Annotated in this window: 80 protein-coding genes and 2 tRNA genes (1 of these 82 only partly in view); 52 read left to right on the plus strand and 30 right to left on the minus strand. The window is 55.8% G+C overall.

What is annotated here, in order from left to right:
- Both ftsZ and lpxC read left to right on the plus strand, forming a co-directional pair.
- Positions 1 to 585 carry the 3' portion of a cell division protein FtsZ gene (ftsZ, locus tag AC1RKG_RS16390; protein ID WP_004950150.1) on the plus strand. Its footprint begins 570 nt before the window's first position, so 585 of the gene's 1,155 nt are visible here — the last part of the coding sequence; its start codon lies beyond the left edge, outside the window; its stop codon occupies positions 583 to 585.
- A 103-nt stretch (positions 586 to 688) separates the two neighbouring features.
- On the plus strand, positions 689 to 1,606 hold the full coding sequence (lpxC, locus tag AC1RKG_RS16395) for a UDP-3-O-acyl-N-acetylglucosamine deacetylase (protein ID WP_037426060.1): 918 nt from the start codon (positions 689 to 691) through the stop codon (positions 1,604 to 1,606).
- Positions 1,607 to 1,620: 14 nt separating this feature from the next.
- Here lpxC and AC1RKG_RS16400 read toward each other — a convergent pair whose 3' ends face one another.
- Positions 1,621 to 2,145, minus strand: coding sequence for a DUF721 domain-containing protein (locus AC1RKG_RS16400; protein ID WP_493183486.1), 525 nt, complete (start codon positions 2,143 to 2,145; stop codon positions 1,621 to 1,623).
- A gap of 26 nt (positions 2,146 to 2,171) precedes the next feature.
- Here AC1RKG_RS16400 and secM point away from each other — a divergent pair, with 26 nt between their 5' ends.
- The 3 genes from secM (at position 2,172) to mutT (ending at position 6,013) form a co-directional block, all read left to right on the plus strand.
- Positions 2,172 to 2,705 (plus strand): secA translation cis-regulator SecM, encoded by a 534-nt coding sequence (gene secM / locus AC1RKG_RS16405; RefSeq protein ID WP_046374516.1) that lies wholly within the window; start codon positions 2,172 to 2,174, stop codon positions 2,703 to 2,705.
- 90 nt (positions 2,706 to 2,795) lie between these two features.
- Entirely contained in the window at positions 2,796 to 5,507 is a 2,712-nt protein-coding gene (gene secA / locus AC1RKG_RS16410; protein ID WP_046374515.1) for a preprotein translocase subunit SecA, read from the plus strand.
- Between the two features lie 101 nt (positions 5,508 to 5,608).
- Positions 5,609 to 6,013 (plus strand): 8-oxo-dGTP diphosphatase MutT, encoded by a 405-nt coding sequence (mutT, locus tag AC1RKG_RS16415; protein WP_020825218.1) that lies wholly within the window; start codon positions 5,609 to 5,611, stop codon positions 6,011 to 6,013.
- A gap of 41 nt (positions 6,014 to 6,054) precedes the next feature.
- On the opposite strand, the gene yacG is transcribed toward mutT, so the two are convergent.
- Genes yacG through coaE form a run of 3 tightly spaced genes read right to left on the minus strand, consistent with a single transcriptional unit; the run spans position 6,055 to position 7,669 of the window.
- On the minus strand, positions 6,055 to 6,252 hold the full coding sequence (gene yacG, locus AC1RKG_RS16420) for a DNA gyrase inhibitor YacG (RefSeq protein WP_493183487.1): 198 nt from the start codon (positions 6,250 to 6,252) through the stop codon (positions 6,055 to 6,057).
- 44 nt (positions 6,253 to 6,296) lie between these two features.
- Positions 6,297 to 7,049, minus strand: a complete 753-nt coding sequence (gene zapD, locus AC1RKG_RS16425) for a cell division protein ZapD (RefSeq protein ID WP_020825220.1) — start codon at positions 7,047 to 7,049, stop codon at positions 6,297 to 6,299.
- A gap of 5 nt (positions 7,050 to 7,054) precedes the next feature.
- Positions 7,055 to 7,669, minus strand: coding sequence for a dephospho-CoA kinase (coaE, locus tag AC1RKG_RS16430; protein WP_020825221.1), 615 nt, complete (start codon positions 7,667 to 7,669; stop codon positions 7,055 to 7,057).
- Between the two features lie 458 nt (positions 7,670 to 8,127).
- Here coaE and AC1RKG_RS16435 point away from each other — a divergent pair, with 458 nt between their 5' ends.
- Positions 8,128 to 9,171 (plus strand): GMP reductase, encoded by a 1,044-nt coding sequence (locus tag AC1RKG_RS16435; RefSeq protein ID WP_020825222.1) that lies wholly within the window; start codon positions 8,128 to 8,130, stop codon positions 9,169 to 9,171.
- Positions 9,172 to 9,236: 65 nt separating this feature from the next.
- On the opposite strand, the gene hofC is transcribed toward AC1RKG_RS16435, so the two are convergent.
- From hofC to nadC, 4 genes are all read right to left on the minus strand, one after another.
- The gene (gene hofC / locus AC1RKG_RS16440) at positions 9,237 to 10,436 is read right to left on the minus strand and encodes a protein transport protein HofC (RefSeq protein WP_128865003.1); all 1,200 of its coding nucleotides are present in this window, start codon (positions 10,434 to 10,436) and stop codon (positions 9,237 to 9,239) included.
- Positions 10,433 to 11,881, minus strand: a complete 1,449-nt coding sequence (gspE, locus tag AC1RKG_RS16445; protein ID WP_493183488.1) for a type II secretion system protein GspE — start codon at positions 11,879 to 11,881, stop codon at positions 10,433 to 10,435. Before gspE ends, hofC begins: the two co-directional genes overlap by 4 nt.
- Positions 11,878 to 12,327 carry a prepilin peptidase-dependent pilin gene (gene ppdD / locus AC1RKG_RS16450; RefSeq protein ID WP_020825225.1) on the minus strand — a complete coding sequence of 150 codons (450 nt, stop codon included), beginning with the start codon at positions 12,325 to 12,327 and terminating at the stop codon, positions 11,878 to 11,880. The genes gspE and ppdD overlap by 4 nt, the downstream gene beginning before the upstream one ends.
- 200 nt (positions 12,328 to 12,527) lie before the next feature.
- Positions 12,528 to 13,418 (minus strand): carboxylating nicotinate-nucleotide diphosphorylase, encoded by an 891-nt coding sequence (gene nadC / locus AC1RKG_RS16455; RefSeq protein ID WP_020825226.1) that lies wholly within the window; start codon positions 13,416 to 13,418, stop codon positions 12,528 to 12,530.
- Positions 13,419 to 13,503: 85 nt separating this feature from the next.
- On the opposite strand from nadC, the gene ampD reads away from it, so the two are divergent.
- Entirely contained in the window at positions 13,504 to 14,100 is a 597-nt protein-coding gene (gene ampD / locus AC1RKG_RS16460; RefSeq protein ID WP_020825227.1) for a 1,6-anhydro-N-acetylmuramyl-L-alanine amidase AmpD, read from the plus strand.
- Entirely contained in the window at positions 14,100 to 14,954 is an 855-nt protein-coding gene (gene ampE, locus AC1RKG_RS16465) for a beta-lactamase regulator AmpE (protein ID WP_020825228.1), read from the plus strand. The genes ampD and ampE overlap by 1 nt, the downstream gene beginning before the upstream one ends.
- Positions 14,955 to 15,024: 70 nt before the next feature.
- Here ampE and hemL read toward each other — a convergent pair whose 3' ends face one another.
- Positions 15,025 to 16,314, minus strand: a complete 1,290-nt coding sequence (hemL, locus tag AC1RKG_RS16470; RefSeq protein ID WP_046374509.1) for a glutamate-1-semialdehyde 2,1-aminomutase — start codon at positions 16,312 to 16,314, stop codon at positions 15,025 to 15,027.
- Between the two features lie 179 nt (positions 16,315 to 16,493).
- On the opposite strand from hemL, the gene clcA reads away from it, so the two are divergent.
- Both clcA and erpA read left to right on the plus strand, forming a co-directional pair.
- Complete coding sequence (clcA, locus tag AC1RKG_RS16475; protein ID WP_048762936.1) at positions 16,494 to 17,933, plus strand: H(+)/Cl(-) exchange transporter ClcA; 1,440 nt, start codon at positions 16,494 to 16,496, stop codon at positions 17,931 to 17,933.
- A gap of 89 nt (positions 17,934 to 18,022) precedes the next feature.
- The gene (erpA, locus tag AC1RKG_RS16480; RefSeq protein ID WP_004950184.1) at positions 18,023 to 18,367 is read left to right on the plus strand and encodes an iron-sulfur cluster insertion protein ErpA; all 345 of its coding nucleotides are present in this window, start codon (positions 18,023 to 18,025) and stop codon (positions 18,365 to 18,367) included.
- A 57-nt stretch (positions 18,368 to 18,424) separates the two neighbouring features.
- Here erpA and AC1RKG_RS16485 read toward each other — a convergent pair whose 3' ends face one another.
- From AC1RKG_RS16485 to mtnN, 4 genes are all read right to left on the minus strand, one after another.
- Entirely contained in the window at positions 18,425 to 18,673 is a 249-nt protein-coding gene (locus tag AC1RKG_RS16485; RefSeq protein WP_130016187.1) for a hypothetical protein, read from the minus strand.
- 226 nt (positions 18,674 to 18,899) lie between these two features.
- Positions 18,900 to 19,514: a TRIC cation channel family protein gene (locus AC1RKG_RS16490; RefSeq protein ID WP_020825232.1), complete on the minus strand. Its 615-nt coding sequence runs from the start codon at positions 19,512 to 19,514 to the stop codon at positions 18,900 to 18,902.
- Entirely contained in the window at positions 19,514 to 20,320 is an 807-nt protein-coding gene (btuF, locus tag AC1RKG_RS16495; RefSeq protein ID WP_129983319.1) for a vitamin B12 ABC transporter substrate-binding protein BtuF, read from the minus strand. The genes AC1RKG_RS16490 and btuF overlap by 1 nt, the downstream gene beginning before the upstream one ends.
- A 1-nt stretch (position 20,321) precedes the next feature.
- On the minus strand, positions 20,322 to 21,023 hold the full coding sequence (gene mtnN / locus AC1RKG_RS16500; protein WP_187962288.1) for a 5'-methylthioadenosine/S-adenosylhomocysteine nucleosidase: 702 nt from the start codon (positions 21,021 to 21,023) through the stop codon (positions 20,322 to 20,324).
- Positions 21,024 to 21,152: 129 nt separating this feature from the next.
- Here mtnN and dgt point away from each other — a divergent pair, with 129 nt between their 5' ends.
- Entirely contained in the window at positions 21,153 to 22,670 is a 1,518-nt protein-coding gene (dgt, locus tag AC1RKG_RS16505) for a dGTPase (protein WP_493183489.1), read from the plus strand.
- A gap of 190 nt (positions 22,671 to 22,860) precedes the next feature.
- Positions 22,861 to 24,300: a serine endoprotease DegP gene (degP, locus tag AC1RKG_RS16510; RefSeq protein WP_020825236.1), complete on the plus strand. Its 1,440-nt coding sequence runs from the start codon at positions 22,861 to 22,863 to the stop codon at positions 24,298 to 24,300.
- Positions 24,301 to 24,359: 59 nt separating this feature from the next.
- Here the strand turns inward: degP and barA are convergent, their stop codons facing one another.
- The gene (gene barA, locus AC1RKG_RS16515) at positions 24,360 to 27,092 is read right to left on the minus strand and encodes a two-component sensor histidine kinase BarA (RefSeq protein ID WP_115060073.1); all 2,733 of its coding nucleotides are present in this window, start codon (positions 27,090 to 27,092) and stop codon (positions 24,360 to 24,362) included.
- Positions 27,093 to 27,160: 68 nt separating this feature from the next.
- On the opposite strand from barA, the gene rlmD reads away from it, so the two are divergent.
- From rlmD to AC1RKG_RS16560, 9 genes are all read left to right on the plus strand, one after another.
- Positions 27,161 to 28,510, plus strand: a complete 1,350-nt coding sequence (gene rlmD / locus AC1RKG_RS16520; protein WP_493183490.1) for a 23S rRNA (uracil(1939)-C(5))-methyltransferase RlmD — start codon at positions 27,161 to 27,163, stop codon at positions 28,508 to 28,510.
- Between the two features lie 9 nt (positions 28,511 to 28,519).
- Positions 28,520 to 30,751, plus strand: coding sequence for a GTP diphosphokinase (gene relA, locus AC1RKG_RS16525; protein ID WP_020825239.1), 2,232 nt, complete (start codon positions 28,520 to 28,522; stop codon positions 30,749 to 30,751).
- 155 nt (positions 30,752 to 30,906) lie between these two features.
- The gene (mazG, locus tag AC1RKG_RS16530) at positions 30,907 to 31,701 is read left to right on the plus strand and encodes a nucleoside triphosphate pyrophosphohydrolase (RefSeq protein ID WP_493183491.1); all 795 of its coding nucleotides are present in this window, start codon (positions 30,907 to 30,909) and stop codon (positions 31,699 to 31,701) included.
- A 71-nt stretch (positions 31,702 to 31,772) separates the two neighbouring features.
- Positions 31,773 to 32,636 carry a hypothetical protein gene (locus AC1RKG_RS16535; protein ID WP_493183492.1) on the plus strand — a complete coding sequence of 288 codons (864 nt, stop codon included), beginning with the start codon at positions 31,773 to 31,775 and terminating at the stop codon, positions 32,634 to 32,636.
- A 393-nt stretch (positions 32,637 to 33,029) separates the two neighbouring features.
- Positions 33,030 to 34,667, plus strand: coding sequence for a glutamine hydrolyzing CTP synthase (gene pyrG / locus AC1RKG_RS16540; RefSeq protein WP_020825241.1), 1,638 nt, complete (start codon positions 33,030 to 33,032; stop codon positions 34,665 to 34,667).
- Between the two features lie 203 nt (positions 34,668 to 34,870).
- The gene (gene eno / locus AC1RKG_RS16545; RefSeq protein ID WP_020825242.1) at positions 34,871 to 36,166 is read left to right on the plus strand and encodes a phosphopyruvate hydratase; all 1,296 of its coding nucleotides are present in this window, start codon (positions 34,871 to 34,873) and stop codon (positions 36,164 to 36,166) included.
- Positions 36,167 to 36,463: 297 nt separating this feature from the next.
- The gene (locus AC1RKG_RS16550; RefSeq protein WP_493183493.1) at positions 36,464 to 37,654 is read left to right on the plus strand and encodes an NAD(P)/FAD-dependent oxidoreductase; all 1,191 of its coding nucleotides are present in this window, start codon (positions 36,464 to 36,466) and stop codon (positions 37,652 to 37,654) included.
- A 10-nt stretch (positions 37,655 to 37,664) separates the two neighbouring features.
- Complete coding sequence (locus AC1RKG_RS16555) at positions 37,665 to 38,036, plus strand: hypothetical protein (RefSeq protein WP_128864994.1); 372 nt, start codon at positions 37,665 to 37,667, stop codon at positions 38,034 to 38,036.
- Positions 38,037 to 38,082: 46 nt separating this feature from the next.
- A complete protein-coding gene (locus tag AC1RKG_RS16560) occupies positions 38,083 to 39,273 on the plus strand; it encodes a methionine gamma-lyase (RefSeq protein WP_020825245.1) in 1,191 nt (396 codons plus the stop codon).
- A gap of 35 nt (positions 39,274 to 39,308) precedes the next feature.
- Here AC1RKG_RS16560 and AC1RKG_RS16565 read toward each other — a convergent pair whose 3' ends face one another.
- The 8 genes from AC1RKG_RS16565 to AC1RKG_RS16600 all read right to left on the minus strand — a co-directional run bounded on the left by AC1RKG_RS16565 (position 39,309) and on the right by AC1RKG_RS16600 (position 50,163).
- The gene (locus AC1RKG_RS16565) at positions 39,309 to 40,832 is read right to left on the minus strand and encodes an HAL/PAL/TAL family ammonia-lyase (protein WP_493183508.1); all 1,524 of its coding nucleotides are present in this window, start codon (positions 40,830 to 40,832) and stop codon (positions 39,309 to 39,311) included.
- 10 nt (positions 40,833 to 40,842) lie between these two features.
- The gene (locus tag AC1RKG_RS16570) at positions 40,843 to 41,700 is read right to left on the minus strand and encodes a quaternary amine ABC transporter ATP-binding protein (protein ID WP_493183494.1); all 858 of its coding nucleotides are present in this window, start codon (positions 41,698 to 41,700) and stop codon (positions 40,843 to 40,845) included.
- A gap of 5 nt (positions 41,701 to 41,705) precedes the next feature.
- Positions 41,706 to 42,551, minus strand: a complete 846-nt coding sequence (locus AC1RKG_RS16575; protein ID WP_048762945.1) for an ABC transporter permease — start codon at positions 42,549 to 42,551, stop codon at positions 41,706 to 41,708.
- A 67-nt stretch (positions 42,552 to 42,618) separates the two neighbouring features.
- Complete coding sequence (locus tag AC1RKG_RS16580; RefSeq protein ID WP_493183495.1) at positions 42,619 to 43,584, minus strand: ABC transporter substrate-binding protein; 966 nt, start codon at positions 43,582 to 43,584, stop codon at positions 42,619 to 42,621.
- A 52-nt stretch (positions 43,585 to 43,636) separates the two neighbouring features.
- Positions 43,637 to 45,028: an amino acid permease gene (locus AC1RKG_RS16585; RefSeq protein WP_493183496.1), complete on the minus strand. Its 1,392-nt coding sequence runs from the start codon at positions 45,026 to 45,028 to the stop codon at positions 43,637 to 43,639.
- Positions 45,029 to 45,128: 100 nt separating this feature from the next.
- Positions 45,129 to 46,664 carry a histidine ammonia-lyase gene (gene hutH / locus AC1RKG_RS16590; RefSeq protein WP_128864992.1) on the minus strand — a complete coding sequence of 512 codons (1,536 nt, stop codon included), beginning with the start codon at positions 46,662 to 46,664 and terminating at the stop codon, positions 45,129 to 45,131.
- Positions 46,661 to 48,352: a urocanate hydratase gene (gene hutU / locus AC1RKG_RS16595; RefSeq protein WP_044554208.1), complete on the minus strand. Its 1,692-nt coding sequence runs from the start codon at positions 48,350 to 48,352 to the stop codon at positions 46,661 to 46,663. The genes hutH and hutU overlap by 4 nt, the downstream gene beginning before the upstream one ends.
- A gap of 464 nt (positions 48,353 to 48,816) precedes the next feature.
- The gene (locus AC1RKG_RS16600) at positions 48,817 to 50,163 is read right to left on the minus strand and encodes an MFS transporter (RefSeq protein ID WP_046374496.1); all 1,347 of its coding nucleotides are present in this window, start codon (positions 50,161 to 50,163) and stop codon (positions 48,817 to 48,819) included.
- A gap of 321 nt (positions 50,164 to 50,484) precedes the next feature.
- On the opposite strand from AC1RKG_RS16600, the gene queE reads away from it, so the two are divergent.
- The gene (queE, locus tag AC1RKG_RS16605) at positions 50,485 to 51,156 is read left to right on the plus strand and encodes a 7-carboxy-7-deazaguanine synthase QueE (protein ID WP_493183497.1); all 672 of its coding nucleotides are present in this window, start codon (positions 50,485 to 50,487) and stop codon (positions 51,154 to 51,156) included.
- A gap of 29 nt (positions 51,157 to 51,185) precedes the next feature.
- On the opposite strand, the gene queD is transcribed toward queE, so the two are convergent.
- The gene (gene queD, locus AC1RKG_RS16610; protein ID WP_020825254.1) at positions 51,186 to 51,545 is read right to left on the minus strand and encodes a 6-carboxytetrahydropterin synthase QueD; all 360 of its coding nucleotides are present in this window, start codon (positions 51,543 to 51,545) and stop codon (positions 51,186 to 51,188) included.
- 437 nt (positions 51,546 to 51,982) lie between these two features.
- On the opposite strand from queD, the gene cysJ reads away from it, so the two are divergent.
- The 3 genes from cysJ to AC1RKG_RS16625 all read left to right on the plus strand — a co-directional run bounded on the left by cysJ (position 51,983) and on the right by AC1RKG_RS16625 (position 56,302).
- A complete protein-coding gene (gene cysJ / locus AC1RKG_RS16615) occupies positions 51,983 to 53,782 on the plus strand; it encodes an NADPH-dependent assimilatory sulfite reductase flavoprotein subunit (RefSeq protein WP_187962291.1) in 1,800 nt (599 codons plus the stop codon).
- The gene (cysI, locus tag AC1RKG_RS16620; RefSeq protein WP_046374493.1) at positions 53,782 to 55,497 is read left to right on the plus strand and encodes an assimilatory sulfite reductase (NADPH) hemoprotein subunit; all 1,716 of its coding nucleotides are present in this window, start codon (positions 53,782 to 53,784) and stop codon (positions 55,495 to 55,497) included. Before cysJ ends, cysI begins: the two co-directional genes overlap by 1 nt.
- Before the next feature lie 70 nt (positions 55,498 to 55,567).
- Entirely contained in the window at positions 55,568 to 56,302 is a 735-nt protein-coding gene (locus AC1RKG_RS16625; RefSeq protein WP_020825257.1) for a phosphoadenylyl-sulfate reductase, read from the plus strand.
- Between the two features lie 61 nt (positions 56,303 to 56,363).
- Here the strand turns inward: AC1RKG_RS16625 and AC1RKG_RS16630 are convergent, their stop codons facing one another.
- The gene (locus AC1RKG_RS16630; RefSeq protein ID WP_258090245.1) at positions 56,364 to 57,404 is read right to left on the minus strand and encodes an aminopeptidase; all 1,041 of its coding nucleotides are present in this window, start codon (positions 57,402 to 57,404) and stop codon (positions 56,364 to 56,366) included.
- Here AC1RKG_RS16630 and AC1RKG_RS16635 point away from each other — a divergent pair.
- From AC1RKG_RS16635 to AC1RKG_RS16665, 7 genes are all read left to right on the plus strand, one after another.
- Positions 57,309 to 57,716 carry a hypothetical protein gene (locus AC1RKG_RS16635; RefSeq protein ID WP_262215948.1) on the plus strand — a complete coding sequence of 136 codons (408 nt, stop codon included), beginning with the start codon at positions 57,309 to 57,311 and terminating at the stop codon, positions 57,714 to 57,716. The genes AC1RKG_RS16630 and AC1RKG_RS16635 overlap by 96 nt on opposite strands.
- The gene (locus AC1RKG_RS16640) at positions 57,716 to 57,988 is read left to right on the plus strand and encodes a hypothetical protein (protein ID WP_122077247.1); all 273 of its coding nucleotides are present in this window, start codon (positions 57,716 to 57,718) and stop codon (positions 57,986 to 57,988) included. Before AC1RKG_RS16635 ends, AC1RKG_RS16640 begins: the two co-directional genes overlap by 1 nt.
- Positions 57,989 to 58,175: 187 nt before the next feature.
- Positions 58,176 to 59,606, plus strand: coding sequence for a siroheme synthase CysG (cysG, locus tag AC1RKG_RS16645; protein WP_493183498.1), 1,431 nt, complete (start codon positions 58,176 to 58,178; stop codon positions 59,604 to 59,606).
- Positions 59,607 to 59,615: 9 nt separating this feature from the next.
- A complete protein-coding gene (gene cysD / locus AC1RKG_RS16650) occupies positions 59,616 to 60,524 on the plus strand; it encodes a sulfate adenylyltransferase subunit CysD (protein WP_020825260.1) in 909 nt (302 codons plus the stop codon).
- Positions 60,525 to 60,535: 11 nt separating this feature from the next.
- Positions 60,536 to 61,963, plus strand: coding sequence for a sulfate adenylyltransferase subunit CysN (gene cysN / locus AC1RKG_RS16655; RefSeq protein WP_020825261.1), 1,428 nt, complete (start codon positions 60,536 to 60,538; stop codon positions 61,961 to 61,963).
- Position 61,964: 1 nt separating this feature from the next.
- Entirely contained in the window at positions 61,965 to 62,594 is a 630-nt protein-coding gene (gene cysC / locus AC1RKG_RS16660) for an adenylyl-sulfate kinase (RefSeq protein WP_493183499.1), read from the plus strand.
- A gap of 85 nt (positions 62,595 to 62,679) precedes the next feature.
- On the plus strand, positions 62,680 to 62,997 hold the full coding sequence (locus tag AC1RKG_RS16665; RefSeq protein WP_020825263.1) for a DUF3561 family protein: 318 nt from the start codon (positions 62,680 to 62,682) through the stop codon (positions 62,995 to 62,997).
- A 52-nt stretch (positions 62,998 to 63,049) separates the two neighbouring features.
- Here AC1RKG_RS16665 and AC1RKG_RS16670 read toward each other — a convergent pair whose 3' ends face one another.
- From AC1RKG_RS16670 to AC1RKG_RS16680, 3 genes are all read right to left on the minus strand, one after another.
- Positions 63,050 to 63,772 (minus strand): amino acid ABC transporter ATP-binding protein, encoded by a 723-nt coding sequence (locus tag AC1RKG_RS16670; RefSeq protein WP_046374489.1) that lies wholly within the window; start codon positions 63,770 to 63,772, stop codon positions 63,050 to 63,052.
- Complete coding sequence (locus tag AC1RKG_RS16675) at positions 63,756 to 64,475, minus strand: amino acid ABC transporter permease (RefSeq protein WP_044554269.1); 720 nt, start codon at positions 64,473 to 64,475, stop codon at positions 63,756 to 63,758. Before AC1RKG_RS16675 ends, AC1RKG_RS16670 begins: the two co-directional genes overlap by 17 nt.
- 101 nt (positions 64,476 to 64,576) lie before the next feature.
- A complete protein-coding gene (locus tag AC1RKG_RS16680) occupies positions 64,577 to 65,347 on the minus strand; it encodes a basic amino acid ABC transporter substrate-binding protein (protein ID WP_122077257.1) in 771 nt (256 codons plus the stop codon).
- A gap of 406 nt (positions 65,348 to 65,753) precedes the next feature.
- Here AC1RKG_RS16680 and ftsB point away from each other — a divergent pair, with 406 nt between their 5' ends.
- The 8 genes from ftsB (at position 65,754) to rpoS (ending at position 72,297) form a co-directional block, all read left to right on the plus strand.
- Complete coding sequence (ftsB, locus tag AC1RKG_RS16685; protein ID WP_020825266.1) at positions 65,754 to 66,074, plus strand: cell division protein FtsB; 321 nt, start codon at positions 65,754 to 65,756, stop codon at positions 66,072 to 66,074.
- 3 nt (positions 66,075 to 66,077) lie between these two features.
- On the plus strand, positions 66,078 to 66,785 hold the full coding sequence (gene ispD, locus AC1RKG_RS16690; RefSeq protein ID WP_334647599.1) for a 2-C-methyl-D-erythritol 4-phosphate cytidylyltransferase: 708 nt from the start codon (positions 66,078 to 66,080) through the stop codon (positions 66,783 to 66,785).
- A gap of 10 nt (positions 66,786 to 66,795) precedes the next feature.
- On the plus strand, positions 66,796 to 67,269 hold the full coding sequence (ispF, locus tag AC1RKG_RS16695) for a 2-C-methyl-D-erythritol 2,4-cyclodiphosphate synthase (RefSeq protein WP_004950274.1): 474 nt from the start codon (positions 66,796 to 66,798) through the stop codon (positions 67,267 to 67,269).
- 4 nt (positions 67,270 to 67,273) lie between these two features.
- Positions 67,274 to 68,320 carry a tRNA pseudouridine(13) synthase TruD gene (gene truD / locus AC1RKG_RS16700; RefSeq protein ID WP_493183500.1) on the plus strand — a complete coding sequence of 349 codons (1,047 nt, stop codon included), beginning with the start codon at positions 67,274 to 67,276 and terminating at the stop codon, positions 68,318 to 68,320.
- 224 nt (positions 68,321 to 68,544) lie between these two features.
- Positions 68,545 to 69,306 carry a 5'/3'-nucleotidase SurE gene (surE, locus tag AC1RKG_RS16705; protein ID WP_046374485.1) on the plus strand — a complete coding sequence of 254 codons (762 nt, stop codon included), beginning with the start codon at positions 68,545 to 68,547 and terminating at the stop codon, positions 69,304 to 69,306.
- Complete coding sequence (locus AC1RKG_RS16710; protein WP_128864986.1) at positions 69,300 to 69,926, plus strand: protein-L-isoaspartate(D-aspartate) O-methyltransferase; 627 nt, start codon at positions 69,300 to 69,302, stop codon at positions 69,924 to 69,926. Before surE ends, AC1RKG_RS16710 begins: the two co-directional genes overlap by 7 nt.
- A gap of 325 nt (positions 69,927 to 70,251) precedes the next feature.
- Entirely contained in the window at positions 70,252 to 71,244 is a 993-nt protein-coding gene (nlpD, locus tag AC1RKG_RS16715; protein ID WP_162302863.1) for a murein hydrolase activator NlpD, read from the plus strand.
- 54 nt (positions 71,245 to 71,298) lie between these two features.
- The gene (gene rpoS / locus AC1RKG_RS16720) at positions 71,299 to 72,297 is read left to right on the plus strand and encodes an RNA polymerase sigma factor RpoS (RefSeq protein ID WP_044554227.1); all 999 of its coding nucleotides are present in this window, start codon (positions 71,299 to 71,301) and stop codon (positions 72,295 to 72,297) included.
- 206 nt (positions 72,298 to 72,503) lie between these two features.
- Here rpoS and glsA read toward each other — a convergent pair whose 3' ends face one another.
- Both glsA and mutS read right to left on the minus strand, forming a co-directional pair.
- On the minus strand, positions 72,504 to 73,508 hold the full coding sequence (glsA, locus tag AC1RKG_RS16725; protein ID WP_493183501.1) for a glutaminase A: 1,005 nt from the start codon (positions 73,506 to 73,508) through the stop codon (positions 72,504 to 72,506).
- Between the two features lie 433 nt (positions 73,509 to 73,941).
- Positions 73,942 to 76,497, minus strand: a complete 2,556-nt coding sequence (gene mutS / locus AC1RKG_RS16730; protein ID WP_020825273.1) for a DNA mismatch repair protein MutS — start codon at positions 76,495 to 76,497, stop codon at positions 73,942 to 73,944.
- 780 nt (positions 76,498 to 77,277) lie between these two features.
- Here mutS and AC1RKG_RS16735 point away from each other — a divergent pair.
- The 5 genes from AC1RKG_RS16735 to chbG all read left to right on the plus strand — a co-directional run bounded on the left by AC1RKG_RS16735 (position 77,278) and on the right by chbG (position 82,180).
- Positions 77,278 to 77,595 carry a PTS sugar transporter subunit IIB gene (locus AC1RKG_RS16735; RefSeq protein WP_020825274.1) on the plus strand — a complete coding sequence of 106 codons (318 nt, stop codon included), beginning with the start codon at positions 77,278 to 77,280 and terminating at the stop codon, positions 77,593 to 77,595.
- An 11-nt stretch (positions 77,596 to 77,606) separates the two neighbouring features.
- Positions 77,607 to 78,968, plus strand: a complete 1,362-nt coding sequence (gene chbC, locus AC1RKG_RS16740; RefSeq protein ID WP_020825275.1) for a PTS N,N'-diacetylchitobiose transporter subunit IIC — start codon at positions 77,607 to 77,609, stop codon at positions 78,966 to 78,968.
- 48 nt (positions 78,969 to 79,016) lie between these two features.
- On the plus strand, positions 79,017 to 80,402 hold the full coding sequence (locus AC1RKG_RS16745) for a glycoside hydrolase family 1 protein (protein ID WP_128864983.1): 1,386 nt from the start codon (positions 79,017 to 79,019) through the stop codon (positions 80,400 to 80,402).
- A 14-nt stretch (positions 80,403 to 80,416) separates the two neighbouring features.
- Positions 80,417 to 81,265 carry a transcriptional regulator ChbR gene (gene chbR / locus AC1RKG_RS16750; protein WP_046374478.1) on the plus strand — a complete coding sequence of 283 codons (849 nt, stop codon included), beginning with the start codon at positions 80,417 to 80,419 and terminating at the stop codon, positions 81,263 to 81,265.
- A 153-nt stretch (positions 81,266 to 81,418) separates the two neighbouring features.
- On the plus strand, positions 81,419 to 82,180 hold the full coding sequence (chbG, locus tag AC1RKG_RS16755; RefSeq protein ID WP_128864982.1) for a chitin disaccharide deacetylase: 762 nt from the start codon (positions 81,419 to 81,421) through the stop codon (positions 82,178 to 82,180).
- Between the two features lie 27 nt (positions 82,181 to 82,207).
- On the opposite strand, the gene AC1RKG_RS16760 is transcribed toward chbG, so the two are convergent.
- Positions 82,208 to 83,602 (minus strand): MFS transporter, encoded by a 1,395-nt coding sequence (locus tag AC1RKG_RS16760; RefSeq protein WP_493183502.1) that lies wholly within the window; start codon positions 83,600 to 83,602, stop codon positions 82,208 to 82,210.
- A 250-nt stretch (positions 83,603 to 83,852) separates the two neighbouring features.
- On the opposite strand from AC1RKG_RS16760, the gene pncC reads away from it, so the two are divergent.
- The 7 genes from pncC to AC1RKG_RS16795 all read left to right on the plus strand — a co-directional run bounded on the left by pncC (position 83,853) and on the right by AC1RKG_RS16795 (position 89,774).
- Positions 83,853 to 84,341, plus strand: coding sequence for a nicotinamide-nucleotide amidase (gene pncC / locus AC1RKG_RS16765; protein WP_020825280.1), 489 nt, complete (start codon positions 83,853 to 83,855; stop codon positions 84,339 to 84,341).
- A 112-nt stretch (positions 84,342 to 84,453) separates the two neighbouring features.
- Positions 84,454 to 85,515, plus strand: a complete 1,062-nt coding sequence (recA, locus tag AC1RKG_RS16770; protein ID WP_020825281.1) for a recombinase RecA — start codon at positions 84,454 to 84,456, stop codon at positions 85,513 to 85,515.
- 64 nt (positions 85,516 to 85,579) lie between these two features.
- A complete protein-coding gene (gene recX / locus AC1RKG_RS16775; protein ID WP_020825282.1) occupies positions 85,580 to 86,092 on the plus strand; it encodes a recombination regulator RecX in 513 nt (170 codons plus the stop codon).
- 133 nt (positions 86,093 to 86,225) lie between these two features.
- Positions 86,226 to 88,853, plus strand: a complete 2,628-nt coding sequence (alaS, locus tag AC1RKG_RS16780) for an alanine--tRNA ligase (protein WP_020825283.1) — start codon at positions 86,226 to 86,228, stop codon at positions 88,851 to 88,853.
- A gap of 252 nt (positions 88,854 to 89,105) precedes the next feature.
- Positions 89,106 to 89,291: a carbon storage regulator CsrA gene (csrA, locus tag AC1RKG_RS16785; RefSeq protein ID WP_004091602.1), complete on the plus strand. Its 186-nt coding sequence runs from the start codon at positions 89,106 to 89,108 to the stop codon at positions 89,289 to 89,291.
- Between the two features lie 310 nt (positions 89,292 to 89,601).
- A tRNA-Ser gene (locus AC1RKG_RS16790) sits at positions 89,602 to 89,694 on the plus strand.
- 3 nt (positions 89,695 to 89,697) lie between these two features.
- A tRNA-Arg gene (locus AC1RKG_RS16795) sits at positions 89,698 to 89,774 on the plus strand.
- The last annotated feature ends 2 nt before the right edge of the window (positions 89,775 to 89,776 follow it).

Here is an 89,776-nt window from a genome sequence, read left to right on the forward strand (position 1 = left end):
GGCGCGGTACAGGGTATTGCCGAACTGATCACCCGTCCGGGCCTGATGAACGTCGACTTCGCCGACGTGCGCACCGTAATGTCCGAAATGGGCTACGCGATGATGGGTTCCGGCGTTGCCTGTGGTGAAGACCGTGCTGAAGAAGCTGCGGAAATGGCGATCTCCAGCCCACTGCTGGAAGATATCGACCTGTCCGGCGCTCGCGGCGTGCTGGTCAACATCACCGCCGGCTTCGACCTGCGCTTGGATGAGTTCGAAACCGTGGGTAACACCATTCGTGCTTTCGCTTCCGACAACGCGACCGTGGTAATTGGTACGTCGCTGGATCCGGAAATGAACGACGAACTGCGTGTAACCGTGGTTGCGACCGGTATCGGCATGGACAAACGTCCGGAAATCACTCTGGTCACCAATAAACAGGCCAGCCAGCCAGTGATGGATCATCGCTACCAGCAGCACGGCATGTCGCCGCTGCCGCAGGAAGTGAAACCTGCCGCCAAGGTGGTTAACGATCCGACTGCGCAGCCTAATAAAGAGCCCGACTATCTTGATATTCCAGCCTTCCTGCGCAAGCAGGCAGACTAAGAATATCCTGATAATTTGGAATCTCCGCTCTTTGTGCTAAACTGTCCCGCCAGCCATGCTGTATGCTTGGCTGGTAGGATTGATAACATTGCGAGATAAAACGATGATCAAACAAAGGACATTAAAACGTATTGTTCAGGCGACTGGTGTCGGTTTACATACCGGCAAGAAAGTCACGCTGACAATGCGACCCGCGGCGGCTAATACCGGGGTCATCTATCGTCGCACTGACTTGAATCCACCGGTTGATTTTCCGGCTGATGCAAAATCCGTGCGTGATACCATGCTCTGTACCTGCCTGGTCAATGAGCATGACGTGCGTATTTCTACCGTTGAGCATCTTAATGCCGCGCTGGCTGGGTTGGGCATCGACAACATCGTTATCGAAGTTGACGCTGCTGAAATCCCTATCATGGACGGCAGTGCCAGTCCGTTCGTCTTCCTGTTGCTGGATGCCGGCATTGAAGAACTGAACTCTGCGAAGAAATTCCTGCGTCTGAAAGACACCGTGCGTGTTGAAGATGGCGACAAGTGGGCCGAGCTGTCCCCGCATAACGGGTTCCGCCTGGACTTCACCATCGACTTCAACCACCCGGCGATCGACGCCAGTACGCAACGCTACCGCCTTGATTTCTCTGCCGACTCGTTCGTGCGTCAAATCAGCCGTGCGCGTACTTTCGGCTTCATGCGTGATATCGAATATTTACAGTCCCGTGGCCTGGCCCTGGGCGGCAGCTTTGACTGCGCTATCGTGGTAGATGATTACCGCGTGCTGAACGAAGACGGCCTGCGCTTCGAAGACGAATTCGTGCGTCACAAAATGCTGGACGCCATCGGCGATCTGTTCATGTGCGGCCATAATATCATTGGCGCGTTTACCGCGTACAAGTCTGGTCATGCGCTGAACAACAAGCTGCTTCAAGCAGTTCTGGCGAAACAGGAAGCGTGGGAATACGTCACCTTCCAGGACGAAGCCGAAATGCCACTGGCATTCAAAGCTCCGTCAACCGTATTGGCATAAGTCGATACCGCTGATTACTTATCACGACTGGTAGCGTTGGCACTCTCTCCGGCCAACGACGCCAGTCGTTCTAATATCTTGCGCAGTTTTTCCGGGCTCCGGCTCGCCAATACCCTTAATTCCCCAGCACTTTCCTGACTCAGATGACGCATAGGCACGCTTGACTGCGTATTTCCTGCCGTTTTTGCGGCGCCCTGCACCAGGTTGCTCCCTTTTGCCATCAAGGCCGGATTAATCCTGATGTCGATCGACGACAATGATGGTAGAATTTGCGCTCGTAGTGCTGATAATAAAGCCGGTTGTTCGTAACGTAGACGCATCATCCAGCTGGCATTTGCCGTTTCTAGCACTAAAATACCCTGTCGGAAATTTGCGACGCGGCACCAAGGATGCAGTTGAACGGGCAACAGGCCTTTCACTGCACGGTTAAGCTTAAGCAACGCGACTGCGCGTTGTTGGACGTTATGCAGTGGCCCTTTGTCTTCTGCAGACGCGTCGTCGAACAGGGAATCTAATAATTGTGGACGGCTATCGCGCATAATGGGCTCCGGCGGATTATAAACTCGTGATCGGTATTCTAAATCGTTGGCGACAATTTGGCAGACGTTATTTCTGGCCCCATCTCCTTTTAGGGATGGTTGCGGCCACGCTTGGCGTACCTACCAATCTGACCGGCAACCCCGATCAAGCCGCTCTGCCGAGCACCTCGTCCAGCCTGAACCGGCAAAACTCTGCCAGTGGCGCCTTCAATAGCCTGGCGTTACTGCAGGAAGCGCATCGTCGTCCGACCTTTAGCGTCGACTACTGGCACCAGCATGCGCTTCGTACCGTCATTCGTCACCTCTCTTTTGCGCTTGCGCCGCAGGCCGTTTACGCGCGGGTGCAGGAAAGCGAAGCGGAAGTGACCGAACCCCCATTGCAGGTGGCGCAACTGGCGCTGCTTTCTACCCTTAATGCGCTGCTGACGCACGAGCCGAAGCCGCCGACCATCATTCGCACCACTCACCACGCCGTGCTGCCCGCTGTTGCGCAGCATCAGGCCGGGTTGTGGCTTGCGCAAGTGCAGGGCATTCGCGCCGGACCTGCAGCCTTAAGCTGATTTCTTGCCCCTCGGGCGACAAAAAAAACCTAAAAAATAACATCAAGTTGACTGCCTGCGTTGGCCGTCATGACAGAGATATCAAACATCATGTTAGTGAAATTATTGACCAAAGTTTTTGGTAGCCGTAACGATCGTACGCTGCGCCGCATGCGCAAATCGGTTGAGCTGATCAACCAGATGGAACCGGACATGGAAAAACTGTCCGATGACGAACTGAAAGCCAAGACCAACGAGTTCCGCGCGCGCCTGGAAAAGGGTGAAGTGCTGGAAAACCTGTTGCCTGAGGCCTTCGCGGTAGTGCGTGAGGCGAGCAAGCGCGTCTTCGGCATGCGTCACTTCGACGTGCAGCTGCTGGGCGGCATGGTGCTGAATGACCGCTGTATCGCAGAGATGCGCACCGGTGAAGGTAAAACCCTGACCGCAACCCTGCCAGCCTATCTGAACGCCCTGAGCGGTCGTGGCGTGCACGTGGTAACCGTCAACGACTATCTGGCACAGCGTGACGCCGAGAACAACCGCCCGCTGTTTGAGTTCCTCGGCTTGAGCATCGGCATCAACCTGCCGGGCATGCCGGCACCGGCCAAGCGTGAAGCCTATGCCGCGGACATTACCTACGGCACCAACAACGAATACGGTTTCGACTATCTGCGCGACAACATGGCGTTCAGTCCGGAAGAGCGCGTTCAGCGCAAACTGCACTATGCACTGGTGGATGAGGTTGACTCCATCCTGATCGATGAAGCGCGTACGCCGTTGATCATCTCTGGCCCGGCTGAAGACAGCTCCGAGATGTACATCAAGGTTAACAAGCTGATCCCTAAACTGATCCGTCAGGAAAAAGAAGATTCGGATTCCTTCCAGGGCGAAGGCCACTTCTCGGTTGACGAAAAGGCGCGCCAGGTGCACCTGACCGAACGCGGCCTGATCCTGATCGAAGAAATGCTGATGGAAGCCGGCATCATGGACGAAGGGGAGTCACTGTACTCACCGACCAACATCATGCTGATGCACCACGTGACCGCGGCTCTTCGTGCCCATGTGCTGTTTACCCGTGACGTTGACTACATCGTAAAAGACGGTGAAGTCATCATCGTCGACGAACACACCGGCCGTACCATGCACGGCCGTCGCTGGTCCGATGGCCTGCACCAGGCGGTGGAAGCCAAAGAAGGCGTGGAAATCCAGAACGAAAACCAGACTCTGGCCTCCATCACCTTCCAGAACTACTTCCGCCTGTACGAGAAGTTGGCTGGGATGACCGGTACCGCCGACACCGAAGCTTTTGAATTCAGCTCGATCTACAAGCTGGATACCATCGTGGTGCCGACCAACCGTCCAATGCTGCGTAAAGACATGCCGGATCTGGTCTACATGACCGAGCATGAGAAGATTGGCGCCATCATTGAAGATATTCGTGAGCGCACCGCTAACGGCCAGCCGGTTCTGGTCGGTACGATTTCAATCGAGAAATCCGAAGTGGTTTCGCGTGAGCTGGAGAAAGCCGGTATCGCCCATAAGGTGTTGAACGCCAAGTTCCACGCCATGGAAGCGGACATCGTTGCTCAGGCCGGCCAGACCTCTGCGGTTACCATCGCTACCAACATGGCCGGTCGTGGTACCGACATCGTGTTGGGCGGCAGCTGGCAGGCAGAGATTGCCCAGTTGGAAGATCCAACTGAAGAGCAAATCGCGGCGATTAAAGACGCCTGGAAAATCCGTCACGATGCCGTACTGGCAGCCGGTGGCCTGCACATCATTGGTACCGAGCGTCATGAATCACGCCGTATCGATAACCAGTTGCGCGGCCGTTCCGGTCGTCAGGGGGATGCCGGTTCATCCCGCTTCTACCTGTCGATGGAAGATGCCCTGATGCGTATTTTCGCCTCCGATCGCGTTTCCAACATGATGCGTAAATTGGGGATGAAAGAAGGTGAGGCCATTGAGCACCCATGGGTCACCAAAGCGATTGCCAACGCCCAGCGTAAAGTAGAAAGCCGCAACTTCGACATTCGTAAGCAACTGCTGGAATACGATGACGTGGCCAACGATCAGCGCCGCGCGATCTACAGCCAGCGTAACGAACTGCTGGACGTGTCTGACGTTAGCGAAACCATTGCCAGCATCCGTGAAGACGTGTTCAAGACCACTATTGACGGCTACATTCAACCGCAGTCGCTGGAAGAAGAGTGGGATATTCAGGGGCTGACCGAACGTCTGAAAAACGATTTTGATCTGGATATGCCTATCGCCGAATGGTTGGATAAAGAGCCTGAGCTGCACGAAGAAACGCTGCGTGAGCGTATTCTGGAAAAAGCCAAGGAAGAGTACCAGCGTAAAGAAGAAGTGGTTGGCACCGAGATGATGCGCAACTTCGAGAAAGGCGTGATGCTGCAGACGCTGGATTCCCTGTGGAAAGAGCATCTGGCGGCCATGGACTACCTGCGTCAGGGCATCCATCTGCGCGGTTATGCGCAGAAAGATCCTAAGCAGGAGTACAAGCGCGAGTCCTTCAACATGTTCGCTACCATGCTGGAATCACTGAAGCATGAAGTGATCAGCGTGCTGAGCAAGGTTCAGGTGCGGATGCCGGAAGAGGTTGAAGCCTTGGAACTGCAGCGTCGTGAAGAAGCCGAGCGTCTGGCCAAACAGCAGCAGCTGAGCCACTATGAAGAAAACGCGCTGGTGACTGAAGATCCTAATGCGCCGACCATCGCAGAACGTAAAGTGGGCCGTAACGATCCGTGCCCATGCGGTTCCGGTAAAAAATACAAACAGTGTCACGGTCGTCTGCAGAACTAAGCCGACACTGTTTAACGAATAAAACCCAGGGGTTCAGCGTGCTGAGCCCCTGTTTTTTGGAGCTGCATTCTGCGCTCCAATGACTCAATCAGGAGGATGCGATGAAACATCTGAATATCGCCGTCGGCATCATTCGTAACGCCCAGCAGGAAATCTTCATTACCCGCCGCGCGGCCGATTCGCATATGGCCGGTTTCTGGGAGTTTCCCGGCGGTAAAATTGAACAGGGTGAGACGCCGGAACAGGCGCTTAGCCGTGAATTATTGGAAGAGACCGGCATTGAAGCCCAGCGTGCGGAGTTGTTGGACGTGCTTGAGCATCAATTTAGCGATCGCATCGTCACGTTGAATTTCTATCTGGTGGAAGCCTGGGCTGGTGAACCCTTCGGTCGCGAAGGCCAGCCTATGCGTTGGGTAAAGCAGGCTGACCTGCGGGAAGAAGAGTTCCCTCAGGCCAATATCAGCATTATCAAACTGCTGGTGGAGCAGGCTAACGCCGCGCAGTAATACAACCGGCCTGGCGGCTGCCGGGCCGATCAGAAGGACGATCAGCGATCGTCTGCTTCACTCCACTCTTCGCTTTCGGAAAGATCGCTGTTGCTGGGAATGCGCTTCTCTTCATCGGCCCATTCGCCCAGATCAATCAGCTGACAGCGTTTGCTGCAAAACGGACGAAATGGGCTCACCTCTCCCCAAACCACACCTTTGCCACAGGTTGGGCATTTCACTACGGTAGTCATATCCATTCCTTACTCCCTTCCAACGCGTGAAAGGTCTTGATGTCATTGGGTCAGCAACAGGCCAACTCAAAGGTTAGTCGTTCCGGTACCACGCCGAGCTCACTGTCCAGCGGCAGAAAGCGAATCGCATAGCGCGTCTTATGGCCGGAAATTTGTGGGTAAAGCTGGTGCGCCAGATTAATGCGTAAGCGCAGCAGATCCGCCCCCTCGGCGTTATCCTGGAAAAAACCGTTCAGGCTGATCTGATTGCGAAATGGCCCGGCCTGACGGATCAGATCCAGCACCATAGTCAGTGCCTGGTTTAATGGTTCCAGCGTTTGCAACCATTCGGCTACGTCGTTATCTCGCTCTTGCTGTGGTGCATGCATCCACATGTGCAGCGTCGGCAAGTCAAAGCTGCAGCACCCACCGGGGATGCTCAGACGTTGCCGCACCAGACTAATCAACCGATCTTCGCGCAGCGCCTGCCCCAGTCGCGGCGCAGACATCAGTGCGGCACCACGTTGCTTCAACTGGTTGCGCAACTGATCCACCAGCGACATATCGACGCCCGGAACATCGGCCCACGCCAGCAATTTTTGCTGCTGACGTTCCAGCTCTTTCAGTAGCTCGGTACGTACCTCACCGCGCTCCAGCACGTCCAGCAGATCGGCGATGGTGCGGAAAAATGTCAGGGCGATGGCCGTTTCGCTTAAGGCTCGCTGGCCATGCAGCTGTTGCAGCAAAAATTCCATGCGCAGCCAGGTGCGCATTTTTTCATTCAACGGATGTTCAAAAAGAACGCTTGGGGAAACATCACTCATTCAGTTTAATCCTGTCGGGTCGCTGATGCCGCCAGCTCAAGGTAACGGCAATGCAGTGCGGCAACCAATGGCTCTATCCCCTGAGCGGTGCCGCTATTATCAATGATGTCGTCTGCAGCGGCCAGGCGCTGCTCACGCGTGACCTGTGCGGACAGTATGTTCTGTGCCTGCTGACGGCTGATGCCGTCGCGGGCGATGGTTCTGGCCAACTGAGTCTCGCTGTCGACGTCAACCACCAGCACGCGATCGGCGCGCGCCTGCAGGTTGTTCTCGACCAGCAATGGCACCACCCAGAGAGCGTAGGGGCTGGTGACTTGCGCCAGTTGACGTTGAGTTTCCTGATGAATCAGCGGGTGCAGCAGTTGGTTTAGCCAACGTTTTTCATCAGGGTTACTGAAGATACACTGACGTAAGGCGGCACGGTTCAGTGAACCGTCCGGCTGCAACATTTCATTACCAAAACGTTCGGCGATGGCAGCCAGTGCCGGGGTTCCTGGCTCGACAACCTGCCGGGCGATAACGTCAGCATCGACCACCGTCACGCCGTGGCGAGCGAAGGCGTCTGCCACGGTGGACTTACCGCTGCCGATACCCCCTGTCAACGCAACAATGTAGGCCATGGTAGGGAATGCACCTGAGGTTCATAAAAAAATAATAGACGAATCATAAAGCGATCGCACAGAAGTGCAAGTAAGCCGGCGGCGCTTGCCGTGCCGCTTAGGCTGTACGGTGATAAAAAGCGCAGCCGGAAAGGGAAAATGAGTGGGAGGTCACACTGCGGTGTCGCAGGTAAATTTGTCGGATTGTAGCGCAAAAAAAGGAGAATTCGCAGTCTTGTCCGGCGATTATTAGCGCGTATGATAGCGTCACTGGAACTGGCATTAATCTATACCCGTCATTCTTCAAGCTGCAGGTGTGTTGACTGCGCGCGTTCACCCGAATCACTTACATAAGTAAGCTCATCGGGACTCTCGCCCTTGTCGCCTTCCTGCAACTCGAATTATTTAGGGTATACCCCGTCGCTTTTCAAGCCATTGCGTTTTGCGATCCGTCGCCATAAACCAGGAAATCATAAGTCATGCGTATTGAAGAAGATTTGAAGTTAGGCTTTAAAGATGTGCTGATTCGCCCAAAGCGTTCCACGCTGAAAAGCCGCTCAGAAGTTGAACTGGAACGTCAGTTTACCTTCAAACATTCTGGCTGTAGCTGGTCTGGTGTGCCGATCATCGCCGCCAACATGGACTCAGTCGGTACCTTCAGCATGGCAGAGGCCCTGGCTTCCTTCGATGTTCTCACCGCCGTACACAAACACTACACCGTAGAGCAGTGGGCCGCCTTTGTGCAGCGCGTACCGGCATCGGTGCTGCGCCACGTGATGGTTTCAACCGGCACGTCCGACGCTGACTTTGTGAAAATGCAACAGATCCTGGCGCTATCACCCGAGCTGAAGTTTATCTGTATCGACGTAGCCAATGGCTATTCCGAGCATTTTGTCGCCTTCCTGCAGAAAGCGCGCGAAGCCTGCCCAAAACATGTTATCTGTGCCGGTAACGTCGTCACCGGAGAAATGGTGGAAGAACTTATCCTGTCCGGCGCCGACATTGTTAAAGTCGGTATTGGTCCGGGCTCTGTCTGCACGACCCGCGTGAAAACCGGTGTCGGTTATCCGCAGCTGTCTGCGGTGATCGAATGCGCTGATGCGGCGCATGGCCTCGGCGGCCAAATCGTTAGCGATGGCGGTTGTTCGGTACCGGGCGACGTAGCGAAAGCCTTTGGCGGCGGTGCTGATTTTGTCATGCTGGGCGGCATGCTGGCCGGCCACGACGAATGTGAAGGCACCATTGTGGAAGAGAACGGTGAGAAATTTATGCTGTTCTACGGCATGAGCTCCGAGTCGGCGATGAAACGCCACGTCGGTGGCGTTGCCCAGTACCGTGCGGCCGAAGGGAAAACTGTCAAACTGCCGTTGCGCGGCGAAGTTGAGTTCACCGTTCGCGACATCCTCGGCGGCCTGCGTTCCGCTTGCACCTACGTCGGCGCGGAACGTTTGAAAGAGCTGACCAAGCGCACCACCTTTATCCGCGTTGCAGAGCAGGAAAATCGCGTCTTCGGCAGCAAATAAGCCGCGCGTTTCGGCACCAGCAACACGTGGGCGCAGTTCAATGCTGCGCCCAATCACTGACGGACTTACCCCAAAACATTCCCCAACTGAAAGATCGGCAGATACATGGCAATCACCAATGTGCCGACGATCCCGCCCACCACCAGCATTAACAGGGGCTCCAGCGTTTGCGCCAGGGTATCGGCCAGCTCAAAGGTTTGCTGTTCATGCCATGCGGCCAGTTTGCCCAATAGGGTATCTAACGAACCGGATTCTTCGCCCACGCGCACCAATTGCTGGCATAACGAAGGGAAAAGCGCCTGCTGTTCCAGGGCGCGATGAAAAGTCTGCCCTTGCGAAATCTGTTGCCTGATGTTGTCAATTGCCTGGCGATAAAACAGGTTATCCACCGACAGCGCCGCCGCAGCCAACCCGTCAACCAGGCTGAGCCCAGCTTGCTGGGTCATGGCCAGAATACGGAATATTTGGCTCAGGCAGCCGCCTTTAATCAAGTGCGCAATCAGTGGCAGACGCAACAGCGCCGCCTGTTCGCGCCTGCGCCATTGAGGCTGCGGGTGCAGACGACGGAGATAGGTGTATGCCATACAGACCAGAATCGCCGCCAGCCAGGGACCGCTGTCGATCAGCAGGGTGGAAAGGTTCAGCAATCCTTGGGTAAACCACGGCAGCGGCGCATTGAATGACTGATAGACGCCGGCAAATTCCGGCAACACCATCACCAGCATCAAAATGCTTACCAACAGCGCCACCGCGCAGATAAACAAAGGATAACGCAGCGCCTTGATGACTTTCTTTTGCAGTTTTTGCTGTGCTTCCTGTTGTTGGGCCAGTTGCAGGCAGCATTCGTCCAGGTGACCGGTCAGCTCGCCAATGGCGATTAGCTGGCGGTAGATCAAAGGAAACACGGCATGTTGCTCAGCGATAACTTCAGAAAATGGTTGGCCCTGGCGTACCTGTTCACTCACTTCCCGCAGCAGGCAGCGCCAGGCAGCTGACGGGTGCTCTGCCGCCAGCAATTGTAACCCGCTGACCAGCGGCAATCCGGCCTGCAGCAGGGTGGCTAACTGACGGGTGAACTGGATCAGGGGTTCACCGCGCCATTGACCCGGTGAAATACGTTTTCCGCTGTTGATCTGGCAGGGTTGCAGCCCTTGTTCGATCAACCACTGGCTGACCTCATTCTTCTTACCGCTCATCAGCTCACCCTCACGCAACTGTCCGTGTGGGTCAATTGCCTGCCAGAGGAAAAGGCGGAGTGTTTTCACTGAGCGCCTCCGCCGTCGGCAATCACACCGACAATGCGGTATACCTCCTCCAGCGAGGTGACGCCCTGGGCGACCAGCGTTAGTCCGGCTTGCAGCAGCGTGGTCTGCCCCTGCTGCCGGGCGATTTCAGCCAACATGTTGGGGGCGGCCCCCTCCAGCAGGCCGGCTTGCACCTCTGGGGTAATGGTCAACAGTTCATATACCCCGGTGCGGCCATAGTAGCCGCTGAAGCAGTGCTCGCAGCCATCGGCCTTCCAGGGCAGCAGAGGTGTTGCCCAAATGGCTGCGGGAAAACGTACGGGCAGGCTTTGTTGATAGCGGCAGTGGCTGCATAACTTGCGCACCAGACGTTGTGCGATCACCAGCTTCAGACAGGCGGCAATCAGGTAGCCCGGGATGCCCATATGAGTCAGGCGCGTCAGGGTTTCGCTGGTGGAATTGGTGTGCAAGGTGGAAAGCACCAGGTGGCCGGTTTGAGCGGCTTTTACTGCGATCTCAGCCGTTTCCCGATCGCGGATCTCACCGATCATGATGACGTCCGGATCCTGTCGCAGCAAGGCGCGTAATACGCGGGAGAAATCCAGTTCCGTTTTGGCGTTGGTCTGCGTCTGATTGATACCGAACAGGGGAATTTCAATCGGATCCTCGACGCTGCATAAATTACTCTGCGCGTCATTCAACTGACGCAGACCGCCGTATAGCGTGACGGTTTTGCCGCTGCCGGTGGGGCCGGTGACCAGGATCATGCCCTGCGGGCAGGATAAGGCAGAGGAAAACTGCACCAGTGCTGTCGGATCCATACCCAACCGATCCAACGGCAGCTCCTGGCGTTCAGTTTGCAAAATTCGCAGCACCACTTTTTCGCCGTGCAGGGTGGGCAGGGTGGCGATACGCATGGAGTAGCTAGCGTTATCCAACCGCACGCTGAGCTGACCATCCTGCGGCAGGCGGCGCTCGGCGATGTCCAACTGCCCCATGATTTTCAGTCGAGCCGTGAGGCGAGCCGCGAGCGTGAATGGCGGTGAGGTTATCACCTGCAACACGCCGTCGATGCGTAGCCGGATGCGGAGAGTCTGCTGGTAAGGTTCGAAATGAATGTCCGAGGCTCGTCGCTGAATGGCGATGCGGAGCGTCTGATTGATAAACTGCACCACGGGTGCGTCACTGTCGTCGTTTAATGATGCCGCGTCGAATTGCTCTTCCGAAGTGGGCTGCTCGCGCCTATCGCCCTGCATTTGCCGCCTGTTCAGTTCCAATTCCAGCCTGGCTGCCGGCCACTGTTCCAGATGAATGCGTTTGCCGGTGGCAAAACGCAGGGCTGATAATAGCGCTTGTGGTGCCTCCGTCGTCAGGGCCACGTTCAGGCACTGGTCATCTTCACTAAGAGCCAATGCCTGGTAGCGTTGGCATAGCGTATGGATTTCATCGCTGATTGCCGTACTCATGATGTCGGCGCCGCGGCGGTAGTGTCAAAACGGAAAACTTCCTGGCAGGTTTCCTGCAGATTGCTGTTTTCGCTGGTGCACAGACGTGTCCAACGCGTCAGGCCGCTGGCATTTTGGGTTGGCGTCAGTGCGACCGTCAATCCCTGCAGCGTTTGCGAGCCGGTCAGCGAGATCACGCCCTGGCTGACCTGAACCGCGCTGACGTAACGTGAGGCGTCGCCGGTAGGGATGCCTTTGCTGCCGGCGTTACAGCCGGTCGGCGTGCCGCTGTCGAGCACGCACAGTTCAACGGCCAGCTTATACGGCGTCATGGCTTGCAGCATGTCGGTCATCGCTGCCTTTTGGATATAGCGCTGATAGGCAGGAATACCTATGGCGCTCAGTATGGCGATAATGGCGATCACCACCATCAGTTCTATCAGGGTAAAACCGCGCTGTGTTTCCATCCGTTGCTTCCTCCATGTCAATGTGGAGGCCAGAGTAATCAGGCCAGCGGGACGCTTCGAGCGGGTGATGGCTGTTTTTAGGCGCAGTTCCACAGCATTCGATCGAGGTTGCAGCAGAGGGGAAAAGAGATGGGGCGAGCTTCGCAGTTTTGATGAAAGAACACCTCCCCCGGTAGTTCAGGGAGGTGCGGAGAGAGGGGTTATTTGAAGCGCATGGACAGATCGAGGGCGGTCACATGTTTGGTCAGCGCGCCTACAGAAATATAGTCCACGCCGGTTTCGGCGAAGGTACGCAGGGTTTCGCTGGTCACGTTGCCGGACACTTCCAGCTGTGCACGGCCCTGAGTTTGCGTCACTGCGGCGCGCATCATGTCGACGCTGAAATTGTCCAGCATGATAATGTCTGCACCGGCGTCCAGCGCCTGCTGCAGTTCATCCAGCGATTCGACTTCCACTTCGACCGGCACCTCGGCATGCAGCCAGAATGCTTTTTCGACCGCTTTTTTAATCGAGCCGGAGGCAATGATGTGGTTTTCCTTGATCAGGAAGGCGTCGGACAGCCCGAGACGGTGGTTGCTGCCGCCGCCGCACAATACGGCATATTTCAGCGCGGTGCGCAGCCCTGGCAGGGTCTTGCGGGTATCGAGCAGGCGGGTTTTCGTCCCCTGCAACAGTGCCACATAGCGGCTGACTTCGGTTGCTACGCCGGAAAGCGTCTGCACAAAGTTCAGCGCAGTGCGCTCACCGGTAAGCAGCACCCGTGCCGGGCCGGTCAGTTTGCAAAGCGCTTGGTCTGGCACCAGGCTATCACCGTCCGCCACCAGCCAATCCACCTTCACCTGGTTGCCCAACTGGATAAAGACTTCATTCAGCCAGCGTTTTCCGCAAAAAATACCGGGTTCGCGGGTGATGATCGTGGCTTCGGCCTGGGTATCGGCCGGCAACAATTGCGCGGTAATATCGCGTTCGGCATCGACTTCGCCTCCCAGGTCTTCACGCAGCGCCTGGGCAACGGCATAGGGGATATCGCTTTCAATTCGTTCAAGAAGCTCGGTGCGGCGAGTGTCGGCACTGTAGCGGCGTGTCGGCATAGAAAACTCCGAAATGGACGGTAAGATCGTAGGGGGAACATGCTACTCTGTTGCCGTGACAAGTACCACCGCCCAGAGGTGTCTGATGCAGTTAGAACAAGGCTGGATTGTCGGGGTAACCCGGGTTGTCTCGCCGCATTGCGATCTTCGCCCGAATGAGGAGGCGCCTTCGCTGCTGGTGATCCACAATATCAGCCTGCCACCCGGCGAGTTCGGCGGCCCCTATATCGATCGGCTGTTTACCGGTACTCTTGATCCTGCGGATCACCCCTATTTTTCTGATATTCATCAACTACGCGTTTCGGCGCACTGCCTGATCCGTCGCGACGGTGAAATCATTCAGTATGTGCCCTTTGACCGACGAGCCTGGCACGCGGGCGTTTCGTCGTATCAGGGACGAGAGCGCTGTAACGATTTTTCGATCGGCATTGAACTGGAAGGTACCGATCATGTGGCGTTCACGCCGCAGCAATACCAAAGTCTGAACGCGGTGACCGCGCTGCTGATCCGGCATTATCCGACGTTGGCGGCGCATATCACCGGGCACAGTGACATTGCCCCAGGCCGTAAAACCGATCCCGGCCCGGCGTTTGATTGGGATTTATATCTGGCATCTCTGGAACAACCTGGCGGGCCAGATGACGCTATGCTTGGAACAATGGAAAGGGAGAGGAGTCGCTAATGACGCTGTTTACGCTGTTACTGGTTCTGGCGTGGGAACGTTTATTCAAGCTGGGTGAGCATTGGCAGTTGGATCATCGCCTTGAGGTGGTATTTCAACGGCTGCATCGGTTTTCACTGGCGCAAACGCTGCTAATGACGCTGGCCTGGATGGTGGTGGTGGCAGGGATTTTGTGGCTGTCCCAGGGACTGTTTTTCGGCGTAGTGACGCTGTTGCTGTGGATCGTCATTGATTTGCTGTGTGTCGGCGCAGGGATCAAGCGTAAACACTATCGGGCCTATCTGAAGGCCGCTCGGCAGGGGGATGCCCATGCCAGCGATCAAATGGCGGAAGAACTGGCGTTGATCCACGGTTTGCCGGTGGATTGCAGCGAAGAGTTGCGCTTGCGTGAACTGCAAAATGCGCTGCTGTGGATTAACTTCCGTTATTATCTGGCGCCGCTGTTTTGGTTTGTGGTCTGCGGGCCTTACGGGCCGATCGCGCTGGCAGGCTACTCTTTCCTGCGCGCTTACCAGACCTGGTTGGCACGCCATAACACGCCGCTGGAACGTTCGCAGTCAGGCATCGATCATCTGCTGAACTGGCTGGACTGGATCCCGGTGCGTCTGGCCGGCGTGGCTTACGCGTTGTTTGGTCACGGTGAAAGAGCGTTACCGGCGTGGTTTGCGTCTCTGGGCGATCGTCACTCTTCGTCGTATCAGGTGCTGACGCGGTTGGCGCAGTTTTCACTGGCGCGCGATCCCCATATGGATCCGGTGCAGACGCCAAGGGCAGCGGTCAGCCTGGCGCGTAAGGTGACGATGATTATCGTGGTGGTGGTGGCGCTACTGACCATTTACGGAGCCTTGCTCTAAAGCCAGAGCGGGGGGCACGATGGAAATAAAAACGGGCGCCTGGCGCCCGATTTTATTGGCTTGATGCGTCTTACAGTTTGGCGAAGCAGCGACGCGCGGCATCGATGGTACGCTGAATGTCTTCCTTGCTGTGCGCAACGGACATAAAGCCGGCCTCAAAGGCGGAAGGCGCCAGATACACCCCTTCCTCCAGCATCAGGTGGAAGAAGCGCTTAAAGCGTTCTACGTCGCACTGCATCACGTCCTGGTAGCAGGTCACTGCCGGTGCATCGGTAAAGAACAGGCCAAACATCCCGCCAACGTGGTTAACCACCAGCGCGATGTTTTCTTCTTCAGCCGCGTGCAGCAGGCCAGACGCCAGCATATCGGTCAGTTCGGTCAGGGTCTGGTGGATACCGACCTGAGAGACTTCGGTCAGACAGGCGTAGCCGGCCGCCATCGCAATCGGGTTGCCGGACAAGGTGCCCGCCTGATAGACCGGCCCGGTTGGCGCCAGCGCGTCCATCACTTCACGACGGCCCCCAAAGGCACCGACAGGCATGCCGCCGCCGATGATTTTACCCAAACAGGTCAGGTCCGGCACCACGCCATAATGAGCCTGAGCCCCGGCCAGCGCCACGCGGAAGCCGGTCATGACTTCGTCGATAATCAACAATGCACCGTACTTGTCGCACAGTGCACGCAGGCCCGGCAGGAACTCCGGCAGTGGCGGCACGCAGTTCATGTTGCCGGCGACCGGCTCGACGATGATGCAGGCGATCTCGGAAGGATATTGTTCAAATGCAGCCTGCACCGAATCCAGATCGTTAAAGGTACAGGTCAGGGTATGCTTGGCGAAATCGGCCGGTACGCCCGGGGAGTTAGGCTGGCCCAGGGTCAGCGCGCCGGAGCCGGCTTTGACCAGCAGGCAGTCGGCATGGCCGTGGTAGCAGCCTTCAAATTTGATGATTTTGTCGCGGTTGGTGTAACCGCGCGCCAGACGGATGGCGCTCATGGTGGCTTCGGTTCCCGAGTTCACCATCCGCACCATGTCCATGGTCGGCACCAGTTCGGTAACCAGCTCCGCCATTTTCACTTCCATCTCGGTCGGCGCGCCAAAGCTCAGGCCGCGCTGCGCCGCTTCAATGACCGCATTGCGGATCGCCGGGTGGTTGTGTCCCAGCACCATCGGGCCCCAGGAACCGACGTAGTCGATATAACCTTTGCCGTCGACGTCGAACAGGTAAGCCCCGTCCGCCCGTTCGATAAACAGCGGCACACCGCCAACGCCGTTGAATGCACGCACCGGAGAGTTAACCCCGCCTGGGATTACCTGTTTTGCCTCGGCATACAGACTTTCGGACTTGCTGTTTAAGCTCATAGAACGGCTCCTGGATTCTCTTTTGAATGATTTGACCGCGCTATTCTAGTGAAGTGTTCGTCGATATGAAACGATCACAGTCAGATACCTATTTAGAGGGGCGATCGATTAGCGGGTGGGTTAGAATAATCAACTAGCCTATTTGTATTACATTTAATTCCATTAATGAATAACCCATTATGACTGAATTACAGCAACAGCCGCGGGTGGCGCAGGCCCCACGTCTAAAACGCAGTGACGCAGTGCGCCAGCTTTTACGTCGGGATAAAACGCCGGTGGCGATCCTGTTTATGGCGGCGCTGGTGGGCACCCTGGCGGGGCTGCTCGGGGTGGCCTTTGATAAGGCGGTAGATTGGGTGCAGCAGCAGCGCTTTTCCGCGCTGGCGCAGGTCGCCGATTATTGGATCCTGGTTTGGCCGCTGGCCTTTATTCTTTCCGCCGCGCTGGCGATGTTGGGATATTACCTGGTACGTCGTTTTGCTCCTGAGGCTGGGGGATCGGGCATACCGGAGATCGAAGGGGCATTGGAAGAGCTGCGTCCGGTGCGCTGGTGGCGGGTGATCCCGGTAAAATTTATCGGCGGTATGGGCACCTTGGGCGCGGGTATGGTGCTGGGCCGCGAAGGGCCTACGGTGCAAATGGGCGGCAACGTCGGGCGCATGGTGCTGGATATCTTCCGCATGCGCGGTGCCGAAGCGCGCCATTCTTTGTTGGCAACCGGTGCAGCCGCCGGCCTGTCTGCGGCCTTTAACGCCCCGCTGGCGGGCATTTTGTTTATCATTGAAGAGATGCGGCCGCAGTTCCGCTACAACCTGATTTCGATTAAAGCGGTGTTTATCGGCGTCATCATGTCGAGCGTGGTGTTCCAGCTGTTCAACGGGGAAGGTTCGGTGATTGCGGTGGGCAAGCTTTCCTCGGCGCCGATCAATACCCTTTGGCTGTATTTGGTGCTGGGGGCGATATTTGGTGCGGTGGGGGTGATGTTCAACGCGTTGGTCTTCCGCACGCAAGATATGTTCGCTCGCCTGCACGGCGGAAAAATGCGCAAAATTTTGTTGATGGGCGGTTTGCTCGGCGGTATTTGCGGCATTCTGGGGCTGATCCAGCCCGAAGCCGCTGGCGGCGGTTTTGGCCTGATCCCGATCGCCGCAGCGGGCAACTATAGCGTCGGCATGCTGATGTTTATTTTTATCACCCGAGTGATCACCACGCTGTTGTGTTTCGGTTCCGGCGCACCGGGCGGCATTTTTGCGCCAATGCTGGCGTTGGGCACGCTGTTTGGCACCGCCTTTGGCCTGGCTGGCGGGCATTTGTTCCCCGAGTACGGCATCGAAGCCGGCACCTTCGCTATTGCCGGCATGGGCGCCCTGTTTGCTGCCACGGTGCGTGCGCCGTTGACCGGGATCGTGCTGGTGCTGGAGATGACCGACAATTACCAGCTCATCCTGCCAATGATAATTACCTGTCTGGGTGCTACGCTGGTGGCGCAGTTCCTCGGGGGCAAGCCGTTGTATTCCTCCATATTAGCCCGCACCTTACAACGGCAGGAAGCGTCGCAGGCCAGCGAGGCGGCCGATAAAACAGGTAAAGAAAATACAACAAATGCGGTGAATACTTGAACGCAACACTCAGGTATTGGATAATCATTAACATTAATCCGGCCGCCATTGTAGCGACCTGATGCAGAACAATGTTGGGAGTAAAGAGTATGAGTGATGAAACAGCACTGCCCCTGCAATTTACCGAGGCAGCAGCAAGCAAGGTTAAAGTCCTGATTGCTGATGAAGAAAATCCGAATCTGAAGTTGCGGGTTTACATTACCGGTGGCGGTTGCAGCGGATTCCAATACGGCTTCACTTTTGACGACAAGGTCAACGATGGTGATATGACTATCGAGAAGCAGGGCGTCGCGCTGGTGGTGGACCCGATGAGCCTGCAGTATCTGGTGGGCGGCTCGGTCGACTATACCGAAGGCCTGGAAGGCTCGCGCTTCGTGGTGACTAACCCGAACGCCAAAACCACCTGCGGCTGTGGATCTTCCTTCAGCGTCTGATCCTGCGTGCTGCAGTACTAAACCCGCCAATCTACCGGTTTGCGGGTTTTTTTATGGCTACCATTCTACGGTGACCAATTCTCGATAGGTTTCACTGCCGCTTTCGTTTTGTAACCTGCTACGGGTCACCTTAGGTTGGGTGTCGGTCGCGTTGCCGCATTTCACCTGAGGGACGGTGTCGCTGACATCTACGCTGCACATAGGCATTAAGGTTAGGCTGACGCCGATTTTGCCGCTGGTGGTACCGGCGTAAGCGAGAGAGCTGCACAGCAGTACGCTGAACAATAAGATAATATTTTTCATCATTAGGACAAAGCCATCCGTAAGCAATCACATAATGGCTTATCGGCAAAAAGTTAATAAAATTTAACAGGGCGGGAGAATGGTTAACTTGAACTTAAAAAGTTCATTACATTGTTTTCCCTGATTTTTTCAGGCGCAGATAATAGCATTTGTTTATTAATTGGTCGAATATTCTGCTCTAGGGAGTTGGGGTGTGATAAAACTCCGCCCGGTATCGGGCGGGGTGGGATTAGCGCTCGAGGATAAATGCGGGCAGTTTCAGGTGCCAGCGAATGGCCGCCAGCCTGATGGCTAGCGTGATGACCATGCCAAGCATCATCGCCTGCTGCAGCGGCATACCGAAAGTGGCGAAGGCCGTGGCATGTACGATGCCGCCGATAATACAGGCAGTAGCGTAAATTTCGGTTCGCAGGATCATGGGGATTTCACGCGCCAGCACATCGCGGATAATGCCGCCGCCAACGCCGGTGATCACGCCCATACAGATTGCCACTAATGGGCTGGCATCGGCGGCAAAGGCTTTATTTACCCCGATGCCGACGAACACCGCCAGCCCGACGGCATCCAGCACCGGCAAGATCCATTTAGGCAAGCGGCGCGGTTGGCGCACCAGCAGCAGCGTCAGTACGCAGGTGATCATCGCCACCACCAGATCGGTTGGATCCTTTACCCAAAATACCGGCCCGTTAGCCAATGCCATGTCGCGAATGGTGCCGCCACCGACCGCAGTGACCACGCCAAGCACCAGCACGCCAAAGGGATCCATCCGCAGCTTGCCCGCCAGCAATACGCCGGAAATGGCGAAAACCGCCGTACCCAGGATATCCAACCAAAACACCAGCATTAACGGATCTCCGCCAGTTGGCTGCACAGCTGTTGCGCAGCCAGCATGATGCGGGGGCCGGCGCGGTTGAACCAGTCGCCATTGAGCGCAATCACCGGTACCTGCAGTTGCGGCGCCCAGAAGGCTTTTACGCTGGCAATCTCTTTTTGGTCGCCGGTAATAACGATGGCCTGGGGTTGACGCGCCAACACCTGCTCACGACTGATTTGCGGCCATGGCATGCGGCTGTCGGCAAAGATGTTTTCCGCACCGCACAGCGACAACACCTGGCTTTGCAGGGTGGCACCGGAAGTGGTGAACAAGGGCTGGGTGCCGAATTGCAGCAGGACCCGTCTTGGCTGAGTGTGAGGATATTTGTTTTTCAGGTCGGCAATTTGCTGACGAAGAGCCTCTGCGGCCAGATGCGCCTGTTCAGGATGCGGGCTGTATTGGGCCAGTTGATCCAGCGAGCGGGGGATATCATCCAGAGTAGTGGCGTCGGCATAGAAAATCGGAATGCCGAATGCGGCGAGCTGATCCAGCACTCGCTGCGGATTGCCACCGCGCCAGGCGAGGATCAGATCCGGCTTTAGCGCCAGTACCCGCTCCAGATTGATGCCTTGCCAGGAGGCGACCTGCTCGAGTTTCTTGGCTGCTGGCGGATAATCTGAATAGGCGCTCACCGCCAGCAGCGTGTCGCCCATGCCGGCGGCATAGGCAAGTTCGGTGGTATTGGGTGCCAGGCTGATCACGCGCTGGGCAGCGCCGACAGGCAGCGCCACCCATAATGCCAGCAGCCACAACAGGGCTGAAAAGCGTCGCGTCACATTAACCGCGCTTAGCCAGGGTCTGCAGCATGGCGTTAACCATCAGCGTGGATTGCTGAGCGGCCACCACCAGGAACTCGTCGAAGCTCATGTGCGATTCACTGTCGGCAACGTCAGAGATTGCGCGTACCACGACAAACGGGATGCCGAACAGGTGGCAAACGTGGCCCACGGCCGCCGCTTCCATTTCTACTGCCGCCACGCTCGGGAAAGTCGCGCGAATGCGGGCCAAAGGCTCTGCGCCGTTAATGAAGGCATCGCCGCTGCAGATCAGGCCGCGTACGGCGTTCAGATCCAGTTGCTTGATGCAGCTTTCTGCCAGGGCAATCAGCGCGTCGTCCGCGACAAACGCCGCCGGGCAGCCGGCCATTTGGCCTGGTTCGTAACCGAAAGCGGTCACGTCGGCATCGTGATAACGCACTTCTTCGGACACCACGATATCGCCGACCTTCAGCGTGCTGGCCAGGCCACCGGCAGAACCGGTGTTGATCACCACGTCCGGCTTGCAGTGTTCCAGCAGCAGGGTGGTCCCCATGGCCGCAGAAACCTTACCGATGCCGGACTTCAGCAACGCCACGTCAACGCCGCCGATCTGGCCGGTATAGATTTCACAGCCCGCGCGTTGAATGGTCTGACGGTTTTCGATTTGATCGCGCAGCAGGGTGACTTCCTGCTCCATTGCGCCGATGATGCCTACTTTCATAAATAACACTCGCTGATTGGGTGTGGGAATTGCGCCATAGTCTATCATGGCTCTCATAGAGAGATAATGCGTTGCATATGCCGTCGGGAATTGTTATCACGGGGGCTGGGCGCAACGGCGGAGAAACAGATGTCCGGGATCGACTTTAAGCAGAAAATCAGCTTCCAACGGCCCTTCAGCAACCCCATTGAAGCCGAAGAAGAATACGACATAGTGCGGCAGTTCGAGAGCGATCGCGGGCGTATTGTCAATTCCGCCGCCATTCGTCGTCTGCAGCAAAAAACTCAGGTGTTCCCGCTCGAACGCAACGCCGCGGTGCGCAGCCGCCTGACGCACTCCATGGAAGTGCAACAGGTAGGACGGCATATCGCCAAAGAGATCCTTAATCGTTTCAAACAGGCAGGGCGGATCGACGAGCTCGGCCTGACCAAACTGCTCGATCCTTTTGAAAGCATTGTCGAAATGGCCTGCTTGATGCACGACATCGGTAATCCGCCTTTTGGCCATTTTGGCGAGTCGGCAATTAACGACTGGTTTGCGCAACGGCTGGATCCTGCCAGCTGCGGCAGTGAGCCCACCAGTAACGATCGCTGCCAGGTCAGCGTATTGCGTCTGCATGAAGGTGAGAGCGATCTTAACCGCCTGCGCAGCCGCATTCGTCACGATCTCAGCCACTTCGAAGGTAATGCCCAGGCAATCCGGTTGGTGTATACCCTGCTGAAGCTTAACCTGACCTATGCACAGGTGGGCTGTATCCTGAAATATACCCGCCCGGCCTACTGGGCCAGCGATATTCCAGCCAGCCACAACTACCTGATGAAAAAGCCGGGCTTTTATCTGGCGGAAGAGGCATTTGTCGATCGGTTGCGGCGTGAGTTGAATATGGGCGAGTTCGACCGTTTCCCTCTGACCTATATTATGGAAGCCGCTGATGATATTTCGTACTGCGTGGCGGATTTGGAAGACGCGGTGGAAAAAAACATTTTCACCGTCGAACAGCTTTACCAGCATTTAACTCAGGAGTGGGGTGAGGTAACGCCGGGCGATCTGTTTGATAAAACCGTGGCCAGTGCTTTTCGCAAGATCGATCGCGGGGGGGCGCGTCGCAGCACCGAAGATCAATTCTTCATGTATTTACGAGTTTTCACCGTGGCGCGTTTGGTCCCGCATGCGGCGCAGCGTTTTATTGATAATCTGGAAGCGGTTTTCCAGGGAAACTTTAATCAGGCGCTGTTGGAAGATTCCAGCCCGGCTTACCAACTGCTGAAAATATTCAAGAATGTGGCCTTCAAACACGTCTTCAACCATCCTGAAGTCGAACAGCTGGAGCTGCAGGGCTACCGGGTGATCAGTGGCCTGCTGGATATCTATAGCCCGTTGCTGGCAATGTCTTTGGCGGACTTTACCCGGCTGGTACAGGAAGACAGCCATCGTGCTTATCCGATAGAAACGCGCCTGTTTCACAAGCTTTCGACCAAACATCGTCTGGCGTATATCGAAGCGATTGAAGGTTTGCAGCACCTGTCGCCCGAGCAATTGGCGATCCGGGAGTATTATTTCCGTGCGCGTTTGCTGCAGGATTATATCAGCGGCATGACCGATCTTTATGCCTATGACGAATACCGCAGATTAATGGCAGCGGAATAATTCATTCCGCTAATAAATATTATTTTAAGCAGTTTGCTTGGCGCCGTGAGCTTATTTGGAGTTTTGTAAAGACGGACAATATTTGTTTACTATTACCAATAATCTGCGCCGGAACTTCGGGTTATTAATAGGCTCTCACTATGCACAAAGACCCTAATACTTTCTGATCGACTTTAGAAGAGACACACAGATGAAAAAAACTGCATTAGTTCTGAGCGCATTGGCATTCAGTATTGGTATGGCGATGGGCCCGATGACGGCCGTCGCCGCAGAAACCGCGTCTTCCAGCACCCAGCAATTGCCAAGCCTGGCACCGATGCTGGAAAAAGTGATGCCTTCCGTGGTGAGCATTAATGTTGAAGGCAGCACCACGGTCAATACGCCGAAAATGCCGCAGCAGTTCCAACAGTTCTTTGGTGAGGATTCACCGTTCTGCCAGGACGGTTCGCCATTCCAGGGCTCGCCGATGTGCCAGGGCGGCGCTGGCGCTGAACCGGGGGCGCCTGATCAGGGCACGCAGCAAAAATTCCAGGCGCTGGGCGCCGGGGTAGTGATTGACGCGGCCAAGGGCTACGTCGTCACCAACAACCACGTGGTGGATAACGCCAACAAAATCCAGGTTCAACTGAGCGACGGTCGCAAATTTGACGCCAAGGTGATCGGCAAGGATCCGCGTTCCGATATTGCGTTGATCCAACTGAAAGACTTCAAGAACCTGACGGCGATCAAGATGGCGGACTCCGAGCAACTGCGAGTCGGTGATTACACCGTGGCGATCGGCAACCCGTATGGACTGGGTGAAACAGCCACTTCCGGTATCGTTTCTGCACTGGGCCGCAGTGGGTTGAATATCGAGAACTACGAGAACTTTATCCAGACCGATGCGGCGATTAACCGCGGTAACTCTGGTGGCGCCTTGGTGAACCTTAACGGCGAGCTGATCGGCATTAACACCGCGATCCTGGCGCCGGACGGCGGCAACATCGGTATCGGTTTTGCTATCCCGAGCAATATGGTGAAAAACCTGACCGCGCAAATGGTCGAGTACGGTCAGGTCAAACGCGGTGAATTGGGCATTATGGGTACCGAACTGAACTCTGAACTGGCGAAAGCGATGAAAGTGGACGCGCAGCGCGGGGCATTCGTCAGCCAGGTGATGCCGAAGTCTTCCGCCGCCAAGGCGGGTATCAAGGCCGGTGACGTGATTGTTACCATGAACGGTAAAGCGATTTCCAGCTTTGCGTCGTTCCGCGCGGAGATCGGCACTCTGCCGGTGGGCAGCAAAATGTCGTTGGGCATTCTGCGCGACGGCAAGCCTGTTACCGTGGACGTTACGCTGGAACAAAGCGCCCAGACTCAGGTTGAGTCCGGCAATATTTACACCGGTATTGAAGGTGCCGAACTGAGCAATGGCCAGGTCGGCAACCAGAAAGGCGTGAAGGTAGATAGCGTTAAAGCCGGCAGCGCTGCCGCCCGTATTGGGTTGAAAAAAGGTGACGTGATCCTGGGCGTTAACCAACAGCCGATCCAGAACCTGGGTGAACTGCGCAAGATCCTCGACAGCAAACCTTCGGTGCTGGCGCTGAATATCCTGCGTGGTGACACCAGCCTGTACCTGTTGATGCAGTAATGACCCCAGGTTTTTACCAAAAAGGCACGCTACGGCGTGCCTTTTTATTGCCTGTTACTTCAGGCCAAATGAGCGCGCGCGGCCTGGCAGACCAGCTCAATCTCATCCAGCAGCTCCAGCCATTCCGGCTCCAAATCATTGCTGCTTACCCCCCGACGCAGCTGCTGTTCAATGTAGAAACACAGCTGTTTCAGACGCGGTACGCCGCTGTAGCTGCAACTGCCGTGCAGTTTGTGGATCAAATCCAGAATGTCGGCGTCCGGCGTGCCGTCGAGCATCGCTTGCACGCGTTCGCTAACCTGTGGCAGGAAGTCGAGCAGCATCTGCAACAGGTCACGGGCCAGATCGGGTTTGTTGGCCGCCTGACGCAGCGCCAGGGCCCAGTCGAGCGACAACGGCGGTTCATTAACGGGAACGGGTGCCGGCGTTACCGGGTCGGGTTCGCCGCTGTGATAGCGGGCCAACACGCGGGTCAGCATGGCTTCGTCAATCGGTTTGGCCAGATAGTCATCCATGCCAGCCTGCAGCAAATGTTCGCGTTCGCCGCTGACCGCATGGGCGGTGACGGCGACGATCGGCGTTGAATTGTGGTGCGGCAGTTGGCGGATCAGCTCGCTGGTTCGAATACCGTCAATGTTGGGCATCTGGATATCCATCAGGATCAAATCCAGCACGTTATCGCGCGCCAGCAGCAGCGCTTCTTCCCCGCTTTCACACAGCAGGGTCTTTTCCACCTGTTCGGCCAGCAGGGTGCCGATCAGTTTCAGGTTGGCCGGATTATCGTCAACCGCCATCACCGTTAGCGGCAGGCGTTTACGTTCCGGCAGCGCAGTGATGCGCGGCGGTGTTTCCATGCGCAGCAGCGGGAACAGGCGATTACTGGTGATTGGCTTGATCAGGCAACCGGCGGCGCCCTGTTGTTTAAGCATTTCGGCGTTGATTTGCGACTGGCAAGGCAGCGCCAGAATCACCCGGTCGGCGACTTTCAAAGCCGCCAGCAGCTTGCTTTCGTGCTGGGCCATATTGTCGCGGAAGGGGATTGGCACGCCCACCAGCAGGAAATCGTAATGTTTCTTCGGCAGTTGGGCCAGCGTAGGTGAATGGGTAATCACCAGTTGGGTGACGTTCAGCATATTGAGCGTCGCCTGCGCTGCCATCGGGTTGGCTTCGATATACCCCAACGTCTTGCCTTGCAGATCCGGCAGGCTTGGCGGCAGCGACAGCATGCCTTCGTGCAGATCGAGCGTGATGTGGAACCAGAAGGTCGAGCCGCGATTCAACTGGCTGTGGAAGCAGATATCGCCGCCCATTTCTTTCACCAGCTTCTGGGTGATCACCAGCCCCAGGCCGGTGCCGCCGTGACGGCGTGAAATACTGGCGTCCGCCTGACGGAACGCCTGGAACAGCTGTGACTGTTGTCGTTCGGAGATGCCGATGCCGGTGTCGTGGATTTGTACTTCCAGCTCAATCTGGCGGTCTTGCAAGCCGCGCAGTTCGACACGGATATCGATGTTGCCGGTTTCGGTAAACTTGATCGCGTTGCCCAGCAGGTTGGTAATGATCTGCTGTAACCGCAGCGAATCGCCGATCACCTGCTCTGGAACGTCGTTGTGCACGTCCAGCGTCAGCTCCAGCCCTTTTTCGTGGGCGCTCGGTGCCAACAGCACAATGACCTCGTCGAGGGTTTCACGCAGCGAGAACGGAATATGTTCCAGCACCAGCTTGCCGGCTTCCAGTTTGGAGAAGTCCAGCACGTCGTTGATGATGGTCAGCAAGTTGTTGGCCGAGCGCTCGATGGTTTGCAGGTAGTCGGTTTGGGTGACGCTCATTTCTGTTTTCAGCATCTGGCGGGTAAAGCCAATCACGCCGTTGAGCGGAGTACGCAGCTCGTGCGACATGTTCGCCAGGAATTCGGATTTGATGCGGGCCGCTTCCTGGGCGCGTTTTTTCGCCAGATCCAGCTCGACGTTCTGGATCTCCATTTGCTCCAGGGTTTCGCGCAGGTCGGAGGTCGCCTGATCGATGTTCTGCTGCATCTCTTCATGGTAGGCCGTGAGCGACATCGCCATTGAGTTGATGCCGTTCTTCAGCATATGCAGTTCGCCCAGCATAAAGCCTTCGACGCGGCTGTCGAGCTGACCGCGGCGGATGCGATCGACGGTATTGACCATATTGCGGATCGGGCCGGTGACGTCGCGCATCAGACGGTAAGCGAACAGAATGGCGATACACATGCACAACAGCAGCAGCAGGGTGGAAACGAAGACCTCTTTGTATTGCTGCAGGCGAACCGACTGCAGATCCAGCTCGATCGCCACATAACCCAGGCGGTTGTCCTGCTGGAGATCGCTGCTGGCAGCCTGGTCCGGGTATTGGCTCTCTGACAGGATCGGAGTGCGCAGGATCAACGAGTCACCGCGCCGGGTCAGCATCAGATCCGTGGGGATCGGAACCCCCTTCGGCAACTGCAACTGGGTAAAGTTGTGATGGTAATTGGAGGTGACAAACAGATTATTCTGCGCATCAAATACCGTAATTGAACGCACAATATCTGAATGACGGCGGTGTAACAGACTGACCAACTGCCTGACCGACTCGCGGCTGCGGAACGTCATGCCGTACTCGCTGGCCACTGCCAACGGTTCGATAATGCTGGCGCCGGCGTCAACCAGTTGTTCTTGCAATTCATTGTAGCGATGCACTACGAAGAAAGTGCTGAGCAACAGACCAATCAACAGCGTTGGGGCCAGAATCAGGATCATCATGCGCGCCCGCAGGCTGTATTTGGTCATGGGTTTCCAATGTGGGAGAATTGCCGGACAATCTCTACTTTAAATGAACCAGCACTCAATCGACAAATATGGCGCAATTCTACTCTCCGAAACGTCGCGTGACGACCCGGCAAAATTCTCCCGTGCTAACACTGACGGTAGACAACCTCGATCCCTTCGGTCAGGGCGTGGCGCACCACAACGGCAAAGCGATTTTCGTCCCCGGGGTATTACCGGGCGAGCAGGCGGAAGTCCAACTCACGGAAGAAAAAAACAAGTTTGCCAAAGGCAGGTTAAAGCGCCTGCTCAGCCGCAGCCCGCAACGTGTCGAACCGCGCTGCCCACACTTTGGCGTGTGCGGCGGTTGCCAGCAGCAACACGCGGATGAAAGCCTGCAGCAGCAGAGCAAGGCGGCGGCCCTGGTGCGAATGATCGCTCGCGAAACCGGCGTTACGCCGCAGCAGGAGCCGGTGATCGCCGGTCCACAATACGGCTATCGCCGTCGCGCCCGTCTCGGGCTGTTGTGGCAGCCCAAACAGCAGCGTCTGGTGATGGGCTTTCGCCAGGCGGCATCCAGCGATCTGGTGCCGGTGACGCAGTGCCCGGTGCTGCATCCTGAACTGGAACAATTACTGACGCCGTTGCGATCTTGCCTGAGCGCATTGCACGTCGCCAGACGACTTGGGCATGTCGAACTGGTGCTGGCAGATAACGGCCCGGTACTGGTTCTGCGCCATCTCGACGCCTTGAAAGAGGATGACCGCCAGGCCTTGCAGGCTTTTGCGCGGACAAAAAACGTAACCATTTATTTGGCGCCGGACAGCGATAGCCTCGAAAAACTGTGCGGTGAAACGCCGTATTATCAGGTCGACGGGCTACGCTTAGACTTCAGCCCGCGTGATTTTATTCAGGTAAATGACCACGTAAATCAGCAAATGGTGGCCCAGGCCCTTGAATGGCTCAGTATTCAACCCAATGATCGGGTATTGGATCTGTTCTGCGGTATGGGCAATTTTACCCTGCCGTTGGCGCGACGCGCCGCTGCGGTGGTAGGCATAGAAGGTGTTGCCACACTGGTAGCGAATGGGCAATATAATGCACATAAGAATAGGCTGAATAACGCCAGCTTCTTCCATGAAAATCTGGAAGAGGACGTTGAGCAACAACCTTGGGCAGCACAAGGATTTGATAAAGTGATGCTGGACCCTGCCCGTGCGGGCGCGGCCGGAGTGATGTCACATATTGTTAAACTGGCGCCAGAGCGGGTGGTTTATGTTTCCTGTAACCCGACCACGCTGGCACGCGACAGCAAAGTGCTGCTGAGCGCCGGTTATCGTCTTGCACGTGTGCGGATGTTGGATATGTTTCCGCATACGGGGCATCTTGAGTCAATGGCGCTGTTTATTAACGGTTCTGCGCCAGAGGTCGCTGCAAAGTAGGGAGAGGGTATGGTTGCGGTAAGAAGTGCACATCTGAACACGGCTGGTGAATTTGCTCTCGACGAGTGGATTGCCAGCTTGGGGCTACCTAACCCGCAGTCATGTGAGCGATTAGCCGCAACCTGGCGTTACTGTGAGCAGCAGACCCAGAACCATCCTAATGCGCCGCTGTTGCTGTGGCGCGGGCTGGAAATGGTCGAGATCCTCTCTACTCTGAGCATGGATAACGACAGCATGCGCGCCGCGCTGCTGTTCCCGCTGGTGGACGCCGGCATCGTGCAGGAAGAAACCCTGACCGAAGAGTTCGGCAAGGGCATCACCTATCTGGTGCATGGCGTACGCGATATGGACGCCATCCGCCAACTGAAAGCCACTCAAAACGATTCGATGGCCTCCGAACAGGTCGACAACGTGCGCCGCATGCTGTTGGCGATGGTGGAGGATTTCCGCTGCGTGGTCATCAAGCTGGCGGAGCGTATTGCTCACCTGCGCGAAGTGAAAGATGCGCCGGAAGACGAGCGCGTGCTGGCGGCAAAAGAGTGTTCGAATATCTATGCGCCGCTGGCTAACCGTCTGGGTATCGGGCAGCTCAAATGGGAACTGGAAGATTTCTGCTTCCGCTACCTGCATCCGGACGAGTACAAACGCATCGCCAAGCTGCTGCACGAACGCCGCATCGATCGCGAACAGTTTATTGACGATTTCGTCGCCTCGCTGCGTAATGCGATGGTCGATGAAGGCGTCAAGGCGGACATCTACGGCCGTCCAAAACACATTTACAGCATCTGGCGCAAGATGCAGAAGAAGGCGTTGGCGTTTGACGAGCTGTTTGACGTGCGCGCGGTACGCGTGGTGGTCGAACGCTTGCAGGACTGCTATGCCGCGCTGGGGATTGTGCATACCCACTTCCGCCATCTGCCGGATGAGTTCGACGACTATGTCGCCAACCCGAAACCCAACGGTTATCAGTCGATCCACACCGTAGTACTGGGTCCGCGCGGGAAAACGCTGGAAATTCAGATCCGCACCCGGCAGATGCATGAAGATGCAGAACTGGGTGTCGCCGCGCACTGGAAATACAAAGAGGGTGCGGTTGCGACGGTTCGCTCAGGCTACGAGGAACGTATCGCCTGGCTGCGCAAACTGATCGCCTGGCAGGAAGAGATGGCGGACTCCGGCGAGATGCTCGACGAGGTTCGCAGCCAGGTGTTCGACGATCGGGTTTATGTATTCACCCCGAAAGGCGACGTGGTGGATCTGCCGGCCGGCTCTACGCCGCTCGACTTCGCTTACCATATTCACAGCGACGTCGGCCACCGTTGCATCGGTGCCAAAATTGGCGGCCGCATCGTGCCCTTTACCTACCAGCTGCGGATGGGAGACCAGATTGAAATCATCACCCAGAAGCAGCCGAACCCAAGCCGCGACTGGCTGAACCCGAACCTCGGTTATATCACCACCAGCCGTGGACGCTCCAAGATCCACAACTGGTTCCGCAAGCAGGATCGCGATAAAAATATCCTTGCCGGTCGCCAGATGCTGGACAGCGAGCTGGAACACCTCGGTATCAGCCTGAAAGAGGCCGAGAAGCTGCTGATCCCGCGTTACAACATGAATTCGCTGGATGAAATACTGGCGGCGATTGGCGGCGGTGATATTCGCCTGAATCAGATGGTGAATTTCCTGCAGGGCAAGTTCAACAAACCGAGCGCCGAAGAGCAGGATCGCGAAGCGCTGCGGCAGTTGGTGCAGCAGAAAGCGCCGCCGGCAACCCGCAGCAAGGACAACGGCCGGGTGGTGGTGGAAGGGGTAGGCAACCTGATGCACCACATTGCCCGTTGCTGCCAGCCGATCCCGGGCGACGATATTATCGGTTTTATCACCCAGGGGCGCGGCATCTCCATTCACCGTGCGGACTGTGACCAACTGGTGGATCTGCAATCGCACGCGCCGGAACGTATCGTGGATGCGGTGTGGGGCGAAAGCTATTCCAGCGGTTACTCGCTGGTGGTGCGCGTGATGGCCAACGATCGCAGCGGCCTGCTGCGTGACATCACCACCATTTTGGCCAACGAAAAGGTCAACGTGCTGGGCGTCGCCAGCCGCAGCGACACCAAAAAACAGCTGGCAACCATCGATATGGACATTGAAATCTACAACCAACAGGTACTGGGCCGGGTGTTAGCCAAGCTCAATCAACTGCCGGACGTGATAGACGCCAAACGCCTGCACGGCAGCTAACTCACCTGCGTCTTTCGGGCCACATCATTGTTGGCCAGGCTCCGTGGCTTCAGTTATCGTAGTGGGCGAACCTATTCGCCCCGATTGACCCGGGCGCAGCACGCTGCGCCGCTACATTAATGACCGGCGCCGATTCTTTTGTCAGAGACTTTCTTATGACCCAATCTTCTCCACTGCACCGCTTGCTGAACATCATGAAAACGCTGCGCGATCCGCAGGTCGGTTGCCCATGGGACCGCAAACAAACCTTCGCCACCATCGCCCCTTACACGCTGGAAGAAACCTACGAGGTACTGGACGCTATCGAACGTCAGGACTACGGCGATCTGCGTGACGAACTGGGGGACCTGCTGTTCCAGGTGGTGTTCTACGCCCAGATGGGCCAGGAGCAGGGGCTGTTTGACTTCGACGAGGTGTGTAACGCCATCAGCGATAAGCTGGAACGCCGTCATCCGCACATTTTCGGGGAAGCCGAGGCTGCCGACAGCGAGGCCGTTGCGGCCCGCTGGGAGCAGTTGAAGGCCGGTGAGCGTGCAGAGAAAGCGCTGCATTCTGCGCTGGATGACATTCCTCAGGCGCTGCCGGCGCTGATGAAGGCGCACAAGATTCAGAAACGCTGCGCTTCGGTCGGTTTTGACTGGCATACGTTGGGCCCGGTGCTGGACAAGGTGTACGAAGAGATTGACGAAGTGATGCATGAAGCGCAGCAGGCGGTAGTCGACGAACAGAAACTGGAAGAGGAAATCGGCGATCTGCTGTTCGCCACGGTGAATTTATCGCGCCATCTTGGCCATAAGGCAGAAAATGCGTTGCAGGCAGCCAACCGCAAGTTCGAGCGCCGTTTCCGTCAGGTAGAAGAGATTATCCAACGGCGTGGGCTGCAGATGGGCGAAGCAACGCTGGAGCAGATGGAAGAGGCGTGGCAGCAGGTTAAGAAATCTGAAATCTGATGCGTTGCCGGCGTTAATGGCGCCCGGTTGAACATGAAGGAAGTTCCACGCAGACAAAGGAAGGTGGCGTCATGATCAAGAGGCTGGTTCTTTTAGCATGTTTTTTTCCCGATTTCAGCACGGCGTCGCCTCCTGCCGATGTTGTGCGGCTGCGGTATGATGAACGCAGGCTGCCATTAGTCGATGTGCAGATCGATAACCGGTTACACACACTCATGCTGGATACCGGCAGCGCAGAAGGGATACACCTTTATCAACACGATCTGGAGCGTCTGGTCGCGCAACCGAGCCCTAAGGTGGTGCGGTTGGCGCCTCGGCGACTGAGAGATCTCTCTGGCGGTGAAAATCAGGTGTCTGCCTGGCGGATTAGTCGGCTGTTTATTGGCAATATCCCTTTTAACGACGTCGAAGCGGTGAGTTTTAAGCCCTGGGGACTCAGCCTGGGAAACGAGGTGCCGGTAAGTGAAGTGATGGGACTCGGGTTGTTCCGCGATCGAAAAGTGCTGATGGACTTCGAAAACGATCGCTTGCAAATGTTGGCTCATCTGCCTTCAGACATTGCAATATGGGCTTCTTATCCGTTCGAACAGACCGATGAGGGACTGAGCGTGACGGCCTTCGTAGGCAATAAACCGTTGCGCCTGATTGTTGATACCGGTGCCAGCCATTCTCTTTTGTTTGCCGCGGGCTTGCCGGCTGGCCTCTTGTTTTCCGGCTGTCGTTCCATTGAGCCTGAGGCCACGAACCTGGATTGCCGAGTGACCAGATTCACGTTGACCGATCTCCGGGGCCAGCATCACAACGATTTGGCCATCGTTACCGAAGGCCCAACATCTGAGGTGCTGGGCTTTGATGGTCTGTTGGGGATGGGCTTTATGCGGGGTCATCGTGTGATTGTTGATATGCCTGCACGCATGCTCTACATCAGTCGTTAACCCGACGTGCCTTGAACCCTGGCTAAACGGGTTTAGGAAAGCTGAACCGCCGCTACAATGTTGATCGGCGACAAGGTTCACCCAAGCTGAAACGGTTAAGCTCAGGGCCATAGTTTGCTGAACCGTGGCTTACCGACAGCAAAACGCCAACAAACTGAAATCTAAGGCGTTTTATTGTCTCGAAAAGACGGAAAAATAAATTTTTCTGTGCTAACTCATTGTTTTAAAAAGACAGGCTCTGGCAGGCCGATAGAGTAAACCCTGATGAACCCTTGATGGTGACAGAGATGATGGACAGTAAAACGATCGTTTGTAGGTCTGGAGAGGTTCGGGTATACTACTTTCCCGTCTTGGTTCTTCCATCGTCTTTAAACCTAAACTCTCAGGTTCAGCATGACAACTAATTATATTTTTGTGACCGGCGGGGTCGTATCCTCTCTGGGTAAAGGCATTGCCGCAGCCTCTCTGGCGGCTATTCTTGAAGCCCGTGGCCTCAACGTTACCATCATGAAACTGGACCCGTACATCAACGTGGATCCGGGCACCATGAGCCCGATTCAGCATGGGGAAGTTTTCGTCACCGAAGACGGCGCAGAAACCGATCTGGATTTGGGTCACTACGAGCGCTACATCCGCACCAAAATGTCGCGCCGCAACAACTTCACCACCGGTCGCATTTACTCCGACGTTCTGCGTAAAGAACGCCGTGGCGATTATCTGGGCGCAACCGTACAGGTCATCCCGCACATCACCAATGCGATCAAAGAGCGCATCCTCGAAGGCGGCGAAGGCCACGACGTGGTGTTGGTTGAGATCGGCGGTACCGTCGGCGATATCGAATCGCTGCCGTTCCTGGAAGCCATCCGCCAGATGGCCGTGGAAGTGGGCCGCGAGCACACCCTGTACATGCACTTGACTCTGGTGCCATACATGGCCGCTGCCGGTGAAGTGAAAACCAAACCTACTCAGCATTCCGTAAAAGAACTGCTTTCCATCGGTATTCAGCCAGATGTGCTGATTTGCCGTTCCGATCGCACAGTTCCTGCTAACGAACGCGCGAAAATCGCACTTTTCTGTAACGTGCCGGAAAAAGCCGTTATCTCCCTGAAAGACGTTGATTCTATTTATAAAATCCCAGGCCTATTGAAATCTCAGGGGCTTGATGATTATATTTGTAAACGATTCAGCCTCAACGCGCCGGAAGCCAACCTGGCCGAGTGGGAGCAGGTTATTTACGAAGAAGCCAATCCGGGCGGCGAAGTGACTATCGGTATGGTCGGCAAATATGTCGAACTGCCGGATGCTTATAAGTCGGTGATTGAAGCGCTGAAACACGGCGGCCTGAAAAATCGTCTGACCGTGAACATCAAGCTGATCGACTCGCAGGATGTTGAAACCCGCGGCGTAGAAGTGCTGAAAGGTCTGGATGCGATCCTGATCCCAGGCGGCTTCGGCTACCGTGGCGTAGAAGGCAAGGTGATGACCGCGCGTTATGCGCGTGAAAACAACATCCCTTATCTGGGCATCTGCCTGGGTATGCAGGTGGCGCTGATGGAGTTCGCCCGCAACGTTGTGGGTATGGAGAACGCCAACTCAACCGAGTTTGTGCCAGACTGTAAGTACCCGGTGGTGGCATTGATCACCGAATGGCGTGACGAAGACGGCAACGTCGAAGTCCGTACCGAAGAAAGCGATTTGGGTGGCACGATGCGTGTCGGTGGCCAGCAATGTCACCTGACCGACAATAGCCTGGTGCGTCAGATGTACGGCGAACCGACCATTGTTGAACGTCATCGTCACCGTTATGAAGTTAACAACATGCTGTTGAAGCAAATTGAAGCCGCCGGGCTGTTGGTTGCCGGCCGTTCCGCAGACAACAAGCTGGTTGAGATTATCGAACTGCCGAATCACCCGTGGTTTGTAGCTTGTCAGTTCCACCCGGAATTTACTTCGACGCCGCGTGATGGTCATCCGTTGTTCGCCGGCTTTGTGAAGGCCGCTGGTGAGTATCAGAAGCGCCAGGTGAAATAAAATATTTGGTAGGCGGCGCGCAGTATATTTACCCCAAATAATTGGGGTTACATCAAGGCGGCAAGAGACTGAGTCCCGATGAGCTGACATAAGTCAGTGATTCGGGTGAATGAACGTAGCCAACACAGATGTAGCCTCAAGTATGAAGGGTATGCGCGCTGTTTGTCTGGAGTTTTAGTTTAACTTGTACTGAGGAAAACCTAATGTCCAAAATCGTTAAAGTCATCGGTCGTGAAATCATCGACTCCCGCGGTAACCCGACTGTTGAAGCCGAAGTGCATCTGGAAGGCGGTTTCGTAGGTCTGGCTGCTGCGCCGTCAGGTGCTTCTACCGGTTCCCGTGAAGCACTGGAACTGCGTGACGGTGACAAGTCTCGTTTCCTGGGTAAAGGCGTACTGAAAGCCGTTGCTGCAGTAAACGGCCCGATCGCTCAGGCAGTATTGGGCAAAGATGCCAAAGACCAGGCTAACATCGACAAGATCATGATCGACCTGGACGGTACTGAGAACAAATCCCAGTTCGGCGCTAACGCCATTCTGGCGGTTTCCCTGGCAGCGGCTAAAGCGGCTGCAGCTTCCAAAGGTATGCCGCTGTATGAGCACATCGCTGAGCTGAACGGCACCCCAGGCAAATTCTCTATGCCACTGCCTATGATGAACATCATCAACGGCGGCGAGCACGCTGACAACAACGTCGACATTCAGGAATTCATGATTCAGCCGGTTGGCGCGAAAACCCTGAAAGAAGCCGTTCGCATCGGTTCTGAAGTTTTCCATCACCTGGCGAAAGTGCTGAAGGCCAAAGGCCTGAATACCGCTGTAGGTGACGAAGGCGGCTACGCACCAAACCTGGGTTCCAACGCCGAAGCGCTGGCTGTTATCGCTGAAGCGGTAAAAGCAGCAGGCTACGAGCTGGGCAAAGACGTGACCCTGGCGATGGACTGTGCGGCTTCCGAGTTCTACAAAGACGGTAAATACGTCCTGGCTGGCGAAGGCAACAAAGCCTTCACTTCCGAAGAGTTCACTCACTTCCTGGAAGAGCTGACCAAACAATATCCAATCGTGTCTATCGAAGACGGCCTGGACGAATCTGACTGGGATGGTTTCGCATACCAGACCAAAGTGCTGGGCGACAAAATCCAGCTGGTGGGCGACGACCTGTTCGTTACCAACACCAAGATCCTGAAAGAAGGCATCGAGAAAGGCATCGCTAACTCCATCCTGATCAAATTCAACCAGATCGGTTCTCTGACCGAAACTCTGGCTGCTATCAAGATGGCGAAAGACGCAGGCTACACCGCGGTGATCTCTCACCGTTCAGGTGAAACCGAAGACGCAACCATCGCCGACCTGGCTGTGGGTACTGCGGCTGGCCAGATCAAAACCGGTTCTATGAGCCGTTCTGACCGCGTTGCTAAATACAACCAACTGATCCGTATCGAAGAAGCGCTGGGTGCACGCGCTCCGTTCAATGGCCTGAAAGAAGTTAAAGGTCAGTAATAACGGTTTGGTTCGTTGCTAAATGAAACCCGCTCCGGCGGGTTTTTTTATCACTGGTTATTTACATAAGTGATAGTGAGTTATTTATTATTATTGAACTAATATCGTATTATCTGTTTTTTAACTTGATGTATTAATTATAATAATAAAATTCCTATTTTATATATTCTCTTTTCTATTGCTTTATATTTTTTCGTTACTAGACTGCCAGTAAGGCAGAAGAATTAAGCCTGTATTCCTGCCTCCATTCGTTTCCCTAAAAATTGCCGAGCCGCGACTCGGCTGGGTGAGGGCTTGATGCGAAACAGGATTGTGATAGTCGGTGGGGGTACCGGAGGGACCATATTGGCCAATTTACTGGCCACGAAATTACATCGGGAAATATTGAATAATAAAGTTGAGTTATTGATGATTTCGGATTCTCCGATTCATTATTATAAACCCGCTTTTATGTACGTTGCCTTTAACGCTTTTTTCAAACAGGAATTAACCCGCTTACAGCAAAGCCTGCTGCGTCCGGAAATTCAGTTTATGGTCGATAAAGCGGAGCGCTTTGATTTAACTCAGCGAGTGATCCATACCCGCAGTGGCAAACAGTACCCGTATGATTTTCTGGTGTTTGCCACCGGCTGCGTGCCCTGGCCGGAGCGTATCGAAGGGTTGGCGCGGGCAGGCGATCATTTTTACCAATATCAGGCCGCCCGCCAGCTGGCACAAAAGCTGTCGAGCATCGAAAAAGGCCGAATTTTTATCACCGTCTCCTTCCCCGAAACGCCCAATGTGCCGCACCAGTGCGGTATTGCCCCGATTGAAACCACCCTGATGCTCGATGATTACCTGCGTCGACGCGGAGTGCGTAAAGCGGTTGAAATTGTTTATACCTACCCCAGTGTTTCGCAGTTGCTGCGTAACTGCCTGTTTTTACAGCGTCCAACCGCAGAGGCCTTGCCCGGTATTTTCGCCGCGCGGGATATTCGCCATCAGCGCGGGTTTACTCTCAGCCGGGTGGATGAGCAGCAGAAAATCGCTTATTCCGCCGAAGGTGAGCAACAGCCGTTCGATATTTTGATGGCGACTCCGCCAATTCGTGCGGTAGAAGCGGTGCGGAACACGGGGTTGAGTGAGGGGCATAAAGGTGAAGGCTGGTTGCCGACCGACCATCAGACGCTGCAGGTCTATGGCCAACAAGGGGTCTATGTTATCGGCGATACGGTGGATTTGCCGGTCAGCAAGGCCGGTGGCTCCTGCCACAATCAGGCGCCGGTGATTGCCGACAATATCGTGGCGGAACTGAGGCTGGGCCAGACCGTTAGCCACTACGACGGCAAGGTGCAGGCCATTGCTCAAATGGGGCTGCAGGCCGGGATGCCGCTGGTTTACGACTACCGCAACGATGTGCTGCCGACGCCTTCAACCAAAGTCGGCGGCATGCTGCGCAACGGTTTTAATCGCGGACTCTACTGGGCGACGGTACGCGGGCTGATTTAACGGAGGGCCTATGAACGCATCTGAACATGAACCCCTGGCGGCTTTGCTGGAGAAGCTACAGCCGCTGCTGGCCGGTGGTCGGCTCGATAACGTGGTCGATCTGCTGTCGCTGCTGTCTGATCTGGTGGATATCGCCGATAACGCGCTGGTGGAAAAACTCTCCGGCGCCTTTGAAGGCCTGGTGGCTGCGGGATGGGAAGGCGGAATGGCGCTGAAAATGGCGCATACCGAGTTGCAGTTGGATCCCTCACCCGTCAATTTTCGTGCGCTGTACGCCTTGTTGCGGCAGCCGGATACCTTACTGGGCTTGATGCTGGTGCTGCGTACTTTGCAAATCGTTGGCCAGCGTATGCGCAGCAGCGCACTGCCCACGGACGTTTGAACGAACTAAGCATCATTGTTTTCACTCACTCAGGTAAGGAGTTGTCATGTCTGCCATTTTCAGGCAAGCCTTTGCAACACGCGCGATCCATCACGGTTACGATCCTCAGCAGTATCTGGGAGCGCTCTGTCCCCCGGTGTTTATGAGCTCGACCTTTACGTTCCCGACGGCGGAATATGGCGGTGCCTGCTTTGAAGGCACTGAGCCGGGGTATTTTTATTCACGCATCGCCAACCCGACCCTCAACCTGCTGGAACAGCGGATAGCCAATCTGGAGGGGGGCGAAGCTGCGGTGGCGTTTTCCTCCGGTATGGGCGCGATTACCGCCTGCTGCTGGACACTGCTCAATCCGGGCGACGAGCTGATCGTTGACGAGACGATTTACGGCTGCACCTTCAGTTACTTTCATCACGGATTGGCGCGCTACGGCGTGAAAATAACTCACGTCGACCTGACCCGCCCGGAGCGTCTGGCGGCGGCGATCGGCCCCCGGACCCGCATGGTGTATTGCGAAACGCCGGCCAACCCGAATATGCGTTTGGTCGATATTGCCGCAGTCGCCGAAATTGCTCACCGCCAACAGGCGCTGTTACTGGTGGATAACACCTATTGCACCCCGTATCTGCAACGGCCGCTGGAACAGGGGGCCGATATAGTGGTGCACTCCGCAACCAAATACATCGGGGGGCATGGCGATCTGTTGGCCGGACTGGTGGTGACGCGCCAGGATTTGGCGCAGGACATCCGTTTAGTTGGGCTGAAAGACATGAACGGTGCGGTGCTGTCTGCCCAGGATGCCGCATTGCTGCTGCGCGGTTTGAAAACCCTGCCGTTGCGTATGGAACGCCATTGCGACAACGCCCAGCGTTTGGCGGAAATGCTGGCTCAGCATTCGGCGGTAGAACGTGTCTATTATCCCGGGCTGGAGGATTTTCCCCAGTATGAGTTGGCGCAGCGGCAAATGGCGCGGCCAGGCGGCATGCTGGCGTTTGAACTCAAAGGCGGTATGGCGGCGGGCATTCGCTTCCTCAATGCGCTGCGTTTGATCTTGCGCGCGGTCAGCCTGGGGGATTGCGAATCGCTGGCGCAGCATCCCGCCAGCATGACCCACTCGGCCTACAGCCCCGAAGAGCGGCAGCGTCACCATATCAGCGACGGGCTGATACGCTTGTCCGCCGGCCTGGAAGATCTTGGCGACCTGCAGGCCGATATCCGCCAGGCCTTGGCGCAAAGCTAGCCTTGATGCCCCCGCCCAGTGGGAAGGGGCAAGCGTTAACCTAGCGCAGGGGCAATCTCCGCCAGCGCCTGTTCGTCCTGCAATAGCGCGGCGCTGCTGGCAATGTCGGGCGCCAGCCAGCGATCCTGATGGTAAGGTTCTACCCTTTGACGCAGCAGTCGCCAGGCGCGCCCGGTACCTTCGCCGACGCGTTGCGGTTGCAAAAACTCGAAGGCCTGCGCCGCCAACAGATATTCAATCGCCAGGATCTGGTTAACGTTGGCCAACAGCTTATGCAGCCGCAATGCCGCACCGGTTCCCAGACTGAGGTGATCTTCCTGCAGCGCCGAAGTGACATAGTTATCCACTACGCAAGGCTGGGCCAGCTGACGGTTCTCTGCGCACAGCGATGCCGCCACGTATTGAGCGATCATCATGCCGGAGTTGACGCCCGGCTCACTGACCAAAAATGGCGGCAAACCGCTGACCAGCGGGTTAATCAGACGATCGATGCGCCGTTCCGCAATACCGCCGAGTTCGGCGATAGCGATCGCCAGCACATCGGCGGCCATCGCGACCGATTCGCCGTGCGGATTGGCCTGTGACATGACGCGGAAATTATCCGGTGTGCCAAGCAGCAGCGGGTTATCGGTAGTGCCGTTCAGCTCGGTTTCAATCTGTCGTTCGGCATGAGCCATCTGATCGCGGCAGGCACCGTGCACCTGTGGAATCGAGCGGATGCTCAGCGCATCCTGAGTGCGAATACCTTTGCTGGCGGCAATCACCTCGCTGCCGTGCAGTAGCGCCCGCAGATTGGCACCCACCCGTTGCATGCCTGGGTGCGGTTTTAACGCCAGTATTTCCTCGTCGAAGGCGGCAATTTGTCCACGCAGGGCTTCAAAGCTCATGGCACCCAGCACGTCTGCCCAACGCGCCAGTCGCCAGGCGTCGGCCAGCGCCAGGCAGCTCAATCCGGTCATGCAGGGTGTACCATTGACCAGACACAGGCCATCTTTGGCCCCGAGCGGTGGCAGCGTTATGCCTTCTTCCGCCAGCGCCTGAGCGGCGGGGACGATTTGCCCGCGATAGCTGACCTCGCCGAGCCCGAGCAGGGCAACGCCGACGTGCGCCATATGGGTCAGATAGCCGACCGATCCCTGCGACGGCACCTGAGGCGTGACGCCGTGGTTAAGCAGCGCCAGCAGCGCCTCAACCACCGACTGGTGGATGCCGGATTTACCGTGGCTGTAGTTCACGATAGCGCAGCAAATAATGGCGCGGGTCTGTTCGTCGCTCAGCGGTGTACCTACCCCACAGGCGTGGCTCATCAGGGTATTGCGCGATAGCTGTGCCAACTGTTCGCCGTGCAGCGCCTGGTTACAGAGCGCGCCCAGGCCGGTATTGACGCCGTAGGCGCGTTGTTCACTGGTGACGATTTGCTGAACGATAGCCTGCGTGTTCTCAATACGTGCCCAGGCCGCGTCAGACAGGCTGAGCGGCACCCTATGGCGCGCCACCGCCACCACGTCCTGCCAGCGCAGCGGCTGGCGGTCGATCTCTACTGACGAAGGATAGTGCATTTGGGTTTCCTCAAGCATGGGCCACCCTCATCGGGCGGGGCTTTTGCACATTTTCATCCAGCGCCAGACGGCGTTGCACGAAGCGGTTAACGTATTCGTCGGCCGGGTTGTTAAGAATGTCCTGCGGCGTGCCGACCTGGATCAGTTTGCCGTCCTTGAGGATCGCGATCCGGTTGCCGATGCGAACCGCCTCATCGAGATCGTGGGTGATAAACACCAGCGTTTTGTGCAGCTCTTTTTGCAGCGCCAGCAGTTGATCCTGCATCTCGGCGCGAATCAACGGATCCAGTGCGCTGAAGGCTTCGTCCAGCAAAATGATGTCGGTATCGGTGGCCAGCGCACGCGCCAGCCCGACGCGTTGGCGCATGCCGCCGGAGAGTTGATGCGGATAGGATTTCTCATAGCCCTTCAGCCCTACGGTGTTGATCCAGTGCAGCGAACGCTCCTGATACACATCTTTATTCTCCCCCCGCACTTTCAGGCCGTAGCCCACGTTGTCCAGCACCGTTTTGTGCGGCAGCAGGCCAAAGCTCTGAAACACCATGCTGATCTTGTGGCGACGGAAGTGCTCAAGCTGCTTTTCGTCGTAGCGCAGGATATCTTCACCGTCTACCAGGATCTGGCCGCTGGTGGGATCGATCAGACGGTTGAAGTGGCGTACCAAGGTGGATTTTCCCGATCCGGACAGGCCCATGATCACGAAGATCTCACCGGCTTCGATCGACATCGACAGATCGTGCACGCCGATCACGCAGTCCGTCGCGGCCTGCACTTCCTGCTTGGTTTTTCCTTGTTGGCTCAGTGCCAGCGCCGCCGCCGTTTTATGGCCGAAGATCTTGTAGACGTTTTTGATTTCTATTTTGTTCATCGGGGTTACCTCGCAACGGCGGTGTGGCCGTAAGCCTGAGTGATGCGATCAATGACCACGGCCAGAATGACGATCGCCAGCCCGGCTTCCAGTCCCAGCCCGACGTTCAGCGTCTGAATGCCCACCAACACGTCTTCCCCCAGCCCACGAGCGCCGATCATTGACGCGACCACTACCATCGACAACGACATCATGGTGGTCTGGTTGATACCGGCCATGATGCTCGGCAGCGCCAGCGGCAACTGGACGCCGAACAACTTCTGCCAGCGGTTGGCGCCAAAGGCGGTGACGGACTCCATCACTTCCTTGTCCACCTGGCGGATGCCCAAATCGGTCAGGCGGATCAGCGGTGGCGTGGCATAGATCACCGTCGCCAGAATGGCCGGCACCTTGCCCAGGCCGAACAGCATCAATACCGGGATCAGGTAGACGAAGCTCGGCATGGTTTGCATCACGTCCATCAGCGGCATCATTACCGCCCGTACGCGATCGCTACGCGCCGCCAATATGCCTTGCGGAATGCCGATAATCACCGCCAGCAGCGTGGCGACCAGCACCAGCGCCAGGGTTTGCATCAATTTGTCCCACATCCCGGCGGTACCGACCAGCAGCAACAGGCCGACGATCACCAGGGTTGGCAGCCAACGGCGGGTGGCGTGCCAGGCCAGTAGCCCGACCACGGCCAGCATCACCCACCATGGGGTGGCGCGCAGCAGGCTTTCGAGGTGGATCACCGCCCACAGCAAGGTGTCGGAGATCTTGCGGAACATATCGCCATAGTTGGTGACCAACACGTCGACCCAGCGGTTGATCCAATCGGCGATGGAAAAGGTAAAGCGTTCTGGAAACATAAATTTTCCCCTGTCTGGCCCGAAACCTATCCGATTACGGGTGGGTGTTCACGGAATGCCAAAGCGCTTACAAGGAAGCCTCAATTTTTTTCGCTGCGTCTTCGCTGACCCACTGTTTCCAGATATCCGGGTGCTGCTTGAAGAACTCCAGCGCCAGCTTCTGGGAGCTGATGTGTTCCTTGCTCATGCGCGCCAGATTCTGATTAATCAGACTGAGCGGCAGATTCACTTTTGACAACACCTGCACCAGCTCAGGCGCCTGCTGGTTAAACACGCTGGAAATGCCGACCTTGATGTGGATATTCTTGTCCACGCCCGGTTCTTCCAGTTTCACCAGATCGAGCTGGCCCATGATCGGGGTAGGGGACCAATAGTAGAAGAGGATAGGTTCGCCGCGACGGTAGCTGGAAAGAATAGCGGTATCCAGCGCCGGGCCGGTGCCTGGGCGGAAGTTGGTGAATTTGTCGTCCAACTTGAATTTTTTCAGGATCGCGCTGTTGTCCAGTTCGCAGGTCCAGCCGGCGGGGCAGTTGTAAAAGCGGCCTTTGTCCGGCTCTTCCTGATCGCGAAACACCTGCACGTATTTGGCGAGATCCGGGATGCTTTTCAGATCCGGCGCCAGCGGTTTCAACTTACGCTTGGCATCGCCTTCAATCACATAACGTGGCACGTACCAGCCTTCAACTGCGCCGACAATGGGGGCGCCGACGCTGACCGCTTTACCCGCTTTCTCGGCCTTGTTCCAGACCTCACTGCGGCCGATCCACTCTTCGGCGAAAATCTGAATGTCGTTGGTGCCGACCGCCTGCTCCATGGTGATGGAGTTGCCCGGCAGGGTGTCGGTTTTGCAGTCGTAACCCTTTTGCAGTACGTATTGCATCACGTCGGTCAGCAGCATGCCGCTTTCCCAGTTCAGTCCGGCGAACTTGACCGGTTTGCCGGATTCGCACCAGCCTGCTGCGCGTGCGGAGAGGCTGCCTGTCATCAGCCCGAGCGCGATCAGCGGTATCCATAATTTGTGTCGTGTTTGCATGTTGATACTCCACGTTAATGACGAAGAGCCCGGGAACGGCGGGCTCGTGAGACTAATACTGTGGTGAGGACGTGACGGGTGAACCCCCGCCTTTTTTACGTACCCACAACCAGTAAGCCAGGGTAAGGAAGGCTACCCACACCAACCCCACGTACAGGGCAATGCGGCTGTCTTCGAAGTAACCGAGCAGGCCGATGACGAACAGCATAAATATCGTCGCCAGTGCCGGTGCGATCGGCCACCAGGGAACCGGGAAGCTCAGCTTGCTGACCTCTTGCGGCGTCAGCGTGCGGCGCATGGCAATTTGTGACAGCAGGATCATCAGCCAAACCCAAACGGTGGCGAAGGTGGCGATGGAGGCGATGATCATAAACACCTGTTTTGGGATCAGGTAATTGAGCACCACCCCCAACAGCAGGGCAATGGACATCACCAGCACCGTCATCCAGGGCACGCCGTTACCGGTCAGGCGAGTGAAGCTTTTGGGTGCCTGACCTTCCTGCGCCATGCCGTACATCATGCGGCCGGCACCGAAGATATCGCTGTTGATGGCGGAAATGGCGGCGGTGATCACCACCACATTCAGCACGTTGGCGGCGGAACTGATCCCCAGATTGCTGAAGATCTCAACAAACGGGCTGCCGTTTTGGCCGATGCTGTTCCAGGGATAGATCGCCATCAGCACCAGCAGCGTCAGCACGTAGAACAGCAGAATGCGAATCGGTACCGCATTGATCGCTTTCGGCAACACCTTCGCGGGGTCTTTCGCCTCGCTGGCGGTAATGCCGATGATCTCAATGCCGCCGAAGGCAAACATCACCACCGCCAGCGAGGCAACCACGCCGCCGATGCCGTTAGGCATAAAGCCACCGTGCTGCCACAGGTTGCTGAGGCCGGTGGCATGCTGAGTCTGACCGAAGCCAAACAGCATCACCGCCGCGCCGCCGATGATCATCGCGACGATTGCCGCCACCTTGATCAACGACAGCCAGAACTCCATTTCGCCGAACACTTTCACGCTGCACAGGTTGAGCGCGCCGATGAACATGATGATGCTGAGTACCCACACCCATTGGGCAACGTCCGGGAACCACAGCCCCATATAGATGCCGAAGGCGGTGACGTCAGCCAGGGCAACAATCACCATTTCGAAGGTATAGGTCCAGCCGGTGAGGAAACCGGCCAAGGGGCCAAGGTAATGGCTGGCATAATGACCGAAGGAGCCGGAGACCGGCTGATGCACCGCCATTTCACCCAGCGCGCGCATCACCATAAAGACCGCCGCGCCGCCGACCAGATAAGCCAGCAGCACCGCAGGACCGGCCAACTGGATGGCTCCGGCGGAGCCGTAGAACAGACCGGTGCCGATGGCCGAGCCGAGCGCCATAAAGCGGATATGCCGCGCGTTTAGTCCGCGTCTGAGTTGTTTTGTTTCGTTATGCATGTTGCTTCCCGTCGAGTTTTTACGGCAGAACAGGCACGCGCTATCCGCACCGGGTGGAACGCACCCGGTGGGACAGAACAAACTGCGTGGTAGGTTTTATTTATGCCTGGCTAGGCAGCAATGCCGCAGGCATCAGCGAGGTCAGATGACCGGTTGCCAACAGCAGGCTGGCAGCTTCAATGTCGGGGGCGAAGAAACGATCCTTGTCATAGTAACTGACTTGCTCGCGCAGCACGCGGCGTGCCTGCTCCAGACTTTCGGTGGTTTTCAGGCCCTTGCGCAAATCCAATCCCTGGCAGGCCGCCAGCCATTCGACGGCCAGAATACCGCGCACGTTATCCGCCATTTCCCACAGGCGGCGTCCTGCAGCCGGTGCCATGGAAACATGGTCTTCCTGGTTGGCGGAGGTCGGGATGCTGTCGACACTGGCCGGATGCGCCAGCGCTTTGTTTTCGCTGGTCAGTGCCGCGGCGGTAACCTGGGCAATCATAAAGCCGGAGTTCACGCCGCCGTTGTCCACCAGGAATGGCGGCAGTTGCGACATGTGTTTATCCATCATCAGCGAGATACGACGTTCGGACAGCGAGCCGATTTCGGCAAATGCCAGCGCCAGATTGTCGGCAGCCATCGCGACCGGTTCGGCGTGGAAGTTGCCGCCGGACAGCACATCGCCCTGTTCTGCGAATACCAATGGGTTGTCGGATACCGCATTGGCTTCGACCTCCAGCACTTCGCTGGCCTGGCGGATCTGCGTCAGGCAGGCACCCATCACCTGCGGTTGGCAGCGCAGGGAGTAGGGATCTTGTACCTTTTCGCAGTTGCGATGCGAGTCGGACACTTCGCTGCGTTCGCCCAGCAGATGGCGGTAAGCGGCGGCGGCGTCGATCTGGCCACGTTGGCCGCGTACGGCGTGAATACGTGCGTCAAACGGGCTGCGAGAACCCAGAGCGGCTTCCACCGTCAGGCTGCCGGTGACCGTGGCTGCGGCGTACAGGTCTTCTGCGTCAAACAGGCCGCGCAGCGCGAAGGCGGCGGAAACCTGGGTGCCGTTCAGCAGCGCCAGGCCTTCTTTGGCCGCCAGCGTGAGCGGCTTCAGGCCTGCTTTGGCCAGTGCCTCGGTGGCAGGCAGCCATTCGCCTTGATAGCGGGCCTTGCCTTCGCCCAGCAGCACCAGACTCATGTGTGCCAGCGGAGCCAAATCGCCGGAGGCGCCCACGGAGCCCTTCAGCGGGATATGCGGATAGACTTCGGCGTTGACCAAGGCCATCAGCGCCTGGATCACTTCCAGACGGATGCCGGAGAAACCGCGCGACAGGCTGTTGATCTTCAACACCATAATCAGGCGAACCAGGTTGTCGTCGGTCGGCGCGCCAACGCCAGCAGCATGTGACAACACGATCGAACGTTGCAGATTTTCCAGGTCTTCAGGTGCAATGCGGGTAGACGCCAGCAGGCCGAAACCGGTATTGATGCCGTAGGTGGTGCGGTTTTCTTCGACAATGCGTTCAACGCAGGCCACGCTCTGCTGGATAGCGGCGTAGGCATTGTCGTCCAACGTCAGGGTCACCGGGTATTGATAAACGTCGCGTAGTTGAGCCAGAGTCAGTTGGCCTGGGCGGATAGTCAGCGCTTTCATGCTTTGTCTCCTTGAGTCGCGGCCACCATCGGCAGGTTCAAACCTTGCTCACGGGCGCATTCAATCGCAATGTCGTAACCGGCATCGGCATGACGCATCACGCCAGTGGCAGGGTCATTATGCAACACGCGGGCGATACGTTCGGCGGCTTCGTCGGTGCCGTCACAAACGATAACCATACCGGAATGCTGCGAGAAGCCCATGCCGACGCCACCGCCGTGGTGCAGGGAAACCCAGGTCGCCCCGCTGGCGGTATTGAGCAGGGCGTTAAGCAGCGGCCAGTCGGAAACGGCGTCCGAACCGTCCTGCATAGATTCGGTTTCGCGGTTCGGGCTGGCGACCGAGCCGGAGTCCAGATGGTCACGGCCGATCACGATCGGTGCGGACAGTTCGCCACTGCGTACCATTTCGTTGAAAGCCAGGCCCAGCTTGGCGCGCTGGCCCAGACCGACCCAACAGATACGTGCCGGCAGGCCCTGGAAGCTGATGCGTTCGCGCGCCATATCCAGCCAGCGATGCAGATGCTCGTCATCCGGGATCAGCTCTTTAACCATGGCGTCGGTTTTGTAGATGTCTTGCGGATCGCCGGACAGTGCAGCCCAGCGGAACGGGCCGATACCGCGACAGAACAGCGGACGGATATAGGCAGGCACGAAGCCTGGGAAATCGAAGGCGTTGTTGACGCCCATTTCTTTCGCCATCTGACGAATGTTGTTGCCGTAGTCGAAGGTCGGTACGCCCATTTTCTGGAACGCCAGCATGGCTTCGACGTGTTCAGCCATCGACTGCTTGGCGGCGGTCACCACCTGCGCAGGTTCGGTCTGTGCACGTTCGCGGTACTCTTCCCAGCTCCAGCCTTTTGGCAGATAGCCGTTCAGCGGATCGTGAGCGCTGGTCTGGTCGGTGACCATGTCCGGGCGCACGCCGCGGCGCACCAGTTCTGGCAGAATGTCTGCCGCATTGCCGCACAGGGCGATGGAGATGGCTTTGCCTTCGGCGGTGTATTTCTTGATGCGAGCCAGCGCGTCGTCCAGATCTGTCGCTTGTTCATCGACATAACGGGTCTTCAGACGGAAATCGATACGGCTTTGTTGGCATTCGATGTTCAGTGAACAGGCGCCTGCCAGCGTAGCGGCCAGCGGTTGCGCGCCGCCCATACCGCCCAGACCGGCGGTCAGCACCCAGCGGCCCTGCAGGCTGCCGTCGTAATGCTGGCGACCCGCTTCCACGAAGGTCTCGTAGGTGCCCTGGACGATGCCCTGGCTACCGATATAGATCCAGCTGCCGGCGGTCATTTGGCCGTACATGGCCAGGCCTTTGGCGTCCAGTTCGTTAAAGTGTTCCCAGGTGGCCCAATGTGGCACCAGGTTAGAGTTGGCAATCAGTACGCGTGGCGCGTTGCTGTGGGTTTTGAATACCCCGACCGGTTTGCCGGACTGAACCAGCAGCGTTTCGTCTTCTTCCAACGTTTTCAGGGTGGCGACAATTTTGTCGTAGCAGTCCCAGTCACGCGCGGCGCGGCCAATACCGCCGTACACCACCAGCTCATGCGGGTTTTCCGCCACTTCCGGATCGAGGTTGTTCATCAGCATGCGCAACGGCGCTTCGGTCAGCCAGCTTTTTGCATTTAATTTTGTGCCGCGTGGCGCGCGTACATCGACATTGCGAACTTTGTTATTTGCAGTCACAGCATTTTCCTCAAACAGTATCGGTGCAGATCCCATGGTGCGGTGGGGTGAATCACCACGCCATAACAATGCGTAGGGTTTATTAACATATACTTGTATGTACAAGCATATGCAACACCGACCAGTGAGCGGCTAAAAAGGCATAAGGGAAAGTTATTTTTGTTTTAAATCAATGTGATAGTTTTCATTTTGACGCCTGAGCTATTAGGCTCGCACTGAAGAACAGTGAGCTATTCAACAAAAATGAATTAAAAATGGGTCATTTTTGAGCGGCTAATCACAATAAATTTACATACCCATTACAAGTTAGGGCGAGCGATAAAAAAGTCCTATCGCTGGAGGGAGAGAAGCTATTGACAGAGTGCTGTGTTGTTTTGTGGTAGGGGCGCAGCATGCGGCGCCCAATAGCATAATCAATGGGTTAAATCGGGTCGAACATGTTCGACCCCCTACCGGTTTAGCCCTTATACGGGTTTGTCAGCCGGTTGCAGCGTCGCTCTTCGGGTCATTTTGAAAACTGTAGCGATGGCGGCGATCAGCGCCGGCACGCACAGGAACATCAAAATGCTCTGCACTTCCCATTGCATGGCCAGCAACTGTGCCCCCATCATGGTGCCCGCCACGCCGCCAAAGCGGCCGATGCCCTGCATCCAGGCTATGCCGGTTGCGCGACTGTGGGTCGGGTAGAAAGTGGCCGCCAGCGTTTGCAGACCGGATTGCGCACCGTTCATGGTGATGCCCATCAGGAAGATAAAGGTGCCCAGCAGCACGATATGGCTGTCCTCGGTCGCCATTGCCACAATCAGCAGGGCGGTAATGACAAAGCCGCTCGACACCACCTTATGGGCGTTCCAGCGGTCCATCAGCCAGCCGGCCACCAGAATGCCAAGCGTGCCGCCGAAGGTGAACAGCGAGGTCAAAATGGCCGACTGCTCCAGTTGATAGCCCAGCCCCTGCATCAGGATCGGCATCCAGCTCAGCAGCACGTAATAAATCACCAGGCCCATAAAGTACGTCAGCCACAGCATCAGCGTGCCGGTCAGATAAGGGCGGGTGAACAACAGGCCGACGCTGGTTTTGGACTGTGCCAATTTCTCTTCATACAGATAAAAGCGCGTCACGTTATCGAGATTCTGGCTAACAAAACGCTGGGCAATACGTTTGATTTTTGCCGCATCCTTACCGCGGTTCACCATGTATTTCACCGATTCCGGCAGGAACAGGATCAACAATACCGTCAGCGCCAACGGAGCGATCGCCCCCAGCAACAGCACGCTATGCCAGCCATACGCCGGGATCAGCCAAGACGAAATCGCACCACCGCCGGCCGCACCCAGCGGGAAGCCGCAGTACATGGTGTTAATCGCCAGGGAACGGCAGCGTTGTGGCGCATATTCGGAAATCAGCGTGATGGCGTTCGGCATCGCCGCCCCTAATCCCAGGCCGGTGAGGAAGCGCCACAGCGTCAGGCTATTGAGCGAGCCAGCGTAGGCGGTAGCCAGGCTCGACAGGCCGAAGAACAGACAAGAAAACACCAGCACCCGTTTGCGGCCGATACGATCGGAAATCGGTCCGGCGACCAGAGCGCCAAGGGACAGGCCCAGCAGCGCGGCGCTCAGCACCGGGCCCAGATCCTGTTTAACAATGCCCCAGTCTTTGGCGACCGAAGGAGCGATATACCCCATGGCCGCCGTGTCAAAGCCATCAATGGCCAGGATCAGGAATCCCAAAATGATCAAGGTCCAGTGAAACAGCGAAAATTTGCTGTCATCGATGGCCTGCTGAATATTCAACTCGGTGGAATGAGCCATGGCAACCTCTAACGCAGATGTGATTGTGTGGATAAATCGCCGGAACTGATGCCCGGCTTGTGCTTGCCTGTCTATACATCTGCGCGCAGGCGCTTTATGTCAAACATATTTATCTTATGCGTTAAATAAATGTTGTTTTTGCGAAGCAGATTACATCGTAAACACAAGGAGATTGCTCAGTAAGCAAATAAAATGAAGCGGATAGCCGCTGAGATACGCTGGCGAAGGCGGGTAGGATAAAATTTAATACAATTTCGTCCGTTTGGTCGCCGGGCTGGAATCTGCGATAATCCCTTTTTACCTTTCCAGATTGAGAAACCGATGCAGTACCCGATTAATGAAATGTTCCAAACCTTGCAGGGCGAAGGCTTTTTCACCGGCGTTCCAGCCATCTTTATTCGCTTGCAGGGCTGCCCGGTAGGATGCAGCTGGTGCGACACCAAACATACCTGGGAAAAGGAAGCCAATCGGGAAGTCGATATGCAGCGGATCCTGGTGAAAACCGAAGAGAGCGACGCCTGGGGCAGCGCCAGCGCCGAGCAGCTGTTGGCGGTGATGCGTCAACAGGGTTATACCGCACGCCACGTGGTAATCACCGGCGGCGAGCCCTGCATCTATGATCTGACTCCGCTGACCCAGTTGCTGGAAGACAACGGCTACGGCTGCCAGATTGAGACCAGCGGCACCCACGAAATCCGGTGTTCGGCGAAAACCTGGGTGACGGTATCCCCCAAGGTGAATATGCGCGGCGGCATGAAGGTGTTGGATCAGGCTTTGCAGCGCGCTGATGAAGTGAAGCACCCGGTTGGGCGTGAGCGCGATATCGAAGCATTGGATGTGCTGCTGGCGACGCTGCATGATGAGAAGCCGCGTATTATCGCGCTGCAGCCGATCAGCCAGAAGGAAGAGGCGACTCGCCTGTGCATCGAAACCTGCATTGCGCGCAACTGGCGGCTGTCGATGCAGACCCATAAATATCTGAACATCGCATAAAATTCAGGGCGCCATTGGGCGCCCTTTCTTTAACCTTTATACACGCATCCCGCGGTACAGGTTTCTTTCACCATCACCGCAGTCAGCTCCGGCAACTGGGGTTTGAGCTGTTGCCAGATCCAGGCGGCAAGCACTTCGCTGGTGGGATTTTCCAATCCTGGAATATCGTTCAGATAATGGTGATCCAGGCGCTCCCAAATAGGGGAGAACACGGCTTTAAGCTCGGCGAAATCCATCACCCAACCGGTATGTGCATCCACTTCACCGGTTACTTCCAGACGCACCATAAACGAATGCCCGTGCAGACGGCCACATTTATGGCCCTCAGGTACGTGCGGCAAACGGTGTGCGGCTTCAAACTGAAAATCTTTAAACAGCGTGGTTGCCATTATTACGGCCTCATTGACTCAAAAACCGCCGAAGTTTACCGGAAACGGAGCCTGCTTGCCATTTATACCGCTATGGTCTACCGCTGCTGTGGTCAATGCACGGTTAACACTTTTTTTGTTTGGTACCGACTGGACCTATCGGTTGGGGTAATGAGTGGTAAATGCGATTCATTCAAATAACGTTAAAAAAACGGCTTTATTTTCATGGCGATAAAAATCTCTGCTTAGCGCTTTAAGCACTATCCGTTACCAGAAAAACAGCTTAGTCATTTTGGTTATTAATTATTGCTATCCCTTATTTAATCGTTGCTATTGTGCTCGGTAACCTTACAAACTCTCCTGATCTTTTCAGGACCGCAGACTGAACGAAGAGACAGCGACTGACACTGGCGAGCACCTGGCTGGATAGGTGCCAAGTATAGGAAATAAGTACTGCAATGACGACTCAGGCTCCTCCAACATCGATGCTCCCGCTGACACCCGAACAGCTGGCGCGCCTGCAGGCGGCGATTGGTGAATATTCACCGACGCAGCTGGCGTGGCTGTCAGGTTATTTCTGGGGAATGGTTAATCAACAGCCTGGCGCGGTAGCCATTGCGCCGCCTGCCGCCGCTGCCGCCAGCATCACGCTGATTTCCGCCTCGCAGACCGGCAATGCTCGCCGCCTGGCGGAACAATTGCGCGACGATCTGTTGGCCGCCAAGCTGAGCGTCACGCTGGTTAATGCCGGCGACTACAAATTCAAGCAAATTGCCCAGGAACGTCTGCTGGTGATCGTCGCCTCCACCCAAGGGGAAGGTGAGCCGGCGGAAGAGGCGGTTGCCCTGCATAAATTCCTGTTCTCCAAGAAAGCGCCGAAGCTTAACGAAACCGCGTTTGCGGTCTTTGGCCTGGGGGACACTTCCTACGAAAACTTCTGTCAGTCGGGTAAAGATTTCGACGGCAAGCTGGCCGAACTGGGCGCTGAGCGTCTGGTCGAGCGGGTAGATGCCGACGTGGAATATCAGGAGCTGGCTACCGCCTGGCGCAAACAGGTGGTGGAGGTGTTGAAAGCGCGCGCCCCGGCTGAAAATGCCGCACCGGGCGTGCTGGCCAGCGGTGCGATTGACCTGATCGACAGCAGCCCGTACAGCAAAGAACAGCCGCTGACCGCACAACTGGCAGTGAAGCAAAAAATTACCGGCCGCGCCTCAGACAAAGACGTGCGTCATATTGAAATCGACCTGGGTGATTCTGGTCTGCGTTACCAACCGGGCGATGCGCTGGGCGTGTGGTTCGATAACGACCCCGCACTGGTGGATGAACTGGTGCAACTGCTGTGGCTGAAGGGCGACGAACCGGTGGAAGTGGAAGGAAAAACCTTGCCGCTTTCGCAAGCGTTACGCAGCCATTTTGAACTGACGCAGAATACCACGCTAATCGTCGATAAATACGCGGCTCTGTCGCGCGACGAGAAGCTGATTGGTTTGTTAGCGGATAAAGCCGCGCTGCAGCATTACGCGCACAACACGCCGATTGTCGACATGGTGCGACAGGCGCCTGCCGATCTTAGCGCCGAGCAGTTGATTGGCCTGCTGCGTCCGTTGACGCCGCGCCTGTATTCCATTGCCTCGTCGCAAGCCGAAACTGAAAACGAAGTGCACGTGACCGTCGGCGTGGTGCGTTACGACATCGAAGGGCGCGCCCGCGCAGGCGGTGCCTCCAGTTTCCTGGCCGATAGGCTGGAAGAAGATGGTGACGTGCGGGTGTTCATCGAACATAACGACAATTTCCGCCTGCCGGCCAACCCGGAAACTCCGGTGATCATGATTGGGCCAGGCACGGGCATTGCGCCGTTCCGCGCCTTTATGCAACAGCGTGATGCTGACGGTGCCGGCGGCAAGAACTGGTTGTTCTTCGGCAACCCGCACTTTACTGAAGACTTTTTGTATCAGGTCGAATGGCAGCGCTATGTGAAAGATGGCCTGCTGACCCGCATCGATCTGGCCTGGTCACGCGACCAGCAGCATAAAGTCTATGTCCAGGACAAACTGCGCGAACAGGGCGCGGAAGTGTGGCGTTGGATCCAGGAAGGCGCGCACATTTACGTCTGTGGCGATGCGAACCGCATGGCAAAAGACGTGGAAAACACATTACTGGAACTGGTGGCCGAGCACGGTGGCATGGATACCGAGCTGGCGGATGAATTTTTAAGTGAGCTGCGCCTTGAGCGCCGTTATCAGCGAGATGTCTACTGATGAGTGATAAACACCCGGGGCCTCTGGTGGTCGAAGGCAAATTGGCCGATGCCGAGCGTTTGAAGAAAGAAAGCAACTTCCTGCGCGGCACCATCGCCGAAGACTTGAAGGATGGCCTGACCGGCGGTTTTAACGGTGACAATTTCCTGCTGATCCGCTTCCACGGAATGTACCAGCAGGACGACCGTGATATCCGCGCCGAACGCGCCGAACAGAAGCTGGAACCGCGCCACGCCATGATGCTGCGTTGCCGTCTGCCGGGGGGGATTATCTCCCCACAGCAGTGGCTGGGCATTGATAAGTTCGCGCAGGAAAGCACGCTGTACGGCAGCATCCGCATCACCAACCGTCAGACTTTCCAGTTCCATGGCATTGTGAAGGGCAACGTTAAGCCGGTTCACCAGCTGTTGGGTCGTCTGGGATTGGACGCGCTGGCTACGGCTAACGACGTCAACCGCAACGTGCTTTGCACCTCTAACCCGGTGGAGTCCGAGCTGCACCAGGAAGCCTACGAGTGGGCGAAAAAGATCTCCGAACATCTGCTGCCGCGTACTCGCGCCTATGCTGAAGTGTGGCTGGATCAGGAAAAAGTGGCGACCACCGACGAAGAACCGATCCTCGGGGCGACTTATCTGCCGCGCAAGTTCAAAACCACGGTGGTGATCCCACCGCAAAACGACGTCGATCTGCACGCCAACGACATGAACTTTGTCGCTATTGCCAAAAACGGCAAGCTGGTGGGCTTTAACCTGCTGGTAGGCGGCGGCCTGTCGATTGAACACGGCAACAAGAAAACCTATGCGCGCAAGGCTAGCGAATTTGGCTATATCCCGCTGGAGCACACGCTGGCGGTCGCCGAAGCGGTGGTAACCACTCAGCGCGACTGGGGTAACCGTACCGATCGCAAGAACGCCAAAACCAAATACACGCTGGAACGCGTTGGGGTTGATACCTTCCGTGCCGAAGTGGAAAAACGGGCCGGTATCACCTTTGAACCGATCCGCCCGTACGAATTTACCGGCCGCGGCGATCGCATTGGTTGGGTTAAAGGCATTGATAACCAGTGGCACCTGACGCTGTTTATCGAGAATGGTCGTCTTCTGGACTATCCGGGACGCCCGTTGAAAACCGGCGTTGCCGAGATCGCCAGGATCCACAAAGGGGATTTCCGTCTGACGGCCAACCAGAACCTGATCGTTGCCGGCGTACCGGAAAGCGAGAAGGCGAAGATCGAAGCGATCGCTCGTGAACACGGATTGATCGACGATGGGGTCAGCGTGCAGCGCCAAAACTCGATGGCCTGCGTATCCTTCCCGACCTGCCCATTGGCGATGGCGGAGGCCGAGCGTTTTCTGCCGGCGTTCGTCACTAAAGTGGAAGGGATCCTGCATAGCCACGGTGTGGGTGACGAGCACATCGTATTGCGCATTACTGGCTGTCCGAACGGCTGTGGCCGCGCGCTGTTGGCGGAGATTGGCCTGGTCGGTAAAGCGGTTGGCCGCTATAACCTGCATTTGGGTGGCAACCGGGAAGGTACGCGTATTCCGCGCATGTACCGTGAAAATATCAACGAAGAAGAAATTCTGCGAGAGATTGACCAACTGGTGGGCCGCTGGGCCACAGAGCGTAACGCGGGCGAAGGCTTCGGTGATTTCACTATTCGCGCCGGGGTGGTCAAGCCGGTAATTGATTCGGCGCAGGATTTCTGGGACTGACGCCGTTTGGCCCCGCTTTCACCGGGGGCCGATCCGCGCGGTATGATTCAAGCATCAGGAGGCTGGCAACATGGCTGAATTCGATCTGGCGGCGCTGAATGCGCTGCCCAAGTCTGGGCAGGCGTTGGCACTGGCGGTAGTTAATGGCCAGTTGGAAACGCTTTCCGCCGAGCAACGCGTGGAATGGGCGCTGGAACATCTGCCCGGTGAGTTTGTGCTCTCTTCAAGTTTCGGCATTCAGGCAGCGGTATGTCTGCATTTGGTTACGCGGATCAAACCGGACATTCCGGTGATCCTCACCGATACCGGCTATCTGTTCCCGGAAACCTATCAGTTTATCGATCAGCTGGTCGACAAACTGAAGCTGAACCTGCAGGTGTTTCGTGCCGAGCAGTCGCCCGCCTGGCAGGAGGCTCGCTACGGGAAACTGTGGGAGCAGGGCGTTGAAGGTATCGAAAAATATAACCTGATCAACAAGGTTGAGCCGATGAACCGCGCATTGGAAACTCTGGGCGGGCAAACCTGGTTCGCCGGCCTGCGCCGCGAACAATCCGGCAGCCGCGCCAATCTGCCGGTACTGGCGGTGCAACGTGGGGTGTTCAAGATCCTGCCGATTATCGACTGGGACAACCGCAAGATTTATCAATACCTGACCGAGCACGGCCTCAGTTATCACCCGCTGTGGGAACAAGGCTATCTGTCAGTGGGGGACACTCACACCACGCAGAAGTGGGAACCAGGCATGAGTGAAGAAGAAACCCGTTTCTTTGGCCTGAAGCGTGAGTGTGGCCTGCACGAAGGCTAATCACGTATCAACATCGTCAAAGGGCTCAGCATTTGCTGGGCCCTTGGCGTTTTCAGAGAGACTACTTTTTCTGTTTTTGTGCTTTGGGTGGGTGCGCCTGAGCCAGTTCTTTCATCAGCGGCAGCAAAATCTGCACGCTCTCGCGGCTGCGCTTGTCGATACGCCCTGGCAGATTGCGTTCCAGATATTGCAGGTTATCGTACTGCGGGCGATGCCAGGTGATGCCCTGCGGGAAGTGCGGGCTCACGGCGCGTTGCTGATAACCATCTTTATCGCCCAGTGACCAGTTGGTGGCTTCGACCGACAGCACCGGGATGCCTGCTTTATCAAACACTTCCTGATCGGAACAGCAGCCGGTGCCTTTCGGGTGTGCTTTGCTGCCCGGGTTGGTGGCGGCAGCGATGCCGTAGCGGTGGGCAATATCCAGTGCGCGATCGCGGCTCTGTTTCGCCAGCTTTGGCGGCGTATTGAGACCGGCGTTGAAATACAGGCGATCGCCGGTAATCAGGCTGTCGAGGTTAATCACCAGTAGGGTATTGCGTTTCTCTTCGTCGCTCATGCGCTGCAGGTAGTTCTGCGCGCCCAGCGAACCCAGTTCTTCGGCGCTGGTGGCGACAAAGCGCAGGCCGTAAGCGGTGGGGATGTTCTTAAGGCGTTCCGCCAGTTCCAGCATCACGCCGACGCCAGAGGCATTGTCGTCGACGCCCTGCAGCGTCAAGCCGCCGAGATTGTTGTCCAGATCGGCGTCGCTTCGCGGCGTGTAGGTATCGAAATGCGCCACGACCAGAATCTGCTGAGGAAGGCTGCCATTTTTAGCGGCGATCACCGAGCTGGCGGTGATGTTATTCCAGTTCTTCTTGCCGTCTTTACTGGTGTACAGATAGCGGGTGTTGAAACTGCGGATATCGCTCTGATACCCCATCTTGCTGAACTGCTGTTTCAGATAGTCTGCGGTGAGCAATTCCGCCGGGCTACCGGCCATGCGGCCAGGAAAATAAGTGGCGATGTGGCGAGTCTGCTCGGCGGCGAATTTGCCCATCGGGGCCTCTTTTGCGGGCTGAGTGGCGGCAGAAACGCTGAAAACACCGCCGAGCGCTGCCACCAGCAGGCCGGTTTTCAGGTAAAAGCGGGAAAACATACCGAAAAATCCTTCTTTGATATCGACGAGACCGATTATTTTTGCGGTGTCCAGTATGAGACGGTCGGCAAGATTAAACAATTTCTCCCGCTCTTAAATTTGGTGCTGCCTGGGCAAAGTTTCGGCGCTGTGCGCAACGATGAATATCGATTGATGGCCGGTGCGGCACATTTTGCGAAATGCTTGGCATATTACGAGAATCACTATTTAACCCTGCCAGTAGAGTGGTTTATGATTCGGCGGTACGGTTCTTACGGATCGAAGGAGAAACCCTGATGTTGGACAAATGTGATAACAGGATCGGCCTGATAGAGAAAAAAGCTGAGTATGTGGATCATGCTCTTAATCAGCTCAAAACCGATTTGGCCACGCTGACCACACGTTCAGTGGAGTTTGTCACCAAAGGCGATTTGCATAAGGAAGTGGGATTGCTGCACCGGGAGATCGGTTTAGTTCATAAGGAGGTAGCCAGTCAGACCAAATGGATGGTTAGCACTATATTGGCCGCCGCTGCTTTGTGCATGACCGCCGCGAAGTTTTGGTTTTAACATCTGCTTCCTGACGCATTCCTGGTCAGAATAATGATCACGGCCTTGTCCGGCGCATAACTGCCGCAAACCCCGACGCACTGCGCCTTATTCCATTATTGAACTAGTCATTCCTTTTCGTCATTTCAGAGGCCAAATCTCAGCCCGTATAGTCACACTATCATTCTGCATATATGAAAAGGCTGTTGTGGACTATCTACCTATATTTGCCGACCTGAAACAACGCCCGGTGTTGGTCGTTGGCGGCGGCGAAGTGGCTGCGCGCAAAGTGGATCTTCTCCTGCGCGTCGGGGCTGAAATACGGATAGTTGCGCAGTCACTCTCACCCATACTCGAAGAACTGCATCAGCAGGGGCTCATCCGCTGGCAGGGGCAGGCTTTTGCCACTCAGCAACTGGATGAGGTGTTCCTGGTGATTGCCGCAACCGACGACAGCGCGCTGAATGCCGAGGTATTTGCCGAAGCGGATAAACGCCGGGTGCTGGCTAACGTGGTCGACGATCAGCCGCGCTGCTCGTTCATCTTTCCGTCGATTATCGATCGTTCACCGCTGGTGGTTGCCGTCTCTTCCAGCGGCCAGGCACCGGTGCTGGCACGTATGCTGCGTGAAAAACTCGAAGCTTTGTTGCCCGCCAGCCTGGGGCAGATGGCGGAGGTGGCCGGGCGCTGGCGCGGCCAGGTAAAACAGCGACTGAATGCGATCGGCGAACGTCGTCGATTCTGGGAAAAAACATTCGGCGGACGTTTTGCCACGCTGGTGGCCAACGGCCAGTCCGCACAGGCCGAGCGGCAGTTGGAGCAGGATTTACAGCAGTTTTCCCAGGGCGGCGAAGGCACCCAGGGCGAAATTGCGCTGGTGGGCGCAGGGCCGGGCGACGTGGGGTTATTGACCCTGCGCGGGCTGCAGGTGATGCAGCAGGCCGATGTGGTGCTCTACGATCATCTGGTCAGCGATGAGATTCTGGATCTGGTGCGTCGCGATGCCGAGCGCATCTGCGTGGGCAAACGTGCCGGGGCACACTCGGTTATCCAGGAAGAAACCAACCGTCTGTTGGTGGAACTGGCGCAGCAGGGCAAGCGCGTGGTGCGATTGAAAGGCGGAGATCCCTTTATCTTTGGCCGCGGCGGCGAAGAGCTGCAGGTGGCCGCCGCTGCGGGCATTCCGTTCCAGGTGGTGCCGGGCGTTACCGCGGCGGCCGGCGCAACGGCCTATGCCGGCATTCCGCTGACGCACCGCGATCATGCGCAGAGCGTGACTTTTATTACCGGCCACTGTCGTCCCGACGGTGACGGGCTGGACTGGGCAGACTTGGCGCGAGCGCGTCAGACTCTGGCTATCTACATGGGCACCATGAAGGCGGCGGACATCAGCCAGCGCCTGATAGCCCACGGACGCGCGGCCACCACGCCGGTGGCGGTGATCAGCCGCGGCACGCGTGCGGATCAGCTGGTGCAAACCGGCACGCTGCAACAGCTTGAAAAATTGGCTCAACAGGCACCTTTGCCGGCGCTGCTGGTGATCGGCGAAGTGGTAGAGCTGCATCATCAAATTGCCTGGTTTGGGCATCAACCGCAGACGGAAGGGGCATCGCGGCCCGCCGTCGTGAATTTGGCTTAAGGATCTGTTATGGACGAAAAACGACTCACTCATTTGCGGCAATTGGAGGCGGAGAGTATCCATATCATCCGTGAAGTCGCCGCTGAATTCGGCAACCCGGTGATGCTCTACTCCATCGGTAAAGACTCTTCCGTGATGCTGCATCTGGCGCGTAAAGCCTTTTTCCCGGGTACGCTGCCGTTCCCGTTGCTGCATGTAGATACCGGTTGGAAATTCCGTGAAATGTACGAATTCCGCGATCGCACTGCGAAAGAGTACGGTTTTGAACTGCTGATCCACAAGAACCCGGAAGGCGTGGCGATGGGCATCAACCCGTTCGTTCACGGCAGCGCCAAGCATACCGATATCATGAAAACCGAAGGCCTGAAGCAGGCGCTTAACAAATACGGTTTTGATGCCGCCTTTGGCGGTGCCCGCCGTGACGAAGAGAAGTCACGCGCCAAAGAGCGTATCTATTCATTCCGTGACCGCTTCCACCGTTGGGACCCAAAAAACCAGCGCCCGGAGCTGTGGCACAATTACAACGGCCAAATCAACAAGGGCGAGAGCATTCGCGTGTTCCCGCTGTCGAACTGGACCGAGCTGGATATCTGGCAATACATTTTCCTGGAAAAAATCGACATCGTGCCGCTGTATCTGGCAAAACCGCGTCCGGTGGTAGAGCGCGACGGCATGTTGCTGATGGTGGACGACGACCGTATCGATCTGCAGCCTGGCGAAGTGATCAGCCAGCGCATGGTGCGTTTCCGCACGCTGGGCTGCTGGCCGCTGACCGGTGCGGTGGATTCCGAAGCGGAGACGCTGCCGGAGATCATCGAAGAGATGTTGGTGTCCACCACCAGTGAGCGCCAGGGACGGATGATCGACCGCGATCAGTCCGGCTCGATGGAGCTGAAAAAGCGTCAAGGGTATTTCTAAGGAGCCGCCGGATGAACAATGCAATTGCACAACAAATCGCTGAGCAGGGTGGGGTCGAATCTTACCTGCATGCGCAGCAACACAAAAGCCTGTTACGGTTCCTGACCTGCGGCAGCGTCGATGACGGCAAAAGCACCCTGATCGGTCGCTTGCTGCATGATACCCGTCAGATCTACGAAGATCAGCTGTCTACGCTGCACAGCGACAGCAAACGCATCGGCACCCAGGGCGAGAAACTGGATTTGGCGCTGCTGGTCGATGGCCTGCAGGCCGAGCGCGAGCAGGGCATTACCATCGACGTAGCCTATCGTTATTTCTCGACCGAAAAGCGTAAATTTATTATTGCCGATACGCCGGGGCATGAGCAGTACACCCGCAATATGGCGACCGGGGCCTCGACCTGCGATCTGGCGATCCTGTTGATCGACGCACGCAAAGGGGTTCTGGATCAAACCCGCAGGCACAGTTTTATCGCCACGCTGTTGGGCATTCGCCATCTGGTGGTGGCGGTCAATAAAATGGACCTGGTGGATTACCAAGAGTCGGTGTTCGAACAGTTTAAACAGGACTATCTGACCTTCGCGCAGCAGTTGCCGAACGATCTCGACATCAAGTTTGTGCCTTTGTCGGCGCTGGATGGCGACAACGTGGCCAGTGAAAGCGCCCAGATGCCTTGGTACAGCGGCCCGACGCTGCTGCAGGTGCTGGAGAGCGTGGATGTGATCAGCGAACGCGAGACGCAACCGCTGCGTTTCCCGGTGCAGTATGTCAACCGTCCTAACCTGGATTTCCGGGGCTATGCGGGCACGCTGTCCGCCGGTGTAGTGCGCGTAGGGCAACGCGTGAAGGTATTGCCTTCCGGCGTGGAATCTACCGTAGCGCGTATTGTGACCTTTGATGGCGATCTGCAGGAAGCGGTGCCGGGCGAGGCGATCACGCTGGTGCTGGCAGATGAAGTGGATATTAGCCGCGGCGATCTGCTGGTCGATGCCGGGGAAACCCTGAAAGCGGCGCAAAGCGCGCTGGTGGACGTGGTGTGGATGGCTGAAAAACCGTTGTTGCCGGGCCAAAGCTATGACATCAAAGTGGCCGGCAAAAAGACCCGTGCGCGGGTAGAAGGCATACGCCACCAGGTGGAAATCAACTCGCTGGCGCAGCATCAGGCGGACACTTTACCGCTCAACGGCATCGGTCTGGTCGAACTGACCTTCGATGAACCGCTGGTGCTGGACAGCTATCAACGCAACCACGATACCGGTGGGCTGATCTTTATCGATCGCCTGAGCAACGTCACCGTGGGGGCTGGTTTGATCCGCGAAACCTTGCAGGACGCTCAGGCATCAGCCGGCGACTTCAGCGCATTTGAACTGGAACTGAATGCTCTGGTGCGTAAACACTTCCCACATTGGGGCGCGCGCGACCTGATTGGGGGAAAATAACGTGACCGACGCTCAACTGCGGCCGACCGGGCCGGATGATGACAACGTGGTCTGGCATCCGCATGCGGTAACGCGTTCGGATCGCGAAGTCCGCAACGGCCACAAAGGCGTGGTGCTGTGGTTTACCGGGCTGTCCGGCTCGGGCAAATCTACCGTTGCCGGCGCGCTGGAACAGGCACTGCACGCCTATGGTGTCAGCACTTATCTGCTGGATGGCGACAACGTGCGTCACGGCCTGTGCCGCGACCTGGGTTTTTCCGACGACGACCGGCGCGAGAATATTCGTCGCGTGGGCGAAGTGGCGAAACTGATGGTGGACGCCGGCCTGGTGGTGTTGACCGCCTTCATTTCCCCACATCGCGCCGAACGGCAGATGGTGCGAGAACTGCTGGATGAAGATCGTTTTATCGAGGTGTTTGTCGACACGCCGTTGGCGGTTTGTGAAGTGCGCGATCCGAAAGGATTGTACAAAAAAGCCCGTGCCGGCGAGCTGCGTAATTTCACCGGTATCGACTCGGTTTACGAGGCGCCGCAACGGCCGGATATTCACCTTGATGGCCAACAATTGGTAACAAATTTGATTGCGCAATTGTTAGACGTGCTGCGTGGTCGGGCTATTATCAAACCCTGAATTCAGAAAAGCGTGTGGCGTTTTTGCGCCATACGCTTTTTACGCTAAGCCCGCCGGAGAGCGCGCCGAATAACCAGGGATCGCTATGCAAAATGTCTCGCCTATCTTGATTGACGCAAACCAGGAGAAAGAGGAGCCCTCTTACTCGTTCCTGGGCGGTGTCTGCGGCTTTGTTTTCTACTGGCTGGCCTTCGCAGTGCCGTTTTTGGTTTACGGCTCCAACACCCTTTTCTTCCTGCTCTACACCTGGCCGTTCTTCCTGGCGCTGATGCCGGTTTCGGTGCTGATTGGCATCACGCTCAGCATGCTGCTGCGTGGTCGGTTGATTTTTACGCTGTTGCTGACCGGGACCATCGTTCTGTGCCTGTTCTGGCTGGTGTTCAGCTTTTTGACCGGTTGGTGAGGGGAAGGGCGCAGTCGCCTGCGCCCGAAGCATTGCAAAGCCGTGCCGAAGGTTACAAAACTTTGCTCAGAAAAGCCTGAGTGCGCGGATTGGCCGGCTGGCTGAAAATCTGCTGTGGCGAACCTTCTTCCTGAATGATCCCCTGATCGATAAACAGCACCCGATCGGCCACTTCACGGGCAAAGCCCATCTCATGCGTCACCACCACCATCGTCATGCCTTCGTGCGCCAATGACTTCATCACCGCCAGCACTTCGCCGACCAGCTCGGGATCCAGTGCGGAGGTCGGTTCGTCGAACAGCATGATTTTTGGCTCCATCGCCAGCGCGCGAGCGATGGCGACCCGCTGTTGCTGACCGCCGGACAGGCTGTTGGGATAAGCGTCGATTTTGTCCAGCAGGCCCACCTTTTGCAGCAGCGCCTCTGCCCGCAGTATGGCCTCTGCGCGCGACAGCTTTTTCACGCCCATCGGCGCCATGATGATGTTTTCCAGCACCGTCATGTGCGGGAACAGGTTAAAGCGTTGAAACACCATGCCGACGCTCTCACGCATTTTATTGAGATCGGTTTTCTGGCTGTGTATGGCAAAACCATTCACCAGGATCTCACCGCCGGACAGCGTTTCCAGCGCATTGATACAGCGCAGGAAGGTACTTTTACCGGAGCCGGACGGGCCGATGACGCAGACCACTTCGTTGGCTGCGATTTCGCAGGAAATACCACGCAGCACGTGGCTTTCGCCGAATTGTTTTTGCAGGTTATGTACGCGAATCACTTTTCCCGAACCTCTTTTCCATGTGTTGCACCATCAGCGAAAGCAGGAAGGTGAGGACCCAATAGACCAGCGAAATGGTCAGGTAGGGCTCCCAATAGGTGGCATAGGCGCCGGAAACCGTGCGGGCGGCATAGGCCAGATCGGCAAGACCGATGGCGGAGGCCAGCGAAGAGTCTTTGACGATGGCAATGGCATTGTTGCCCAGCGGCGGCAGCATGCGGCGAAACGCCTGCGGCAGGATCACTTTGCGCATGGTTTTGCCGTAGCTCATGCCCAGCGAACGCGAAGCTTCCATCTGACCGCGATCGATAGACTGAATGCCGGCGCGGAAAATTTCCGAGACGTAAGCACCCGCGTTCAGCGTAATCGCCACCACGCAGGAGAGAAATGCGCCGTAATCGGAGCGCAACGCGCGGGCGAAATCGGTGCTCATCAGGCCGCTGGTGACCAGCAGACCGTCACGTGGGTTGATAAACAGCGGTACCAGCGCGAAATGTACCACCATAATCTGGACAAACAGCGGCGTACCGCGGAAGGCGCTGATGTAGATGCGCACCGGCCACTGAACGCCATAATGCAGTATCGGTTTCCAGATGCCGTGTGGTGCCTGCGCCAGACGACCGAGCCCGAGGAGCAGCCCCCAGGTGGTGCCCAGTATCACGCAGATAATGGTGCATTTGATGGTCATCCAGGCGCCTTCCATAAACAGCGGGGCGTACTCCTGGATTATCTCCCAACGGAAATTCAAGGTCGGATCCTTCTTAAAAAAGTCTTCAGACTGCTGTGTTGACGAACGACGATCGATTATTCGGCGGGCAGCGTGGGGACGTTGCTGTCAAACCAGGTCTGGTAGATTTTGGCGTAGGTACCGTCGGCGATGATTTTCTTCAGGCCGGCGTTGATTTTGCCGCGCAGTTCGTCATTGCCTTTGGCCACGGCGATACCGAAATACTGACGTTCGAATTTGGCATCGGACACCAGTTTGAACTCTTTTTCCGGATGGGTTTTGATATAGAACTTGGCCACGCCGACGTCGCCCACGGCCGCGCCTATACCGTCTTCATACAGCTCTTGCAGCATTAACGGGGTATTGTCGAAACGTTTGATGGCGGTGTTGTTTTTGCCTAATACGTCGGACACCACGATGTCGCCGGTGCTGGAGTTGACTACGCCGACCTTCAGCGCTTTCAAGGCGGCAATGGAGTCTACGCCAGAGTCTTTGGGGACCACGATAGCCTGCTCTGCCGGGAAGTAAGGTGCAGAGAAATCAACCATTTGTTTGCGTTTATCGGTAATGGTGATGCCGGAAATAATGATGTCACGATCGCCGGAGTTCAGCGTGGCGAAAATACCTTCCCACGGCGTATTCACCAGTTTGACCTGAAAGCTCTCGGCCTTGGCTACCGCCTTGATGATATCGATATCAAAGCCTTCCAGCTGTTTACTGCTGTTTTCGAATTCGAACGGACGGTAGGTGCCGCCAGAGCCGACGACGTAGGTAGGTTCAGCCGCCAGGACGGAGGCCGACAGGGTGGCAGCCAGACAGGCACCAATCACAACTAAAGATTTAAACATCGCTATCCCCGGTAATTAAAAATGATTCATTGGATTTATTTATGCACTATGAGTGCATAAAAATAATCTTTAATGAATAAAAACACAACTCCTACCTGATGATGAAATTTTTAATGGTGTTAAATATGCAGTTTGTGCTTGTCGCTGGCGAATGCTTTGGTGAAATCAGCGGGTAGCCAGTTTTTCTTGCTGCATAACCGGAAAAAACGCTGAAGGAGAAAAATGCAGAGGCGTTGGTTGGTTTTTCTGCGGTGAAAGTGGTTTTTTTTGCCGCTTTCGAAGTGAATTTAGGTTATAAACTCAGGAAATTATCATCCTACTCTTAATTTGGCGGCGAAATGCCGTTCTCTGTGTGGAGTCCAACGAAAAGTTGTGGGATGATTGGTCGGTTTTTCAGGGGGCGGAGATGGGAAAACTTACGCTGCTATTGCTGGCATTGCTCGGTTGGTTACAGTATTCACTGTGGCTGGGCAAAAATGGTATTCACGATTACGTGCGGGTCAATGAGGATGTTGCGCTCCAACAGGGCAGCAATGCTAAATTGAAAGCGCGTAACGATCAGCTGTTCGCCGAGATCGACGATTTGAACGGCGGTCAGGAAGCGATCGAAGAGCGTGCGCGCAATGAGCTGAGCATGATTAAGCCCGGTGAGACTTTCTATCGTCTGGTTCCTGACCAATCCAGACGCAACGCGGCGTCCGCCTCGCAAAATAACCTACAAAAGTAACGCATGAATCACTCCGCAGGAACCTTTCCATCGGTGATCGCCGTCCTGCCCGCTGCCGGTATTGGCAGCCGCATGCAGGTTGATTGCCCAAAGCAATATTTAACCATCGGCCACCAAACCATTCTCGAACACGCGATCCAAGCGCTGCTGCGCCATCCGCGTATTTCGCAGGTGATTGTGGCGATAGGCCCCGACGATCAGCAGTTCCACCAGTTGCCGATAGCGCAGGATCCCCGCGTGCAGGCTACCATTGGCGGGCAGCAACGCGCCGACTCGGTAATGGCAGGCTTGCAGCTGGCTGGCGAGGCAAAATGGGTGCTGGTGCACGACGCGGCGCGCCCCTGTCTGCATGCCGACGATCTCGACCGCCTGTTGGCGATTACCGAACATAGCGACGTGGGGGGGATTTTGGCGGCGCCGGTGCGTGACACCATGAAGCGCGCAGAGCCTGGCCACGGGGCCATTTCTCATACGGTAGAACGTCAGGACCTGTGGCATGCGTTAACGCCGCAGCTGTTCCCACTGGCGTTGCTCAAGCAGTGCCTGCAGCGCGCGCTGGATGACGGGGCGACGGTGACCGACGAGGCGTCGGCCCTGGAGCACTGCGGCTATCATCCGCTGCTGGTCAATGGGCGTTCGGACAATATTAAGGTCACGCGGCCGGAAGATTTGGCGCTGGCGGCATTCTATTTAACTCAGTTAGACAATTAAGGAGCGCATCATGCGTATCGGCCACGGTTTTGACGTACATAAATTTGGCGGCGAAGGCCCGTTGGTGATCGGTGGCGTTCGTATTCCTTATGAAAAAGGTTTGCTGGCCCACTCCGATGGCGACGTAGCACTGCACGCCGCGACTGATGCCCTGCTGGGCGCGGCGGCGCTGGGGGATATCGGCAAGCTGTTCCCGGATACTGACCCGGCCTTCAAAGGTGCCGATAGCCGCGAGTTGCTGCGCGAAGCCTGGAAACGCATCCGCGCCAAGGGCTATCGTCTGGGCAACCTGGACATCACTATTATTGCCCAGGCCCCTAAGATGGCACCGCATATCCCGCAGATGCGCATTTTCCTGGCGGAAGACCTGCAATGCCATATGGACGACGTTAACGTTAAGGCTACCACCACCGAACAACTCGGTTTCACCGGGCGTGGCGAGGGTATTGCCTGCGAAGCGGTTGCCTTGTTGATCAAGGAATAAGCGCATGGATATGGCTAACCTGACCTGGCTGCATGGCCAGCCGCAAAGCACCGGCGTGCTGAAGGCCAACCCGGAAGATTTCGTGGTGGTGGAAGACCTGGGCTTTGAGCCGGATGGTGAAGGCGAACACGTGCTGGTGAACATCCGCAAAAACGGTTGTAACACCCAGTTCGTCGCCGATTACCTTGCGCGCTTTGCCGGTATTCATGCCCGCTCCGTCAGCTACGCGGGCTTAAAAGATCGCCATGCGGTAACCGAACAGTGGTTCTGTTTGCATCTGCCAGGGAAAGAGACGCCGGACTTTACCCAGTTCTCACTGGAAGGCTGTGAAGTGCTGGCCAGCGCCCGCCACCTGCGCAAAATGCGGATTGGCACCTTGAAAGGCAATGCCTTTACTCTGGTGCTGCGTCATATCTCCGATCGTCAGGATGTAGAACAACGCCTGCAGGCGATTGAGGCCGGCGGTGTACCGAATTACTTCGGCAGTCAGCGCTTTGGGCGCGGCGGTAACAACCTGGTGATGGCGCGCCGTTGGGCGAATGACGAGATCCGGGTGAAAGAACGCAGCAAGCGTAGCTTTTATCTTTCTGCCAGCCGCAGCGCGCTGTTTAACCTGATCGCCAGCCGGCGATTGGCCAACCAGCAGCAACATACCGTGCAGGAAGGGGATGCCCTTCAGCTTAGCGGTCGGGGCAGTTGGTTTGTTGCCAAACCGGAAGAGCTGGAAGCGTTGCAGCAACGCCTGGAAGCCGGTGAGCTGATGATCACCGCTCCTTTACCCGGTGATGGTGAACCGGGCACCGCCGGGGAAGTGTTGAGCTTTGAACAGCAGTGTCTGCTGGAACAGCCGGAGCTGATGTCGCTTTTAAAGCGCGAACGCGTAGATCCGGCCCGCCGAGCCTTGCTGTTACAGCCGAAAGATATGCAGTGGGACTGGTGGGACGATGCCACCGTCGAACTTCGTTTCTGGCTGCCGGCCGGCAGTTTCGCCACCAGCGTGGTGCGTGAAATTATGCGGCAGGACAGTAGCGATGCGGATATTAGCGAGTAATAATCAAGAAACCTGCGCAAGCAGGTTTTTTTTCGCCAGAAGAATGACTCGTGGCAGTTCCGCCTTGAGTTCCCTGCCTTTTCCCATGGTCACTGGACATGGCGGGGGCAGTAAACATAATATCTGCTGATTAAGCGCCTCCTTTTGGGCGGTCATACCGAGTAGTTAAATCCCAGGCTGCGTTGAGCGGTGCCTGGTGAGAGATAAAAAGAAGACAACCTCTTATGCGGATATTGCTGAGTAATGACGACGGTGTTACCGCCCCAGGCATTCAGGTGCTGGCGGCAGCGCTGCGAGAGTTTGCTGAGGTGCAGGTTGTGGCACCCGATCGTAACCGCAGCGGTTCTTCCAATGCGCTGACGTTGGAATCCCCATTGCGCACCCTGACGATGCCCAATGGGGATATCGCCGTACAGCAAGGAACACCGACCGATTGCGTATATCTGGGAGTGAATGCCCTGATGCAACCTGCGCCGGATATCGTGGTTTCCGGTATCAATGCCGGCCCCAATCTGGGCGATGATGTGATCTACTCCGGCACCGTGGCTGCCGCCATGGAAGGGCGCCATTTGGGCTTGCCTGCGCTGGCCGTGTCGTTGAACGGTCATCAGCATTATGCAACCGCGGCGGCGATCACCTGCCGGGTGCTGCGTGCCCTGTTGCGTGAACCGTTACGCACCGGAAAAATTCTGAATATCAACGTGCCGGACTTGCCGTTGGATGAGATAAAAGGCATTCGCGTGACCCGCTGCGGCAGTCGCCATCCGGCCGACAAAGTGTTCTGCCAACAGGATCCTCGTGGGCAAAACCTTTACTGGATTGGGCCTCCGGGTGATAAGTTTGATGTCGGGCCGGACACGGATTTCGCTGCGGTAGAACAGGGTTATGTCGCGATTACACCCTTGCAGGTGGATTTGACCGCTTATGCGGCCCAGGATGTAGTAAAAACGTGGTTAACCAAAGCAGGGGTTGGCGGGGAATGGTGAACAAGCGTATGCAAACATTGCTGACGCAACTGCGTCAACAAGGGATCCAGGACGAACGATTACTGCGGGCCATTGAGGCAGTGCCGCGTGAACGCTTTGTTGATGAAGCGCTTGAGCACAAGGCTTATGAGAATACCGCGCTGCCGATCGGCTCGGGTCAAACGATCTCCCAGCCCTATATGGTGGCACGGATGACCGAACTGCTGAACCTGACGCCCACTTCCCGAGTTCTTGAAATTGGCACGGGTTCCGGCTATCAGACCGCCATCCTGGCGCATCTGGTGCAGCACGTGTGCTCGGTTGAGCGTATCAAGGGATTGCAATGGCAGGCGAAGCGCCGCCTGAAGCAACTCGATCTCCATAATGTGTCTACTCGTCACGGTGACGGTTGGCAGGGGTGGGCTTCGCGGGGGCCGTTCGATGCCATTATTGTCACCGCCGCACCGCCGGAAATCCCCCCGGCGCTGATGGAACAGTTGGACGATGGTGGCATTTTGGTGCTGCCGGTCGGTGAGCAGGCCCAAACCCTCAAACGTATTCAGCGTCAGGGGAACGAATTTGTTATCGATACCGTCGAAGCGGTACGCTTTGTTCCTCTGGTGAAGGGCGAACTGGCCTAGCGATTGTCTGAATTTTCGGCAGGAAATGAAATCTGTTGCACTTTCATTCACTCCGGTTAAGGTTTTAGCGTTTCAATAAAACTAATTTTCAATACAATTGCCTTTCTGCGCAGTTGTCTTATGGTGCAGCAGCGCTAATGTGGTTAGCATTGGCGCGCTGTTTTGAGGCTCCGGTATGAGGTTTTCTGACGTTCAGAAATCGGCCGCGGGCACCTTTCATTGTAGGAACGTAGAGAATGTTAAAAGCTCAGCTACGATGTAAAGGGTATTTTGGATATATCGCTGATATTGCTGTCATGGGGGAAGCATGAGCACGGGAAGCCCAATGATTACATTACGCCGGGTTGCGGTGTGTACGATGGTAAGTTTGTGGTTGGCGGGTTGTACAAACACTGCGTCGACATCGGCCCCTATCAGTAGCGTGGACGGCGGTGGTGCCGGAGCCGCTGCATCCAGCAATGCTGGGGCGCAGGTGGGCTCTGAGGGGCACATTGTTTACAACCGCAGTTATACTTCGATCCCCAAAGGGAGCTACAGCGGTAATACCTATACGGTTAAGCGCGGAGACACGCTGTTTTACATCGCCTGGATCACCGGAAATGATTACCGTGACCTGGCTCAGCGTAACAATATTCCTGAACCCTACAGCCTGAATGTGGGTCAAAACATTCAGCTTGGTAATGGTTCGGCTAGCGGAAATGGCGGTATGCTGGCGGCGACAGACGCAACCAGCGGCGGTGTACCTAAGCCGCCATCGACCTCCCAGATACAAACTGCAACGGTTGATTCTCAATCAACTAACGCGTATTCTGATAATTCGGGTAAACAGAATGTAGGTAAGATGTTACCTGCAGCAGGCGCAGTGGCGGCAACTACCGCAACAGCCCCTGTTACCGCACCGGTTGTTGCTCCTCCAGTGAGCAGCACCGTCAGCAACAGCGCTCCGGTAAGTACCTGGAGATGGCCGACTGACGGGAAGATTATTGATAACTTTTCCTCATCAGAAGGTGGGAATAAAGGTGTCGATATCGCCGGGTCTCGTGGGCAGCCTATCTTCGCTACCGCCGATGGTCGTGTAGTGTACGCAGGCAACGCTTTACGGGGTTACGGTAATCTAATCATCATCAAACACAATGATGATTACCTGAGCGCCTACGCTCACAACGACACAATGCTGGTCCGGGAACAACAAGAAGTGAAGGCGGGTCAAAAAATAGCCACCATGGGTAGCACCGGAACCAGTTCAGTACGTTTGCATTTTGAAATTCGTTACAAGGGGAAATCCGTAAACCCGCTGCGTTATCTTCCGCAGCGATAGATTGGGCAGAATACGCTGTTATTCTGCTCGCGGTATCACGGGTAGGAGCAGCATATGAGCCAAAATACGCTGAAAGTTAACGAGTTACATGATGATGCGGATTTCGACGAGAACGCAACGGAAGCGGAATCATTCGACGAAAAAGCACTGGTAGAAGAAGAGGCCAGTGAGAATGATCTAGCGGAAGAAGAGTTGTTGTCACAAGGCGTGACCCAACGCGTATTGGATGCGACGCAGCTCTATCTGGGCGAAATCGGTTATTCTCCGCTGCTTACCGCAGAGGAAGAGGTTTATTTTGCGCGGCGTGCACTGCGCGGTGACGTGCCGTCCCGCCGCCGAATGATTGAAAGCAACCTGCGGCTGGTGGTGAAAATCGCCCGCCGTTACAGCAACCGCGGCCTGGCGCTGCTGGATCTGATTGAAGAGGGCAACCTCGGACTGATCCGCGCAGTGGAAAAGTTTGACCCAGAACGCGGTTTCCGTTTCTCGACCTACGCTACCTGGTGGATCAGGCAGACGATTGAACGGGCGATCATGAACCAAACCCGTACCATTCGCTTGCCTATCCACATAGTTAAAGAACTGAATGTCTATTTGCGCACCGCGCGCGAGCTTTCTCACAAACTGGATCATGAACCGAGCGCTGAAGAGATTGCAGAGCAACTCGACAAGCCGGTGGATGACGTCAGCCGCATGCTGCGCCTGAACGAACGTATCACTTCTGTGGATACGCCGTTGGGTGGGGATTCGGAGAAAGCGTTGCTGGACATTCTGGCAGACGAGAAAGACAACGGACCGGAAGACACCACGCAAGACGATGACATGAAACAGAGCATCGTGAAATGGCTGTTCGAACTGAACGCCAAACAGCGTGAGGTGCTGGCGCGTCGCTTTGGCCTGTTGGGCTACGAAGCGGCGACGCTCGAAGATGTGGGCCGCGAAATTGGCCTGACTCGCGAGCGAGTACGTCAGATCCAGGTTGAAGGTTTGCGCCGCCTGCGTGAAATACTGCAGATGCAGGGCCTGAGTATCGAGGCACTGTTCCGCGAGTAACGTCGGCAGTTGAACCGCATCAAAATAAAAACGGTGAGCATAATGCTCGCCGTTTTTTTTCTAACGAATACCCCTGATGCGGATAAAGGCCGTGTTTAGACAAAACCTTCACCGACTTGGTGGGTGAGGGTCAATGTGAACTTTTTTCTGTCAGCCTATAGAACATTCTTAGAAGTCGCCGATGCGCAGGCACGACGGGAATGAGATCAGTGAGAGTCGTAAAGGTTAGCTTTGGTTGCGTGCGCGACGTAACTGATTGCTTCCTGTGCACGGACACTATTGCCGGCTTTATCCAAGGGGGGTGAGTAGACTGCAATGGCGTATTGGCCTGGGACCACTGCGACCATACCGCCGCCAACACCGCTTTTGGCTGGGACACCCACGTTGTATAGCCATTGGCCTGAGCCGTCATAGAGACCTGCAATCGCCATTTCTGTCAGCACGTTAGGGACGTATTGTTGCTGCAGTAACTGCTTGCCGGTGTAGGGAGATTTCCCTGCGTTAGCCAATACGGCCCCCATCTTGGCCAGTTGCTCAGTGGTGGCACTGACCGAACACTGTTTGGTATAGATATCGAGCGCTTCGTCTGCGTTGCTGTACATGCGGCCATAAGACATCATCAAGCGACTCAGCGCCTGGTTATGCTGGTTAGTCACGGATTCGGAATGATAAACCTCCAGATTAATGCTCAATTTAGCATCGGCGTAGGCGTTCATATTATCGATAATCTGCTGCCAGCGATCGTTGGCATTTTTCGCATTGATAAAGCTGACGGTGCTAATGGCGCCGGCATTAACCAATGGGTTCTGCGGACGCTCTGGACGCAGTTCGATGGCAAGGCCGGAATTAAAGGGTAATCCGGTTGAGTTGGCGCCCAGTTCATTCAGTACTTTGTCTGCGCCATGTTGATTTAATGCGATAGATAAAGAGAATATTTTGGTTAATGATTCCAGTGGAAATGTTTTTTGTGTATCCCCGGCTGTGTAGAGTTTTCCATCTATAGTGGCAATCGCGATAGCGTAATTCTTATCACTGTAAGCCGCCAATGCAGGAATATAATCGGCCACCTTACCACGATTATCATTTTTAAATTTCTGATAAGCCGATTGCACAAGGGCAGCATAATCGGGAGAGTCCGCAGCTAAGGCACCGGTGCTTGTCAGGGAAATGAACGGAATGGAAAAAAGTATAGCAAAAAGCTTAGGTTTCATAAAATGACTCCTACAGGATGGATAGGTGTTTGTATTAAATGAAGTTACTGACGTGAGTATTACAATGGGTATTGTGAATGTGAGAATGCTTTATTGATTTAAATACATGCAGCTATAGCGGTACTGTTTTAAAAGAATTTTAATAACAGCGTGGTGGTGCAGAGCACCGTAGGAAAGGTTGTGCTGTCTCCAATGCAGTAGCAGTGGGCGATCCCACATTATCAACTGACTGGATATATTGAGACCTAATTATTCGCTTCGACTTGCATCACGTCCAATTGATTATTTTAATTAATACACATTGGCTAATAGTCATGGCGAATCAAAAAGAGGATATGAAACATTGTTACTTTCATTGTGTAACAATAACGATAAACCTTATTAAATAAAAACGGTGAGCGTGATGCTCACCGTTTGCCGTTTATGCGTCGAGTTAGACCATATTCTTCAGGCGGTAAATCCATTCCAGCGCCTGGCGCGGAGACAGTGAATCCGGATCCAGGGCCTCAAGCGCTTCAACCGCCGGAGAGGTTTCCTCGTTCAGCAGCGTCATTTGGGTGGCGTCAACGGTACCGCTGGCGGTGTGGTTGGAGATGGCTTCCAGTTCACGCAATTTCTGGCGCGCGCGTTTGATCACTTCACGTGGCACCCCGGCCAGTGCGGCAACCGCCAGCCCGTAACTTTTGCTGGCGGCACCGTCCTGCACGCTGTGCATAAAGGCAATGGTGTCACCGTGCTCAAGCGCATCCAAATGCACGTTAACCACGCCTTCCATTTTTTCCGGCAGGGTGGTCAGCTCAAAGTAATGGGTGGCGAACAAGGTCATGGCCTTGATGCGGCTGGCCAGATTTTCGGCGCAGGCCCAGGCCAGGGATAAACCGTCATAGGTCGAGGTGCCGCGGCCAATCTCGTCCATCAGCACCAGGCTGTGTTCGGTGGCGTTATGCAGGATATTGGCGGTTTCTGTCATCTCCACCATAAAGGTGGAGCGGCCGGAGGCCAGATCGTCCGCTGCACCTACGCGGGTAAATATGCGATCGACCGGGCCAATGACCGCCTTGCTTGCCGGCACGTAGCTGCCGATATGGGCCATCAGTACGATCAGCGCCGTTTGGCGCATATAGGTGCTTTTACCGCCCATGTTAGGGCCGGTGATGATCAACATTCGGCGTTGGGGCGACAGTGACAGCGGGTTGGAAATAAAGGGTTCGCTCAACACCTGCTCCACCACCGGGTGGCGACCCTCGGTGATGCGCACGCCAGGCTGCTCGCTCATGGTCGGGCAGGCGTAGTTCAGCGTTTCGGCGCGTTCAGCCAGGTTGGCCAGCACGTCCAGTTCCGCCAATGCCGCCGCGCTTTGTTGCAATTCACCCAGATGCGGCAACAGCAAATCGAACAGCTCTTCGTACAGACCTTTCTCGATGGCCAGCGCTTTCCCTTTAGAGGTCAGCACCTTGTCTTCGTACTCTTTCAATTCGGGAATGATGTAGCGTTCGGCGTTTTTCAGCGTCTGACGGCGTACGTAATGGATCGGTACCAGGTGGCTTTGCCCGCGACTGACCTGAATGTAATAGCCATGAACACCATTGAAACCGACCTTCAGCGTATCCAGCCCCAGTTTTTCGCGCTCGCGGATCTCGAGACGGTCGAGATAGTCGCTGGCACCATCGGCCAAGGCCCGCCATTCGTCCAGCTCACTGTTGTAGCCGGGAGCGATAACGCCACCGTCGCGAACCAGCACCGGCGGGGCTTCCACCACGGCGCGTTCCAGCAAGTCCTGCAGTTCATCAAACTGACCCACCTGGGACAGCAGGTGCTGCACATGCGGAGTATTTACGCCTTTTAACAGCGCATGGATATCCGGTAACTGCTGGAAGGCATGACGCATGCGTGCCAGATCGCGCGGACGTGCGCTGCGCAACGCCAGACGGGCGAGGATACGTTCCAGATCGCCGACCTGACGCAAAGAAGGTTGCAGTTCAGCATACAGATCCTGCAGTGCACCGATGGCTTGCTGACGATCATTCAGTACCTTGATGTCACGAGTAGGCATATGCAGCCAGCGCTTAAGCATGCGGCTGCCCATGGCCGTAACGCTGTGATCGAGGATCGCCGCCAGGGTGTTTTCAGTGCCGCCGGACAGGCTCTGGGTCAGCTCGAGGTTACGCCGGGTAGCGGCGTCCATGATGATACCGTCCTGTTGACGCTCCATGGTGATGCCACGGATATGCGGCAATGAGGTGCGCTGGGTATCTTTTACGTACTGCAGCAGGCAGCCAGCGGCACGCAGTGCCTGATGGGCCTGTTCAACGCCGAAGCCGGTAAGATCGCGAGTGCCGAACTGCAGGTTAAGCTGCTGACGGGCGGTCTCCGGTTCGAATTCCCACAGCGGGCGACGACGCAGACCATGGCGCTGTTCAATCAGCGACATCTGTTCAAAGGTTTCGGGATAAAGCAGTTCGGCGGGGTTGGTGCGTTGCAGCTCGGCCGCCATGGTCTCAATATCTGCTGGTTCGGCAACGCGGAAACGGCCGGAGCTGATATCCAGCGTCGCGTAACCAAAGCCACGTGCGTCTTGCCAGATGGCGGCCAGCAGGTTGTCCTGACGCTCCTGTAGCAAGGCTTCGTCGGTGATGGTGCCAGGCGTGACAATACGCACCACTTTGCGCTCAACCGGGCCTTTACTGGTGGCCGGATCGCCGATTTGTTCGCACAGGGCAACGGATTCGCCAAGCTGCACCAGTTTGGCTAAATAGTTTTCCACCGCATGATGGGGAACGCCGGCCATGGGAATAGGCTCCCCTGCTGAGGCACCGCGTTTGGTCAGCGAGATATCCAGCAGTTGGGACGCGCGTTTGGCATCATCATAGAACAGCTCGTAAAAGTCGCCCATGCGGTAGAACAGCAGGATCTCGGGATGCTGAGCCTTGAGGCGCAGGTACTGCTGCATCATCGGCGTGTGTGAATCGAGCTTGTCGGTGCTATTCATAAGATTACTGTTTCCAATCCATTGAATTTGAAATGAGTTTTGACGTTGTTTTTCATCATTAGGTATCACGCCGTGTTACAAAAATCACGCCTGCAGGCGGTCGCAGGGCGAGGTAAAGCCATTGATCAAACCAGTCCCAAACGGAACGGAGGGCGCTGCGGCTACCGACGATGGGGATCAATAAGCTTTTATACCGACGCTATACTAGCCCAGCGGGCAATCCGCTGTCACAGGTAAAAATGGGGAGCTTTACGCAAACTGGGGTTGTAATGAACGAAAGGCGTTACAATCCCCGTTCTGGCTCTAAAAACCAAGCGTATCTGCTCAGAAATCACCCCATTCCCATCCGTTTTTCCTTCGGTCTCGACGCCTTCCCTTGATGACCAGTTCTAATCAAGGGCGAACTATTCTGTGCTCACTTATCCCCCGTTGCACGATCCCGCGAGAAGAATAATCCATAAATACCCTGCATGTTTATAACGTATTGTTTATAATTGGTATTTGTTTATTTTAGATGAATTAATTCGGTAATTTAAGGTTATTTGTGAGCCCGGTCACACTAATTTTTTATGCAAAATGTGAAGAGGGTCAATCTGGAAGGTCAAGGAGAGACGGTTCTTTACGCCGATGGCTTACCGGTCCGCTCCGATGCCTCCGTATACTGTTCGCAACCAGGGCAGAGCAACGGAAATTTTCATAAGGAATGTGCGCGAGGCAATCGCTATTGCATCTGGCAAACAAATGACACGGGGCTTTTTTGATTATCTTGAGGGATTGGGTATGGAAAAGAAAAAAATCTATCTGTTTTGTTCTGCCGGTATGTCGACTTCTCTGCTGGTCTCAAAAATGAAGGCGCAGGCCGAGAAGTACGAAGTGCCAGTGATCATTGCCGCTTATCCCGAAGCGCTGGCAGCGGAAAAGGGCGCAGAGGCAGATTTGATCCTGCTGGGGCCACAGATTGCCTATACGTTAGCCGAAGTACAAAAACAGCTGCCCAATAAGCCCGTCGAAGTGATCGATTCCGCTTTATACGGCAAGCTTGATGGCCTTGGGGTGTTGAAGGCCGCGGTCGCCACCATAAAAAAAGCTAACCAATAAAGGGGTCTGCCGTGAATACGTTAATTGCCTCGTTGGAAAAGGTCATACTGCCCTTTGCCGTGAAAATTGGTAAACAGCCCCATGTTAATGCCATCAAAAACGGGTTCATTCGATTAATGCCGCTGACGTTGACCGGGGCGATGTTCGTTCTGATCAACAACGTATTCCTCAGTTTCGGCGAAGGCTCGTTCTTCTTTTCATTGGGGGTACGGCTGGATGCGTCCACCATTGAAACGCTAAACAGCCTGAAGACCATCGGTGGCAGCGTTTATAACGGCACCCTGGGGATTATGTCCCTGATGACGCCCTTCTTTATCAGCATGGCTTTAGCGGAGGAGCGTAAGGTTGACCCGCTGGCGGCCGCGCTACTGGCGGTTGCCGCCTTTATGACGGTAACGCCGTTCAGCGTCGGTGAGGCTTATGCCGTCGGTGCTAACTGGCTTGGCGGCGCCAACATCATTTCCGGCATGGTGATCGGCCTGGTGGTGGCGGAGATGTTTACCTTTGTGGTGCGCCGCAACTGGGTCATCAGCCTGCCCGACAGCGTACCTTCTTCCGTGTCTCGCTCGTTCTCCGCACTGATCCCCGGGTTCCTGATCCTGTCGATCATGGGCGTGATTGCCTATTGTCTGACGCTGTGGGGAACCAACTTCCACCAAATCATCATGGACAGCATCTCGGCTCCGCTGGCGAAAATGGGCAGCGTGGTCGGCTGGGTGTATGTGATGTTCTCCTCGCTGCTGTGGTTCTTCGGGGTGCATGGCTCGATGGCGCTGGCCGCGCTGGACAGCGGCATCATGACGCCATTCGCGTTGGAAAACGTAGAGCTTTACAACAAGTATGGTTCGGTCGAAGCCGCCGTTGCCGCCGGCAAAGAGTTCCATATGTGGGCGAAACCTTTCGTCGACTCTTATATCTATCTGGGCGGGACCGGGTCTACGCTGGGGCTGATTATCGCCATCTTTATCGCCTCGCGCCGTGAAGACTATCGCCAGGTCGCCAAGCTGGCTACCCCGTCGGGCATCTTCCAGATTAACGAACCTATCCTGTTCGGCCTGCCGGTGATCATGAACCCGGTGATGTTTATCCCGTTCATTCTGGTTCAACCGGTATTGACGATCATCACCACGGTGGCCTATTACACCGGAATGATCCCGCCTATCACCAACATTGCGCCCTGGACCATGCCGGTAGGCCTGGGGGCGTTCTTCAACACCAACGGCAGTATCGTCGCCATGTTGCTGAGCTTCTTCAACCTGGGCGTGGCGACCTTGATTTACCTGCCGTTTGTGATGATATCCAACAAGGCGCAGAGCCAGATCGATCAGGCTACCGAAAGCGAAGAAGACATCGCCAAGGCGCTGAAATTCTAACTGTCAGTCTGGGGCAGCCTTTGCTGCCCCGGTTTTAGGGGCGTTTGGATGAAATATCAATTTGCTGACGATTTCTGGTGGGGAAGTGCGACCTCTGCGCCGCAGTCGGAAGGGGCCTCTGCACGGGATGGCAAAAGTCAGAACATCTTCGATTACTGGTATGACATTGCGCCAGAACGCTTTCATCATCAGGTCGGTCCGTCCGAGGCATCCACCTTTTATGACCGTTTCCAGCAAGACATCCTGCTGTTAAAAAAGCTTGGGCATAATACCTTCAGAACCTCTATTTCCTGGTCACGGCTGATCCCGGACGGGGAGGGCGAGCTGAACCCGAAAGCCGTCGCTTTCTATAACGCGCTTATCGATGGCCTGCTGGCTGAGGGCATTACGCCATTTATCAACCTTTACCATTTCGACATGCCGATGTGCATGCAGCGAAAAGGCGGCTGGGAAAGCCGGGCGGTGGTGGAAGCCTATGCCCGCTATGCCAAAACCTGTTTCAGCCTGTTCGGCGATCGGGTCACTCATTGGTTTACTTTTAACGAGCCGATTGTGCCGGTCGAAGCGGGCTATCTGAACGACCTGCACTATCCTTGCGTGGTTGATTTTAAAAGGGCAGTCGCGGTGGCTTACCACAGCGTGCTGGCCCATGCCAAAGCGGTGAAGGAGTTCAGGGCGTTGGGCCACCAAGGCGCGATAGGCATTATTTTGAACCTGAGCCCGACCTATCCGCGTTCGAACAGCCAGGAAGATGGCGTGGCCGCCCATCATGCGGATCTGTTGCTGAACAAAAGCTTCCTTGATCCTGTGACCAAAGGGCGTTATCCGCAAGATTTGGTTGATTTACTGCGCGCCAATGATTTGTTGCCACAAACGGCACCGGAGGACGCACAGCTGATTGCCGACGGCGTGGTGGATATTCTGGGCGTCAATTACTATCAACCGCGCAGGGTTAAAGCGAAAGAAGGCTACCGGGCCGACGCACCCGTGACGATGCCGGAAGATCTGTTCAGCTATTACGACATGCCTGGCCGCAAGATCAATCCGCATCGGGGCTGGGAAATCTATGAAAAAGGGCTGTATGACATCCTGATGGATCTGAAGGAAAACTACGGCAACATTCCCTGCTATATTTCAGAAAACGGCATGGGCGTAGAGGGTGAAGAGGCATTTATCGGCCCTAGTGGACGGGTGGAGGATGATTATCGAATCGACTTTATCCGCGATCATCTGAAATGGCTGCATCAGGCGCTGTCGGAGGGTTCCAACTGCAAAGGCTATCATTTGTGGACCTTTATCGACTGCTGGTCCTGGCTTAATGCCTACAAGAATCGCTACGGGTTAGTTCGGCTGGAGCGGGAGAGCCAACAGCGCACGTTGAAGAAGAGTGGCTATTGGTTTGCCGAGACGGCCCGGCAGAACGGCTTTGATTAACGGGAGCGCATGCGATGTCTGAGAACCTGGTTTCGCTGAATGCGAACGACGTTAAGCTGATTCGGGAGCAGGATTTCTTTAACTGCAAAGATTTTCATTTGTTCATTTATAACAAGGTGGAAAGCGCCACTGGGCTGCATCAGCATGACTACTATGAGTTCACCATCGTCCTGAGCGGCAAATGTTATCAGGAGATCAACGGCAAGCGCGTGCTGCTGGAACGGGGCGATTTTGTCTTCATCCCCATTGGTTCGCGCCATCAGAGCTTTTATGAGTTCGGCGCTGCGAAAATCTTCAACGTGGCGGTTGGCAAGGTGTTCTTCGAAGAGAACTATTTGCAGCAGTTGCCACGCTGTTTTGTCGCCTCCCAGGCCTATAGCCTGAAGAATGAATTCCTGGCTTATATCGAGTCGGTGGTGGGTTCCCCCCAGTTTCGCGAGGATGATTTTGCCGAATTCCTGGAAACGCTGACCTTTTATATCATCAGCCGCATTCGTCACTATAAGGAAGAGAGCGGCGAGGGGGACGATATCCCGCAGTGGCTGAAAAACACCCTGGCCGGCATGCATGATAAAGCCATGTTTGGTGAAAAGGCGCTGCTCAATATGGTGGAGTTGTCGGGAAAAACGCAGGAGTACCTGACCCGGGCGATGCGACGCTATTACCATAAAACGCCAATGCAGGTGATCAATGAAATCCGCATCAACTTTGCCAAAACACAGCTTGAAGTCACCAACTATTCGGTTTCGGATATTGCCTTCGACTCTGGCTATGGCGACGTGAGCCTGTTTATTAAAAACTTTAAGAGACTCACCGAAGTGACGCCGGGTAATTACCGAAAAAAGTTCTACGGCCCTGTTTAGGGCCGCTCCCGATAAGCATTAACGCCGATATTCCGAATGCCTTTCAGGCCGCCAATAGCCTGATGAAATAAATTTCTTTGCTTAAGCGAAGGGGAATTGCCGTACCTGACGGACGGTATTCCCTTGCCAAAAATTTGTTAAATGGATGCCAAAATGGAAAAGTTACTGATAGTGAATGCCGACGATTTTGGTCTGAGCAAGGGACAGAACTATGGGGTGATTGAGGCGTTTCACTATGGGGTGGTCACTTCAACCACGGCAATGGTGAATAGCCCGGACGTACAGCATGCCGCCAGCCTCAGCCGGCTTTATCCTGGGCTGAAGATCGGCCTGCATTTTGTGCTGACTCACGGGCATCCATTGACGGCCATGCCTTCGCTGGTTAACGAACGCGGAGAGCTGGGCAAGTGGTTATGGGAAAGGGCAGAGTCTGGGCTGCTGAGCATGGACGAAATCCACGATGAGTTGGTGAGCCAATACGACAGGTTCATGGCGGTGTTTGGCAAAGCGCCGACGCATATCGACAGCCATCATCACGTGCATATGCTGCCGCAGATTTACCCGCTGGTCGAGGCATTTGCTCAGTCCCGTGCCATCCCGCTGCGTATTGGGCGTCAGGAGGTTGAACGGCAAGATATCCCATTGCGTTATGACCGCAGTACCGAGTGGTTTGATGCGGGTTTCTATGGCGAATCGATATCCGAAACGCTGTTTTTACAGGTGCTCGATCGTGCCGATCAACGTGGTGCCAAGTCGGTGGAGATGATGTGCCACCCGGCGTTCCTGGATAACACTATTTTGGCGAGTAAATATTGCTACCCGCGGCTTGCCGAAGTGGACGTTCTGACTTCGCCAGGCATGAAAAACGCCATCGCGGAACGCGGTTACCGTCTGGGATCTTTCCTCGATCTGTAGCAGCCCATCGTATACAGCGATGGCCGCTTAAAGCATGGAGTGGGCCTTTTTCAATCCGGTATCTTCATCAGGATCGGCTCCCTGCGGAACAGGGGGCTCCGCTTCTTCCTGGCCCGACGCATCGCTGGCCTGCGGCTCTATCGGATCGGGAGCCGCCTCCGGTGGCGGCATGGTGTCGTGGATAATCTGTTCATCAAAGGTTGGGTTCAGCGCCGGAGAGAGCGGCGAACTGGTCAGGCTGTCCGGCAGGGGAATGTGCGGTAATGGCGCATCTTGAACAAACTGCGATTCGTCTTGTTTTACCGTCCGGCTGAAGGCCACCAGCAGCACACCACACAGTGCAAAGAAGGCATACAGCGTATTCCCACCCAGCGGCTCTATCAGCGCGCCGACCGCCAGGGGGCCGACACTGGCGCCCACGCCGAAGGCCATCAGCAAACAGGCGGCTAACGAGACGCGCCGCTCCGGCTCTATCAAATCGTTTGCCAGGGCAACCACCAAGGGATAGAGCGTGAACTGCAGCATGCTGACGATAAAGCCCACCACCAATAGCACTGGGAAATCAATGTGCGGTACCAATGCCAACGGCAGCGCGGCTACGATCAATAAAATGGCGTTGATGCGCATCAACAGCGTACGGTTATAGCGATCCGACAGCCAGCTAAGCGGGAATTGCGCCACCAGCCCGGCGAAGATCGATATCGCCATAAACAAGCCGGTCTGCTGGGTGGTTAGCGCCTGCATGCTGGCATAGACCGGGGCCAGCCCGTAGAAAGATCCCACTACCATGCCGATGACCAGCGTGGTCGCCAGCACCTTGGGGATGGCGCCGATAAAATAGCGTAGCTCCATCGGTGCCGGTGACATATGGCGTGCATTGGTGCGGGTAGTCAGGGCGATAGGCACCAGGCAGAGCGCAAAGCACAGGGCGATCACCAGCAAAGTGGTAATACCGAGGTTGGCCTGCAGCATCAGCACCACCTGGCCTAACGACATGCCCAAATAGGTAGCCGCCATATAGAAGCCGAACACCATCCCGCGCTGATTGGATTCCGACTGATCGTTAAGCCAGCTTTCCAGCACCATGAACTGACACATCATGCACAGGCCGATAATCAGCCGCAGCACCACCCACACGGGGATGTATTCCGTCAGGCCATGTCCCAGCACCGCCGCGGTAATAATGCCGGCGCAGGAAACGTAAGCGCGGATATGGCCGACACGAGCAATCAGAAAATGGCCGACCTTGCCACCGATCACCAAACCGATGTAGTTGGCGGCAATAATCGCGCCGATCAACGCGCCGGTCACGTGAATAGACGTTAAACGCAGGGAGATGTAGGTGGTGAGTAACCCTGAACCCAGCAGCATCAGCAGGGTGGTGGTATACAACGGAAAGAAGACGCCTAACGTTTTTTTCACTCTATCATCCTAATCTTTTATCCTGGTTTGCCATGGGCTGGCCATGCCGGCGGCAAAAACAACCCTGTGAGATCCCTCGTGAGAAAACGCCGCTCATTAACCCGAACGTTACATTCGATACTAGCAGTTTGGGTTAAGGCTTAACACCGCATCGCCTGCGAAGCGTCGCGCATTTCTGTCATCGCCGCGTCAGATAAGCTTGATAAATGCTACTATCGGGCGCATATACCTGATTCGCTAAGGAGAGGTTATGAGTGAACAGCAACTGCGTAAACTCAGCGTTGCAGTAGGGGAAAAACTGAAGGCTAATGGCCAGTGGATCACCTGTGCAGAATCTTGCACCGGGGGGGCTATCGCCAAGGCCATCACCGATATTGCCGGCAGTTCCGCTTATTTCGATCGTGGTTTTGTCACCTACAGCAATACGGCGAAGCATGAGCTTCTAGGCGTGGCGGAAGCGACCCTGAATGCCCATGGCGCCGTAAGCGAAGAGGTGGTGCGCGAGATGGCTCAGGGGGCTCTGCACGCGGCTCGGGCCAACCTGGCGCTGTCGGTTAGCGGCATTGCCGGGCCGGACGGTGGCAGCGTGGAAAAACCGGTGGGTACGGTCTGGTTTGGTTTTGCCGAATCCTCAGGACGCGTGCTGGCGCAAAAGATGCAATTTTCCGGCGATCGTGATGCAGTGCGGCTTCAGGCGACAATTTTCGCGCTGCAAACCGCCCTTGACGAATTTTTGTGAAATTAGGCTTGATACTGTATGACCATACAGTATAATTAGTGACATTTCCTGCACAACATACATTCAGTGGCAGTGTGGGGTAACACCGACATTGCGTAACGAAGGAGCAACAATGGCTATTGATGAGAACAAGCAAAAGGCGCTAGCTGCGGCACTGGGCCAGATTGAGAAACAGTTCGGCAAAGGCTCCATCATGCGTCTGGGTGAAGACCGTTCTATGGACGTAGAAACGATCTCTACCGGCTCGCTGTCACTTGATATCGCACTGGGTGCAGGCGGCCTGCCAATGGGCCGTATCGTTGAAATTTATGGTCCGGAGTCTTCCGGTAAAACCACCCTGACGCTGCAGGTTATCGCTGCGGCGCAGCGCGAAGGTAAAACCTGTGCCTTTATCGATGCAGAGCACGCGCTGGATCCGATTTATGCGAAGAAGCTGGGTGTTGATATCGACAACCTGCTGTGTTCTCAGCCGGACACCGGTGAGCAGGCGTTGGAAATCTGTGATGCCTTAACTCGTTCTGGCGCGGTTGACGTGATTATCGTTGACTCCGTGGCGGCCTTGACGCCGAAAGCGGAAATCGAAGGTGAAATCGGTGACTCACACATGGGGCTGGCGGCACGTATGATGAGCCAGGCGATGCGTAAGCTGGCCGGTAACCTGAAAAACGCCAACACCCTGCTGATCTTCATCAACCAGATCCGTATGAAAATCGGTGTGATGTTCGGTAACCCCGAAACCACCACTGGCGGTAACGCACTGAAGTTCTACGCATCAGTCCGTCTGGATATCCGCCGTATCGGCGCGGTGAAAGAAGGCGATGAAGTCGTCGGCAGTGAAACCCGCGTGAAAGTCGTCAAAAACAAAATTGCTGCGCCGTTCAAACAGGCCGAATTCCAAATCCTGTACGGCGAAGGTATCAACAGCCGCGGCGAACTGGTCGATCTGGGCGTGAAGCACAAGATGATCGAGAAAGCCGGTGCCTGGTACAGCTACAACGGCGATAAAATCGGTCAGGGTAAGGCAAATGCCTGTAACTTCCTGAAAGAAAACCCGGCGGTTGCCGCTGAGTTGGACAAGAAACTGCGTGACCTGCTGCTGCACAGCAACGGTGAACTGGTTGCGGCAACTGACGAAGGCTTCGATGACGAAGCTGAAACCAGCGAAGAGTTTTAATCGCTGCTGACGCCTGTGAATGCCGTTATGGGTTTACGGGCGTCGACTACATCAGGCTTGAATAATGAATGACTTGCTAAGCCGCGCCATGCGCCTGCTGTCGCAACGCGATCATAGTGAAGCTGAACTGCGCCGCAAGCTTGCGGCGCAGCCATTTATGGCGAAAGCCAGATTTGGCACCAAAACGCCTACCTCCTCCACACCTGCTCCGTCTTCCGAAGAACCGATTGATCCTGCCGTTATCGAACAGGTGATTGCCTATTGCTATCAGCATAATTGGTTGGACGATCAACGCTTTGCCCGCAGCTATATTGGTAGCCGCAGCCGTAAAGGTTACGGTGCGCAGCGTATCCGCTCGGAACTGATGCAAAAGGGCGTAGACAAAGAGCTGACGCAAACTGCCCTGGCAGACTGTGATATCGACTGGTGTGAGCAGGCTAAACAGGTTGCGCAGCGTAAATTTGGCGACAAACTGCCAACTGACTGGAAAGAGAAAGCCAAAGTTCAGCGTTATCTGCTCTATCGTGGCTTCTTCCAGGAAGAAATTCAGTCAATTTACCGTGATTTTGCGCAATGAACGCACACGGGGTTTTACTTCCCCTTGAAGAAAATTTATCTTATCCCCACTTTTTGTTCGTGAGTTAGATGCCATCGTCAGGATGTCGCGTATCTTGCTCACGTGTCGTTATTCTAGCCTTTCCGGGAAAATTATGAGCAAGAGCACCGCTGAGATCCGTCAAGCGTTTCTCGATTTCTTTCATAGTAAGGGCCACCAGGTTGTAGCAAGCAGCTCCCTGGTGCCTAACAATGATCCGACATTGCTGTTTACCAATGCCGGCATGAACCAATTTAAAGATGTTTTCCTGGGGCTGGACAAGCGCGCCTATTCCCGAGCCACCACCTCACAACGTTGCGTACGTGCAGGCGGTAAGCATAACGATCTGGAGAACGTCGGTTATACCGCACGTCACCATACCTTCTTCGAAATGCTGGGCAACTTCAGTTTCGGCGACTATTTCAAACATGACGCTATCAGCTTCGCCTGGGAACTGTTGACCGGTGAAAACTGGTTTAACCTGCCTAAAGAAAGGCTGTGGGTGACCGTCTATGAAACCGATGACGAAGCTTTCGACATCTGGCAGAAGCAGATTGGTGTGCCGGCAGAGCGCATTATCCGTATTGGCGACAATAAAGGCGCGGCTTTTGCCTCTGACAACTTCTGGCAGATGGGCGATACCGGTCCGTGCGGTCCGTGCACCGAGATTTTCTACGATCATGGCGATCATATCTGGGGTGGCCCTCCGGGCAGTCCGGAAGAAGACGGCGATCGTTACATTGAGATCTGGAACATCGTTTTCATGCAGTTCAACCGTCAATCCGACGGCACCATGCTGCCGCTGCCAAAACCTTCGGTAGATACCGGTATGGGTCTGGAGCGTATTGCGGCAGTCCTGCAACACGTGAACTCCAACTATGAAATCGACTTGTTCAGCACGCTGATCGCTGCAGTGGCCAAGGTGACAGGCGCGGCAGATTTGAATAACAAATCTTTGCGCGTTATCGCTGACCACATCCGCTCCTGTGCTTTCCTGGTGTCCGATGGCGTGACGCCGTCAAACGAAGGCCGTGGTTACGTGCTGCGCCGCATCATTCGCCGCGCTGTTCGCCACGGCAATATGCTGGGCGCGAAAGACAGCTTCTTCTACAAGCTGGTTGCTCCGTTGATCGAAGTGATGGGGCCGGCCGCTGACGAACTGAAGCGCCAACAGTCTTTGGTTGAACAGGTACTGAAAACTGAAGAAGATCAGTTTGCTCGCACCCTGGAGCGTGGTTTGACGCTGCTGGACGAAGAACTGGCTAACCTGCAGGGCGATACCCTGGATGGCGAAACAGCCTTCCGTCTTTACGACACCTACGGTTTCCCGGTCGATCTGACGGCGGATGTGTGCCGTGAACGTGGCCTGAAAGTGGATGAAGCCGGTTTTGAACTGGCGATGGAAGCGCAGCGTCGTCGTGCACGTGAGTCCAGTGGTTTCGGCGCAGACTACAACAGCATGATCCGCGTTGATGGCGCCAGCCAGTTCTGCGGCTATGACCACGAGCAGCAGCAATCAACCGTGATCGCGCTGTTCCGCGACGGTCAGTCGGTCAATGAGATCCACGCCGGTGAAGAAGCCGTAGTGGTACTGGATGAAACTCCGTTCTACGGTGAATCCGGTGGCCAGGTTGGCGATAAAGGCGTGCTGAAAGCCGCTGGCGCCGATTTTGAAGTGAGCGATACCCAGAAATACGGCCAGGCCATCGGTCATCAGGGCAAGCTGTCTCAAGGTTCCTTGAAAGTGAACGATCGCGTTGATGCGCAGATCGATACCGTTCGCCGCAATCGCATCCGTCTGAATCACTCCGCTACCCACCTGCTGCACGCTGCACTGCGTCAGACGCTGGGTGAGCATGTGGCGCAGAAGGGATCGTTGGTTAACGATAAATACCTGCGTTTCGATTTCTCGCATTTCGAAGCGATGAAGCCGGAGCAGATCCGCATTGTAGAAGACTTGGTGAACCAGCAGATACGTCGCAACCTGCCGGTCCAAACCGAAGTCATGGCGCTGGATGATGCCAAAGAGAAGGGCGCTATGGCGCTGTTCGGTGAGAAGTACGACGATAACGTGCGCGTACTGACCATGGGCGACTTCTCGACCGAACTGTGCGGCGGCACCCATGCCAGCCGTACCGGTGACATCGGTCTGTTCCGCATTCTGAGCGAGTCAGGTACCGCTGCGGGTATTCGTCGTATTGAAGCCGTCACCGGCGAAGGTGCGATTGCTACCCTGCATCAGCAAAATGATTTGTTGCAGGACGTTGCGCACCTGGTGAAAGGGGATAGCAACAACCTGACGGACAAAGTGCGTGCGGTACTCGATCGCACTCGCGCGTTGGAAAAAGAACTGCAGCAGTTGAAGGATCAGCAGGCGGCGCAGGAGAGCGCTTCATTGTCCAGCAAGGCCAAAATGGTTAACGGCGTCCCGCTGTTGGTCAGCAAGCTTGATAACGTCGAGCCAAAAATGTTGCGTACCATGGTTGATGATCTGAAAAATCAACTGGGTTCCGCAATTATCGTGCTGGCTACCACGGCCGATGATAAGGTGAGCCTGATTGCCGGCGTGACCAAAGATCTGACCGACCGGGTTAAAGCCGGCGAGTTGATCGGCAACGTGGCGCAGCAGGTTGGCGGCAAAGGGGGCGGACGCCCTGATATGGCGCAGGCAGGGGGGACCGACGTCAGTGCCCTGCCGGCGGCACTAGACAGCGTAGAAGCCTGGGTGGCCTCGAAACTGTGAATATAAATAAATAGCACTTACAAACGCCATAACTCATTGTTGATTATGGCGTTTTTAAACTGTGCTAACACAATTTGGTTACAATTACGGGAACAAAGTTTTTCAGGTCGGCTAAACTTATCATTATCTGAGGTGAGACCAAGTCTGCTTACACTTATTGTGGGTTACATGACTTACGTTTTCACAGCATATGATGGATAATGACGGGGAAACTGAGAGACCCGACTCTTTTAATCTTTCAAGGAGCAAAGAATGTTAATTCTGACTCGTCGAGTTGGTGAAACCCTCATGATTGGCGATGAGGTCACGGTCACAGTGCTAGGGGTCAAGGGCAACCAGGTTCGTATTGGTGTGAATGCCCCCAAAGAGGTGTCAGTTCACCGCGAAGAAATCTATCAGCGCATTCAGGCAGAGAAGTCTCAACAGACGACTTACTGATTTCGAAGCAGCGTCTCGTTGCTCAGCGAGACGCTACTGCGCTTTTTTGTGCCTATCATCGTTCCTTTCCTGACTTCTCCGATTAAATCTTTTTGCTGCCTCCCTGACTTTGTTTGCTATTTCGCTATGGTTGCCTGTTGATAAAACACTCTTTTTGCCGTGAAATCGCCCATGTTGAGTGTGAATTGTGCAAACGCGCATGAGTTGGGAAAAATTGTTTGACTTAAAAGTCGGAGAAAGTAATATGTGCGCCACGCAGTGCCGATGAGCTTCTCCAAAGCAAGTTAGGCACAATTCGAAAGAAGCGTATGGTGAGGTGGCCGAGAGGCTGAAGGCGCTCCCCTGCTAAGGGAGTATGCGGTCAAAAGCTGCATCCGGGGTTCGAATCCCCGCCTCACCGCCATTTGCATCCATAGCTCAGCTGGATAGAGTACTCGGCTACGAACCGAGCGGTCGGAGGTTCGAATCCTCCTGGATGCACCATA

The organism is Serratia sp. GW822-FHT06D09, from assembly GCF_058799515.1.

Excerpts from the sequence above, each read along its gene's own strand:
- lpxC (WP_037426060.1), top strand. The coding sequence starts at position 689 with ATGATCAAACAAAGGACATTAAAACGTATTGTTCAGGCGACTGGTGTC.
- AC1RKG_RS16400 (WP_493183486.1), bottom strand. The coding sequence starts at position 2,145 with ATGCGCGATAGCCGTCCACAATTATTAGATTCCCTGTTCGACGACGCG.
- secA (WP_046374515.1), top strand. The coding sequence starts at position 2,796 with ATGTTAGTGAAATTATTGACCAAAGTTTTTGGTAGCCGTAACGATCGT.
- mutT (WP_020825218.1), top strand. The coding sequence starts at position 5,609 with ATGAAACATCTGAATATCGCCGTCGGCATCATTCGTAACGCCCAGCAG.
- yacG (WP_493183487.1), bottom strand. The coding sequence starts at position 6,252 with ATGGATATGACTACCGTAGTGAAATGCCCAACCTGTGGCAAAGGTGTG.
- zapD (WP_020825220.1), bottom strand. The coding sequence starts at position 7,049 with ATGAGTGATGTTTCCCCAAGCGTTCTTTTTGAACATCCGTTGAATGAA.
- coaE (WP_020825221.1), bottom strand. The coding sequence starts at position 7,669 with ATGGCCTACATTGTTGCGTTGACAGGGGGTATCGGCAGCGGTAAGTCC.
- AC1RKG_RS16435 (WP_020825222.1), top strand. The coding sequence starts at position 8,128 with ATGCGTATTGAAGAAGATTTGAAGTTAGGCTTTAAAGATGTGCTGATT.
- gspE (WP_493183488.1), bottom strand. The coding sequence starts at position 11,881 with ATGAGTACGGCAATCAGCGATGAAATCCATACGCTATGCCAACGCTAC.
- ppdD (WP_020825225.1), bottom strand. The coding sequence starts at position 12,327 with ATGGAAACACAGCGCGGTTTTACCCTGATAGAACTGATGGTGGTGATC.
- nadC (WP_020825226.1), bottom strand. The coding sequence starts at position 13,418 with ATGCCGACACGCCGCTACAGTGCCGACACTCGCCGCACCGAGCTTCTT.
- ampD (WP_020825227.1), top strand. The coding sequence starts at position 13,504 with ATGCAGTTAGAACAAGGCTGGATTGTCGGGGTAACCCGGGTTGTCTCG.
- ampE (WP_020825228.1), top strand. The coding sequence starts at position 14,100 with ATGACGCTGTTTACGCTGTTACTGGTTCTGGCGTGGGAACGTTTATTC.
- hemL (WP_046374509.1), bottom strand. The coding sequence starts at position 16,314 with ATGAGCTTAAACAGCAAGTCCGAAAGTCTGTATGCCGAGGCAAAACAG.
- clcA (WP_048762936.1), top strand. The coding sequence starts at position 16,494 with ATGACTGAATTACAGCAACAGCCGCGGGTGGCGCAGGCCCCACGTCTA.
- erpA (WP_004950184.1), top strand. The coding sequence starts at position 18,023 with ATGAGTGATGAAACAGCACTGCCCCTGCAATTTACCGAGGCAGCAGCA.
- AC1RKG_RS16485 (WP_130016187.1), bottom strand. The coding sequence starts at position 18,673 with ATGATGAAAAATATTATCTTATTGTTCAGCGTACTGCTGTGCAGCTCT.
- AC1RKG_RS16490 (WP_020825232.1), bottom strand. The coding sequence starts at position 19,514 with ATGCTGGTGTTTTGGTTGGATATCCTGGGTACGGCGGTTTTCGCCATT.
- mtnN (WP_187962288.1), bottom strand. The coding sequence starts at position 21,023 with ATGAAAGTAGGCATCATCGGCGCAATGGAGCAGGAAGTCACCCTGCTG.
- dgt (WP_493183489.1), top strand. The coding sequence starts at position 21,153 with ATGTCCGGGATCGACTTTAAGCAGAAAATCAGCTTCCAACGGCCCTTC.
- degP (WP_020825236.1), top strand. The coding sequence starts at position 22,861 with ATGAAAAAAACTGCATTAGTTCTGAGCGCATTGGCATTCAGTATTGGT.
- barA (WP_115060073.1), bottom strand. The coding sequence starts at position 27,092 with ATGACCAAATACAGCCTGCGGGCGCGCATGATGATCCTGATTCTGGCC.
- rlmD (WP_493183490.1), top strand. The coding sequence starts at position 27,161 with ATGGCGCAATTCTACTCTCCGAAACGTCGCGTGACGACCCGGCAAAAT.
- relA (WP_020825239.1), top strand. The coding sequence starts at position 28,520 with ATGGTTGCGGTAAGAAGTGCACATCTGAACACGGCTGGTGAATTTGCT.
- mazG (WP_493183491.1), top strand. The coding sequence starts at position 30,907 with ATGACCCAATCTTCTCCACTGCACCGCTTGCTGAACATCATGAAAACG.
- AC1RKG_RS16535 (WP_493183492.1), top strand. The coding sequence starts at position 31,773 with ATGATCAAGAGGCTGGTTCTTTTAGCATGTTTTTTTCCCGATTTCAGC.
- pyrG (WP_020825241.1), top strand. The coding sequence starts at position 33,030 with ATGACAACTAATTATATTTTTGTGACCGGCGGGGTCGTATCCTCTCTG.
- eno (WP_020825242.1), top strand. The coding sequence starts at position 34,871 with ATGTCCAAAATCGTTAAAGTCATCGGTCGTGAAATCATCGACTCCCGC.
- AC1RKG_RS16550 (WP_493183493.1), top strand. The coding sequence starts at position 36,464 with ATGCGAAACAGGATTGTGATAGTCGGTGGGGGTACCGGAGGGACCATA.
- AC1RKG_RS16555 (WP_128864994.1), top strand. The coding sequence starts at position 37,665 with ATGAACGCATCTGAACATGAACCCCTGGCGGCTTTGCTGGAGAAGCTA.
- AC1RKG_RS16560 (WP_020825245.1), top strand. The coding sequence starts at position 38,083 with ATGTCTGCCATTTTCAGGCAAGCCTTTGCAACACGCGCGATCCATCAC.
- AC1RKG_RS16565 (WP_493183508.1), bottom strand. The coding sequence starts at position 40,832 with ATGCACTATCCTTCGTCAGTAGAGATCGACCGCCAGCCGCTGCGCTGG.
- AC1RKG_RS16570 (WP_493183494.1), bottom strand. The coding sequence starts at position 41,700 with ATGAACAAAATAGAAATCAAAAACGTCTACAAGATCTTCGGCCATAAA.
- AC1RKG_RS16575 (WP_048762945.1), bottom strand. The coding sequence starts at position 42,551 with ATGTTTCCAGAACGCTTTACCTTTTCCATCGCCGATTGGATCAACCGC.
- AC1RKG_RS16580 (WP_493183495.1), bottom strand. The coding sequence starts at position 43,584 with ATGCAAACACGACACAAATTATGGATACCGCTGATCGCGCTCGGGCTG.
- AC1RKG_RS16585 (WP_493183496.1), bottom strand. The coding sequence starts at position 45,028 with ATGCATAACGAAACAAAACAACTCAGACGCGGACTAAACGCGCGGCAT.
- hutH (WP_128864992.1), bottom strand. The coding sequence starts at position 46,664 with ATGAAAGCGCTGACTATCCGCCCAGGCCAACTGACTCTGGCTCAACTA.
- AC1RKG_RS16600 (WP_046374496.1), bottom strand. The coding sequence starts at position 50,163 with ATGGCTCATTCCACCGAGTTGAATATTCAGCAGGCCATCGATGACAGC.
- queE (WP_493183497.1), top strand. The coding sequence starts at position 50,485 with ATGCAGTACCCGATTAATGAAATGTTCCAAACCTTGCAGGGCGAAGGC.
- queD (WP_020825254.1), bottom strand. The coding sequence starts at position 51,545 with ATGGCAACCACGCTGTTTAAAGATTTTCAGTTTGAAGCCGCACACCGT.
- cysJ (WP_187962291.1), top strand. The coding sequence starts at position 51,983 with ATGACGACTCAGGCTCCTCCAACATCGATGCTCCCGCTGACACCCGAA.
- cysI (WP_046374493.1), top strand. The coding sequence starts at position 53,782 with ATGAGTGATAAACACCCGGGGCCTCTGGTGGTCGAAGGCAAATTGGCC.
- AC1RKG_RS16625 (WP_020825257.1), top strand. The coding sequence starts at position 55,568 with ATGGCTGAATTCGATCTGGCGGCGCTGAATGCGCTGCCCAAGTCTGGG.
- AC1RKG_RS16640 (WP_122077247.1), top strand. The coding sequence starts at position 57,716 with ATGTTGGACAAATGTGATAACAGGATCGGCCTGATAGAGAAAAAAGCT.
- cysD (WP_020825260.1), top strand. The coding sequence starts at position 59,616 with ATGGACGAAAAACGACTCACTCATTTGCGGCAATTGGAGGCGGAGAGT.
- cysN (WP_020825261.1), top strand. The coding sequence starts at position 60,536 with ATGAACAATGCAATTGCACAACAAATCGCTGAGCAGGGTGGGGTCGAA.
- AC1RKG_RS16665 (WP_020825263.1), top strand. The coding sequence starts at position 62,680 with ATGCAAAATGTCTCGCCTATCTTGATTGACGCAAACCAGGAGAAAGAG.
- AC1RKG_RS16675 (WP_044554269.1), bottom strand. The coding sequence starts at position 64,475 with ATGGAAGGCGCCTGGATGACCATCAAATGCACCATTATCTGCGTGATA.
- AC1RKG_RS16680 (WP_122077257.1), bottom strand. The coding sequence starts at position 65,347 with ATGTTTAAATCTTTAGTTGTGATTGGTGCCTGTCTGGCTGCCACCCTG.
- ftsB (WP_020825266.1), top strand. The coding sequence starts at position 65,754 with ATGGGAAAACTTACGCTGCTATTGCTGGCATTGCTCGGTTGGTTACAG.
- ispD (WP_334647599.1), top strand. The coding sequence starts at position 66,078 with ATGAATCACTCCGCAGGAACCTTTCCATCGGTGATCGCCGTCCTGCCC.
- ispF (WP_004950274.1), top strand. The coding sequence starts at position 66,796 with ATGCGTATCGGCCACGGTTTTGACGTACATAAATTTGGCGGCGAAGGC.
- truD (WP_493183500.1), top strand. The coding sequence starts at position 67,274 with ATGGATATGGCTAACCTGACCTGGCTGCATGGCCAGCCGCAAAGCACC.
- surE (WP_046374485.1), top strand. The coding sequence starts at position 68,545 with ATGCGGATATTGCTGAGTAATGACGACGGTGTTACCGCCCCAGGCATT.
- AC1RKG_RS16710 (WP_128864986.1), top strand. The coding sequence starts at position 69,300 with ATGGTGAACAAGCGTATGCAAACATTGCTGACGCAACTGCGTCAACAA.
- nlpD (WP_162302863.1), top strand. The coding sequence starts at position 70,252 with ATGATTACATTACGCCGGGTTGCGGTGTGTACGATGGTAAGTTTGTGG.
- rpoS (WP_044554227.1), top strand. The coding sequence starts at position 71,299 with ATGAGCCAAAATACGCTGAAAGTTAACGAGTTACATGATGATGCGGAT.
- glsA (WP_493183501.1), bottom strand. The coding sequence starts at position 73,508 with ATGAAACCTAAGCTTTTTGCTATACTTTTTTCCATTCCGTTCATTTCC.
- mutS (WP_020825273.1), bottom strand. The coding sequence starts at position 76,497 with ATGAATAGCACCGACAAGCTCGATTCACACACGCCGATGATGCAGCAG.
- AC1RKG_RS16735 (WP_020825274.1), top strand. The coding sequence starts at position 77,278 with ATGGAAAAGAAAAAAATCTATCTGTTTTGTTCTGCCGGTATGTCGACT.
- AC1RKG_RS16745 (WP_128864983.1), top strand. The coding sequence starts at position 79,017 with ATGAAATATCAATTTGCTGACGATTTCTGGTGGGGAAGTGCGACCTCT.
- chbR (WP_046374478.1), top strand. The coding sequence starts at position 80,417 with ATGTCTGAGAACCTGGTTTCGCTGAATGCGAACGACGTTAAGCTGATT.
- chbG (WP_128864982.1), top strand. The coding sequence starts at position 81,419 with ATGGAAAAGTTACTGATAGTGAATGCCGACGATTTTGGTCTGAGCAAG.
- pncC (WP_020825280.1), top strand. The coding sequence starts at position 83,853 with ATGAGTGAACAGCAACTGCGTAAACTCAGCGTTGCAGTAGGGGAAAAA.
- recA (WP_020825281.1), top strand. The coding sequence starts at position 84,454 with ATGGCTATTGATGAGAACAAGCAAAAGGCGCTAGCTGCGGCACTGGGC.
- recX (WP_020825282.1), top strand. The coding sequence starts at position 85,580 with ATGAATGACTTGCTAAGCCGCGCCATGCGCCTGCTGTCGCAACGCGAT.
- alaS (WP_020825283.1), top strand. The coding sequence starts at position 86,226 with ATGAGCAAGAGCACCGCTGAGATCCGTCAAGCGTTTCTCGATTTCTTT.
- csrA (WP_004091602.1), top strand. The coding sequence starts at position 89,106 with ATGTTAATTCTGACTCGTCGAGTTGGTGAAACCCTCATGATTGGCGAT.